Source organism: Curtobacterium sp. NPDC090217, from assembly GCF_044746705.1.
Classification (GTDB): domain Bacteria; phylum Actinomycetota; class Actinomycetes; order Actinomycetales; family Microbacteriaceae; genus Curtobacterium.
The window spans coordinates 57,359-170,669 of the sequence record NZ_JBIVCR010000002.1 but is presented as its reverse complement, the minus strand read 5'-3'; the positions used below and the strand labels follow the sequence as shown (position 1 = coordinate 170,669).

Below are 113,311 nucleotides of genomic sequence, written 5' to 3'. Positions count from 1 at the left end.
CAGATCATCCCCGTGACCTGCGGCGCGTCGGGGTTGAGCGTCGCCTGTTCGAAGAACGCCTCGAACGTCGACTCGTCGGCGAGCTGCTGCGCGAGCGCCACGTCGTCGAAACCGGTCAGCCACGCGATGACGGCGTCGAGCTCGTCCTTCGTCCGACCCTTCCGCTCCAGTTTCGCGAGGTAGAGCGGGTAGACGCTCGCGAACGGCGTCCCGAAGATCCGGTGTCCCGCCATGCTGACTCCCCTTCGCCTACACCAGGCAGCGCGGACCGAGCAGGCTCTTCAGCTCGCCGAACAGGTCCGGGGTGAGGTTCACCGGGAACGGCAGCTCGAACGTGCGGGCGACGTCGTCCTTGAGCAGCTTCAGCCGGACCTCGGTCTCGCCGCTGTGCCGACCGAGCACGGCGGCGAGCTCGGTGACGATCTCCGTCGTCGCCTGCCGCTCCGGCACGCTCAGCGTCAGCGGACCGGAGCCCATGACGTCACCGAGGTTGGGCTGGAACATGCTCACCGCATGCAGCGCCTTGCCGTCGTCGCGCACGTTGACACGACCACGCAGCACCACGATCGAGTCGGCCACGAGCGACGGCCCGAACTCCTGGTAGGTCTTGCCGAGGAACATCACGCCGATCTCGCCGCCGAAGTCCTCGATCTGGACGATGCCGTACGGGTTGCCACTCGTCTTCGCGACGCGGTGCTGCACGCTCGTCAGCAGGCCGGCGACGGTGACCGTCTCGCCTTCGACCGAGTCGTCCATGCCGATCAGGTCCGCGATGGTGACCGACTGGTGCTTCGCGAGCTCGATCTCCAGCCCCGCGAGCGGGTGGTCGGACACGTAGAGCCCGAGCATGTCGCGCTCGAACGCCAGCTTGTCGCGCTTGGACCACTCCGGGCGGTCGGGCACCTGCGACACCACGGTCATCGAGGGCTGTTCCTCGGCGACCTCGGCGAAGAGCGAGTCGAAGTCGAACCCGACGTTGCCGTGCACCTCGTCGCGCTTGACCTTCACCGCGGCCTCGACCGCGCCTTCGTGGATCTCCACGAGGGCCCGGCGGGTGTCGCCGAACTCGTCGAACGCGCCCGCCTTGATGAGCGACTCGACGGTCCGCTTGTTCGCCGACGAGATCGGGATCTTGCGGAGGAAGTCGTGGAACGAGTCGAACGCGCCCTTCTCGGTGCGGGCCTTCACGATGTCGTCGACGACGTTGAACCCGACGTTCCGGATCGCGCCCATGCCGAATCGGATGTCGTCGCCGACGGCCGCGAAGAAGCCGATCGACTCGTTCACGTCCGGCGGCATGACCTTGATGCCCATCCGGCGGCACTCGTTGAGGTACAGCGCGAGCTTGTCGCGGGCGTCGCCGACACTCGTCAGCAGTGCCGCCATGTACTCGGCCGGGTAGTGGGCCTTGAGGTACGCGGTCCAGAACGACACCACGCCGTACGCCGCGGAGTGCGCCTTGTTGAACGCGTAGTCGGAGAACGGCAGCAGGATGTCCCACAGCGTCTTGATCGCAGCGGCCGAGTAGCCGTTGTCCTGCATCCCCTTCTCGAAGCCCGCGTACTGCTTGTCCAGCTCGGACTTCTTCTTCTTGCCCATCGCGCGACGGAGGATGTCCGCCTGGCCGAGGGAGAACCCGGCGACCTTCTGCGCGATGGCCATGACCTGCTCCTGGTAGATGATCAGGCCGTAGGTCGTGCCGATGATGTCCTTGAGCGGCTCCTCGAGCTCCGGGTGGATCGGCGTGATCGCCTGCTCGCCGTTCTTGCGGAGCGCGTAGTTCGTGTGCGAGTTCGCACCCATCGGGCCCGGTCGGTACAGGGCGATGAGCGCGGAGATGTCCTCGAAGTTGTCGGGCTTCATCAGCCGCAGCAGGCCACGCATCGGGCCGCCGTCGAGCTGGAAGACGCCGAGCGTGTCACCGCGCTGCAGGAGCGCGTACGCCTCGGGGTCCTCGAGCCCCATGGTCTCGAGGTCGAGTTCGATGCCGCGGTTCGTCTTGATGTTGTCGAGGGCGTCACTGATGATCGTGAGGTTCCGGAGCCCCAGGAAGTCCATCTTGATCAGGCCGAGCGACTCCGATGCCGGGTAGTCGAACTGCGTGACGATCTGGCCGTCCTGCTCCCGCTTCATGATCGGGATGATGTCGATCAGTGGGTCGCTCGACATGATGACGCCGGCCGCGTGCACGCCCCACTGGCGCTTCAGCCCCTCGAGCCCGAGCGCGGTGTCGAACACCGTCTTGGCTTCCGGGTCGGTCTCGACGACGGTGCGGACGTCGACGGCTTCCTTGTAGCGGGGGTGGTTCTTGTCGAAGATCCCGGTCAGCGGGATGTCCTTGCCCATCACGGGCGGCGGCATCGCCTTGGTGAGCTTCTCGCCCATCCCGAACGGGAACCCGAGGACGCGCGAGGAGTCCTTGAGCGCCTGCTTCGCCTTGATCGTGCCGTACGTGACGATCTGCGCGACGCGTTCGGAACCGTACTTCTCGGTGACGTACTTGATCGCCTCACCGCGGCGCCGGTCGTCGAAGTCGACGTCGAAGTCGGGCATCGAGACGCGGTCGGGGTTGAGGAAGCGCTCGAAGATCAGCCCGTGCCGGATCGGATCGAGGTCGGTGATGCGCATCGCGTACGCCACCATCGAGCCGGCACCGGAACCACGTCCAGGTCCCACGCGGATGCCGTGGTCCTTCGACCAGTTGATGAAGTCGGCGACCACGAGGAAGTACCCGGGGAAGTTCATCTGGTTGATGATCCCGACCTCGTAGTCGGCGCGGGCCTGGACCTCGTCGGAGATGCCGTCCGGGTACCGGTACTGCAGGCCCTTCGCGACCTCTTTCTCGAACCAGGAGTGCTCGGTCTCACCCTCCGGTACCGGGAACTTCGGCATGTAGTTCGCCGAGGTGTCGAACTCGACGTTGCACCGTTCGGCGATCAGCAGGGTGTTGTCGCACGCGTCGAGGTTGTCGCGGAACACGTGCCGCATCTGCTGCGGGGTCTTCAGGTAGAACTCGTCGGCGTCGAACTTGAAGCGGTTCGGGTCGTTCAGGGTCGAGCCGGACTGCACGCAGAGCAGCGCCGCGTGCGACTTGGCGTCGTGGGAGTGCGTGTAGTGCAGGTCGTTCGTGCCGACCAGCGGGATGCCGAGGTCCTTCGCGATCTTGATGACGTCGCTCATCACCCGGCGCTCGATCTCGAGCCCGTGGTCCATCACCTCGGCGAAGTAGTTCTCCTTGCCGAAGATGTCGCGGTAGTCCGCGGCCGCCTTGATCGCCTCGTCGTACTGCCCGAGGCGCAGGCGCGTCTGGATCTCGCCGGACGGGCAGCCCGTCGTGGCGATGATGCCCTCGTGGTACTCCTGCAGGAGCTCGATGTCCATGCGCGGCTTGAAGTAGTAGCCCTCGATCGAGGCCTTCGACGACAGCCGGAACAGGTTGTGCATGCCCGTCGTGTTCTCGGCGAACATCGTCATGTGCGTGTAGGAACCCGCACCGGAGACGTCGTCCCCGCCGCCGTCGCCCCAGCGCACACGGGTCTTGTCGGTCCGGTGGGTGCGCGGCGTGATGTACGCCTCTGTCCCGATGATGGGTTTGACGCCGCCGGCCTTCGCGGCCTTCCAGAACTCGAACGCCCCGAACATGTTGCCGTGGTCGGTCACCGCCACGGCCGGCATGCCCTGCGCCGCGGTCTCGGCGACGAGGTCGTTGAGTCGCGCGGCACCGTCGAGCATCGAGTACTCACTGTGCACGTGCAGGTGGACGAAGGAGTCGGAATCCGACACGGAACCTCCGGTTGGTGACGCTGCTGCGGGGTGGGAACAGCCTAACCGCGACGGGCGACAACCGCGGCCCCGACGGCACCGATCCCGGCCCGGACGGCGCCGCTTGCGGCCCGGACATCAGCGGATGAGCGGCAACCAGATGTCGTCGACGATCTCGAGGATCCGCGCGTCGGGCACCCGCTTCAGCGTCATCACGAGGTCGTGCCGCATCAGGTCGGACGGCAGCGACACCAGTCCCTCCGGCCAGTCCCTGGCCGGGATCTCGCCACGGTCCGCCGCGCGCTCGAGGAACACCCTGCCGATGGTCGACCGGCCCCCGAGCAACCGGGACCGGAGATCGGCCGGCGACAGTCCGGTGTCGGCGTTGATGTTCGACATGTACAGGCTGATCACGGTGATGAAGTCGGACCGCGCGGCGTTGAAGTCCCGCAGCGTCGCGAGGATGTCCCCACGGAGCGACCCGGTGTCCACGACGGGACGACGCTCGAACAGCCCGGCGTGCTGCAGCGCCGCGAGCACGAGGTCCACCTTCGTCGGCCACCTGCGGTAGAGCACGGGCTTCGAGGTCTCGGCGCGCGCGGCGACCCCCTCGTAGGTCAGCCCAGCGTAGCCCACCTGTTCGAGCTCCTGCCAGGCGGCGTCGAGCAGCGCCGACTCGAGCTCGGCACCGCGGCGTCGTGTCCTTGCAAGATCCACTTGCGTATCTTAACGCGTCGCAGTAGCTTGGCGCCAACAAGAAACGGGAGCGTATCTACAAATGGACAAGAACCTCAGCAGACTGGCCATCGCGCTGGTCGTCGGTGCGATGGCACCGTTGTTCGACTCGACGATCGTGAGCGTGGCGCTGCACACCCTCAGCCGCGACCTGCACACCAGCGTCGACACCATCCAGTGGGTCAGCACCGGCTACCTCCTCGCGATGGGCGTCACGGTTCCCCTCGTCGGGTGGCTGCAGAACCGCGTGGGCGGGCGGCGCCTCTGGATGGCGTCGCTCGTGGTCTTCCTCGTCGGCAGCATCCTGTGCTCGCTCGCGTGGGATGCGCCGAGCCTCATCGTGTTCCGTGTCGTCCAGGGCGTCGGCGCCGGCGCGATGATGCCGCTGCTGACCACGCTCCTGATGCAGGCGGCCGGTGGACGGAACGTCGGCAAACTCATGTCGGTCGCATCGCTGCCCACCGCGCTCGGGCCGATCCTCGGCCCGGTCATCGGCGGACTCATCCTCGGTGCCGGCAGCTGGCCGTGGCTGTTCTGGGTGAACGTGCCGTTCGCGGTCGCCGGACTCGTCCTCGCGTGGCGGTTCATGCCGGCGGACGGACCCGTCGGCACGGCGCGGCTGGACGCCGTGGGCCTCGTGCTGCTCTCCCCCGCCGTCGTCGGCGTCCTCTACGGCTTGAGCAACGCGAGCCGGTCGGACGGCTTCGCCCGGTTCGACGTGTGGGCACCGCTCGGCGCCGGCGTGGTCCTCCTCGCCGCGTTCGTCCTCTGGGCCACAGGCCGCCGGGGTGCCGCCCTGGTGGACCTCGCCCTGCTCCGACACCGCCCGCTCGCCGCCGCGGCCACGCTGATGTTCCTGATGGGCGCGGCGCTGTACGGCGGGATGCTCCTGCTGCCACTGTCGTTCCAGGAGCTGCGCGGCACGGACGCGCTCGGTGCCGGGCTGCTGCTCATCCCGCAGGGCGTCGGTTCACTGCTCAGTCGATCGCTCGCCGGACGGCTCACCGACCGGATCGGCGCACGGCTGGTCGCGGTCGTCGGGTTCGCCGTGGTCCTCGCGGCGACGATCCCCTTCGCCTTCGCGGACGGCTCGACGAACGAGTGGTGGATCGCACTCGTCCTCGTCGTCCGCGGGCTCGGCCTCGGTGCCGTGATGATCCCGATCATGGCCGTCGGCTTCGTCGGGCTCGACCGACCGGAGATGCCGCACGCCAGCACCATCACCCGGCTCGCCCAGCAGCTCGGCGGCGCGTTCGGGACCGCCGTGCTCGCCGTCGTGCTCGCGGGCGCCGCCGCCGGGGGCGACGCGGCTGCAGCCTTCCAGCAGGCGTTCTGGTGGGCGATCGGCATCACCGGCTTCGCGACGGTGCTCGCGCTGCTGCTGCCCGGCCGTCAGCCAGCCGGTGGCGAGACACCGGTGTCCACGTCCGCGTCCGCCCGGCAGCCGGCGACCAGCACTGTCGAGTGAGCACCACCGAGTGAGCACCGTCGAGTGAGCACCGTCGAGTGAGCAGCAGTGGCGGCCCGACCGAGTGGCGGGCCGCCACGACTGCGCACTCGATGGTCCGCGCGCGACGACCGGCGGGCGTGCCAGCGCGATCAGACCGGCGGGCGTGTCAGCGCGATCAGACCGACGCGCTGCGGATCCTCTCGAGCGCGAGCGCCAGGTCTTCCGGGTATTCCGCCTGGAACTCGACCCAGTCGCCGGTCCGCGGGTGCGCGAACCCGAGCCGGACGGCATCCAGCCACTGCCGCGTCAGCCCGAGCGACTCGGCGAGCACCGGGTCCGCGCCGTACATCGTGTCGCCGACCAGCGGGTGCCTGGTCGCGGCCATGTGCACGCGGATCTGGTGCGTGCGCCCAGTCTCGAGGTGCACCTCGAGCAGGGTCGCCGACCGGAACGCCTCGAGCGTCTCGTAGTGCGTCACGCTCGGCTTGCCGTCGGAGGTGACCGCGAACTTCCAGTCGCTGGAGGGGTGCCGTCCGATGGGCGCGTCGACCGTGCCGGAGGTCGGGTCCGGGTGCCCCTGCGCGAGTGCGTGGTAGACCTTCTCGACCGTGCGCTCCTTGAACGCGCGCTTGAGGTGCGTGTACGCGAGTTCCGTCTTCGCGACGACCATCAGCCCCGAGGTGCCGACGTCGAGCCGGTGCACGATCCCAGCACGCTCGGCGGCGCCGGACGTGGCGATGGTGAACCCGGCGGCGGCGAGGCCACCGGGAACCGTCGGGCCGTCCCACCCTGGTGACGGGTGCGCGGCGACGCCGACGGGCTTGTCGACGACGACGATGTCCTCGTCGTCGTGGACGATCGTCATGCCGGGCACGACCGCGGGGACGATCCGTGGCGCTTCCTTCGGGGTCCATTCGACCTCGAGCCACGAGTCCGCGTGGAGCCGGTCGGACTTGTCGACGACGGCACCGTCGACGCGCACGCCGCCGGCCGCCACGACGTCGGCGGCGAAGGACCGGCTGAAGCCGAGGAGCTTCGCGATGGCGGCGTCGACACGCTCACCCGCGAGCCCGTCCGGAACGGGCAGGGAACGCGACTCGGTCACGTCGCGTCGTGCCCCAGCGAGTCGGACGAGGGACGGGAGGCACGGCTGGTGTCCGCGACGTCGGCGACGGTTCCCGACTCGTGAACCGCAGCGTCCGTGGCGGCGTCGCCACGAGCCTCCTGTCCGCCCTTCTTGGACGCGACCGTCCTGGTGCCGTCGAGGTTCACCCCGAAGACGACCAGCAGCACGAAGACCACCATGCTGATGCAGATGAACGAGTCCGCGATGTTGTAGATCGCCGGCATCATCCACGGCGTCGAGATGAAGTCGACGACGTGACCCTGCCCGAACCCCGGCTCACGGAAGAGCCGGTCGCTCAGGTTCCCGAGCGCCCCGCCGAGCAGCATGCCGAGCACGATCGCCCACCACATCGAGTGGATGCGCCGGGCGAAGACGATGATCGCGACCACGACGGCCGCCGAGACGATCGAGAACACCCAGGTCATGTTCACCGCGAACGAGAACGCGGCACCGGGGTTCCTGACGTAGAGGAACTGCAGGGCGTTCCCGAGCACGGTTACGACCTGACCGTACGGGAGGTTCGCGACGACGAGGGCCTTCGCTCCCTGGTCGAGCGCCACCACCACGACAGCGGCGAAGGCCAGTGCCGCGATCGCGCGGACACTGACCTTCGCTCGTTGGTCTTGCTGGGACAAATCAGTTGCCGAAGCCCTGCGCCGATGCCGGCGCGGGGGTGAGACCAGACTGCTCGGTGCCCGACGAGGAGTCGAGTTCGCTGAGCTGGCTCTGGATGTAGCTCTTCAGCTGGGCGCGGTAGTCGCGCTCGAACGTGCGGAGCTCGTCGATCTTGCCCTCGAGCTGCGTGCGCTCCTGCTCGAGCACCGCGACACGCTGACGGTTGGTGTTCTCGGTGTCGGCGATGATCTGGCGCTGCTTGGCCTCTGCATCGGAGACGAGGCGCGCGGCCTGGGCCTGGCCCTCGGCGATGAGCGCGTCGCGCTTCTCGACGCCCTCGCGGACGTGCTCCTCGTGGAGACGACGCGCGAGCGTCAGGAGGTTCGTGGTGCCCTCGGTGTCCTCGTCCGCGCTGACCGTGGCGGCCGGGGCTGCAGCAGCGGCCACCGGTGCGGGCTCGGGAGCGGCGGCGACGGGGGCCGGCTCCGGCTCGGGCTCTGCAGCGGGGGCGGGCTGCTCGGTCTCGGCCGACTTCGGCGCGGACTCGGCGGCCTGCAGGCGCTGACGGAGCTCGTCGTTCTCCTGGGTCAGGCGACGCAGCTCGACCACGACCTCGTCGAGGAAGTCGTCGACCTCGTCCTGGTCGTAGCCCTCGCGGAACTTGGTCGGCTGGAACCGCTTGTTGACTACGTCTTCCGGCGTCAAAGCCATTGCCGTCACCTCAATAGAACTGCTGAACGTGTGGAACCGAAACGTCTCGCTGCGAATGTACCAGGCGAGACTCCCGGTGCGGATGCCCACCGGAGCGGGCATCGATCCCGACCACCGTACACCGACGCAGGGCCCGATCCGTGATCATGACCTGGGCGTGGCGCGTCGCGGACGACGTGGACCGGGTGCTGCGGGTCAGACCGTGATCGAGATGACCCGCACGATGCTCATCAGGATGATCGTGACGAGCATCACGATGGACCAGCCGAAGTCGAGTGCGACGGCACCCATCCGCAGCGGCGGGAGGGCACGGCGCACGGTCCGGATCGGCGGGTCCGTGAACGTGTAGACGAACTCGGCGACGACGAGCATCCCGCCGCGGGGACGCCACGACCGGTTGAACGCCTGCACCATGTCGAGCGCGAACCGCCCCCAGAGCACGAAGAAGTACAGCAGGAGGAGGAAGTACAGGATCGTGAAGATCACGGACACGGTGCGGCTCGCTCGTCTCGGGTACGTGGTGCCGGGGGCACCGCGTACGGGGCGGGTGGGCCTGGGCGGCGCCACACGGTCACGGGGACCGAGCGACGCGACGACTCAGGACTGGGCGAAGAAGGACGCCTCGATGTCGGACTCTACCTCTGGTGCCTCACCACTCACTGCGACGTGGGCCGGGGAGAGCAGGAACACCTTGTTGGTGACGCGCTCGATCTTGCCGTAGAGGCCGAGGGACAGACCGCTCGCGAAGTCGATCATGCGGCGGGCGTCGGCCTCGGTCATCTGCGAGAGGTTGATGATGACGGGGATCCCGTCGCGGAAGCTCTCGGCGATGGACTGGGCGTCCTTGTACTCGCGCGGGTGGACGGTGAGGATCTCGTTCATTTCCTGGACCGGGGTCGCCTTCTGTGCGGTCGTGTGCGAGCGGCGGAGCGGGGTGACCTGGGCGCCGCGCTGGTGGGTGTGCTTCGGCTCGGCCGGAGCAGGGGCGGTCGCCGTGGCTGCCGGTGCGGCGGCGGGGGCCGCTGCCGGTGCTGCCTCGTGCTGCACCGCGGGAGGTGCCGACTGCTGCTGCTGGGCGCGCGCCTGGGCCGGCGACGCCTGCTGCTGCTCGTCCTCGTACTCGAGTTCCTCGTCGGCGAGGCCGAGGTACACCATCGTCTTCTTCAACGGACCGGCCATGGTTCCTCCAGTGGTGTTCGTGCTCGTGGATGCCCTGCGACGAGGCTAGGGCGAGACGGGACGGTTTCCGGTGATTGCCGTGCCGATCCGTAGGTGTGTCGCGCCCTCGAGCACGGCGTCGGGGAAGTCGCCGCTCATGCCGGCCGAGATGTCCGTCGCGGTCGGCACGAGCCGTTGCACGCGCTCGGAGATCGACCGCAGCCGGGCGAAGGCCGGACGGGGCTCCTCGTCGAGCGGCGCGACGGCCATCACGCCGCGCAGGGCGATCGTGCCCGTGCCCACGATGCGCTCCACCATCGCCTCGACGTCGTCGGGCGCCACCCCGCCGCGACCGGGATCATCCGTGAGGTTGACCTGCACGAAGCCGTCGATCACCGGCGGCTCGGGCTCGGACTCGTTCGGCGCGAACGCGTCGACGACCGAACCGCGGTCGAGCGACTGCACCACGTGCGCGTACCGGCGGACCTGACGCGCCTTCTTGGACTGGAGTTGCCCGACGAAGTGCCACGTCAGGTCGAGGTCGGCCAGCTCCGCCGCCTTGGCCTGCGCCTCCTGGTGGCGGTTCTCCCCCACGTCGGTGACGCCGAGTGCCGCGAGCTCGCGGACGAGCGACGCCGGGTGGTACTTGGTCACGACGACGAGCGTGAGCTCGCCGGGGTCACGGCCAGCGGCCCGCGCCGCGTCGGCGATGCCGTCGCGGACACGGGCCAGCCGGTCCTGGAGGCTCGGAGGAGCGTCCGACAAGGGCGTTACTTCAGGAAGTCGGGGACGTCGAGCTCGTCGTCGTCACCGTCGAAGGCGGGGTCGGCAGCGCGCTGCGCCGGCGGCTCGTGCTCCTGCGACGCCCAGGACGGCGACGAGGTGGTCGAGTCCTCGATGGCACCGCTCGCGCCGGTGGCGACGGGCACGGTCGAGCCACCCTCGGGGTCGACCCAGCTCGAGCGACGCTCCTTGAGCTGCTGCGTCGGCTCGCCGCCGTCGAAGCCAGCCGCGATGACCGTGACGCGCACCTCGTCGCCGAGCGTGTCGTCGATGACGGCACCGAAGATGATGTTCGCCTCGGGGTGCACGGCTTCCTGCACGAGACGAGCGGCGTCGTTGATCTCGAAGATGCCGAGGTTCGAGCCACCCTGGATCGAGAGCAGCACGCCGTGCGCACCGTCGATCGAGGCCTCGAGCAGCGGGGACGCGACGGCGAGCTCGGCGGCCTTGATGGCACGGTCGGCTCCCCGCGAGGACCCGATGCCCATGAGCGCCGAACCGGCACCCTGCATGACGCTCTTCACGTCGGCGAAGTCGAGGTTGATCAGCCCGGGGGTCGTGATCAGGTCGGTGATGCCCTGGACACCGGCGAGGAGCACCTGGTCGGCGGTCGCGAACGCCTCGACCATGGAGATGCCGCGATCGGAGATCTCGAGCAGGCGGTCGTTCGGCACGACGATGAGCGTGTCGACCTCGTCCTTGAGCCCGGCGACGCCGTTCTCGGCCTGCGACTGCCGGCGCTTGCCCTCGAAGCTGAACGGCTTCGTGACGACGCCGATGGTGAGTGCACCGATCGACTTCGCGATCCGAGCGACGACGGGTGCGCCACCGGTGCCGGTGCCACCGCCCTCGCCGGCGGTCACGAAGACCATGTCGGCACCAGCGAGGGCCTCTTCGATCTCCTCGGCGTGGTCCTCGGCGGCACGACGGCCGACCTCGGGGTCCGCGCCGGCGCCGAGGCCACGGGTGATCTCGCGACCGACGTCGAGCTTGACGTCGGCGTCGCTGAGCAGCAGGGCTTGGGCGTCGGTGTTGATCGCGATGAACTCGACCCCACGGAGGCCCAGCTCGATCATGCGGTTGACGGCGTTGACGCCGCCGCCGCCGACACCGACGACCTTGATGACGGCGAGGTAGTTGTGGTTCGTGGTCACGTCAGTCCGGCCTCCGGTTGAACCCTCAACCTCTACTTGAAGTTCAGGGTCTTTGCTGCTAGGTGTGGTGCTTGCAACGACGCTACGGGTGCGCTCGCTGCGCTGTCGTGCCGCCACGCCGCGTGTCGGGAGATGCGGTCCCGCAATTCCCCGGCCAGCCTACGACTGGGCGCGGATGATGCCGTTGCCCTCGGTGTCTTCGGGCTGAGACGTCGTCATGACTGCGACCGGATGATGCCGTTGTCCGGTGCTGAGACGTCGTACTCGACCGCGGTGTTCGGGTCACGGGAGGCGTGGTCCTTCACGAGGGCGTCGAGCAGTGCGGCCTTCGCGTCGGACTCGTCCGGGCTCCCCCACACGACCCGGGAGCCGTCCTTCATGGTCAGCGTGACGTCGTCCGCCGTGGTGGCCGAGACGCCGGACACCTGCGCGCGGACCGTCGACGGCAGCGCGAGGACGACCTCGGTCATGGTGCGGAACACGCTCGAGCCCAGCTTCGCGGAGCCGATGTCCGCCAGGGGCATCGTGTCCGGCTGCGTCGGCGAGGACTGCACGACGATGCCGGCGGGGTCGACGAGCGAGAACGAGTCGCCCGTCTTCACGGCGACGACCGGGGAGCGCTCCGTCACGGTGACGACGAGCGTGTTCGGCGGCTCCTCCTCGGTGACGTAGCTCTCGATGAGCGGGAAGCCCGCGATGTCCTTCTTGATCGCACCGAAGTCGAGGCGGGCGAGCGGCGTGCCGATCTGCTCGGACAGTGCCTGGCGGAGCGCCGCGTCGTCGACACGGCTGGTTCCCTTGATCTCGATCGTCCGGAGCGCCATCAGCGGCGAGTACACGGCGACGAGGATGGAGACGCCGAGGACGACGACGACACCCCCGGCCGTGGCCCACGCGACGCGACGGTGGCGGGAGCGGCGGGTGAACCGACGGACCTCGGCCCGTTCGAGCAGCTTCCGGCGCTTGCGGGCGACGCGCGCTTCGCGCGCGGTCTCCGCGGCGCGGACGCGGGCGCCGATGGGCGTCTCCTCGGCGCGCTCCGGACGGGAGGCAGTGGTCGCGTCGACCACGTCCGTGACGGTTGCGACGTGCTCGCGTTCGCCGTGCTCGCTGGCGTCGAGCGCGCCGCCGTCCGGCGTCGCACCCTCCTGCGGACGTCGCGCCCCGTCGCGCGGGGGCGCGACGTCCGCAGCGGGGTGCGATGCGCGGAGCCCGGTGGTCGCCGGAGCCGGCCGCTTCGGCTCCGGAGCCGGCGTGACGAGGTCGGGCCGGGCCTCCTGGCCGTCACCGGCACCGCGGCGGACGGGCAGCCGCGGGAGTCGCGGTGCCCGTCGCTCGCGCGGTGCGCGGTCGTGCTCGACCGGGGCCTCCGGCTGTGCCGGACCCTCGTCGAAGCCCTCTGGTCGCTTCACCGCGACAGCGCCTCGAGCACCTGCGGGATGATGCGGTACACGTCGCCACAGCTGAGCGTCATGATGATGTCGCCGTCACGCGCGACCGCTGCCGCGCGTGCGGAAGCCTCTGCCCAGTCGGGCAGGAACTCGACGCGGGACTGGTCGGCGAAGCGCTCCTGGACGAGTGCACCGGTGACACCGGGGACCGGGTCCTCCCGCGCGCCGTAGACGTCGAGGACGACGGTGTGGTCCGCGAGCTCCTCGTAGACCTTCGCGAAGTCCCCGGCCATCAGCTGGGTGCGCGAGTACAGGTGCGGCTGGTGGATCGCGATGATGCGGCCGTCGCCGACGACGTTCCTCGCCGCCTTGAGCGCCGCAGCGACCTCGGTCGGGTGGTGGGCGTAGTCGTCGTAGACCGAGACGCCGCGCTCGACGCCGTGCAGCTCGAAGCGACGCTCGGTGCCACCGAAGGCTTCGATGCCGCGGATCGCGTCTGCCGGGGCGACGCCGAGGCCGGTGAGCACCGCGAAGGCGCCGACCGCGTTGATCGCGTTGTGCCGACCGGGGACGCGGAGGGTCAGGTGGTGGGACTCGCCCGCCGCCCGGAAGTCGACCTCGACGCCGGCGGACTCGACGATGCGCTCGATGCGGACGTCGGCGTCGGTGGCCTCGCCGAACGTGGTGATCGCCGGGGCGTCCGGTCGGGAGCGGACACCCGCTGTCACGCGCTTCGCACCGGCGTCGTCGCTCGACACGACCACGGTCTCGCTCGCCTTGGCCGCGAACTCGACGAAGGCGTCGATGAAGGCGTCCTCGCTGCCGTAGTGGTCGAGGTGGTCGGCGTCGACGTTCGTGATGAGCGCGACGGCGACGTCGTAGAGCAGGAAGGAGCCGTCGGACTCGTCGGCCTCGACCACGAACAGGTCGCTCGAGCCGGGGGCAGAGCTGGTGCCGAGGGACTGGATGACGCCGCCGTTGACGAAGCTGGGGTCCAGACCGAGCTCGACCATCGCGGTGACGATCATGCCCGTCGAGGTGGTCTTGCCGTGTGCCCCGGCGACCGCGACCAACCGGTGCTCGGCGATCAGCGCCGCGAGGGCCTGGGAACGGTGCAGTACCGGCAGACCGCGGCGCTGGGCCTCGAGGAGTTCGGGGTTGTCCGGCCAGAGCGCACTCGTCACGACGATGGTGTCGGCGTCGCCGACGTTCGCTGCGTCGTGCCCGATGTGGACGTCGGCGCCGAGCTCGCGCATCCGGCCGGTCGTCGCGGTCTCGCGGGAGTCGCTGCCCGTCACGGTGTGCCCTGCTGCCAGGAACATCCGGGCGATGCCGCTCATGCCGGAGCCGCCGATACCGACGAAGTGGACCGTGCCGAGGTCGTCCGGGATCGGCTGGGTCAGGTCCGGCTTGATGGTCATGGTTCCTCCGTGGTGCTGCCGCTCGAACGCGCCGCGTCGAGGGCGAGGTCGGTCATCCGGTCCGCACCGTCGCGGTGGCCGACGCTGCCGGCCTGCACCGCCATGTTCGCGATGCGGGAGCGGTCCTGCAGGATGCCCAGGAGCTGGAACGTCACCCAGTCCTGGTCGAATTCCTCGTCGGCGACGAGCACCGCTCCCCCGGCGCCGACGACGTCGCGGGCGTTGTGCCGCTGCTCGCCGTTGCCGACAGGGTACGGCACCAGGACGCTCGGCAGCCCGACGGCCGTGAGCTCGCAGACCATGCCGGCGCCGGAGCGGGAGACCACGAAGTCGGACGCCGCGTACGCCAGGTCCATCCGGTCGCAGTACGGCAGGACCGTGTAGCCGTCGAGGTCGCTCGGACCGATGTCGGACTTGCCGCCGACGACGTGCAACACCTGCCACCCGGCGCCGACGATCGTCGCTGCGGAGCGGTTGATCGTGCGGTTGATGCTCCGGGCACCGGACGACCCGCCGGTGACCAGGAGCACCGGTCGTGCGGGGTCGAGGCCGAACTCGGCCAGGCCCTCCGCGCGGCTCGCCCGCCGGTCGAGCGACTCGATCTCGCGGCGCAGCGGCATGCCGACGACACGGGAGTTCCGGAGGCGGGTGTTCGAGAACGTCACGCCGACGTACCTGGTGAGGAACGCGGCGAGCCGGTTCGCCAGCCCGGGCTTGGCGTTCTGCTCGTGCACGACGATCGGCGTGCCGGTGCGCTTCGCGGCGATGTACGCCGGTGCGGACGCGTAGCCGCCGACGCCGAGGACCACGTCCACCTGTCGCTCGCGGATGATCTGCTCGGTGCGCTTGACCGCCGCCCAGAACGCCTTCGGGAACCGCAGCGCCGCGGCGTTCGGCTTCCGCGGGAACGGCAGCCGCGGGATGGTCAGCAGCTCGTACCCACGCATCGGGACGAGTCGCGACTCGAGTCCCTCCGCGGTGCCGAGCACGATGACGGAGTCCTCGGGGGAACGCTCCGTCAGCCGGTCCGCGACCGCGAGCAGGGGGTTGACGTGTCCGGCGGTGCCGCCGCCGGCGAAGAGGTAGGTGCTCACCGGAGTGATCCGTTCCGAAGGTCGGTCGTCCGGGGCAGGTCGTGCTTCCCGGGGAGTTCGCGGGCGAAGGACAGCACGACGCCGATCGCGACGAGGGTCATGATGAGCGCGGATCCACCGGCGGAGATGAGCGGCAACGGCACGCCGAGCACGGGCAGCAGCCCGAGGACGACGCCGATGTTCACGAGCGCCTGCCCGATCACCCAGGCCAGCACACCACCCGTCACGGTGCGCACGAAGGGGTCGTTCGAGAGCCGGATGACCTTGATCATCCCGATCGCGAGCACCACGAAGAGCGCGAGCACCACGACGGCGCCGATGAGGCCGAGCTCCTCGCCGATGATCGCGAAGATGTAGTCGTTGTCGGCCTCCGGGAGCCACGACCACTTCGCCTTGGAGTTGCCGAGCCCGACGCCGAACACACCACCGGACGCCAACGCCCACATGCCGTGGACCGGCTGCCAGCAGAGGTCCTGGTACTGGCTGGTGTCGGTGCAGCCGGAGAGCCACGCGCTGATGCGGGACGACCGGGAACTCGACGCCATGGTGACGAACGGCAGCAGCACCGCGAGGCCGATGACCCCGACGAGCAGGTGCCGGAGCCGCGCTCCCCCGACGAACAGCGACCCGAAGACCAGGATCATCATGATCATCGCCGTGCCCTGGTCACCGCCGACGAGCACCAGGCCGATCGACAGCAGGCTCGCGATCCCGACCGGGACGAAGACCTCTTTCCAGTCGTCGAGCTTGTCGCGCTTGACGTACATGATCGCGCCGATGCCGAGCACCAGCGCGAGCTTGAGGATCTCGGAGGGCTGCGCCGTGAACGACCCCAGGCGGATCCAGTTCCGGTTGCCCTGGATCGAGTAGCCGAGGGGCGTCAGCACGACGAGCGCCTGCACGACGAGGCCGACGCCGACGATCCACATCGCCCACTTCCGCCAGAACGCCACGGGGAGCCTGCTGGCGATGAGCATGAGCGGGACACCGATCACGGCGTACATGCCCTGTCGGGTGAAGGCGCCGAAGAAGTCGTGCGTCTCCTTGTACTGCTCGACGCTCGAGGACGACAGCACCATCACGACGCCGAAGACGACGAGGAACAGGGTCACGCCGAGGATCGTGTAGAACGAGCTGGACTCGGCGACGAAGACGTTCTTGACGGCGACGACCGCGCCGTTCGTGCGACGAGCGGCGTTCTGGGTGGACGTGGTCACGCGGCCGCTACGGCCGTTCGGAAGATCCGTCGTCGCCATCGGCGTTTCCTCCCAGGTGCTCGTGGACCGCCGCCGCGAAGCGCTCGCCTCGGTCCGCGTAGGAGCCGAACTGGTCGAACGACGCTGCAGCCGGGGCGAGGAGGACCGTGTCGCCCGGTCTCGCGACCGAGGCGGCATGCCGGACCGCCTCGGGCATGACCTGATCAGTGTCCGATGCTTCGACCTGCAGGACGGGCACCGACGGCGCGTGTCGCGCGAATGCCTCGAGCACGGGGCCGCGGTCGGACCCGATCACGACGACGCCGCGGGCGGTGGGGCCGAAGCGCTCGACCAGCCCGTCGATGTCGACGCCCTTGAACAGGCCACCGACGACCCAGACCACGGACTCGAACGACGACAGCGACGCGGTCGCGGCGTGCGGGTTCGTGGCCTTCGAGTCGTCGACCCAGGCGATGCCGTCGGCCGTGGCCACGAGCTCGGTCCGGTGGTGGTCGGCGCGGAAGGCCTGCACGGCGGTCTGGATCGAGCTCGGGCGGACGGAACCCGCACGCGCCAGGGCGGCGGCGGCGAGGACGTTCATCGTCATGTGCGGGCTCGCGAGACCGGCCTGCTCGAGGTCGGCGTGCGTGGCCAGCTCGAGCGCGCTCTTCTGCCGGTCCTCGGTGAAGGCCCGGTCGCAGAGCACGTCCTCGACGACCCCGACCTCGCCGGGGGCGGGGATGCCCGGCGTGAAGCCCACGGCACGGCAGCCCTCCACGACGTCGGCGTCCTCGACCATGGCGCGGGTGACCTCGTCGGTGACGTTGTAGACGCACGCCAGGACGGTCCGCTCGTAGACCTTCGCCTTCGCGGCGCGGTAGGCCGCGGCGGACCCGTGCCACTCGAGGTGGTCGTCGGCGATGTTCAGGCACGCCGACGCGAGCGGCAGCACCGCACCGTCGCCGGAGTCGGCCATGTAGTGCAGCTGGTGGCTGGAGAGCTCGACCACGAGGACGTCGAAGCCGTCCGGGTCGCGCACGACGTCGAGCACGGGAACACCGATGTTGCCGCAGGCGACTGCCCGCAGTCCCTCGGCCTCGTACATCGCGGTGGTGAGCTGGGTCGTGGTGGTCTTGCCGTTGGTCCCGGTGATCGTCACCCACGGAGCGGCGACCGGGCCGCGGACGACCTTGTCGCGCACGCGCCAGGCGAGCTCGATGTCGCCCCAGACGCTGCTGTGCCCCACTGCCCACTGCACGGTCGGGTTGTGCGGCGGCAGGCCGGGCGACACCACGACGAGGTCCGGCGCCTGGTCCTGCAGCGCGGCGGGCACCGAGTCCAGCGGGGTCTGCACGAAGCGGGCGCCGATCACCGCGAGGAGTTCGACGCTGTCGGACGGCGCGTCGGTGGAGTACACCGTGACGGTGCTGCCGAGCTCGACGAGCGTGTCCGCGACCGAGAACCCGGTCGCGCCGAGGCCGAGCACGGCGACGTCGAGGCCCTTCCAGCCCTCCGAGTACCAGCTGTCGAGACCATCCAGACGGTCAGCCAACGCGCGCGATCCATTCCAGGTAGAAGAGCCCGATGCCGGCCGCGACGCAGAGTCCGGCGATGATCCAGAACCGTACGACGACCGTCACCTCCGCCCAGCCCTTGAGCTCGAAGTGGTGGTGCAGCGGACTCATCCGGAAGATGCGCTTGCCGCCGGTGATCTTGAAGTACGCCCGCTGCAGGATGACCGAGCCGGTGACGATGAAGAACAGGCCACCGATCAGGATGAGCAGGAGCTCGGTGCGGCTGAGGATCGCGAGACCGGCCAGCGCGCCACCGAGGCCGAGCGAGCCCGTGTCGCCGAGGAAGATCTGCGCGGGGGACGTGTTGTACCAGAGGAACCCGATCAGGCCACCGCAGACCGCGGCCGCCACGACCGCGAGGTCGAGCGGGTTCGCCACCGTGTAGCAGGCGTGCTCCGTGTTCGCGTCGAGTCGGGCACCGCCGCACATCTGGTTGGACTGCCAGAACGAGATGATGACGTAGGACCCGATCGCGAGGATGCTCGATCCGGTCGCGAGCCCGTCCAGGCCGTCGGCCACGTTCACCCCGTTCGACGTCGCGACCGTCAGGAAGACGATCCACGCCAGGAACAGGATCGTGCCGATGACCGTGCCGAGCGCCATGAAGTCGAGCCACGGGATGTCACGGATCGCGGACACCATCGTGGATGCAGGCGGCTTGCCGTTCGCGCTCGGGACGACGAGGGCGATCGTGGCGAAGATGACACCGACGATGACCTGCCCGAGGATCTTCGCCCACCCGCCGAGACCGAGGCTGCGCTGGCGCCGGACCTTGAGGAAGTCGTCGACGAAGCCGACGAGTCCGAGGCCGACCATCAGGAACAGCACGAGCACACCGGACAGCGTGATCGAGTCACGCCCGACCAGGTGACCGACGAAGTACCCGATCACCGTGCCGAGGATCAGGACGATGCCGCCCATCGTCGCGGTACCGCGCTTGGTGTGGTGCGACTGCGGCCCGTCGTCGCGGATGAACTGTCCCCAGCCGAGGCGGTGGAACAGCTTGATGAACAGGGGCGTGAGCAGCAGTGTGAACACCAGCGACACGGCGCCGGCGATCAAGAGGGCGATCATACGGAGACACCTCCGAGACGGTCGCCGAGGAATCGCAGCCCGGCCGACTTCGAGGACTTGACGAGGACGACGTCGCCTGGGCGGACCATCTCCTGCAGGGTGTGGACGGCGTCGTCGACGTCCTCGATGAACACGGACTCGCCGTCCCACGATCCCTCGAGGGTGGCGGCCTGGTGGATGGGCATCGCGCCGCGGCCGACGACCACGAGCTGTCCGATGCCGAGACGCACGACGAGCCGACCGATGCGGTCGTGCTCCTCGACGGAGTACTCGCCGAGCTCGGCCATCTCGCCGAGCACGGCGATGGTGCGCTCCCCCGGTCGCACGACCTGTGCGAGGGTGCGGAGCGCGGCGGCGGTCGAGTCCGGTGACGCGTTGTACGCGTCGTTGATCACGGTGACGCCGTCTGGGCCACCCTGGAGCAGCTCCATGCGCCAGCGCTCGGCGCGCGTCATCGACGCGAGCGCGGCGGCACCGTCGGCCAGCGGGACGCCCCAGCGGTGCGCGACGGCCAGCGCGGCCGTCGCGTTCATCGCGTGGTGCTCGCCCAGGATGGCGAGGCGGACGTCGACGGTCTCGGGGACCTGCGCCGAGCCTCCCGGCTGCTGCTGGTCGGTTTCCGACCGGACGGGAGGCGCGGTGAGCGTGAAGCGCGTGCCGTCGCGGTCCGTGGACACACCGGACAGGCGGTAGTCGGCATCGTCCGACGTGCCGAAGCCGACGACGCGGGCGGCCGTGAGGCCGCGCATGGCGGCGACGCGGTCGTCGTCGACGTTGAGGAGTGCGGTCGCGCTGGCCGGCAGGTCGGTGACCATCTCGGACTTCGCGCGCTGCGTCGCCTCGATGCCGCCGAACTCCCCCGCGTGGGCGAGGCCGACCTTGAGGACGACACCGACGTCGGGTTCGGCGATGCGGACGAGCTTGGCGATGTGGCCGATGCCGCTCGCACCCATCTCGACGACCAGGTACCGGGTGTCGTGCGTGATGCGGAGCATCGAGATCGGTGCGCCGACGTGGTTGTTGAACGAGCCCTCGGGCGCGACGGTCTCGCCGTGCTGCTGCAGGATGGTCCGCAGCATGTTCTTCGTGCTCGTCTTGCCGTTCGAGCCGGTGATCCCGACGACCTCGAGGCCGCCACCGGCGCGGACGCGGGCGACCACCTCGTGTGCCAGTGCGGCGAGGGCGGCGTACCCGTCCGCGACGACGATCTGGGCGGTCGCGGTGCCGTCCGGCAGCTCGGCCTCGTGCTCGGTGATCACGAGGGCTGCGCCGGACTCGGCGGCCGACGGCACGAACCGGTGTCCGTCGGTCTCCTCGCCGAGCAGGGCGAAGAAGACGCTGCCGGCAGTGACCAGGCGGGAGTCGGTCTCGACGGAGCCGTCCACGACCGTGTCGGCGGCACCGCGAACGAGCTCGCCGTCGACCGCGGCGGCGATCTCGGCGAGGGAGAGGGCGATCATCGCGTTTCCTCCACCGGGCCGGCGTTCGGCTCCCAGCCGGCCTCACGGAGGGCCGCACGGGCCTCGTCGCGGGCGGAGTACGGGGTCCTGACGCCCTGGATGTCGCGGTAGTCCTGGTGGCCGGGGCCGGCCCACAGGATCGAGTCCCCTTCGCCGACGAGCCCCACCGCGGTGCGGATCGCCGCTTCCGGCGGGCTGACCTCGTGGATCTCGTGGTCCGGGAACGCTTCGCGGGCGGCGTCGACCAGGGTCTTCCTGATGGACGCGGCGTCCTCGAAGCGGGGGTGGTGGTCGGTCACGACGAGGATGTCGGAGCCCTCGGCCGCGACCCTGGCCATGTCGCCGCGCTTCGTCGTGTCGCGATCGCCGTCGGCGCCGAACAGCATGACGACCTTGCCCGGGGTGAACTGGCGCACGGCGGCGAGGGTGTTGAGGAACGCGTCGGGGCTGTGCCCGAAGTCCACGTAGACGCTCGGCCCGCGGTCGCCGGAGACCCGCTCGGTACGGCCGGGCAGGTAGCACTCGATGGCGCTGACCGTCTGGTCCGCGCCGTCCTCGTAGTGCCGGTGGTTGCTCTCGAGCGCGTGCGCGATCGCACCCAGCTCGAAGCCGCCCTCGACGAGCATCACGATCGCCAGCGCGGCGTTCGCGGCCATGTGCCAGCCGATGAGCGGCACCCGGGTGGTGAGTTCGCGACCCTCGGGGCCGGTCAGACGGAACTCCGTGTACGCGGCGTGCGCGTCGACGATGTCGACGTGCCACTCGGCCTCGACCTCTGGGTGCACGGTGATGGTCGTGACCGGGATGCGGGAGTCCTGGACGACGCGCTGACCCCAGTCGGTGTCGAGCGAGACGACGCCGCGACGACCGTGCTCCGGCTGGAACAGCGGCAGCTTCGCCTGGTAGTACTCCTCCATGTCGGCGTAGTCGTCGAGGTGGTCGTGGCTGAGGTTCGTGAACGCCACGACGTCGAAGACGATGCCGTCGACACGGTGTCGACTGAGGGCCTGCGCGCTCACCTCGACGGCGACGGCGCGGACCTCGCTCTCGCGCATGCGGGCGAGGAGTGCGTGCATCTCACTCGCCTCGGGGGTCGTGAGCCGGCTCGTGACGCTGAGCGAGCCGATGTGGCGCTCCGCGGTGGAGCTGAGGCCCGAGACCAGGCCGAGCTGCTTGAGGATCCCCTCGAGGATGTACGACGTGCTGGTCTTGCCGTTCGTGCCAGTGACCGCGAAGAGCTGCGGCAGGTCGGTCGCCTCGTCCGGGTGCGTGCGGTAGACCCACGCCGAGACGTCGCCGAGCGCCGCTCGGGGGTCGTCGACGACCAGGACCGGCAGCCCGGACGGCTCGGCCAGTGCCACGCCGTCGGCGTCGGTCAGGACCGCGACGGCACCGCGCTCGGCGGCCTGGGTCGCGAACTCCGCGCCGTGCCGGTTCGCACCGTGCACGCCGACGAACAGGTCACCCGGCTGCACCTCGGCAGCGCTCAGCGTGACGCCGGTCGTCTCGACCGCGTCGAGCGAGCCGACGACCCGCAGGCCGAAGGCGTTGGCCAGCTCGGCCACGGCCCTCGGGGTCGGGTGTTCGGGTCGGAGGACCGGGGGGATCCGTGCGGACAAGTGCTCCTTCTTCCTCTCCACGTGGACGGGTGGGTCTACCACGTCGACGGGTACGTCTTCGCCTCTGTCGTGGAGGGGGCGACACGGTACTTCTCGAGCACCTGGGACATGAGTGTGCGGAACGCCGGAGCCGCTCCGCTGGACCACTTGTTGGCCTGCGGCTTCGTGAACGTCACCGTGACAACATACTGGGGGTCCTCGGCGGGTGCCATTCCGGCCACCGAGGTGATGCGCTCCGAGCCGTAGCCCTTCGAGCCCTCCGCGACCTCGGCGGTCCCCGTCTTCGCGGCGATGTTGTAGCCGGAGATCGGCTTCATGCCCACGAGCGTGCCACCGGTGACCACGCTCTGGAGCATGTCGGTGACCTGCGTCGCGGCGCTCGCGGACACGACGCGCTCGCTCTGCACGTCGGGCGCGTCGATCGTGGTGCCGTCCGCCGTCGTGCAGCCCTTGACGAAGTGCAGGGGGATGCGGACGCCGTCGTTGGCGATGGTCTGGTAGATGCTCGCGACCTGCATGGCCGTCGTCGAGATGCCCTGCCCGAACATCGAGTTGATGTCCGTCTGCTGGTCCCAGTTCGGGCTCGCGCCGTACTGCATCCCCGGCTGACCCGGGTAGTCGATCGCGGACTCCGGCTGGAACAGGCCGAACTTCTTCATGACGTCGTAGCGCTGCTGCTCGGTCAAGCGGGAGCCGAGCTCGGTGATGCCGACGTTCGACGAGTCACGGAGGATGCCCGTGAGCGTCAGGTTCTCGGTCTCGTGGAACTCGGAGTCGTGGATCGTGCCGCCCCAGGGGAACGTGCGGGAGTACGGCACGGTGACACCGGTCGTCGGCGTGGCCTTGCCCTGGTCGATCAGCGCGGCCGCGATGGCCGCCTTGATCGTCGACCCGGGTTCGTACGTGTCGGTGAGCGCCCTGGACCCGAACGCGCCTTTGTCGGTGGTGCCGTCGACGTTGTTCGGGTCGACCGTCGGGTAGTCGGCGACCGCGAGCACCTCGCCGGTCTTCGCCTTCACCACCGTGGCGGTCGCGGACACCGCGCCGAGCTGCTGGGCGGCGTCGGCGATGTCCTGCGCCGCCATGTACTGCAGGTCGCTGTCGATCGTGGTCTCGAGCGTGCCGCCGTCCTTCGCCTCCTTCGTGGTGACCGTGCTGCCCGGGAGCTGCACACCGTCCTCACCGCGCTCGTACGTCTCGGAGCCGTTCGTGCCGGCGAGGCACTTGTTGTACGCGTACTCCAGACCGGCCTGGGCGCCGTCGGTGCCCATGAACCCGGTGATGTTGCCCGTCGTCGCACCGGTCGGGTACGTCCGGGCCGACTGCTGCTGCGGGTAGAGCCATGGCACGTCGAGGGCCTGGACCGCCTCGTAGTGCTTCACGTCGAGGCCCTTGACCAGGTAGGCGAAGTCCGACTTCGGGTTCGCCTCGATGGCCTTCTTCATGGCGGCCGCGTCGCCGCCGGATGCCTCCGCGATCGCGGCGAGGGCGTCGTCGACGGTGATGTCCTTCGTGCGGGTCCCGCCGAGCTTGCCCTCGAAGTCCTTCACCAGGCGCGGGGCCGTCGTGATGTTGTACCGCGTGACACTGTCGGCGAGCTCGGTGCCGTTGCGGTCGACGATCGACCCACGCGCGCCGTACAGCGTCACGGGGATGCTGCGCTTCGCGCTGGAGGCCTTGTTGAGCTCGGCCGCCTGGACCACCTGGATGTCGACCAGGCGGATCACGAACACCGCCACGAGCGCGATCACGGCGACGATCACGACGCTGTATCGGAGTCGGCGGTTGCGGATCGTCTTCGTCACGCGGTGCGGTCCTTCCCGGGCAGTACTGACCCCGTGGTCACCTGGTGGACGGCGCCTGGAGCTGGTTCGGGTCGGACTCTACGGACGACTTGGACGAACCCGAGTCCGACGCGCTGGCGCCGCTCGTGTTCCCAGCGTCGTCCTTGGCCGTCGCCGAGCTGTCCGTCGATCCGGTCGCCGCGCCGCTCTCCTTGCTGGTCGACGTGTCACCCTGCTTCGCGACCATGGGGACGTCGTCGAGCAGCGAGTTCGGGACCTGGTTCGCGGTGTTGCCCGTCGCCTCGTCCGGGGTCGCCGGGGTGGGCGTGCCGTACACCCGGCCGGTCTTCGGGTCGAGGTACACCGGCGTCGAGTTCTCGATCATCCCGAGGGCCTGGGCGTTGCGCGCCAGGTTCTGCGGCGAGTCGAGCACCCGGAGGTCCTCGGACAGCGACTGCTGGGTGCGGCTGAGCTGGGTCTGCTCCGCGGTCAGGGAGTTGAGCTCGTAGGCACCCTGGCTGAGCACCATGCTGATGCCGAGCTGCGCCAGGAGCAGGGTGCCGAGCGCCGCGACCGCCACGATCGCGTAGGCGATCCGCGGACGTGCCCGACGCTGCGCCTTGGTCGGGGTGACCTCGACGAGCTCCGGTCGGTTGCGGGACGGGCGCGGTGCGCGCGACGGGGCGACGACGGGGTCGACGAGTGCGAGGTTCGTGCTCATGTCACTTCCGGATCCGCTCGGCCGCGCGGAGTCGCACGGGTGTTGCTCGGGGGTTGGCGGCGCGTTCGGCCTCGTCGGCCAGTTCCGCGCCCTTGACGATCAGGGAGAAGGTGGGGGCGTGCTCGGGGAGCTCCACCGGCAGGTCGGCCGGCGCGCTCGACGTCGTCCGCTTGACGAGGGCCCGCTTGACGATGCGGTCCTCGAGCGACTGGTACGACTCGACGACGATGCGGCCACCCACCGCGATGGAGTCGAGTGCCGCCGGGATCGCCCGCTCCAGCACGCTGAGCTCCGTGTTGACCTCGATGCGGAGCGCCTGGAACACGCGCTTCGCCGGGTGGCCCTGCCGCTGGATGGCAACGGGCGTGGCGTCGTGGAGGACTTGCACGAGGTCGCCGGACATCGTGAACGGCGTCTCGGCACGGCGCTCGACGATGGCCTTGGCGTACCGGCCGGCGAGCTTCTCCTCGCCGTAGCGCTGGAAGATCCGCCGGAGTTCGCCCTCGTCGTAGTCGGCGAGGACCTCGGCCGCGGTGATGCCCTGCGTCCGGTCCATCCGCATGTCGAGCGGGGCGTCCTGGCTGTAGGCGAAGCCGCGCTCGGCACGGTCCAGCTGCAGCGAGGAGACGCCGAGGTCGAACAGTACGCCGTCCACCTCGTCGAACCCCTCACCGCGGATCGCGTCGACGATCTCGTCGTAGACGGTGTGCACGAGGCGCACCCGGTCGCCGAAGCGGGCGAGCCGCTCCCCCGCGATGCCGAGCGCGTCGGTGTCCCGGTCGAGGCCGATGAGCGTCAGCTCCGGGAACCGCTCGAGCAGCCCCTCGGAGTGCCCGCCCATGCCGAGCGTCGCGTCGACGACGACCTTGCCCGGTCCCTCGAGCGTCGGCGTGAAGAGGTCCACGATGCGCTCGAGCATGACGGGGGTGTGTGGGAATCGTTCGGTTTCTGCCATGTCCAGCCCTGCTCTTCGTGGGCCGCGGGTCCGGATCCCCATCCATACCGACCTGACACCGGGGAAGGTGCATCAGGGCGGACGGCTGGGAGTCCCGATCCGCGGATCAGAAGATGCCCGGGATCACCTCCTCGTCGTTCTCGGCGAAGGCCTCTTCGGCCTCGGCGTAGTAGGCCTCCCACGCGGTGGTCGACCAGATCTCGGCACGGTCACCGCTGCCGATGACCGTGAGGTCCCGCTCGAGCCCCGCGTACTCACGGAGGTTCTGCGGGATCGTCACGCGGTTCTGCTTGTCGGGCTGTTCTGCGCTGGCCCCCGAGAGGAACAGACGCATGTAGTCCCTGGTGCGCTTCGACGTCATCGGCGCCTGACGGATGCGTTCGTGGAGTTCCTCGAACGTCCTGGCACTGAAGACCACCACGCAGCGCTCCTGCCCACGGGTCATCACGACACCCCCGGACAGCTCGTCCCGGAACTTGGCGGGGAGGATCACGCGACCCTTCTCGTCCAGCTTCGGGGCATGGGTACCGAGCAGCACGTCGGGGCCTCCCCTCAGCTCCACCGGTTGTCGATGAGCCCCACGGTACTCCACTTCCCTCCACCACGGTGGAAATCAGCTCCCCGAAACACCCCTGGCACCCCTTTTGGGGTGCAGACGGGAGGCTCGACCCGCCTGGGGCAGGCAGCGCAGGCCCGGAATTCCGCGGTTCTCCCGCCTCGGGTCACGTGGGGAGGAAAGTGGAGGGTTTTCGCAGCCCTCGGCGCGTGGTGGGTGCCGCGCGAGCACGTCCGGGCACGAAAAAACGGGGCCGGCCCGTGTGGGCCGACCCCGTGGAGGAGTGTGAGTGGAGTCCTACTGACTCTGGTCGTTCCGCTTGTCCCAGCGGTCGTTCATGCGGTCCATGAACGAGCCACCCGACGGCGACGATCCGCGAGCACCACCGGACGACGGCGTCCGGGGCGTCTTGGACTTCGGCGCTCGCATCCCCGGGCGCAGTGCGAAGAGCACGCCCGCGAGCATGACGACGAAGCCGACGATGCCGATGAGGGGCTGGCGCATGACCAACCCGAGGATGACGACGGCGACTCCAGCGAGCGCGCCCAGGACACCGAGTGTGATCGACGTGTAGGTCGGTCGCCCCTGTCGCCGGGTGACGCGCGCCACGAAGTCGGAGTCGTTCTGGTAGAGGCTGCGCTCCATCTCTTCGAGAAGTCGCTGCTCTTGCTCCGAGAGTGGCATCTTGATTCCCTCTTTGTCCCTGGGATCAACGCGTGGTCAGTGGACCGATTGTATGTCTCGGCCACCCACTAGGGTAGGGATCGTGGCTGAGAGTACGCGATTAGTGGACCTCGTTTCGGCTCGGATCGATCGAGCGCTCGACGAGCAACGTGATCGCCTCCTCGCGATCAGTCCCGACCTGGCTCCGTTCGACGAGTACGCGCGGGACCTGCTGTCCGGCGGCAAGCGGTTCCGGGCACTGTTCTGCTACTGGGGATGGCAGTCGGTCGCCGGCCGTTCCGGCTCGTTCGACCCGCTCGCCGAAGGCGCCAGGCAGACCACGGCGGAGGCGGTCGTCACCGTCGCCGCCGCGCTCGAGGTCTTCCACGCCGCGGCCCTGGTGCACGACGACATCATGGACCGCTCGGACACCCGTCGTGGTCGTCCCGCCGCACACCGCCGCTTCGAGTCCCGCCACGAGGAGTCCGGGTGGGTCGGCGACCGCGCGCTCTACGGCACCAACTCCGCGCTGCTCCTCGGCGACCTGCTGCTCTCCCTGAGCGACGCCGTCTTCGACGAGGGCCTCGCGCTCCTCGACCCGGTCCGGGCGCGCATCGTCCGCCAGGAGTTCCACGCCATGCGGCTCGACGTCACGGCGGGCCAGTACCTCGACATCCACGAGGAGACGGCCTGGCCGACCGTGGACGAGAGCGAACAGCTCCTCCGCGCGCAGCGGGTCATCGTCTTCAAGTCGGCGAAGTACTCGGTCGAGGCACCCCTCGTCATCGGTGCACTCGTCGCCGGCGCGACCGAGTCCCAGCTCGAGGGCCTCCGCGCCTTCGGGCTCCCGCTCGGCGTCGCGTACCAGCTGCGCGACGACATGCTCGGCGTCTTCGGTGACCCGGAGCTCACGGGTAAGCCCGCCGGTGACGACCTGCGCGAGGGCAAGCGCACCGTCCTGATCGCCACGGCACGCAAGGCGCTGCCGGGTGGTGCACGCTCGCTGCTCGACGAGCTGCTGGGCGACCCGGACCTCGACGAGGACCAGGTGCAGATGCTCCGCGCGACCCTCACCGAGTCCGGCGCCGTGACCGCGGTGGAGCGCTCGATCGACCGGCACGTGCAGCGTGCGAAGGCGGCGCTCGACGCCGCCCCGCTCACGCCGTCGGCGCGGGAGCAGCTCGCGACGCTCGCCGACACGGTCAGCCGCCGGTCCGCCTGATCCGCACCACCGACGGGAAGGAGGCGCGGTGCCAGCCGGCACCGGGCCTCCCGACCGGCGACGGGTCGCCGGGAGCCGACGGCGGCTAGAGGAGGGACTGCGCGATGCGGCGCACCTCGGCCTTGCGGCCGGCGCGCAGCGCGTTGATCGGCGAGTCGCCGATCGCGTCGTCCACCGTGAGCATCCAGCGCACGGCTTCGTCGTCCGAGAAGCCGTTGTCGTTCAGCACGATCAGCGTGCCGCGGAGTTCGGGCCGCGGTTCTCCGTCCTCGAAGAACTCGCTCGGGACGCGCAGCACGCCGCCGATGCGGGCGGGCAGCAGGGTGCGCTGCTCGAACAGGCGGTGGACGCGGCCGGGGCTCACGCCGAGCATCTCGACGAGGTCCGGGACCGTCAACCAGCGTTCGGAAAGGGTCATGTCATCCGTGGGTGTGGCACTCACACGCCCATGTTGCCAGAGTGCCGCCGAACCGAGCACCAACTCACGAGTCACATTCGTCACACACTTCACACTCGACTCTCTGGTTGACTTGCGATTCACGACATGCCAGCGTGGAGCCACCTGTGAGTGCGCGCCTGCGTGCGCACGGCTCACCCGGAGACAGGAGCACACCGTGGACACCGAAGCCCAGGACCGCGCTCGACGCGCACGATCTGCACGATTCGCCACCATGCCGATCGTCCTCGCCGGGACGATCGCCGTGACCGCAGGCCTCACCGGCCCGGTCGCCCACGCCGAACCCCGCCACGACGACGACTCGAACAACAAGCGCCACGTGGACGAGGACCAGAACGTCGGGCACCGCTCGGTCTTCGGGACCGCCGTCGCTCGCCCGTCCCAGACCACCGTGACCACCGTCGCGTCGGTGCAGCAGGCTCCGACCACGTACTCCGTGCGCCAGGGCGACACCGTCTCGGGCATCGCCGCCCGCTACGGCCTCTCCGCGCAGGAGATCCTCGTGCGCAACGGACTGGGCTGGAACACGATCATCCACCCGGGGCAGTCGCTCCACCTCGCCTCGACGCCCGTCGCGACCACCGCCAGCGCGACCACCTCGTCGAGCGCGACGTACCACGTCAAGCAGGGCGACACGATCTCGGGCATCGCGTCCAGGGTCGGCGTGTCGACCAGTGCGCTCCTCGGCGCGAACAAGCTCTCGCTCGGCAGCGTCATCTACCCGGGCCAGTCCCTCGCGGTGCCCCGCGCCGGGTCCTCGGCATCGGCGGCAGCTGCCGCTGCTCCGACCGCTGCTGCTCCGGCGGCGGCTGCTCCGGCCGCTGCTGCTCCGGCCGCTGCTGCTCCGGCCGCGTCGAAGGGCGGATCGGTGACCATCGGCAACGGTGACACCATCGCGTCGATCGCGGCCTCGCACGGCGTGTCCGTCTCGGCGCTGCTCTCCGCCAACGGCCTGACCTACACGAGCACGATCTACGCCGGCAAGACGCTCGTCCTGCCGTCGTCCGGACCGTCGCTCACGGTCGAGCAGCGCGCGAACGCCGAGACCATCGTCAGCGTCGGGCGCTCGCTCGGCGTGTCCGACCGCGGCCTCGTGATCGCGCTGGCCGCCGCCATGCAGGAATCCGGTCTCCGGAACCTGTCGCACGGCGACCGCGACTCGGTCGGACTGTTCCAGCAGCGTCCGAGCCAGGGTTGGGGCACGGCGGCACAGCTGCAGGACCCGACCTACGCGACCAGGCTGTTCTTCGGCGGGAAGTCGAACCCGAACGCCGGGAAGACCGCTGGACTCCTCGACATCCCGGGCTGGTCCACGAAGAGCGTGACGGACGCCGCACAGGCCGTGCAGCTCTCCGCCTACCCGAAGGCCTACGCCCAGTGGGAGAAGTCGGCGACCGCCTGGCTGGCGACGCTCTGAACACGGCCGCGAGCGGGCCCGGCTGCCGGTCCTGTGAGCGGTCCGGGGTCATCCGTTCGGTCGAGATTGCATCACGACCGGTGCGCCGATGCGGTGTCGTGCACTCCGGATTCGTAGAATGCCGCCGATGAGCACGAACGCCGCCACGGATCCGATGATCGGTCGCATGATCGATCAGCGGTACCGCGTCCGATCCCGCATCGCGCGCGGGGGCATGGCGACCGTGTACCTCGCGACCGACGTCCGACTCGAGCGCAGGGTCGCGATCAAGATCATGCACGGCCACCTGGCCGACGACGCGGCCTTCCGCGAGCGCTTCATCCAAGAGGCCCGTTCCGCAGCGCGGCTGTCGCACCCGAACCTCGTCGGCGTGTACGACCAGGGCGCAGAGGGCGACACCGCCTACATCGTCATGGAGTACATCCCGGGCATCACGCTCCGCGACCTCCTGCAGGAGCACCGCGCGCTGACGCCAGAACAGGCGACCGACATCATCCGCGCCGTGCTCGCCGGGTTGGCGTCCGCACACCGAGCCGGGATCGTGCACCGCGACCTCAAGCCCGAGAACGTGCTGCTCGCCGACGACGGCCGGATCAAGCTCGGCGACTTCGGGCTGGCCCGTGCGTCGACGCAGAACACCGCGACCGGAGCGGCGCTCCTCGGCACGATCGCGTACCTCTCCCCCGAGCTCGTCACGCGCGGCGCCGCCGACTCCCGCAGCGACATCTACGCCGTCGGCATCATGCTGTACGAGATGCTCACCGGCGAGCAGCCCTACAAGGGCGAGCAGCCGATGCAGATCGCCTACCAGCACGCCAACGACACCGTCCCCGCCCCGAGCGCCGTGGTCCCCGGGGTCCCGTCGGAGCTCGACGACCTGGTGGCATGGGCCACGGCGCGCGACCCCGACGACCGTCCGCGGGACGCCCGCGAGATGCTCGACCACATCACCGGGAACCAGCAGCGCGCGACCGGGCAGTACCGGACGGCGGTGCTCCGACCGGAGAACGCCACCGCGATCCTCCCGGCCGGCGCTCCCGGTCCGGACGCGACCGACGCCACCACGGTCCTCGAGCCGCACGGCGGACGACAGCCATCGGGTGAGACCGCAGCGGCGAAGCGTCCCGGCAGGAACACCCCGGGACCACGGCGCACCGGCGTGGACCCGAACGCGCTCTCCCCCGCCGGGCAGCGGCTCGCGGACAAGTCCACGAAGCGACGCAAGCGCGGCTGGATCCTCCTCGTCGTCGTGGTCGTCCTGGCGCTCGTCGGTGCCGGCATCGGCTGGTACCTCGGCCCCGGCCCTGGTGGCAACGTGCGGATCCCGCAGGTCGCGGGCAAGTCCGTGTCCCAGGCGCGCCAGTTGCTCGAGGCACAGGGTCTGCAGGCCGCGGACAAGACCGGCACCCGGTTCGACGCCGTCGTGGCGAAGGGACAGGTGTCGGCGACGGCCCCCGCGGCATCCCGAGAGGTCCGCAAGGGCACCTCCGTGCAGATCCTGGTGTCCGACGGCCCGAAGATGATCGCCCTCCCCGCGATCGTCGGGCAGTCGGTGTCCACCGCCCAGGCCGCGCTCGACGACGACTTCGACCTGCAGGACCCGCAGTACCAGTTCTCGGCCGACGTCGCGAAGGACACCGTCATCGCGGCGACCGGTCGGGACGCGGACGGCAACGGCGTCGACCTCACCACGGTCACCGAGTACGGCGAACGCGGCCCGATCACCCTCACCGTGTCGCTCGGGCCCGTCCCCGACGTCGTCGGCAAGTCCGCCGCCGATGCACAGGCGGCGCTCGAGGCCGTCGAGCTCACGGTCGGCTCGCAGGACGAGCAGTACAGCGACGACGTGCCGGAGGGACAGGTGATCTCCGCGAAGCCGCAGGACGACCCCGCGGTGCAGGGCACGGCCGTCGACCTCGTCGTGTCGAAGGGCCCGGCGCCGATCGCGCTGCCGGACGTACACGGCAAGACGATCAACCAGGCGGCCTCGACCCTCGAGAACCTCGGGTTGAAGGTCTCGGTGCCCGACTGCACGAACATCCTCTGCGGGTTCTACGACTGGAAGGCGAGCCTGCCGGTCACGTCCACGGACCCCGCCGCGGGGACCACGGTCCACAAGGGCGACACGATCACCCTGGCCTACGACCAGTAGCCGCGCGGTTCTTCCCACACCACGCGCAACAGGAAGCCGAATCGCGCGTAGGAGGCCGTTTCTTCCAGCCTCCTACGCGCGATTCCGCTCACCACGCGCGATTCGTCTCGCGGTCGCGGCTAGCGCCCGGTGTGCGGGTGCGCGCTCAGTTCCTCGGCCACGAGGAACGCCAGCTCCAGCGACTGCATGTGGTTCAGGCGCGGGTCGCACAGGGACTCGTAGCGGGTCGCGAGGGTGGCCTCGTCGATCTGCTCGGACCCACCGAGGCACTCCGTGACGTCGTCGCCCGTGAGCTCGACGTGCATGCCACCCGGGTAGGTGCCGGCTTCGCGGTGGACCTCGAAGAAGCCGAGGACCTCGTCCACGACGTCGTCGAACCGGCGCGTCTTGTACCCGGTCGGCGTCGTCAGGCCGTTGCCGTGCATCGGGTCGGTCACCCACAGCGGGTTCGCGTCCATGCCCTTGATCGCCTCGAGGAGCTTCGGCAGCTCGTCGCGGATCTTGCCGGCGCCCATGCGGGTGATGAACGTCAGACGGCCGGGCTCGCGGTTCGGGTCGAGCTTCTCGATGAGCGCTTCCATGTCGGCGACCGACGTCGTCGGGCCGAGCTTGACGCCGATCGGGTTGCGGACGCGGGACAGGAAGTCCACGTGCGCGCCGTCGAGGTCACGCGTGCGCTCCCCGATCCAGATGAAGTGGCCCGACGTGTCGTACGCCTGGCCGGAGCGGGAGTCGATCCGGGTCATCGGGCGCTCGTAGTCCATGAGCAGGCCCTCGTGCGAGGCGAAGAACTCGACGTGCTTGAGCTGGTCGAAGTCCGCGCCGCACGCACCCATGAACCGGATGGCGCGGTCGATCTCCTTCGCGAGGTGCTCGTAGCGGGCGTTCGCCGGGTTCGACGCGAAGCCCTTGTTCCACGAGTGCACCTGGCGGAGGTCCGCGAACCCGCCCTGCGTGAAGGCGCGGACGAGGTTCAGCGTGGACGCTGCCGTGTGGTACCCCTGCACGAGTCGGCGGGGGTCCGCCTGACGGCTCTCCGGCGTGAAGTCGTAGCCGTTCACGATGTCGCCGCGGTAGGCCGGCAGCGTCACGTCGCCACGGGTCTCGAAGTCGCTCGAGCGCGGCTTGGCGAACTGCCCGGCCATGCGCCCCATCTTGACGACGGGCATCGAGGCGCCGTACGTCAGCACGACGGCCATCTGCAGGATCGTCTTGACGCGGTCACGGATGGAGTCCGCGGTCGCACCGGCGAAGGTCTCGGCGCAGTCACCGCCCTGCAGCAGGAAGGCCTTGCCCTGCGCCGCAGCAGCGAGGCGGTCGCGGAGCTGGTCCACCTCGCCCGCGAAGACGAGCGGCGGGAGCGTGGCGAGCTCGGCCGAGGCGGCCTCGGCGGCGGCCTGGTCGGGCCAGCTCGGCTGCTGCTTGATCGGGAGCGTCCGCCAATAGTCGAGGCCCTCGATCACGTCCGGATCCTGCAGGGCGACGAAGTCGGTCGACTCGAACAAGGGAGTACCTCGGTGTTCTGGGAGTTGGTCCGTCCCGGCGGGGATGCCGGGACCATCAGAGCCTAACGTGCAGGCGCGCCCTGGCGTTCCCGCATGACCTTCTCGCGCGCCGAGCTCGCACGCTCCTTGACGCTCGTCGCGTAGACGTCGGCGTACTCCTGCCGACTGAGCCCGGCGAGTTCGTGCATGACCTCGTCGGTGACGCTCCGCAGGATGAACCGGTCGGTCTCGAACCCCTGGAAGCGGGAGAAGTCGAGCGGCTTGCCGAAGACGACGCCGACGCGCTTGAACTTCGGGATGCGCTGCCCGATCTGCTGCACCTCTCGCGTGCCGATCATGGCGACGGGGATCACCACGACGCGACCCTCGAGGATCATCCGCGCGATGCCGGTGCGGCCCCGGTAGAGCTTGCCGTCGGGGCTGCGCGTGCCCTCCGGGTAGATGCCGAGCTGCTCGCCGCGCGCCAGGACCTGGAGCCCGGTGCGGAGCGAGGCCTCCGACGCCTTGCCGCCGGAGCGGTCGATCGGCAGCTGACCGATCGCGTTGAAGAACGTCTTCGTCGCCCAGCCCTTTAGCCCACGGCCGGTGAAGTAGTCGCTCTTCGCGAGGAACGACATCCGGCGATCCAGCACGGCCGGCAGGATCACCGAGTCGATGAACGACACGTGGTTGGACGCGAAGATCACCGGTCCCGAGGTCGGGACGTACTCGCGCCCGACCACCCACGGCCGGAACAGCGTGAGGATGAGCGGACCGAGCAGGAAGTTCTTCAGCAGCCAGTAGAGCATCGTCGACTCCGGTTCGGGTGGTGCGTCAGGCGGTGCGGGCGTGGATCCGTGCGAGGTCCGCGGCGCCGACGACGCCGGCGTCGTTGACCAGCTCGGCGATGACGAACTCGGGCTCCGGGTGGTACCCGCGTGCCGGCAGGTTGTTGAGGTACGCCTGACGGATGGGGTCGAGCAGCCGCTCCCCCGCGCTGGCGACGCCGCCGCCGAACACGAACAGCTGCGGGTCGAGCACGGCGGACAGCGAGGCACACGCTTCACCGAGGTGCCGGCCGAGACGACGGAGCGCCGCGAGCGCACCGGGGTCGTCGGCCAGGATCAGGTCGCCGACGACCTTGCCGTCCAGGTGCCCGCCGTTGTCGTCGCGGGCCTGGGCGAGCGCGACGCCGATGCCGCCGGCGTCGGCGACGTCGTTCGCCATGCGCTGCAGGGCACGACCGGAGCCGTACTGCTCGATGCAGCCCCGGGCGCCGCACCCACACGGCAGACCGTTCGGGACGATGCGCAGGTGGCCGATCTCGCCACCGGTGCCGAAGCCGCCGCGGAACAGACGGTCCTCCGTCACGATGGCCCCGCCGACACCGGTGCCGATGGTGAGCATCGTCATGTCCGACACGAGCCGACCGGCACCGAAGCGGAACTCCGCCCAGCCGGCGGCGTTCGCGTCGTTGTCGACGGTGATGTGCAGGTCGCCGAGCCGCTGCTGCAGCTTCTGGCGGAGCGGTTCGTTCCGCCACCGGATGTTCGGCGTGTAGTAGACGATCGACTGCGACGCGTCGATGAACCCCGGCGCCGCGACGCCCACGGCCCCGACGTCCTGGGAGTCACGAAGTCGCGAGACCATCGCGACGACGTCGTCGAGCATTGCGTCCGGGTCCGCAGCGTTCGTGGCCACACGGTCCTCGACGACGATCTCGCCCAGTTCCGTGACGACCGCTCCCGCGATCTTGGTGCCCCCGATGTCGATTCCGATGGCGTGCACGAGGACCGAGCCTACCGGTTCGGTGCGTACTCATCGAACGCGCGACCTCGCCCCCTATGCTGGGATCAGAGCTCTCGAAGATGAGATGCACTCGAATCGAACCGGCCGACAAGGGAGTCACCGTGAACGATCAGCGGCCCGCCACAACCAGCGCAGCCACCACCCCGTCCAGCCCGGCCCCCGTCGCGCCCGACCACGGTTCGGCAGCGCGTCTGCTCGCCGACCGCGCGCGGCTCACGCCGGACCGTCCGATCCTCGGTGAACGCCACGGCGACACCTGGACGACGATCCCCGCGTCCGACGTCCTGGCGCGTGTCCGCGGCATCGCCAAGGGGTTCGTCGCCGCCGGGCTCGAACCCGGCGCCCACGTCGCGATCCTCTCGCGGACCCGACTCGAGTGGACGCTCGTCGACTTCGCGGTGTGGACCGCCGGGCTGGTCTCGGTCCCGGTCTACGAGACGAGTTCCCCCGACCAGATCCGGTGGATCCTCGGGGACTCCGAGTCCGTGGCGATCGTCGTCGAGCAAGAGGATCACGCCCGCCGCGTCGCCGGCATCGCACCCGACCTGCCGCACCTCGGGCAGCACTGGACGATCGACGGCGGTGGACTCGACGACCTGACCCGGCTCGGCGAGGACGTCACCGACGAGGAGCTCGACGCCCGCACCGCAGCGGTGCACGGGCACGACGACGCCACGATCATCTACACCTCGGGTACCACCGGTCGCCCGAAGGGGTGCGTGCTCCGGCACGACAACTTCACGGGCACGGTCGAGGGGGCCGCCGAGGCGATGCCCGAGGTCGTCGCCGACGACGCGTCCACGCTCCTCTTCATCCCGATGGCCCACGTGTTCGCACGGTTCATCGCCGTGATGAGCGTCGCCGAGGGCGTCCTCGTCGGCCACGAGCCCGACACGAAGGACCTCATGCAGGCCGTGTCGACGTTCAAGCCGACGTTCCTGCTCGCGGTGCCGCGGGTGTTCGAGAAGATCTACAACTCCGCCGAGCAGAAGGCGGACCTCGGTGGGCGGGGGAAGATCTTCCGCGCAGCCGCCGACACCGCCGTCGCGCACTCCCAGGCCCTCGCTACCGGCAAGGTGCCCCTCGTGCTGTCGCTGAAGTTCCGCCTGTTCGACAAGCTCGTCTACGCCAAGCTCCGCGACGCGATCGGTGGTCGCGTCCGGTACGCCATCAGCGGCTCCGCTCCCCTGTCGCCCCGGCTGTCGCACTTCTTCCGCTCGATCGGGGTGCTCATCCTCGAGGGCTACGGCCTCACCGAGACCACAGCGCCCGCCACCGTGAACCGCGCAGCCGAGCTCCGCATCGGCAGCGTCGGTCGGGCACTCCCGGGCGTCGAGATCCGCATCGCCGACGACGAGGAGATCCTGATCCGCGGCGTCGACGTCTTCGACCGGTACTGGCAGAACCCCGAGGCGACCACCAAGGCCTTCGCCGACGGCTGGTTCCGCACCGGCGACCTCGGTCGGCTCGACGGCGACGGCGTGCTCACGGTCACCGGACGCGCGAAGGAGCTCATCGTCACCGCGAGCGGCAAGAACGTGGCACCGGCGCCGCTCGAGGACGGTGTGCGCGAGCACCCGCTCGTCGGGCAGGTCGTCGTGGTCGGCGAGGGCAAGCCCTTCGTGGCCGCGCTCGTGACCCTCGACCGGGACATGCTCCCCGGGTGGTGCGAGGCACGCGGCATCACCCCGGCGCTGTCCGCCCACGAGGCCGCCTACGACGAGCGCGTGCTCGCCGCCGTGCAGGACGCCGTCGACACCGCGAACGGGCGGGTCTCCCGTGCCGAGTCCGTTCGCTCGTTCACGATCCTCGACACCGAGCTGACCGAGGCGTCCGGGCACCTCACCCCGAAGCTGACGATCAAGCGGAACGTCGTGCTCAAGGACTTCGCGGCGGACATCGAGCACATCTACTCGGGTTCGAAGGTGCAGACGACGGCGACGCCGGTGGTCCCGGGGCGCAGGCGGCGGTGAGCCGACCGGGTCGCGTCGTCGCGATGGTGACGCGACCGACGGGAGGACCGGTGACGGTCCCACGGACCGGAACCGGTCCTCCCGTCCGTCACCGGACCGTCACAGTGGAACAGCCGATCGTCGTGTTCTGGCTGCCTGCTCCCTGGTTCAGCCCGTACGCGCACAGCGTTCGGGTTCCGGCCGACAACGTGGTCGAGAACGTCCACCCTGTGGCGATCGGTGCGGACGGATGGGCGCGTTGCACGTCCGGCCGCGCGGAAGACGCCGTCGCGACGCCGAGGGACCGGGCTCCGCTCGTCTGGTCGTAGACCTGCACCTGCGTCGGACCGCTCGCGTCGGGGTCCCACACCCACCCGGTGGCCGTCACGGTGGACCCGACGGCCGACACCGCGTCGAGGCTTCCGATCGGGTCGTGCGACCGATCGACGGCGACCGTGAACGTCCTGCAGCCGAGCGTCGTGTTCTGCGAACCGGCACCGACGTTGATCCCGTAGGCACAGATCGTGTGCTGCCCAGCGCTGAGTGCCTTCGTCACGGTCCACCCCGAGTTCTGCGGAGCGTTCGGATGGACGCGGCGCACGTCCGACCGGGGTACCGACGTCGACACGGTCCCGATCGGCACCGCGCCGCGCGTCTGGTCGTAGAGCGCAACCGTCGTCGGCCCGGTGGCGTCTGGGTCGTACGCCCATCCGGTCATCGTGACACCGGACGTGGACCCACCCGCGGAGTCGAAGCTCCCGACCGGATCCCGTTGCGCGTCGTGCCGCATCGTGATCGGGGCCGTCGAGTACGCGAGCGCGGCGGTGCCGGACGGGTGCCGCACGAGGACCTCGACGTTGTAGGTTCCGGCCGGCAGGCTCCCGAGGGTGAACGGAACGCTGTTGTCGCCCTGGGCCACGGAGACACCCGACGCGATCGTGGTGTAGCCGGGCGACCCAGGCGCCCCGGTGCCGACCCGGACTTCCGCCGTCGTCCCTGGCACCCAGGCTGCGTCGTGGAAGCGCACGGTGCTCGTCTCGGTCGCGGCCGGGGTCGCGCGGAGGTGGATTCCCGCAAGGTGCCAGGACGCTGCCGACGGGTCTTCGTTCGGGTCGAAGCGCAGGCCGGTCACGGTCTGTCCGTACCATCCCGCGCGAGGCGCGAGCGCGGCTTCGTCGAGTGGATCGCGGGCCGCGAGGTCGATCGACACCGTGCGGGCGTTCGGCCCCGAGTACGTCAGGACATCGTTTCCGATCTGCGGCGTCCCGGTCCCCGCGACGTTCCAGATCAGCCGCGCGACCTTGCCTCCTCCCGGTGCATCGGCGAGCCCGAACGGTCCGTCGTAGGTCATGTCGAAGCTGAGGTACCGGTAGGTCGCTCCGGAGAACGACGAGACCGGCAGCATGATCTTCGGGTCGCCGATGTCCGGTCCGGTGTTCCGCGCGTTCATGCCGCGCGCGTCGTAGGAGCTCACGGAGAGATCGGCGGTCGTGATGCCAGCGGCGTTCGCGGCTGATGTGAAGTCCCACGAACGCCCGCGTTGTGCTGTCGCGAGGTCCGTGCCGTCTGCGGGCGACGGGCTGTCGACCACGACGCGTGGCAACGGGTCGATCGTGACACCACTCTGCGTGCCCGGTGGGAGCGCGGCGTGCGGGTGCGTGCTGTCCGCCGGCGCATGCAGGCGCATCCAGTCGATGGCGGCCGTCGAGCCGGTGAGTCCCGCTTCGTCCGGGAACAACACCGGGTCGATGCGCAACGACACGATGGCGGATCCGCGCCACGGCACCTTGCCCAGCAACACCGACTGCTTCGTGAGGTCGAGGTCGTAGAGGTGCGGGCCGGCGACCACCGGGACCGTGAACCCGCCGCCGCACGCCGCTGTCTTCTCGCGGCAGGTGTACCAGTAGACGGCCGCGAGCTTGTTGGAGTACGGCTGGTCCATCTGGAACGACAGGCCGGAGTACCGACCGGTGTTGACCGGGTTGATCGCGCCGTCCCTGCCGTACGGCAGGCTACCGGTCGTCGTGTCGATCATCGACACCCAGTCACGCCCCCCGAGCGCGACGCGGAGGGCACCGCCCGAGACGGCGACCCCGACCGCGCCTCGGCCTGTCGTGTCCGTGTTCTGATCCTCGACGCCGGCGTAGTCCCAGGGGTCGCCGAAGACCTCTGATGCGTAATCGGGCGCTTCCGGTTCCGGAGTGGCTGCGGCGGCTGGAGCGGCCGTCGCGAACGAGCCGCCGACGCCGACGGTCAGCCCACCCACCAACAGGACGGCCGCCATGATCCATCGGAGTGACTTCTCGGCGCGCGGTGGTGATTGCTGCATGGCCCTGCCTCTCAGCGCGGGCGCGCCCCTGTGCGCTGCCCTCGACACCACGAGCCCGCGCTGCACGACCGGTCCGGACCGGTCGGCATCGGGTGTGCCGGTTCCCTTGGTGCGGTCAGCCTACGCGACGAGCTTCCGTCAGCAACGGGTGGTCAGCTGCGCGGCTCGTCGTCGACGCTCAGCGGCTCGAGCACGGCGGTCGACGCGGTCGCCGTCTGGTCGGTGTCCGGGCGACGATTCGTGCGTGTGCGGTGCGAGCTGAGCTCGTCGTTCTGAGGTGCCATCGTGCGTCCTGTTGGGGTGGGAACCGTGTCGGTGGGGATGCCGACCCGAACACGGTACCTCTTCGTCAGGACATGGCGACAATCCCGCGTCCGGGTGTCACGATCATGCGGAGAACCGCAGTCCGATCAGTGGAACCAGTCCTGCCCGCGGATGTCGCGGAGGGCTTGCCGACGGGTCTCCGGCGCCAGCGTCATCACGTAGACCGTCCCGTCGAGGTGGTCGACCTCGTGCTGGAGCGCCTCGGCCATGAGCCCCGTGCCCTCGAGCACGACCTCGTTGCCGTCGACGTCCACGCCGCGGACCTTCGCGTAGGGGTGGCGGGACGTCGGGTACGAGAGCCCCGGGACGGAGAGGCACCCCTCGTCCATGAGCTCGGGCTCCCCTGACGTCTCGACGAGCTCTGGGTTGAGGACGTAGCCGACCTCGCCGTCGACGTTGTACGAGAAGGCTCGCAGCCCGACCCCGATCTGGGGCGCGGCGACGCCGGCACGGCCGGGTTCCTTGACGGTGTCGACGAGGTCCTGCACGAGATCGCGGATCCCGGCACTGCCGAGTTGTTCCGGCCGGATCGAGTCCGCCGGGGAGCGGAGGACGGGGTCGCCGAACAGGCGGATGGGACGGACGGTCACGTTACTGCAGCACCACCAGGAGGTCGCCGGCGTCCACCTGTTGGGTCGCCGGGATCGCGAGACGGCCGACGGTGCCCGCCACGGGCGCCGTGATGGCCGCTTCCATCTTCATCGCCTCGATGCTCGCCACCGGCGCACCGGCCTCGACGACGTCACCGACGGCGACCTTGAGCGTCACGACGCCGGAGAACGGCGCCGCGACGTGCTTCGGGTCGGACTTGTCCGCCTTCTCGGCGGCCTTCGTCTCGACGTGGATCGACCGGTCGCGGACGTACACCGGGCGGAGCTGCCCGTTGAGCGTCGCCATGACCGTCCGGATGCCGCGCTCGTCGGCTTCACCGATCGCCTCGAGCCCGACGAGCAGGTTCACGCCCTTGCCGAGCGGCACGACGTGCTCCTCGCCAGGACGCAGGCCGTAGAGGTAGTCGACGGTCGAGACGACGGAGAGGTCGCCGAAGTCGTCCCTGACCTGCTGGAACGCCTTCGTCGGGCCGGCGAACAGCAGCCGGTTCAGGGCCTGCCGGCGGTCGGCACCCGGCGTCTCGAGTGCCGTGCGCTCGTCGTCCGGCACCGGGGTGATGGTCGGGACGATGTCGCGTCCGGCCAGCACCTTCGAGCGGAACGGCTCCGGCCATCCGCCGGGGAGCTCGCCGAGTTCGCCGGCCATGAAACCGATCACGGAGTCCGGGATGTCGTACTTCTGCGGGTTCTCCTCGAAGTCCGCCGGATCGGCGTCCACGGCGGCGAGCTGCAGCGCGAGGTCGCCGACGACCTTCGACGACGGCGTGACCTTCGTCGGGCGACCGAGGATCCGGTTCGCCTCGGCGTACCAGTCCTCGACCTGCTCGAAGCGGTCGCCGAGGCCGAGCGCGATGGCCTGCTGCCGGAGGTTCGACAGCTGGCCGCCCGGGATCTCGTGCTTGTAGACCCGGCCGGTCGGACCCGCGAGACCCGACTCGAACGGTGCGTACACGCGACGGACCGCTTCCCAGTAGGGCTCGAGGTCGCCGACTGCGTCCAACGAGATGCCGGTGTCGCGCTCGGTGTGCGCGAGGGCCGCGACGAGGGCGGACATGCTCGGCTGGCTCGTCGTCCCCGCCATCGGTGCCGCCGCGACGTCGACCGCGTCGGCGCCGGCACGGGCGGCAGCGAGGAGCGTCGCGAGCTGTCCGCCGGCGGTGTCGTGCGTGTGCACGTGCACCGGCTGGTCGAACCGCTCCCGCAACGCGGTCACGAGCTTCTCGGCGGCGCTGGCACGGAGGAGTCCCGCCATGTCCTTGATGCCGATGACGTGCGCGCCGGCGTCCACCATCTGCTCCGCGAGGCGCAGGTAGTAGTCGAGCGTGTAGAGGTCCTCGGCGGGGTCGAGCAGGTCGCCGGAGTAGCAGAGAGCCGCCTCGGCGACCGCGGTGTCCGTCGCGAGCACGGCTTCGAGCGCCGGTCGCAGCTGACTGACGTCGTTCAGGGCGTCGAACACGCGGAACACGTCCACGCCGGTGGCCGCGGCCTCGGCGACGAACGCGTCGGTGACCTCGGTCGGGTATGGCGTGTACCCGACGGTGTTGCGGCCGCGCAGGAGCATCTGGATCGGGATGTTCGGCATCGCCTCGCGCAGGGACGCCAGGCGCTCCCACGGGTCCTCGCCGAGGAAGCGGAGCGCGACGTCGTAGGTCGCGCCGCCCCAGGCCTCCATGCTGAGCAGCTCCGGGGTCAGCCGCGCCACGGACGGCGCCACGGCGACGAGGTCCTTGCTGCGGACCCGCGTCGCGAGGAGCGATTGGTGGGCGTCGCGCATCGTCGTCTCGGTGACGGCGAGGGCGGTCTGCTCGCGGAGGGCCTTCGCCCACCCGGCCGGACCCAGCTGCAGCAGCTTCTGGCGCTGACCGGCCGGCGGTTCGGCGGTGAGGTCGACGGTCGGCAACTTCAGCGCCGGGTCGACGATCTGCGCGCCGGGTTCGCCGTTCGGCTTGTTCACCGTCACGTCGGCGAGCCAGTTGACGACCTTCGTGCCGCGGTCCTTGGACACGTGGCCGCTGAACAGCTGCGGACGTTCGCCGATGAACGCGGTCGAGATGTCGCCCCGCGCGAAGTCGGGGTCCTCGAGCACGGCCTGCAGGAACGGGATGTTCGTGCTGACCCCGCGGATGCGGAACTCGGCGAGGGCGCGCTTGGCACGGGCGACGGCGGTCGGGAAGTCCCGGCCGCGGCACGTCATCTTCGCGAGCATCGAGTCGAAGTGCGGGCTGATCTGCGCGCCGGTGGCGACCGTGCCGCCGTCGAGGCGGACCCCGGCACCACCAGGGCTGCGGTAGGTGGTGATCCGCCCGGTGTCCGGTCGGAAGCCCTGGGTCGGGTCCTCGGTCGTGATGCGGGTCTGCAGCGCGGCGCCGTGCACGGACACGGTGTCCTGCGACAGGCCGAGGTCGGCGAGGGCCTCCCCCGCGGCGATGCGCATCTGCGACTGCACGAGGTCGACGTCGGTCACCTCTTCGGTCACGGTGTGCTCGACCTGGATGCGCGGGTTCATCTCGATGAAGACGTGCTGTCCGGCACGCTCCCCGACGGTGTCGAGCAGGAACTCGACGGTTCCGGCGTTCACGTAGCCGATCGACCGGGCGAAGGCCACGGCGTCGCGGTGCAGTGCCCGGGCGATCGACGGATCGAGGTTCGGCGCGGGCGCGATCTCCACGACCTTCTGGTTGCGGCGCTGCACGGAGCAGTCCCGCTCGAAGAGGTGGATCGTCCCGGAGTCGGTCCCGGTGGCGTCGGCGAGGATCTGCACCTCGATGTGCCGCGGACGCAGGACCGCCTGTTCGAGGAACATCGTGGGGTCGCCGAACGCGCTGTCGGCCTCGCGCATCGCTTCTTCCAGCGCCGGACGCAGCTCGGCCGGGGTCTCGACGCGGCGCATGCCACGACCGCCGCCACCGGCGACGGCCTTCGCGAAGACCGGGAACCCGATCGCCTCGGCGCCGGCGACGAGCTCGTCGACGTCGCGGCTCGCCGGGGTGCTCGCCAGGACCGGCACGCCGGCCGCGATCGCGTGCTCCTTCGCGGTCACCTTGTTGCCGGCCATCTCGAGGACGTGCTCGCCGGGTCCGATGAACGTGATGCCGTTCGCGGCGGCAGCGGCGGCGAGGTCCGGGTTCTCGGACAGGAAGCCGTAGCCGGGGTAGATCGCGTCCGCACCGGATTCCCGGGCGACGCGGATGATCTCCGACACGTCGAGGTAGGCGCGGACCGGGTGGCCCCGCTCGCCGATCAGGTACGCCTCGTCCGCCTTGAGACGGTGCAGGGAGTTCCGGTCCTCGTAGGGGTAGACGGCGACGGTGCGGGCGCCGAGTTCGTACGCCGCGCGGAACGCGCGGATCGCGATCTCGCCACGGTTGGCGACCAGGATCTTGCGGAACACGCGGGCCCTTTCAGCGCTGGGTCAGGTGAGACAACCCTACTGGCGGTAACGTTGCTCAACGTGCATGTACTCAGCGTGAGCTCTCTCAAGGGCGGTGTCGGCAAGACGACGGTCACACTCGGTCTGACCTCGGCCGCGTTCGCCAAGGGTCTGCGAACGCTGGTGGTCGATCTCGACCCCCAGTCCGACGTCTCCACCGGCCTCGACATCAACATCGCCGGCCACCTGAACGTGGCCGACGTGCTCGAGAACCCGAAGGAGAAGATCGTCCGCCAGGCCATCGCGCCGTCCGGCTGGACGAAGGGTTCGCAGGGCAAGATCGACGTCATGGTCGGCTCCCCCTCCGCCATCAACTTCGACGGGCCGCACCCGTCGATCCGCGACATCTGGAAGCTCGAGGAAGCGCTCGCCAACGTCGAGCAGGACTACGAGCTCGTCCTCATCGACTGCGCGCCGTCGCTCAACGCCCTCACCCGCACCGCGTGGGCCGCGTCCGACCGCGTGACCGTCGTCACCGAGCCCGGGCTCTTCTCCGTGGCCGCCGCCGACCGAGCCCTCCGCGCGATCGAGGAGATCCGACGCGGACTCTCCCCCCGCCTGCAGCCGCTCGGCATCATCGTGAACCGTGCCCGCGTGCAGTCCCTCGAGCACCAGTTCCGCATCAAGGAACTCCGCGACATGTTCGGTCCGCTCGTGCTCTCGCCGCAGCTGCCCGAGCGCACGTCGCTCCAGCAGGCCCAGGGTGCTGCGAAGCCCCTGCACGTGTGGCCCGGCGAGTCCGCACAGGAGATGGCGCGCAACTTCGACCAGCTCCTCGAGCGCATCATGCGAACCGGCAAGATCGGCCCCTACGCCGACGGCGCTGCCGCGGCCATCGCCGAGTAGCGCTCCTCCGCACAGGAGACCCCCGGCAGGGACGACCTGCCACGATGGGACGACCGGTCACGACTCCCCGCTCAGGTTGCAGCGAAGGTCACGAATCGTCGGCTGGACCACGAACACGCGACGGTTCGTGACCGCTCGGCGCGCGCTCGGCGGCGTGTCGTGACCCCTCGGCGAGCGCTCGACAGGTGTCCCCGACCGAACACCGCTGATACCCACCCAGTCCCGGCAAGCGCTACGGCTCACCGCTCACCGGTCACAACTCCCCGCTCACGTCCGGCGACGTGTCGCAAATCGTCGACCGACGTGCGCGCGTGCGACGGTTCTCGACCGCTCGACGGGTGACATGCGGGGAGTCGTGGCCACTCGGCGTCGGGAAGCGCGCGAGCGGGCGCCGCGTCAGGAAGCGCGCGTGGCTCGGCGTGCGGCGAGCTCGTCGGCCGGGTCGGCCGCGGGCGTCGCGTCGAGTTCGACGAGGGAGGACTCCACCTCGCGCAGGACCTTGCCGACCGCGATGCCGAAGACGCCCTGCCCGCGGGACACCAGGTCGATGACCTCGTCGTCCGAGGTGCACAGGTAGACCGATGCGCCGTCGGACATCAGCGTGGTCTGCGCGAGGTCGGACACTCCGGACTCGCGGAGCTGGTTGACGGCGGTCCGGATCTGCTGGAGCGAGATGCCGGTGTCGAGGAGTCGCTTGACGAGCTTCAGCACGAGGATGTCCCGGAAGCCGTAGAGCCGCTGCGAACCGGACCCCGCGGCGCCGCGGATCGTCGGCTGCACGAGCTCGGTGCGAGCCCAGTAGTCGAGCTGGCGGTAGCTGATGCCGGCTGCCTTGGCGGCGACGGTGCCGCGGTAGCCGTTCTGCTCGTCGTGCTCCGGGAGTCCGTCGGTGAAGAGCAACCCGAGGTCGTACCGCGTCATGTCTGACGGGGTACCGGGGGTTTCGTTCCCACTCATTGGACTGCCTTCCAGGACGATCGAGCCCTCATCCGAAGCTTCAACGACGGGTTGAGAGTTGTGCCGAGGTCCACGGTAGCGACTCCGATGGCTCCGACGCGGGACATCCGACTCGGCGCGTCCGGCGTGTCGAGGATACGCCCCGGCACACGGGCCCCACCAGAGCGGTTCACGCGTCCATCCGACCGATGGCGGCACGGATCAGGTTGGACCGGATGACCTCGAGGTGCCCGGAGATCTCCCGCGCGAGCTCGAGCGCCTTCGCCTTCGAGGTCGCGTCACCCCGCCGCGAGACGGGCATCAGCGCGGACTCGATGAGGCCGACCTCGCGCTCGGCTGTCGAGCGGAAGGTGCGGAGGTGCCGCGGCTCGATGCCGGTCCGCTGCAGCTCGACGAGGGCCTTGAGCACGACGACCGAGTCCTCGCCGAAGGTGTCGGTCGCCGGCAGCAGCGAGGCGGACACCGCGTCGGAGAGCAGCATCGGCGTAGCGCCGGCCGCTCGGACGAGGTCGTCGCGGGAGTACCGCTTCTCGCCGCCCAGGATGGACGGCTTCGGCCCGTCACCACCGCCGGGCAGCACGGGCTCGCGCCCGGCGTCGAGGTCGGCGAGGTACTCCTTGATGACCTTGAGCGGCAGGTAGTGGTCCCGCTGCAGGCCGAGGACGACACGGAGCCGGTCGACGTCGGCCGGGGAGAACTTGCGGTAGCCGCTCGCCGTGCGGACGGGTGTGACGAGCTCGCGCTCTTCGAGGAACCGCAGCTTGGAGCTCGAGAGGTCCGGGAAGTCGGGCTTCAGCCGAGCGATGACCTGGCCGATCGTCAGCAGGTCCGCGGCCGGCGAACCCGACCGCGCTGCGGCCGAGCGGGCGGCCACTACGCGTTCGCCAGGCGCGCCAGGTCGACCCGGGATGCGTAGAACGTCAGGCGGAACTTGCCGACCTGGACCTCTGCACCGTCGGACAACGGCGCTTCGTCGATGCGGTCGCCGTCGAAGTACGTGCCGTTCAGCGAACCGAGGTCCTTGACCGTGAAGGCCGTCCCGGCGCGGAGGAACTGCGCGTGCTTCCGGGACACCGTGACGTCGTCGAGGAAGATGTCCGCATCGGGGTGGCGGCCGGCCGTCGTGACGTCGGAGTCGAGCAGGAAGCGGGCACCGACGTTGGGGCCGCGACGGACGACGAGCAGCGCCGACCCGGAGGGCAGGGCGTTGATGGCGTCGCGTTCTTCCGGCGAGACACCGGACTCGGGCGTGAGTGCCGCGCCCATGTCCATGCTGAAGGTCAGCGTCGTGTCGACCAGCCGCTGCTCCGGGGCTCGTTGTCCCTCAGGCTGCGGGACCACTGGATCTGGCATCGTGGACCTCCTCCTCTTGGCAACCCAGCGTATCGGAAACGACCGACCGAGCGAGAGTCCCGTACCCGGGTGACACGACCTGTCCGCGGCGAGCGGACAGCGGTGCGCGACCAGACGATGGACAGGAGGCTCGGTACCAGCTGGTACCGAGCCTCCCGTCCGTCAGTTGCCGGCCTGCAGGCCGGACAGGATCTCCTTGATCTCGGAGTCCTTGAGCTTGACCCACGGCGAGCCGTCCGGGTCACTGGTGGAGGCTTGCGGACTGTCGCCCGTGTTCCACCACTTCGCCTGGTAGGGCACGCCGCTGAACAGCACACGGTCGCCGGTGTCGTACTGCTTCGTCCCGGACCACGCGTCGTAGGTGCCGGCCGGCAATGTGACCTGCTTCACCGGCTTCTCGCCCTTCAGGACGGGGCCGATGAGCTGCCACGGCGTCTCGTAGGCGCTCAGCACCGGGTCGTCCGGCAGGTCGCCCGAGGTCCACCACTTCGCCTCGTAGACGTTGTGGTGCCAGACGATCTTGGTGCCCTCCAGGTACGAGGCGTCCGCGTCCCACACCGGGTACGGGCTCGTCGACGGGTCGTCGGTCGGTTGCACGGTGGACGAGGGCTCCGCCGTGGTGACGTCCGACGCCGCCGCGACGATCCCGCCGGTGAAGCCCTTGCCGAGGACGTCGGCGAAGAGCTTCCCGCCCTGGTCGATCCCGGAGCAGGAGTTCGACACGGTCGAGAGGTTCACGTAGTTCGACCCGCAGGTGGTGTCCCGGTTGAGGGACCACATCGACATCCGGCCGAGGCCCTGGTCCCGCGCCCAGGTGTTGAGCTTCTCGGCGTCGGCGAGCGTGAAGACCTCGTCCTGCACGTCGTTCTGCCCGATCATCGGCGTCGCCCCGACCTTGTGCCAGAGCGTGCCGGCGGAGAGCGGCGTGCCGGAGCGCTGGTAGAGCACGCCGAGCTGACGGTGCACCTGCTGCAGGGTCTGCACCGAGGCGGAGTACATGCTCTGGCTCGCACCCTTGCCGTCGCCGTAGTCCATCGTCATCGCGTTCACGCCGGCGAGGTCGACGCCGGCCTGCAGGAACTGCGCGACCGCCGTGGTGCCGTCGCTCGTCAGTCCGGACGGCGCGGCCGGCAGCGTGAGCCACACCGCGAGCGGGTGCCCTGCTGCACGACGCTGCTGCTGCAGCTCGGCGACGGCCTTCGCACGGCGCTCCCCCGCGGCGTGGTTCGTGAGGTCGTCACCCTCGACGTCGTAGTCGACCGTGCTGACGTCGTATCGCTGCACGACGGTGCTGTACGCGTCGACGAGGTCGCTCCGGTCGGTGCAGGTCGTGGCGAGCTCGTCGTTCGACAGCCCACCGAACGACACCCCGACCTCGCCCTTCTGCTGCTGCAGTCGGGCGATCCTGCGGTCGAGGTCGAGCTGGTCGGACGCACCCTGGAGCGAGTAGTACGACCCCCAGGTCGGCGTGCAGGCGGCGTCGTGGTCCGCGACGACGAAGGACAGCATGACGTCGCGGCCCTTCGCGGACTTCACGTCCTCGAACGCGAACGTCGGCGTCGCGGTGACGTCGGTGTAGGCGGCGAACCAGGACTCCTGGGTCTCCGATGCCTGCGCGGACTGCCAGCGGTCGAAGCCGACGTACCCGGCGGCGACGAGGGCGAGTGCCACGACGGCTGCGAGCCCGACGCGGAGCGGTGAGAGGCGTCTCGTGGTCGACATCGTCAGGCCGCCGTCTTCTCGTTCGTGGTGGAGCCGGTGGTCGCGCGGACCGCACCGACGACGTCCGCGTGGTGGTGCCTCGGCAGGCTCTTGCCGCGGTCACCGAAGTAGAGGACGGCACGCCAGTCCTCGGCCACGGGCTGCAGGTCGGGGGCGCCGCCCCTGGCTGCCCGTGCGGTGGCACGCGCGGCCAGGCGACGGGCTCGGCGCGCTGCTCGTGCGCTCGGGTCGTAGTACATCCACGCCGTCGCCCAGATCCAGACGTCGACGACCGAGTTCCAGATCCCGATGTAGGCGACGATCGCGTACATCGCCAGCAGGGCGTTGAACGCGGCGAAGACCGCGTTGCCCCAGTTCTCGGCGTGGAAGTCGCGGACGAAGGTGAACACCGAGAACACGACCATCGCGTACGGCGCCAGCACGTAGAGCGCCGGCGACGCCGTGCGGTCACGGACCTTCGGCGTGCGGGCGAACGGGATCTTCTTCGCGGTGAGGGCCTGCTGGATGCTCTTCAGCACGCCGGCGACGTTCACGGGCATCAGGATCAGGTTGAAGCCGTAGATCCGGAACACGTCGGTCCGCTTGTACCCGCAGTACTTCAGGTCACTCGAGAGCAGCCAGAAGTACGGCAGCGCGGCGAGGAGCACCATCGGGCTGAGGAGCCGCGAGTCGTACGGGTACGCGAGCAGGAAGATCAGGCCGAACGACGCCCACGCGATCGACGCCATGTAGTTGACGCGGAGGGACATCTCGACGATGCCGACCCGCTCGCCCCGCTGCCGACGTTCGCGGACCTGCCTGAGGTACTTCGGCAGGATCAGCAGCCCACCGTTCGCCCAACGTCGCCGCTGCACGATCAGGGAGCCGAAGTCCGGCGGGGTGGCGCTGTACGACAGGCGCTCCGGGTAGTTCACGAGGGTCCAGCCGTGCATCCCGAGGTCGACGCTCGACTCGGTGTCCTCGATGACGGTGCGGTCCTGCACGTAGCGCTTCACCTCGAAGCCGCCGACGGTCTCGACCTCCTCGATGTCGCGGAGCGCTCGGGTGCGGATGACCGCGTTCGCGCCGACCCAGAACGTCGCGTTGTGGCGCGACATGCCCTGGTGGAGGATGTGCTGGATGTCGGTCGTTGCCCCGGCGAGCCGCTCGATGCGCGTGGCGGCACCGCGGAACGACGAGTACGGGGTCTGCGTCACGGCGACGCTGGCGTTCTCCGGCTGCTCGAGGAAGTAGACCAGGCGCAGGCAGTAGTCGCGGAGCAGCACCGAGTCGGCGTCGAGCGTCAGGACGTAGTCCGACGCCGGGACGACCAGGTCCGCGTACGCCTGGTCGGCGACCGTGCGGAGGATCGTGCCGGACGCGGTCTCGTCGAACGCGTACGCGCCGCCGAGCAGGCCGATGTAGGCGTTGAGGTTCATCGCCTTGTTCGCCTCGTCGGAGAGGTTCGCGTAGCGCTTCCGCTCGAACGTGGTCAGTTCGGCGGTGAACGTCCACGCGAGACGGCGCTGGAGCTCCACGACGCGGGCCGAGGTGATCTCGGTCAGCGTCGAGCCGTCGAGCGGCGTGGTGCGCCCCTCGACGGACGGCGTGCTCGCCGCGGTGTCGAGCGCGTCGACGATCGCCGCCTCGAGGGCCTCCGACGTCAGCCGGACCTCGTCGGCCAGCCCGACCAGGACCTGGTCGTGGAAGAAGTGGTCGACGTGGTCGACGACGTCGTGCTCGCGGGCGTGGCGGCGCAGCCAGGCATCGGCCCAGCGGTGGTGCTCGACGAGCGTGCGCAGGGAGTCGACGGTGGCGAACGGGGTGTGCGACGCCTCGACCTCGGCGGAGAGCAGGGCCTCCTGGAAGCGCTCTGCTGCCGGCGCGAGCTGCGTCTGGATGGTCGTCGCGACCGCGCGGGTCCGCTCGAGCTTCGCGCGCGTCTCCTGGTCGGTCGGGAACGGTGCGTCGTCGACGAGCAGGACGATGCGGAGCGACGGGTACTCCTGCAGCGCGGCCGACCAGAGCGTCGTCGCGACGACCTCCGGTTCTTCTGCGTAGCTCGGGACGAGGACCGTCAGCGGCGACTCGTGCCCGGTGCCGAAGTGGCGGTCCAGTTCGGCGCGGGGCACCCGGACGTGGGTGGCGAAACGCTCCATCGCACCCTGCCGTGCGATGAGGTGCATGAGCGCCGAGAAGGTCAGGAAGGTGACGACGACCAGGTACGAGAGCGCTTCGGTGGTGAACCGGAAGCTCTCGGTGCCGTAGTCCAGGAACTGGCGGATCACGGTGTACACGACGTACGCGATCCAGAAGGCGATCGTGAGGATGATGGCGATGCGACCGGAGACGAGGTTCCGGTCGGAGGGGCGTTCGTGGAGGGTGTCGAGCGGGCGGGTACGTCGCTCGGAACCCCACTGCCGACGGCGCACGGGCGCGTCGTCATGCTGTTCGGGCATGGGTGTCCTTCGTTCGACCGGACCAGCGTTCGTTCGGGGTGGAACGCTGTCGGGAGTCCGGGGTCGTGTCCGACGTTAGGGGGACACGAATCGACGTGCAGACACCCGGAAGGGGGGTTCTGAGCCTGCTTTGCGGGTTTCCGCAATCCCGCGCGGGACCCCGTAATCGCACTCTGCAACGCGTGTCGCGGCAGGCCGGACGGGAGGCTCGGCTCGGCTCCGCCACGGACGTCGCGGCAGGACGTCGCGACGTCCGATCACGGCACGCGTCCGCAGCAGGCGGTCGTCAGCGACCGCGCGCGAGCAACCAGAGCAGGTACGGGGCGCCGACGACGCCGGTGACGACGCCGACCGGCAGGGCGTTCCCGGGGATCGCGAACTGGGCGATGAGGTCGCTCGCGAGCACGATCACGGCGCCGACCGCGGCCGAGACACCCAGCGCCACACGACCGCCCCCGACGAGCCGCCTGGAGATCGGCGCCGCCATCAGGGCGACGAACGACACCGGCCCCGCGGTCGCGACGGCCGCCGCGGTGAGGCACACGGCGGTCAGGAGGAGCAGGAGTTTCGCACGGTTCGGTCGCAGACCGAGTGCGGCCGCCACGTCGTCGCCGAGCGTCAGGACGGTCAGTCGCGGTGACTGCAGGAGCGCCAGCACCATGAGCACGACGAACGCCACCACGAGCACACCGACGACGCTCCGGTCGACCGCGTTGAGACTGCCGGAGAGCCAGAGGAGTGCCGTCCCCGCCTGTTGCACGGAGCCGCTCGTGAGCATCCAGCCGGTGACGCTCAGGGACATCGCCGCGACCCCGATGCCGACGAGGACCACGCGGTTGCCCGTGATGCCCCTCCGCCACGCGAGCGCAGTGATGACCAGCGACACGACGAGGGCGCCGACCAGCACCGTCCAGAACAGTCCGATGCCGGAGACCCCGAACAGCACGATCGCGGTCAGCCCGGACGCGCTCGCGCCGGAGGTGATGCCGATCACGTCGGGGCTGGCGATGGGGTTCCTGACGACGCTCTGCACGATGCCGCCCGCGACGCCGAGACTGGCCCCGACGAGGAGCGCCGCGAGGGTCCTCGGCCCGCGGAGCTGCCCGATCACGAAGTCCGAGATCGTGTCCCCGTGCCCGAACAGCGCCTGGACGACCTGAGTGGGCGACAGCGGGATCTCGCCCACGCCGAGCCCGACGAGCACGAGCCCGACCAGCACGACGAGGACGGAGCCGAGCACGACGAGCTCACGACGCGCTGCCCCGAGCCGGGGCCGAGTCCGGGCCCGGGTCTGGTCGACGGCGCTCACAGCCCGGTCACCGCCTTCGACCGGACCAGGGCGATGAACACCGGCGCACCGATCAAGGCCGTGACGATGCCGACCTGCAGCTCTCCCGGGTACGCGACGACCCGGCCGATGACGTCGGAGACGAGCAGCAGTGCCGGCGCGACGATGGCGGACAGCAGGATCGTCCACCGGTGATCGGGACCGCTCAGTCGGCGGACGGCGTGCGGCACGGCGAGCCCGACGAACGCGATGGGCCCGGCAGCGGCGACCGCCGAGCCGGCGAGCAGCACGGTGACGAGTCCACCGACCGCCCGGACGAGCACGACGCGCTGGCCGAGCGACGCGGCGAGCTCGTCGCCGAGTGCGAGCGTGTTGAGCGAACGACCGAGGGCGAACGCGATGCACAGTCCGACGAGCACCGGGATCGTGACGACCCCGGCGGTGCCGAGGTCCTTGCCCGCGAGCGCGCCGACCTGCCAGAACCGCAGCTGGTCGAGGAGGCTCTGGCTCGTCACGAGGACCGCGGTCGAGATGGACGCGAGCGCCGCGGCGACCACGGCCCCGGACAGCGCGAGGCCCACGGGCGTCAGCCCGCGCCTGGCGACCGCGGCGATGCCGTAGACGAGCAGTGCGGCGAGCGCAGCACCGGCGAAGGCGAACGGCAGGTACTCGGCCGTCCCGCTGATGCCGAAGACCGCGATGCCCGTCACGACGGCCAGGGCCGCGCCGGAGTTGATGCCGAGGATGCTCGGGTCGGCGAGCGGGTTGCGGGTGACCCCCTGCATCACGGCGCCGGCGACCCCGAGGGCGGCGCCCGCGAGCAACCCGACGAGGGTGCGCGGGACGCGGTTGCCGAGCACGATGAGCCCGATCTCGTCGTTCCGGCCCGGGTGCAGCACGGTGTCGAGCACCGTCCCGAGCGGGATCGGCCGCGATCCGAACGCGACGCTCATGGCGACCGCGACGGCGAGGACCAGGACGGCGAGGACCGTCGCACCGACGAGTCGGGGCACGGAGCGGGGCGCCGGCGGCGCTGGTGACGGGGAACGCATGAGGAGTAAGGCAACCCTAACGTCTCGCGGGTGACGACGACCCCCGCACTCCCCCTCGGCGATCCCCGAGCGAGTCGTGAGCGTGCGCTGGGCTCGCTCATAGCTTCGTCATGGGAAACGGGCTTGTACTCGTATCCATCGACGCCCGACCGGGTCGTCGAGAGCGACCGGAGAGCACCGATGAACGAGACCCCGAACCCCGACGCCGAACCGGGCACGACCCCGATCGACGCACAGGACGCCGCACCCCGCTCCACGTGGGAGGCCCCGCACGCCGACGCGTCCACACTCCGTCCCGCCTACGCGTTCGACGGCTCCGGTCCGTACCTCTACGCCCCGGACGGCTCCGGTCCATACGCCTACACGCACGACGGTCGCGGCCCGTACCTCATCGGCAGCCCCGCCCTCGCCGGCGTCCACCAGGGCTGGGCCCACGCGGCGCAGCACGGGCAGCAGTACCCGTCGCAGCAGTACCCGTCAGAGCAGGGGTGGAGCGGTGCGTTCGGCACGCGCCCCGGCACGAAGAAGCGCAAGCTCGGTCTGGTGATCGGGTCCGGCATCGCCGCCCTCGCGATCGTCGGCGCCGCCGGCGGCACGGCACTCGGGCTCTCGTCGGTCGGCACCGAGACCACGTCGAGCCAGTCCCAGGGCACGACGACCACGCCGGACACCGGCAGCGGGAGCGGCACGAACGGCTTCACGGTGCCCGGCGACGGCAGCGGAAGCGGGAGCGGAAGTGGCTCGTCCGGCACCAGCACCGAGTCCGCCGCCACGGCGGCCACGGCAGCCCAGAAGAAGGGCGTCGTCACGATCAACACGATCCTGGACTACGACCAGTCCTCGCAGGCCGCCGGCACCGGGATGGTCCTGACCTCGGACGGCACGATCCTCACGAACAACCACGTCATCCAGGGTGCGACGAGCATCACGGTCACCGACGAGACCACCGGCAAGGAGTACAAGGCCGACGTGGTCGGTGCCGACGCCACGAACGACGTGGCGGTCCTCAAGCTGGAGAACGCGTCCGGCTTGTCGACCGTCACGCTCGACGACGACGGCGAACCGAGCACCGGTGACGCCGTGACCGACGTCGGCAACGCCGAGGGCACGGGCAACCTCGTCGCCGCGGAGGGCACCGTCACCGCGACCGACCAGGACATCCAGGTGCAGAGCGAGTCCGGCACGGGCACCGAGTCCCTCACCGGCCTGATCGAGATCGCCGCGGACATCGTCTCCGGCGACTCCGGCGGTCCGGTGCTCGACAGCGAGGGTGAGGTCGTCGGCATGGCGACCGCTGCGTCCTCGGGTTCGGCCGACGTGACGGGCTACGCGATCCCGATCACCACGGCGAAGGCGATCGCGGACAAGATCCTCGCCGGTGACGCATCCGGGACGATCACGATCGGGCTGCCCGCGTTCCTCGGCGTCCAGGTGAGCGGCACGTCCACCACCACGGGCGGGGTCGCGGTCGCCGGGACCGTCGAGGGATCCGGCGCAGCGACAGCGGGCCTCGCTGCCGGTGACACGATCACGTCGATCGACGGCACCGCGATCACGAGCTCGGACCAGCTGACGCAGGTGATCCAGTCGAAGTCCGTCGGCGACAAGGTCTCCGTCGGCTACACGAACAGCGCCGGCACGGCGAGCACCGTCACGGTGACGCTCACCGCGGGCCCTGCCGCCTAGGAAGCGGCTGGCCCCGAGAACGCACGAACAAGGGACCGGTACACCGTTCTGGCCAGACCGGCGATTCCGCCGTCACGCAAGGAACGCACGCACCAAGGACCGGTACACGTTGGCCGGCGACTCCGCCCAGAACGCGGAGGCGCCGGCCTCCGTGCGTCCGACGCGCGCGAAGCCCCGTCCCTCGGCGTGCACGATCGTGATCGGTCGGGGCTTCCCCGGCCGACGCAGGTACGACACCGTCCACGGCGCCGCCCAGAACCGGGCGAGCCGCGGGTCGGCCTCGGCGATCGACGCCGGGAGATCGGGAGCGGCGTCGCCACCGGCCAGCCGCCTGCCGAGCAGGTCGGCCCGGAGCGCCCCCGTGCGGAACGGGAAGGTCCATGCCGGACCGACACCGAGCCTCCCGGCCGCGATCGCGACCACGCGCTCCGGCGCGAGCCGGGTGATGACGGAATCGGCGTCGTCCGTCCCGTCCACGACGGTGCCGGACCAGGCCTGGAGGCGCGACACGCGCCCGTCTGGCAGGTGCTGTTCCAGCGTGGTCGGCTGCACGTCGCCGGCCCACGGTTCGATGAGGGCCTGGGTCGTCGGCGGGACCGTCCCGAAGCGTCCGACCAGGCCGGCGTCGACGAGTCCGCGTCCGCCGGGACTGCGCAGGAGCGTGGGGCTCCAGCGCTTCCCGGCCATGCTCTGCAGCGTGGTGAGGGCGTCGGAGGCGATGTGCGGTCCGTCGAGCTCCGGTGCCGGCTGCGCGGCCGGCAGCTCCTCGAGGTCGCGGGGCGACGACGCGGAGACCGGGCCGACGGCGCGGACGGAGTCGAGCACGGCGAACACGACGTCGTCGGTCTCGTCGAGTCGCGCGAGCGGGCGTTCGACGGTCACGTCGACGCGGTGCCGTCCGGTGACGAACAGCAGGTGGGCGCCGACGATCGAGGTCGATTCGTGGTCCTCGTCGCCGTCCTCGCCGGGGCGGACGTACTCGACCAGCCGTGCGGGTGCGCCGACCGTGCCCCAGACGTCGCAGCCGACGAGGAGCAGGCCGTCGACAGACCCGGGGAGTCGTTCGATGAGCGAGGCGTTCTCGTCCCCGATGCCGCGATCGCTCGGGCGGGACCGGACGGTGAGGACGACGTCGTCGCCGCGCAGCCGGAGGTCCGCGTGGGACGCGTCCTCGCGTCGCCAGGAGTCTGGGCGGCGGAGCGTCACACGGGCGGTGCGGTCCTCGGTGCCGAGTGGGACGGGGACTGCCATGGCCAGAGGCTACGACGGCACGAGGGCCTGCCCGGCGACGGCTCGCCGCGGTCGCTCGCTTCGAACGGCGTCAGCGAGGACGACGTGGCGGGGGCGGAGGGACGCGCTTCGCGGCGACGACGTCGGTGAGGGCGACCTCGACCCGGCCGCGGCGGGTGTCGATCGTGACGGTGTCCGGTGTGCGTGCGACGAGGTCTCCGAGTGCGTCACTCGCGCCGTCGCCGTGGTGCGCCCGGACGACGACGCGAGTCCCCAGCTCGACGTCGGCGAGCACCCCGAGCGCGAGTGCCCGTGCGATCCGCCCCTGTTCGTCCGCTCCCACGCCCCCGACCCTACGGGCTGCCACGGGCGGGTACCGGACGCCTAGGGTGGTGGGATGGACAAGGCCCGGGTGGACAGCTGGATCTGGGCGGTCCGGATCACCAAGACCCGGTCCGCCGCGACGACCGCGTGCAAGGCCGGACACGTCCGGGTCAACGGCGAGCGGGCGAAGCCGTCGCAGCCGGTCGGCCCCGGTGACGAGGTCCGTGTCCGTCAGGCCGGGTTCGACCGCATCGTCGTCGTGAAGAGCATCATCCTGAAGCGCGTCGGGGCCACCGAGGCGGCGAAGCACCTCGACGACAGGACCCCGCCGCGCCTGCCGAAGGAAGAGGCCGGGTTCGTCCCGATGCGCGATCGCGGCGCCGGACGTCCGAGCAAGCGGGAGCGCCGGGACCTCGAGAAGCTCCGCGGCTACTGATCGCCCGGACGGTCCAGCGCGTCAGACGAACCGGACGGTCTGCTGCAGGCGGTCCCGGATCTCGAACACGTCGACCGCGCCCTCCGGGGACCACACGCCGTTGAGGACCTGCCCGAGCGCACTGCGCCGGACCACGTAGGCGGTCGGCTTCTTCGGGGAACCGACGAGCTGCACGTCGTGGTCGACCGCGGAGTCCGGCACGACGAGCAGCCGGCCGGTGAACCGCACGCGTGTCTGCTTCTGGACGGCACGGGCCGCGCGGACGAGCTCTTTCACGGGGCGCTCCCCCGGCTCGAGCGTCTCGCCGACGATCTCGCCGTGGTCGATCCGCACCGGCCCGCCCCAGTCGATGGACTCGAGCGCCCACAACCCGCTCGGCATGAGCACCACGTGGTCGAGCTTGCCCTCCGCACCCGCATCGAGGTCGTGCCAGACCGTCACGCCGATGCCCATGTCGGCGACGATCGAGGCGGTCGCCTCCTCGGCGAGCGCCTCACCGAGCAGCCGGCGGATGTACCGGGGGGCTGATCGGATGAGCGACGGGGCGTACGGGTCCTCGATGGGGTCGCCGAGTCCGACCCACTCGCGCTCGGCAGCCAGGAAGACCTCACGCGACCGACCGCCGGGGTGTCCGTGGGAGCGGGCACGCGGGCGGGAGTCGCGACGCGCCGTGGGTGGTGCGTACTCGTCGCGACCGGAACCGCGCCTCCACGACGAGCCGCCGGACGGAGCCGACGGGGCGGACGTCGGGCGCGACCCCGTGTCGTAGGCGCGTCGCGCCGCTGGTGTGCCGATACGCTCCCATGCGACCTGCACCCGGCGGAAGCGGATGGCGTCACCGCCGAGGTCCGGGTGGGTCTCGCGGGCCGCTCGGCGGTAGGCGCGGCGGAGTTCCTCGTCGTCGGCGGTCGCGGCGACGCCGAGGACTTCGTAGGGGGTGGCGTCGGCCGGGCTGTCGGTCATGGCCTTGGAACATTACCCGAGGGAGCGTCGGGAGCAGCCGCACGGATGCTGGGCAGTCGCTGGAACGATCAGCCCAGGTCGAGGGTGAGTGGGAGGCCGACGAACCGGGCGTACGCCGTCGCTGCCGTCTCGACGGCGCGGCGCACTGCCGGGGTGAGCGGCGTGAACGGCGTCACGGTGACGCGGACGTCCCGCGTGCGTTCGGTGCGCTTCCAGGTGCCGACGACCTGCCCGCGGTGCACGACCATCGGCAGGAAGATGCCGTTGCCGCCCGGCACGACACGGTCGGCGTGCACCGCGTCGAGGTGCCCGGTCCGGTCCGCGTACCCGAGCAGGTACTCGTCGAACCCGGGCAGGAGCTGCCCGGTCGGGATGCCGCCCGGCTCCGGCCGGTCCGCGAGCGCGAGGAGGCCGCCGCCGAGGTCCTCGATCGCGTCGCCCGCTGCCGCGACACCACGTCGGACGTCCCCGAGGGGCAGCTTCGTCCAGCTCGCGGCGTCGACCTCGGTCGCCGGTCCCCTGCCACGGAGGAAGCCGAGGAGGGTTCGGCGCAGGGCCTCGTCACGGTCCGGGACGGGCGACGCCCCCGGTGCCCACTCGTCGAGGAGCACGAGGTCCTGCCCGACACGGCTCATCGGGCCCCACGCGACGAGCCCCTCCTGCGCCAACCGGAACAGCAGGTGGTAGCCGCGCCCGCCGGCGGGATCGATCCCGGCGTCCCGGTAGCGGCCGAGCACGCCGTCGCGGTCCAGGGACCGGCCGCCCTCGAGTGCCGCGATGGTGAGTGCCCGGGCACGGTCGACGGTGGCCTCGTCGAGTCCGAGCTCCGCCGCGCGTCTGGCGGTCTGACGGATGGTCCTGGTCGCGGTCAGGGAGAGGAGCATCCGGAGGTCGTCGGCACGCAGTACGTGCAGGGTCCCGCGCATCGGCCACGAGCGGACGAACTCCCCCCGGTCGAAGGCCGCGTGCACGTCAGCCCGGCTCAGGCCGAGGGCCCTGACGCCGATCGCCCACAGCGACTGGCCGAGGTCCTGCCCTTGCAACGCCGTCATGTGGGTGACGACGTCGAGCGCCGTTCCGCCCCGCACGCCGATGCGCTGCGCGGCGAGGCGCATCGAGCGGAGGGCCGCCGGGGTCGGCGACCGGGTCACACCACTGCTCTGGTGATGTCGTCGGCGTGCTGCTCGATGTACGCCGCGTCGGCGCGGTACAGGTCGGCGTGGCCGTGCTCGAGGTCGCTGACGAACTTCGGGTTCCCGGCTGCCGCCTCGGTCTCGAGCATGGTGAGGAGTGCGGTGATCGAGGCGAGCATCGTCGGTGCCAGGACCGACCGGGACGCCTGGTCGAGCCCGTAGGCGCGGCAGAACTCCGCTGCCCGCGAGAGTCGTGCGTCGAGCGTCGGGGCGGTCGCACCCTCGACGGCTCCGGTGGTGAACGGCGCGAACCGGTACACCGCGCTCGCGACGTCCCAGACCCGCGGGCCGGGGTGGGCCGTGTCGAAGTCGATGATGCCGACCGCGGCGATCCCGTCGTAGACGCAGTTGTACGGCGCGAAGTCACCGTGCACGACGGTCTCGACCGGGGTGGACGGGGTCTGCGACCACACGTCGGCGTCCTCGTCGAGCGGGAAGGTCGCCGCGGCGTCGTGGTAGTGCCGGAGCATCCGGGCACTCGTGACGAGTGCGGCTTCGCTCGCGACGTCCTCGGTCCACGGGTACTCCCCCGCGACCCCCGGGACGAACGAGACGGTCTCGAGCGTGTTGTCGAGTTCGATCGGCTCCGGCGCGGCCACGAAGCCCTGTTCGTGGAGGTGCGCGAGGAGCCGGTGGACGGTGGGCGTCCACGGCCCCGCGGGACGGTGGACCCGGTCGTCGGCCTTGGTGATGCGCTCCATGAGTGCCCGCTCCTGTCGTGGTCGTCGTCGTTGACGTGCCATGGCCGGCGTGATCGCCTCCGTTGACGGGCACCGGCGTGGAGGCAAGCGTATCCGCCCCGGTGCTGCGATGTCGCGATCCATCCGCATGCATGCGCAAGTGCGGTTCCTCGGCGGGGTACCCGCGTGCATGCAGCCTTGCATGCAAGGAGTAGGATCGGAGATCGTGAACAGCACGGCGACGACCCAGGCGGCATCCGACCGCGCCTACGACCACGTCAAGCGGGCGATCATCCGCGGGGACCTCGCCGGCGGGACCGCCATCAGCGAGAACGCCATCTGCCAGGACCTCGGGATCTCCCGGACGCCGGTGCACGAGGCGTTCCTCCGGCTCGCCGCCGAGGAGCTCATCGCGTTGGAGTCCCGCAAGGGCGCCGTCGTCCGCCCGATGTCCCCGAACGAGGCGGCGGACGTGCTCGAGATGCGGGAGGCGATCGAGTCGACGGCCGCGACCCGCGTCGTCTCCGACGGTCGCGTGGCGGACCTGGCCCCGAGCCTCCAGGCCATGCTCGCCGAGCAGGAGGCGGCCGTCCGCGACGGCGACGTCGACCGGTTCATCGAGGTGGACGCGGAGTTCCACGGTGCCGTGATCGGCGCGTCGCGGAACGCGATCGCCGTCCTGTTCGCCCGGACGCTGCGCGATCGGCAACAGCGGCTCCGGCACCAGCTGATGCGGGTGCAGCCGTCCCAGTTGCAGGCGTCGCTCGACGACCACCGTGCGCTCGCCCGCGCGCTCGAGGACGGCGACGCCGCCCGCTACGCCGAGGTGCTCGGCGCCCACGTCGCGTCGCACCGGGGCGCACTGTGAGCGCCACCGGGTCGATCCCGACGACCGGCTCGCTGGCGGTCCCCCGCGCCCGCGTGATGCCGTGGGTCGCCGTCTGGGGCGCCGTGTTCGTGTGCTCGTGGGGCGGCAACCAGTTCAGCCCACTGCTGCTGATGTACGAACAGCGCGCGCACTACTCGTCCGTGCTCGTGAACGTGTTCCTCGGCGTGTACGTGCTCGGGCTCGCGCCGGCGCTCCTCGTCGCCGGGTCCCTGTCCGACCGGCACGGCCGACGCCCGCTCATGCTCGCGGGCATCGCCTCCGCCGTCGTCGGCAGCGGCCTGCTCGCGCTCGGCCCGTTCGGCCCCGGCTTCCTGATGGCGGGGCGCCTGTTCGCGGGTGTCACCGTCGGCATCGCGATGGCCGTCGGCAACAGCTGGGTGAAGGAACTCTCGCATGGCCGGTTCGACCCGACGGCGGACGCCGGCTCCGGAGCCCGTCGCGCATCGCTGGCGTTCACCCTGGGATCCGCCTCCGGTGCACTCGTCGCCGGGCTCATCGCGCAGTGGGGCCCGATCCCCGAGGTCCTGCCCTTCCTCGTCCACATCGCCGTCGCGCTGCCGTTCGCCGTCATCGTCTGGCGGACGCCGGAGACCCAGCACTCCGGTGGGCTCGCCGGCCCGTGGTGGCGGCAACTCCGCGTCCCGAGCGCCGGGCACCGTCGGTTCACCCGCGTGGTGCTCGTCGGCGCGCCGTGGATCTTCGGGTCCGCCGCGATCGGCTACGGGTACCTGCCGACCCGGCTCGAGGGGGCGACCGGCACCTGGGGGCTCGTCTTCGCGACCGCGGCGACCGTCGTCGCCCTCGGGGTGTCGAGCGCGATCCAGCCGCTCGCGAAGCACGTGCACTCGATCGCGTCGGCGCGGGGCATCGCGACCGCGGTGTTCCTGATGACCCTCGGGATCGCGGTCGTCACCGTCGCGATCGAGCTGCAGTCGGTGTGGATCGGCATCGCGGCGAACGTGGTGATCGGCGTCGGGATCGGCATCGCGCTCGTGTCGTCGTTGCTCGAGGTGCAGCGGATCGCGGGCGCTCGGGACCTCGCCGGGTTGACCGGGGTGTTCTACGCGGCCGCGTACGCCGGGTTCCTCGCGCCGGCCGTCATCGCCGCGGTGGCGAACGTCGTGGCGCTGCCGCTCGTGCTCTGGGTGATCGTGGTGCTCGGCGTCGTGTCGTGGATCGCGGTGCTGGTCTCGTCACGCCGCCACATCCCGGCGTAGCCGGGCGGCCGGCTCGCGCCGCCGGCTCGTCGAGACACCCCCGAGTCGTCGAGACACCCCCGGTTTCGGCGGCGTCTCGAGGGTACGGCGGTGTCCCGCCGGCTCGGCGGAGCGAGGACGGGCGCTACAGCTGGTCGCGGAGCCACGAAGGGCCGCGGGTCGTCGCGCCGATCGCCTCGACGCGGGCGCGCAGCTCCCGGTCGGCCGTCACGACGACCACGGGGGCATCACCGGCGTCGACGGCAGCCGAGGCAGCGGCCACGATCGCGTCGTCCCCTGACCCGTCCGCGAGCACCACGGACACCCCCGGTCTCGGCTCCGACGTCGCACCGCGGGCGTCCCCCTCGAGCACGACGGTCCACCCCGGCCACCACCGCGTGAACCCGAGGTCGAGCAGCGGCGCTGGGACACCCGCCGCGGCGAGCGCCGTCAGCCCGTCGACCAGGCGGGACGCGGCACCCGCTCGGTCCTTCCACCAGCCGTCCGGCACGCTGCCGACGACGTTCGCGGCATCGACCACGACGTGCGGCATGACCCCGATCGCGGAACGGAGCGCCGGCCACGACGCACCGAAGCCCGGGTGCAGCGGCAGGTCGTCGACCTCGTCGACGGGGACCCAGGACAGCGCGAGGCTCTCCCGGTCCGCGATGACCGGCTCGAACGGCCGGGAGGCCCGCCCCACCACGGTCGTGTACGTCCAGAACCCGAGGTCGAGCACCGACGTGTGGCGCAGGTCGACGCCGTCGAGCGGCACGCCCGCCTCCTCGGCGGACTCGCGGAGCGCTCCGGTGACGGCGTCCTCGTGCTCGTGCCGGGCGCCGCCGGGGATGCCCCACGTGCCGCCGTGGTGGCTCCACTCGACGCGGTGCTGGAGGAGGACGCGGCCGCGGCCGTCGTCGACGAGCAGGCCGGCTGCACCGAACACACCCCACGCCTTGGTGCCGTCGGGTCCGTACGCCCAGGCGTCGCCGGGGTCGCGGGGACCTGGCGGCGGACCTGGGGGCAGCGCGTCTGGCACGCCCCAAGCCTGTCACACGGCACCCGTCATGTGACCGCGGACGTCGTGTACCGTTTCGTCCGAAGACACGGGGTGCCGCATCCGGCGGCTGAGATCACACCCGTCGAACCTGCTCGAGTTCGTACTCGCGAAGGGATCGTCCGATGAACACTCCTGCGCCCGCTCCTGCCTGGGCCGACCGCTCCGCCGAACTGCTCGAGGCCGTCAGGTCCAGGGCACCGCTCGTGCAGTGCATCACGAACTCGGTGGTGCAGAACGTCACCGCGAACGTGCTGCTCGCACTCGGCGCGTCGGCCGCGATGGTCGACGTCCCCACCGAGGCCGGTCCGTTCGCCCGGGTCGCCGACGCACTGCTCGTCAACACCGGCACGCCGCACGCCGAGCCCCGGGCCGCGTCCGTCGAGGCCGCCCGCGCAGCGGCCGAGCACGGCACCCCGTGGGTCCTCGACCCGGTGGCGGTCGGGTCGCTCCCGGTGCGCACCGCCCTGGCCCGCGAGTTGCTGGGCATCGGTCCGACGGTGCTCCGCGGCAACGCGTCCGAGGTCCTCGCGCTGCTCGGCGACTCCGCCGGTGGGCGCGGGGTCGACAGCACGGCCGGCACCGACGACGCGCGTGCGTCCGCCGTCGACGCTGCCGGGAGGCTCGTGGGCACCGTGGCCGTGTCGGGTCCCGTCGACCTGGTGGCCGGCACCGGTGCCCCCGGCGGCTCCGGCACGGTGGTCCGGATCGCGAACGGGACCGAGCTCCTCACCCGGATCACCGGCGGCGGGTGCGCACTCGGCGCCGTGATCGCGGCGTTCACGTCCGTCGCCCCGGACGACCCGCTCGCCGCGACCGTCGCCGGCACCGCGGTGCACACCATCGCCGCGGAGCTCGCCGCGCGGGACGCCGGTGGTCCCGGGACGTTCCAGCCGCTGTTCCTCGACCGGCTTGCGTCGCTGACACCCGCCGACGTCGTCGCCACGGCACGCATCACCGAGGAGGTCGCCGCATGACCGGGCTCGGTGTCTACCTGGTCACCGACGGCACGCTCTGCGACCGGCACGGACACGGGGTGCTCGGCGTGGTCCGTGCTGCCGTGCACGGCGGGGTCGGGATCGTGCAGGTGCGGGACAAGCACGCGAGCGCGAGGGACCTCCTCGCACTGACGGCCGCCGTCGCCGACACGGTGGGCGACCGTGCGGCCGTGGTCGTCGACGACCGGCTCGACGTCGCCCTGGCCGCTCGGCACGCCGGGCACCGGGTCGCCGGGGTGCACCTCGGGCAGTCGGACGTCCCGGTGACGGCTGCGCGCGCGCTCCTCGGTCCGGACGCCCACGTCGGGCTGACCGCGAACACCCCTGCACACCTCGACGTCGTCGCCCGGCTCCCCCGCGGGACGGTGGACCTGCTCGGCGTCGGTGTCGTCCACCCGACTGCGACGAAGGCCGACCACCCGCCGGCACTCGGGCACGACGGGTTCGCACGCCTCACCGCCGCGACGGACGTGCCGTGCGTGGCGATCGGCGGCGTCGACCTCGACGACGTGGCGCCCCTGCGCGCTGCCGGTGCCGCGGGGGTCGCCGTCGTCTCCGGGATCTGCGCGGCACCGGACCCCGGCGCGGCGGCCGCGGCGTACGTGGCTGCGTGGGGCGGCTCGCGGTGAGCCGGCCGCCCCGGGTGCTGAGCATCGCCGGCACCGACCCGACCGGCGGTGCCGGACTGCAGGCCGACCTCAAGGCGATCGCCGCACACGACGGCTACGGCATGGCGGTCGTCACCGCCGTCGTCGCGCAGAACACCCGCGGCGTCCGGTCGGTGCACGTGCCGGACGTCCGTGTCCTGCGCGACCAGCTCGACGCCGTGTCGGACGACGTCGTCGTGGACGCGGTGAAGATCGGCATGCTCGGCACGACCGCGGTCGTGGGCGAGGTCACCGACTGGCTCCGCACGAACCGCCCGCCGTACGTGGTCGTCGACCCGGTGATGGTGGCGACGAGCGGCGACCGGCTGCTCGACGCGGACGCCGAGCGGGCGATGACGGGGTTGTTCGCCCTGGCCGACCTCGTGACGCCGAACCGGTCCGAGCTGGCCGTGCTCGCCGGGTTGGCTGGTGTCGACGACACGGACCCGATCGCAGCGGCACGGGGTGTGGCCGCCGCGTGGGACGTGCTCGTGCTGGCGAAGGGCGGGCACGCCGGCGGCGACCGGTCGGACGACGTCCTCGTCACACCGGACGGCACCGTCCGGGTGTTCACCGCGGGGCGGGTGGACACGACCAACACGCACGGCACCGGGTGCTCCCTGTCGAGCGCGATCGCGACGCTCGTCGCCCGGCACGGCGACTGGGAGGTCGCCGTCGGCACGGCGAAGGACTGGCTGACGGCAGCGCTCGCCGGCGCGGACGCACTCGAGGTCGGCAGCGGCAACGGCCCGATCGACCACGGGGCGCTCGTCCGCGCCGCCCTGCCGGCACCCCGGTTCACCGACGCCTGGTGGGACGACGTCCGCGAGCTGCTCGACGCGACGATCGCGACCCCGTTCATCCGGCGGATGGCCGACGGCACGCTGGAGCCGGACGTGTTCGCGGGCTACCTCGCGCAGGACGTGCACTACCTCCGCGCGTACGAACAGCACCTCGCGGCGATCGGGCACCGCGCGACCGGGAGCGATGCCGCCTTCTGGGAGGCCGCCGCTGCCGGCTGCGGCGAGGAAGCGGCCACCCTGCACCACCGCCGACTCGCCGGCACCCACGCCGACGACCCGGTGCACCCGACGTGCGCGGGCTACCTCGCGCACCTGGCGGCGGCCGCGACGCACCCCGACGTGGCCGTGCTCGCCGCCGCCGTCCTGCCCTGCTTCCGCGTGTACGCGTGGGTCGGGGCACAGCTCGGCACCGCACCGGTCGGACACCCGTTCGCCGACTGGATCGCGGCCTACGGTGGCCCGGACTTCGCGGCGTCGAGCGCCCGTGCGACGGACCTCGTCGAGGAACTCGCGCTCGCGGCCACGCCGGCGGTGCGGGGCGACATGACCCGGGCGTTCCGCGAGTCGACCCGGTGGGAGCTGGCGTTCTTCCTGATGCCCTACGAGCTCGGCATGCCCTGGGACCTCGGCGCCAGCCGGACGAGCTCGACGTCGAGCGACCCGTCCGAGGCGGTGCAGCGCATCCAGGTGTGATCCGGCTGGCGCCGACGGTCCGTCGGCGAGCCGGGGTTCAGCAGGCGGAGGCCCCCTGGTGCGACGGTGTCCCACGGGATGTGCGAGTGCCCGAACACGAGCACGTCGACGTCCGGGTACGCCGCTGCCGCACGACGCTCGCGGCCGGTCGCCGCACCGGTCTCGTGGACGACGGCGAACCGGAGCCCCTCGACGTCGACGTGCGCGACCAGCGGCAGCCGGTCGTCGAACTCGGGGCCGTCGTTGTTCCCGCGGACCCCGACGAACCGCGCGGCCCTCGCCTCGACGGCGTCGAGCGTCGCCAGGTCCACCCAGTCCCCCGCGTGCACGACGAGGTCCGCGGCGTCGATGTCGTCCCACAACCCGGCGGGGAGGTCCTTCGCCCGCTTCGGCAGGTGCGTGTCCGACAGCAGGACGATCGAGGTCGTCATGCCCTCGGCAGGTCCGGGTCCACGTCCGTGTCCGTCGCCCGGGCCGGCATCGGCAGACCGGCCTCGTCCGAGGCGCCCAGCCGCTCGAGCAGCCCGGCGAGCAGGGCGATGTCGTCGTCCGACCAGCTCGCGATCCGTTCGTCGAGGGCGTCGCGGTGCAGCTTCACGGATCGGGCGAGTGCCGCGCGTCCCTCGTCGGTCGCCTCGAGCGGCTTCGCGTTCCCCGTGCCGCCGTCGGTCGTCCGGATCAGCCCGGCGGCGAGCAGCCCGGCGAGCTGCCGGGAGATCGTCGACCGGTTCAAGCGGAGGTACCGGGCGATGTCGATGGCCATGCAGCCGGGGTGGAGCACGACGAAGTCGACGAGCGACTGGTCGACGATGCTCAGCACGGCGTCGTCCCCGCGGGCCCTGATGCTCGCCCGCCGGGTGATCCGGGAGAGCTCGGTGTAGGCGCGTCCGATGTCAGCGTCCCGGACGTCGGACCTCGGGTGGTCCATCCTGACTCCAACCTGTCGTTCCGTGCCCGTCACCATACCGGTGGGGTACAACCCTGGACCCCGGTGAACCGCCGAGCAGTGCGCGATCCGCCGACGGTCTGCGCGAACCCGCAGCCGGGCTAGTCGCCGCGTGCTGCCGCGTGCAGGGCCTCGATGTCGAGCTTCACCATCTGCCGCATCGCCTGGTACGCCCGTGCCGCGCCCTCCTGGTCGCCCCCGGCACTCATGATCTCGCCCATGTCCGCCGGGGTCACCTGCCAGGACACGCCCCACGCGTCCGTGATCCAGCCGCACGCCACCGGGGTGCCGCCGGCGTCGACGAACGCGTCCCAGATGCGGTCGAGTTCTGCCTGGTCCTCCACGTCGACCTGGAACGAGATCGCGTCGGTGTGCGGGTGCCCCGGGCCGGCGTTCATCGCGCGGTAGGGCTGGCCGTCCAGGCGGAACTCCACCACCAGGGTCGTCCCGTCCGGGAGCTTCTCGACGTGGTCGACGGACGAGTCCGGGATGACCGAGGTGTAGAACATGGCGGCCTGCTCGGCCTGCCCGTCGTACCAGATGAAGGGGACGATCTGTCGCACGGTGGGTCCTGTCGTCGGGCTCAGTCCGCGACGCTGCGGCTGAGGAGCGGTGCCTTGTCCGGGTGGTCGTCGAACCACTTGCCGACGAACCAGCACATCGGGACGATGCGCTTGTCGTTCCTGGACTCGACGTCGGCCACGGCGTACTCGACGAGCTCGGCGGCGTAGCCGTGCCCGCGGTGCGCCGGGACCGTGTACGTGTGCGGGAACGCGACGGCGTCGTCGTTCTCGCGGTAGTCGAGCACGCTCACCAGCGCGCCGTCGACGTACATCGCGTACCTCGAGCGGTCTGCCTCGTCGCGGAACTCGTGTGCCATGCCGCCATCATGCCTCGGAATGCACCGAGGGGCACGGCGTTGCATGGAGGCATGACGACCATCGGGATCATCGGAGCAGGCAACATCGGCGGACAGCTGGCACGACTGGCGGTGCAGCACGGGTACGACGTGGCGATCGCGAACTCGCGCGGACCGGAGACGCTGGCGGACCTCGTGTCCGAGCTCGGCGACCGGGCACGGGCGGTCACGCGGGACGAAGCGGCGGCAGCAGGGGACCTCGTCGTGGTGACGACCCCCCTCGCGGCGATCGAGACGATCCCCGTGGAGCCCCTCGTCGGCAAGGTCGTGATCGACACGAACAACTACTACCCGCAGCGCGACGGACACATCGCGGCGCTCGACGACGAGACGACGACCACGGCCGAACTGCTGCAGGACCACCTGCCGGGCGCCCGCGTCGTCAAGGCCTTCAACCACATCATGGCCGGCGACCTCACCACGGCCGGGACGCCCACGGGTACCGCCGGTCGCCGTGCCCTCGTCGTCGCCGGCGACGACGCCGACGCCAAGCGCGTCGTGTCGGACCTGCTCGACGAGTTCGGCTTCGACCCGGTGGACATCGGCCCGCTCGCCGAGGGATGGCGCATCCAGCGCGACACCCCCGGCTACGTCAAGCCGTACGCAGTCGTCGAGCTCGAGCAGGCCGTGGCCGACGCGAAGCGCTACCGCGACATGTGAGCCTCCACGGCCGCGATCACGCCGCGTCGAAGATCACCGTCATCTCGGCGATGTCGTCCTCGCTCGGCGTCCACGCGGTGCCGGCGTCCACGTTCTGCGTGATCTGCTCGGGCTTCGTCGCACCCGCGATCACGCTCGTCAGCCCCGGCTGCGCCAGGAGCCACGCGAACGTCGCCTGCAGCATCGTGACGCCGCGCTCGTCGCAGAAGCCCTGGTACTCCTCGAGCACGTCCCACGGCGCGCTCTCGAGGAGTTCCGGCTTGAGCTTCGACAGCCGACCGTCGGCGGGGCCGCCGGAGCGGGTGTACTTGCCGCTGAGCAGCCCGTTGTACAGCGGGAAGAACGGCAGGAACCCGAGCGCGTACGCGCGGACCGCCGGCAAGACCTCGGCCTCGGCGCCGCGGGCGAGCGGGCTGTACTCGTTCTGCGCGGACACGAACGCCGTGGTGCCGGCGATCGACGCGGTCAGCTCGGCCTCCGCGATCTGCCACCCGGCGAAGTTCGAGTGCCCGACGTAGCGGATCTTGCCCTCGCGGACCAGGTCGTCGAGGACGGACAGCGTCTCCTCGATCGGCGTCACCGAGTCCGGCCGGTGCATCTGGTACAGGTCGATCCAGTCCGTGCCGAGGCGCTGCAGCGACGACTCGACGGCGAGCCGCACGTAGCGCCGGGACCCGCGGACGCCCCAGTCCGGTCCGTTCGCGCCACGCATGTCCATGCCGAACTTCGTCGCGAGGACCACCTCGTCGCGACGTCCGGCGATCGCCTTGCCGAGCATCGACTCCGACTGCCCGGGGGTCCCGCCGTAGATGTCGGCGGTGTCGAGGAGCGTCACGCCGGCGTCGAGTGCGGCGTGCACGACGGCGTCGGTGCCGTCCTGCGTCTCGGTGACCGTGCCCGGCCTGCCGAAGTTGTTGCAGCCGAGGCCGACGGTGGAGACGACGAGCCCGGAGGGGCCGAGTGGACGGTGTTCGATCGCTGCCATGCTCCGACCGTACCGGCGTCCCCGGAACTGGGGCTGCGACACCGGCACCGGTTGCCGTTAGAACTGACGATGGATCAGCCTACGGAGGGAGCCGAACAGTGGCGTCGCATCGCTTACCCGATTCCGAACGACCCCGCCGTCCCGTCCCTGCCTGGGTGACGACCCCGTTCGTCGACGGCGCGGCCGATCAGGAGGCCCGACCCGCGTCCGCCGCCTCGGCACCCGTCCCCGAGACGGTCGAGCCCACCCCGCCGCAGGTCCCCGCCGCCACGACCCCGGCTCCGTCCAGCGCTCCCGACGCAGCCGCGGTGCTCGATCCGGACGCCGTCGCGCCGGACTACCCACCCGTGGAGGAGCACCTCCCGCCGGCCCCGACGTCGCCGACCGTGCACACCGTGCCGTTCGACCAGCTCGTCGGCGCCCCCTCGCCCACTGCGTCCGTCTCCACTGCGCCTGTCCCAACTGCGCCCGCCTCCCCGATCGACGCGCCCGTGCTCGTCGGTGCGCCCGCACCCCGTCCGACCGCGCCCGCCGGACCCGTCGTCCCGCAGGCAGGGCAGCCGCGGTTCTCGGTGCCCGGGCTCGAGCACGTCGTCGTCGCGGGGTCCGAACCGGCTCCCGTCGGTCCCGTCGGCTACCGGACCCCCGCACGCTTCGCCCACCAGCAGGTCACCCACCAGCAGGTCCCCCAGGCGCTCCCGATCACCGAGGCACCGGCACCAGCCGTCCTGGCCCCGGCAGCCGGGCCCGCGGCCGCTCCGGCCCCGGTCGTCACGGATGCTCCCGAGTCGACCCGCGCCGCGACCCGTGACGAGGCGGAGGTGACCGTCGACGCCCAGGCCGAGCCGAGCCTCCCGTCCGACGCGGAGGCGACCACGAAACGGACCGCACGCCGCCCGCTCGGCGCGACGCCGGGTGCGGTCCTCGGTGCCGTCGCCGGGATCGCGGCGCTCGGACTCGCGGCGTGGTGGTTCCTCGCCCCCGCGTCCGTGCACGCGGCGGGTGTCGCGATCGGCGTGCTCGGTGTCGTGCTCTCGATCGCCACCCTGCGGAACCCGGCGGCGACGTGGCAGCGGCCGGTCGCGCTCCTCGGGGCCGTCCTCGGTGGCGTCGGCACGCTCGCGCTGCTCTGGGCCGTCGCGACCGCCGTCCTCCCGATGGCCGGCGTGACCTTGCCGGACCTCACCGGCTCGGGCCTGACCCCCACCCTCGTCCCGTAGCGCGCCCGCTCCGGCTCCCGCGCCCCTGTCGGAGCATCGAGTGCGCCGAAACGGGGACCTCCCGCCCCTCGCGCCCACCACTTCCGCGCACTCGGTTCCCCCGCGCCCGCTCCGGCTCCCGCGCCCCTGTCGGAGCATCGAGTGCGCCGAAACGGGGACCTCCCGCCCCTCGCGCCCACCACTTCCGCGCACTCGATGCCCCCCGACCCGGCGACCAGGCGGGCACGCGCGGGTCAGACCGCGCGGACGACGCCCCGGGACAGGATCGCGTTCGTCAGGGCGTCGATCGGCTCGCGCTGCACGGTCGGGTTCGCGATGAGGACGTAGTCGACCGCCGGCAGATCGGGCAGGCCAAGGCGCTGCGACACCTTCACGAGGTCGGCGGGGATGAGCGAGTGCGGGAACACCGCGACGCCGATCCCCGCCCGGACGGCGGCGAGCACCCCGTTCACGTCACGCGTGTTGCAGGTGATCCGCCACGTGCGTCCGGCGGCCTCGAGCGCGTCGATCGCCATCTGCCGACTGATGCTCGGCGCCTGGTACGCGATGAGCGGCACCGGCTCGTCCCGCTCCACGGCGATGCCGTCCTGCGCCATCCACACCATCTGGTCCGTCGCGACCCTGGTGCCCTCGGCGGACTCCCCCGCGGTCTGCTTGATGAACACCAGGTCGAGCTGCCCGGCGTGCACCCGGCGCAGGAGCGGTGACGACTGGTTCACCGTGAGCTCGAGGTTCACCTGGGGGTGCAGCCGCCGGAAGTCCCGGAGGATCCGCGGCAGCTGCGTGATCGCGAGGTCGTCCGCCGCGCCGAACCGGAGCCGCCCGCGTGTGGCCGACCCGGAGAAGTAGGCATCAGCCGTCGCGTGGGCCGCGAGGATCGTCCGCGCGAACCCGGCCATCGCGTCCCCGTTGTCCGTGAGGCTGACGCCGCGGGTGTCCCGCGCGACGAGGGTCCGCGACACCGCCGTCTCGAGCCGACGGACGTGCTGGGACACCGTGGGCTGGCTGATGCCGAGTCGCGCCCCCGCCTGGGTGAAGCTCTGCGTCTCGGCGACGGCGAGGAAGGTCTGCAGCAGGACGGGATCGAGCACGCGTACCTCATTCGACATCGCAATGGAGTGATAGCAACCATACGGGGATCGAATGGGTTCGTCGCAAGTAGTTTCGATGGGGTACCGATTCCGCCACCGACAGCCGGAGACCCCACCCCGTGAGCGCGTCATCGACGACCCTCTACCCGCCGACCGAACCCCTGCCGATCCAGGCCACCCGACCGCCCTGGCGGCACACGCTCATCGCCCTGTCGGTCCCGAACTTCCGGCTGTTCACCGCGACGAACCTCGTGGCGATGACCGCCGGTTGGATGCAGCGGATCGCGCAGGACTGGCTCGTCCTGCAGCTCACCGGCTCGGTCGCGCAGGTCGGCATCACGGTCGCGTGCCAGTTCGCCCCGATGCTGTTCTTCGGTCTGTTCGGCGGGGTCATCGTCGACCGCTTCTCGAAGCGCGCGCTGATGATGATCACGCAGGGCGCGTTCGCGGTGCTGTCGGCAGTGCTCGCGGTGCTGACGCTCGCCGGGGTGGTGCAGGCGTGGCACATCTGGGCGATCGCCTTCGTGGTCGGGATGGTGACCGTCATCGACAACCCGGCTCGCCAGGTCTTCGTGACCGAGATCGTCGGCCACGAACACCTCAGGAACGCCATCAGCGTGAACTCCTCGGTGTTCCAGCTGGGCGGCATGATCGGCCCGGCGCTCTCCGGGGCGCTGCTCGTCGCCGTCGGCGCCGGGTGGTCGTTCGGCGTGAACGCGGTCGCCTGCGCCGCGGTCGTCGTGACGCTGGGGTTCCTGCGCGTCTCGGAGCTGCACCGCACCCCGCCGACACCACGCGCGAAGGGCCAGCTCGTCGAGGGGCTCCGCTACGCGATCGGGAAGCCGACGATCATCGTGCCGGTCGTCCTCGTCGCGTTCTTCTCGGTCTTCGCGCTGACGATGCCGGTCCTGCTGTCCGCCTTCGCCTCCCAGGTGTACGACGTCGGGGCCGGCGGCTACGGCGTGTTCAACTCGGCGATCGCCGTCGGTGCCCTCGTCGGCGCCCTCCTGTCCACGCGTCGCGCCGTGGTCCGGCTGCGCACCATCGTCGGCGGCGTGTTCTGGACCGGGGTCCTGCTCGTCGTGTCGGGCAGCATCCCCGTGATCGCGCCGTTCACCGTGGTGCTCGTCGCGGTCGGCATGTCACAGCTGCTCTTCCAGACGGCCTCGAACTCACTGGTGCAGCTGTCGTCGAACGTCGCGATCCGCGGCCGCGTGATGTCGCTCTACATCCTCGTGCTGCTCGGCGGACAGGCGATCGGTGGACCGCTCATGGGTCAGGTCGTCGACCACTTCGGCGCCCATGTCGGCATGGTCGTCGCCGGAGGGGTGCCGGCCGCGGCAGCGGCCGTCATCGGCCTGGTGCTCGCCCGTCGCGGTGGGTTCCACCTCGGCGTCCGGATGCGGCACCACGTGCCGCTCCCGGCGATCGTCGGGCACCGCTGACGGACAGGAGGCTCGTGGCGGGCTCGCACCGGGCCTCCCGTCCGATCCGTCGTCCCGTCCCGGCTCGCACCCCGCAACGAACATCGCACCCCGTCAGGACGGGGTGCGATGTTCGTACGCGGGCGCGATGCTCAGTAGGCGACGCCGAACCGCGCCTGGTGGTGCGCGGGGGTCTCGATCTCGTCGACGAACGCGATCGCGAAGTCCTCGCCCGAGATGTCGGAGTTGCCCTCGGCGTCGGTGAGGAGCACATCGTCGGTGGTCCGGTAGGTGCCACGACGCTCGCCGGGGTTGTAGCCGCCGAAGGCCGCTGCCGGGCTGACGTAGAACCAGTCCACGGACGTGTCGGATGCACGGAGGTCGTCGAGGATCTGCCCGTGGCTCTTCGCCTCGCCCTTGAACGCGTCCGGGAACTCGGCCGTGTCGAACAGTCGGGGGCCACCGTCGGCGACGAGCAGCGACCCGGCACCGCCGACGATCCCGAGGCGTGCCCCCGCGGCCTCGGCGGCGTCGACGAACGGCTGGAAGCGGTCTTTGAGCTCGCTGCCGTCGGCCTGCACCGCGTGGAGTGCGACGACGATGACGTCAGCGCCCTTCGTGACCTCGGCGACGAAGGCGGCGTCGAACGCGTCGCCCTGCGCGAGTGTCAGGCCCTCGGCGGGCTCGAGCTTCGTGGTGTCGCGGGCGACGGCGACGACCTGGTGGCCGCGGGACAGCGCTTCACGGGTGATGGCGGAGCCGGCGTACCCGGTGCCTCCGAAGACGACGATGGTGGACATGCGTGTTCCTCTCGTGGTGGTGCGTGCTTGCCTGACTCACCTTAGGGCCGTTACTCTCTTTTGGTAAGTAGGCACCTCGTGGTGCGTAACGGAGGTCGTCGTGAGTGCACTCGAGTACAGCCCGTACGCGGCCGACTGTCCCAGCCGGCAGCTGCTCGACCGGATCGGCGACCGCTGGAGCGTGTTGACGATCGGCACCCTGGCGGACGGACCCCAGCGGTACTCCGCCATCGCGAACCGCGTACAGGGGGTGTCGCAGAAGATGCTCACGCAGACCCTGCGGGCCCTCGAGCGCGACGGGCTCGTGACCAGGACGGTGTTCCCCGAGATCCCGCCGCACGTCGAGTACGAGCTGACCGACGCAGGGCGATCGCTCCGCACCGTGCTCGAGCCGCTCGAGCGATGGGCGACGACGCACATGGCCGCGGTCGAGGTCGCGCGTGACGAGTACGACACCGCACGTTCGGAATCTCCCCGGCGCTGACGTGGTTGCGTGGAGGCATGCGATCGATTGTCTACACGAAGCCCGGTGACTCGTCCGTCCTCTCCCTCGCCGACCGCGAGCCGCAGGACCCAGGCGCCGGAGAGGTCCGGGTCCGCGTCGTCGTCTCCGGCGTGAACCCGACGGACTGGAAGGCGCGACAGGGCGGAACGTACGGCGACGGACTGCCGTTCCCGGAGATCACCCCGAACCAGGACGGTGCCGGCGTCGTCGACGCGGTCGGCCCGGGTGTCGACGAGCTCGCCGTCGGTGACCGGGTGTGGCTCTACATGTCCGCCGCCAGCCGCCCGACCGGCACCGCACAGGAGTACACCGTCGTCCCGGCGGCCCGCGCGGTCCGACTCCCGGACGGGGTCTCGTTCGACGTCGGCGCATCGCTCGGCGTCCCCGCGATGACGGCGCACCGGGCACTGACCACGCACGAAGAGGGCCCCTCGCGCCTCGGACCCGGCGCGCTCGACGGCGTGACCGTGCTCGTCGCGGGCGGCGCCGGTGCGGTCGGGCACGCGGCGATCCAGCTCGCACGGTGGGCCGGCGCGACCGTGATCTCGACGATCAGCTCCGACGAGAAGGCCGCGCTGGCGACGGCCGCCGGTGCGCACCACACGGTGAACTACCGGCAGGACGACGCCGCCGCCCGGATCCGCGAGATCGCCCCGGACGGCGTCGACATCGTCGTCGAGGTGTCGATCCCGCAGAACGCCGCACTCGTCGCGGACGTCCTGGCGAACCACGGCGTCGTGTCGATCTACGCGAACAACGGCGGCGACGACGCCACGCTCCCGATCCGCCCGAACATGAGCGTCAACGCCCGGTACCAGTTCCTGCTGCTCTACACGATCGGCGACGAGGCCCTGACCGCTGCGGCCGAGGACGTCACCGAGGCACTGCACGACGGAGTCCTGCCGGTCGGGGTGGACGCCGGACTGCCGATCACCCGGTTCGATCTCGCCGACACCGCTCGGGCACACGACGCGGTCGAGCAGGACACGGTCGGCAAGGTGCTCATCGACGTGCAGCCGGAGTAGCGGCACGTTCTTGCCATCGCGGGTGTGATGGGTGGAGCATCGACCAATGCGCATCAGTGTCGATCCGCTCCACCCCGTCACCTCGGGCTCCACCACCCGCGAGACCACCCCGAAACCCGCCCGTGACTCGAGCGTGCAGACCGTCGCGAAGACCCTGGCGATCCTCGAGGCGGTCGCCGAACGCGGCAGCGCCACCGCCAAGGAGATCGCCGAGGTCCTCGGCTTCCCGCTCCCCACGGCGTACCGCCTCCTGCACGCCCTCGTGCACGCCGAGTACCTGGTGCACCGGCGGGAGGAACGGCGCTTCGAGCTGAGCCACAAACTCGAGGCCCTCGCCCGCTCGGCCCGGTCGAACGGAGCCACCGTCCAGGCGGACGGGTGACACACCGGGTCCACAACAGACCCGACTTGTCCCTCGAACAGGGGGCACAGCACGATGGCATGACATTCGATGAGAGGAATCGTCATGCAGCATCACGCTCTCCGAGCACTCACCATCACCGCAGCCGCCGCCCTCACCCTGGTGGGCGGGTCCCTCGGCGCGACCACCGCCAACGCCGCCACCGCGTCGCCGCAGGTCATCGGCGGCGAGCAGGCGCCGGACACGCCGTGGGAGGTGCAGCTCGTCTTCCAGCAGGGCGGCACCGCCAGCTACGGCTGCACCGGCGAGGCCCTCAACGCCGAGTGGGTCCTCACCGCGAACCACTGCGTCGACGGCACCACCGCGATGAACGTCTACCACTCGAACAGCACCGCCGACCGGGGCCCCGCGACCGCCGCCGACGAGCTGTACAGCGCACCCGAGGGCGACATCGCCCTCGTGCACCTCTCCACCCCGGTCACGTTGAGCTCGTACGCGCAGCTCGATCTCGGCTACGCGACGAAGACGTCGGGCACGGGCACGATCATGGGCTACGGCAACCGGGCGGACAGCGAGCCGACCGACGGGCTCTACCAGGCGAGCGTGTCGCTCTCCGGGCACTCCACGGACGCGTACTCCGGTGACGCGCAGCACGTGACGGGGATCTCGGGAGCGTCGAACCACGGCGACTCCGGCGGGCCGCTCATCGTCGGCGGCGAGGTCGTCGGTGTCTGCTCCACCGGTGACGTCGCCGACCCGGGCTCGAACACGAACGCCGGGTCGAACTACGCGATCCTGTCGCAGAGCGGCGACTGGATCGCCCAGACCGCAGGCCTGTAGCCGGCAGGCCGGGTCGCGTCGTCGGACGCGACCGCAGGTCGGACGGGAGGCACGGTGCGGGCCCGCACCGTGCCTCCCGTCCGTCCGTGGATCGCGCCCGTCCGCGCCGCCCGTCCTGATCGGCATTCCGGCGGCGGCATGCGTTCCCGCGAGCGGGCAAAATACCAGGGTCGGCACGCATGCCCACCCGGGTATTTCGCCCGCTCGCCGGTCGTGGGCCCCGCGGGTTGGTAAGCATGGTGCATGAGCGAACTCGCGCCGCCCGCTGCCGGAACCCGAGCGATCGTCCTCGGAGGTGGTGGAGTCGCCGGGATCGCGTGGGAGCTCGGGGTCCTCTCGGCACTCGAGGACGCCGGCGTGGACCTCGCCGCAGCCGACCTCGTGGTGGGCACCAGCGCCGGCAGCGTCGTCGGGACCTTCGTGCGCAGCGGGAGTGTCCGCGGCGCGTTCGAGCAGCAGATCGCGCCGCTGCCGACGAGCTACGAGGAGCCCGGCGTCATCGACGGCGAGGCGATCCAGCAGCAGATCGGGCAGGTGCTCGCCGGCGCGACCTCCGAGCAGGACGGCCGCGCACGACTCGGCCACGCGGCGCAGCAGGTGACCGCCGGGCAGTCGGACGACGAGCGCGCCGCCACGTTCTCGGAGACCCTGCCGTCGACCACGTGGCCGGACCGCCCGCTCGCGATCACGACCATCGACGCGACCGACGGCACCTTCCACGTCCTCACCGCTGCCGACGGTGTCCCGCTCCCCCGCGCCGTCGCCGCAAGCTGCTCGGTGCCGTTCGTGTGGTCACCCGTCCACATCGAGGGGCGGCCGTACATCGACGGCGGGATGCGCTCGGCGACGAACGCCGACGTCGCCGCCGGGTACGAGCGCGTCCTGGTCATCGCCTGCGGCCCCGAGGCTCCGTCTCCGCTCGGGCCGTGGCTCGACCAGTCCGTCGAGGCGCTCCGCGCGGGTGGGTCGAGCGTCGAGGTCGTCGTCGCGGACAGCGCCTCGACGCAGGCGTTCGGCGCGAACTCGCTGTCGTTGTCGACCCAGCGACCGAGCGCCGAGGCTGGTCGCGCGCAGGCCTCCGCGATCGCGGACCGGATCGCGGAGTTCTGGGCCGCGAGCTAGACGAACGCGGCGGCTAGACGAACGCGGCCTGGCCCGTGATCGCCCGTCCGACGATGAGGGTGTTCACCTCGCGGGTGCCCTCGTACGAGTAGATCGCCTCGGAGTCGGCGAAGAACCGCGCGACGCCCTTGTCGAGCACGATGCCGTTGCCGCCCTGCACCTCGCGGCACCATGCGACCGTCTCGCGCATCCGCGCCGTCGCGAACGCCTTCGCCAGCGCCGAGTGCTCGTCGCCGCCGACGCCGGCGTCCTGCATCCCCGACGCCTGGGTGCAGAGCGCGATCGACGCCGTGATGTTCGCGAGGGACTTCACGAGGAGGTCCTGCACCATCTGGTGCGCGGCGATGGGCTTGCCGAACTGGATCCGTTCGCGAGCGTACGCGAGTGCCGCCTCGTACGCGCCGACCGCGATGCCAACGGCCTGCCACGCGACCTCGGTACGGGTCAGGCGGAGCACCTCGGCCGTGGTGCGGAACGACGTCGCACGCTGCAGCCGGCGGGACTCGGGGACCCGGACGCCCTGCATCACGATGTCGGCGTTCTGCACGCCGCGGAGCGCGATCTTGTCCTCGATCTTCGTCGCGGTGAACCCGGGGGTGTCCGTCGTGACGAGGAAGCCCTTGACCTGCCCGTCCGCGACGTCCTTCGCCCAGATCACGACGACGTCCGCGAACGTGGCGTTGCCGATCCAGCGCTTCTCGCCGTCGAGGACCCACTCGTCACCCTCGCGCCGCGCGGTGGTACGCAACCCCTTCGCGGAGTCGCTGCCCGAGTACGGCTCGGTGAGGCCGAACGCCCCGATCAGCTCGCCGGCGGCCATGCGAGGCAGCCACTCCTGCTGCTGCTCGTCGCTGCCGGCGACGGCGATCGAGTTCATCGCGAGGCCGGACTGGACGCCGATGAACGTGGCCACGCTGGCGTCGACGCGACCGAGCTCGAGCGCCGCCCACCCGCGGTACACGGCCGAGTTCTCGAACTGCCGCACGAGCGGGACACCCGGCCCGTACATGCCGAGTTCCGCGAGCGGCGTGATGACCTGCATCGGGAACTCGGCGCGCGCCCAGTACTCGTCGGCGATGGGCGCGACGTCGCGCTCGAGGTACTCCCGGAGTCGCCCGATCGACGCCCGCTCCTGGTCGGTCAGCTGCAGCGCGAAGCCGTAGAAGTCCGATTCGAGCAGGGTCGTGGTGGGCGTCGTCGTTGACATGGGACCAACGATGCATCATTCTCGGAAACGTTGCAAGGGAGGCTCGCGTGTACACATCGGATTCCGCGCTGCGCGCCTTCCGGGAGGCTCGTCACACCTTCATCGCCGGGTCCAGGATCGACATGGGCGCCCTGGCCGCGTCGCTCGGCGTGGACCGCACGTCGCTGTTCCGGTGGGTGGGCAACCGTGACCGGTTGCTGTCCGAGATCCTCTGGTCCCTCGCCGTCCCGACGCTCGACGCCGCTTCCCGATCGGCGGCGCAATCCGGTGCCGAGCGGGTTGTCGACGTGCTCGACCGGTTCACCGCCGACCTCATCGCCGCGCCGTACTTCCGGGCGTTCCTGACGAGGGAGCCCGCCCGTGCGCTGCGGCTCCTCACCACCTCGGACAGCGATGTCCAGAGCAGGCTCGTCACCGCGATCACGGCGCTGGTGGCGGACTCGTTCGACCCGTCCCCGCTGTCCGCCGAGGAGCTCGCGCGGCTGCTCGTGCGGATCTCCGAGTCGTTCACCTACGCCGACCTCATCTCCGGCGAGACCCCAGACCCCGCACGAGCCCGAGCGACCTTTTCGTACGTGCTGCGTATCTGACGTATCAGCGGAGGAATTTTTCTGCTACGTTTCCCAGTGCCGGACCAGGGGGTCCGTCCGCGTCAGCGATGACGCCACCAGATTGGGGAATCATGCGAATTCGTTTCATCACAGCCGCAGTCACTCTCGCCGCAGCGGGTGCGCTCGCGGTACCGACCGCCGCGAGCGCGACTCCGGTCGCCGCGACGACGACCGCGAACCCGGTCCTCGAGGAACACCGCGTGGCGATGCCGTCCGTCGGTTCCATCGCACCGAACTACACGGTGACGCCGGAGGGCGGCGGCTCGTGGACGTATGGGACGAACGGCCCGAACAACACGGCGTTCTCGAACTTCTACCACGCGTCCCGGAGGCACGGATCCTCGGTCCAGAACGGCCAGGGCCACGTCTCACGGAGTCCGGACACCGCGGGCGGTGCGACGGCGAAGTCGTCCATCACGAAGACCTTCGCCGGCAACAACGCCTACTACCGGTTCGTCAAGTAGACCGATCAGGACCAGGCCCCCGGATCGGTGACGATCCGGGGGCCGCTCCGACGAAATGTTCCGGACACTCATCGCGGGGACCGTCGCGCTCGTCCTCGGGCTCGCGTTCCTCGTCACAGCAGTCCTCGACGACCTCGCGCCCGCCGGTTCGACCGACATCATCACCGTCTGGGACGCCGACGCCTCCGACGACGGCGCCTTCCAGCGCCTTGTCGGTGATTTCGCCGCCGAGCACGACATGACCGTCCTGAAGGAAGAGCGAACCGACTCCGGAACCGGCGTCAGGCGAACGGAGTACGTCACGAACCGCGGAGCCATTCGCGGATTCGGTGCACTCGACCACGATGTCGCGGGCTTCGATCCGACGCTCGTCACCACGTTCCGGCCGATCGCAGACCTTCCCGATGATCAGATCAACGGGATGTACGTCACCGATGCGGGCAGCGTGTCCGCGCGGGCGTTTGCGGCTTCGATGTCGGACGCCGGCGTCGCTGTGACGGTGAACCCGCTGTCGCCGCTTTTCGTCTCGCTCTGGATCGTCAGCGAGGTCCCCGCAGTCCCACTCACGGGGTGTCTCGTGGTCGCGATGATGATCGGTGTCGCCGGCTGGCAGGCTTCCCGCCGCAACGCCGTCGCGATCGCCGCTTCCCACGGTCGCGGCGTCCTGCGGTCCGCGAGCCTCGATGCCGTCGCGATCGCCGCACGCGTCGTCGTCTGCGGTCTCGCCGGCATCGGTCTCGCAGCCACGGTGCTCACGATCGTCAACGGTGGGGCTCGACTCGGGACGTTCGTCGTCACCGCAGGACTCGGCATCGTCGCGTCCGGGGCGATCCTGGCGTTCGTCACGCTCGCCACGGCGGTGGTTCCCGCCAACTCGATCACCCGGAGCATCGCCGGCGAGCGTCCGTGGCGCACCCTGCTCGTCGTCGCGATGGTCGGCAACGTCGTCGCCCTCGCGCTGTCATCCGGAGCGGCCGCCTCCGCGTGGCGCAGCGTCGAGCTCGCACGGCTCGACACGTCGGAGCGCGGCATGTGGCGCACGTCGCTCGACGACGTTCAGCTGCGGTTCCAGTCGTCGTTGGCCGAGTTGGACGCGGCCGAGGTCGGACTGGCTGGCGTGTACACGCGTCTGGACGCCACCGGGTCTGCGATCCTCGCCGACCACCCGATCGCACCGGACCCGACGCGCCATGATCCGAACGACGGCAACGTCCTCATCGTGAACGCGCAGTACCTGCGGGAGCAGCCGATCCTTTCTCCCGCTGGCAGCCGGGTGGTCCCGGCGCAGCTCGATCCCGACGCGCTCACCCTGCTCGTCCCGGAAGGTGTGCGACTGACGGGTGGCGAGCGTCGTGCGTGGCGGGACTTCCTGTCGTTCCAACGCGAGAACTCGACCGACCCCGGAGCGATCCCGACCACGATCGACATCGACGAGGTCCGTGTCGAACAGGGTCGGGTGTTCGACTACGCCACGGACGACATCGCGGCGACCAGCACGCTCGAGTCTCCCGTCGTCGCCGTCGTGCCGGCTTCGACTGTCTCCATGTCGGAGAACTACCTGACCTCGAACATGACGACCGGCGAGATCGTCTTCACCGACGAAGCTGCGTTGCGGTCAGACCTGGAGGCGCACGGGCTGACCCGCAGTGTCGCCACGATCGAGCCGCTGCGGGACTTCGTGACCTACCGATCCGCCGTGATCGACCGTGGGCTCCGATACGCGGTCGCGGCGCTCATCGTGGTCCTCCTCGTGCTCCTGTGGTCCGCCGCGCTCACCGGTCGCGCGGTCACGATGATCCGGAGTCGCCGCACGATGATCGGGCTCCTGTACGGCCGTCGGCTCTCCGTCGCCGCGGCCCCGGTCCTTGCACTCCCACTGACGGTCATCGCCGCGACGACCGTGGCCCTCATCGTCGCCGGACCACAGGTGAGCGCGCCGTCGGTGTTCGCGAGCGCCGCAGTCGACATCCTGTTCGTGTCGGTCACGATCGCCCGACGGCTTCACAAGGAGGAACTGCGATGAGCAACGAAGCCATCCGTGCTGCGTCACTCGGCAAGGCGCACGGCGGGACACCGCTGTGGTCCGACGTCACGTTCGCCGTGCCAGCCGGCAGCTCGCTCGCCATCACCGGGCCGAGCGGGAGCGGGAAGTCGACGATGCTGCGCTGCCTCGGGCTCCTGTCGCCGCTCGACACCGGCACGATCGAGATCGAGGGTCACGATGTGACGAACGTCCGAGGGCGGCAGCGCTCGGCGTTGTTCCGATCGACGATCGGTCACCTGTTCCAGAACAGCGCGCTGGAGGACAACTGGTCGGTTCGGCAGAACCTCGACGTCGCGTTCATCGGATCATCGACGAAGCGCCGCGACCGCGCGCTCCTCCGACGTGCCGCGCTGTCGTCTGTCGGGCTGAACCGTGCGGAGGGAGCGAAGGCACACACCCTGAGCGGCGGTGAGCGTCAACGCCTCGCACTCGCACGACTCTTCATCCGCAGGCCGCCGGTCGTCTTCGCGGATGAGCCCACCGCGGCACTCGACGTGACCACCGGCGCGGAGGTGCTCGCTCGGCTCTCCGAACTCCGAGATGACGGCGCGGCCATCGTCGTGGCAACGCACGACCCGGCCGTCATGGCGTGGGCTGACGACGGGCTCGACCTTTCTCCGAGAGGATGAGGGTCACCGATCGGAGACCGATGACCATCGACGAGTACCCGTTCCGCCGCACCTACCCCACGCGGTGGAACGACAACGACATGTTCGGGCACGTGAACAACACGATCTACTACAGCGCGATGGACAACGCGTCGACCTACTGGTTCCGCTCGGAAGCCGGGCTCGACCCGTTCACGTCGGAGTGGATCGCCGTGCTGGTCTCGTCGAGCTGCCGGTTCGTCGAGTCCGCCGTGTGGCCGGACGTCATCGAGGTGGGGATGCGCTCCAAGCACCTCGGGAACACGAGCCTGTCGTGGGAGTTCGGCCTGTTCCGGCAGTCCGACGGTGCGCTGCTCGCGACGGGTGAGTTCGCGCACGTCATCATCGACCGCGAGGGTGCCCGCCGCCCGATCCCCCTGCCGGAGTCCCTCCGCGCGCTCGTCACGTCGACGATGGTGTCCGTCGACGCCTGACCGCGTCCGCGGCGATCGTCGCCTGCGCCGCGCGGGCCGTCAGCCCTTCAGCGCGGCGAGCTCCAGGTTGATATCGTCGGGGTCCTGCACGGACAGGATCACCATGCCGGCGTCGCCGAGGTCCGTCACCTCGCCGTGCTCGACCCCCGCGGCGTCGAGTCGCGCGGCCGCCTGGTGCAGTTCGTCGACCGAGCCGACGACGAAGCTCACGTGGTCGAGTCCGACCGTGTCCGGGTCGAACCGCTGCCCAGCCGGTGCGACGGGACGCAGCCCGAACACCTGGTCACCGAGCCGGAAGACGCTGCCGCCGTAGAAGCGTTCGCGGTCCTGCAGGATGCCAGGCTCGTCGACCTGGTCGCTGAAGTCGATCGCCGGGTCGGTGCCGAGCAGCTGCTGGTAGAACGCCTTGCTGCGGTGGATGTCGGTCACCGTGACGCGGACATGGGCGAGGGCGGAGGGACGGGCGAACGGTTCTGTCATGAGCCCGACCCAACGCCCGCTCCCTCGGAGCGCCCCGTGCCCGCGCGCCGACCGGACAGCGCCCACGAACCGCAGACACGTCGCGCCCCGGTACGGACATCGCGCCCCGCCAGGACGGGGCGCGATGTCCACACGGGGGCGCGATCCGGCAGCAGACGCGAGGGACCAGCCGGCCCCGGCGTCAGAGCAGCTCGTCCGTCAGGTGGTTCGGCGTGCCGAAACGGTGCGCGGTGATCGACACCGCCTGCTCGCGGAGGAACGGCAGCAGCTCGATGCGCCCGGCCTCGGTGACCGGCTCGGCGTACACCGCGATGTCAGGGCGCCCATCGACCGCGGAGTACAGCGACGACGCGGACCCGCCGATGAGGCGCACCCGGGTCGACGGGCCTGCGGCCACGCGAGCCCCGAACGCCGCGTCGGACTCCGACGACGTGACCGACCGCACACAGTCGAGCGCGGCGATCGCAGCCGGCACGTCGCCCACCGAGGAGACGTCGATCATCGTCCCCGCTCGGAGCGCAGCAGCGACGACACGAACCAGATCGTCCGACGAGGACGTCCCGGACGCAGACGACGACGCCACCCGCACGTGCACGCCCGGGTACGGCAGGTACCGCGCGACGTTCCGCTCCGCCGACAGCGCGGACACGTCCACCGCGGTCCCGAAGAAGGACGTCCACGCGAGCTCGTCGGACGCCACGGCTCGGGACACCGAGGACGACGAGACACCGGAGTCGCGGACGAACGCCGCGACCGCTGCCGACACGGGAGCACCCGCGGTTGCCGGAGCGGGAGCCCAGGAGCCCAGCCCGAACAGGTAGTTCACGCCGCCGGCCTTGGTCCCGGCACCGACGGCCGACTTCTTCCACCCGCCGAACGGCTGCCGGCGCACGATCGCCCCGGTGATGCCGCGGTTGACGTAGAGGTTGCCCGCATCGATGCGCGACAGCCACGTGCCGATCTCCGACGGGTCGAGCGAGTGCAGCCCCGAGGTGAGGCCGTAGTCGACCTCGTTGACGATGTCGATCGCCTCGTCGAGGGTCGACGCGGTCATGATGCCGAGGATCGGGCCGAAGTACTCCGTGCGGTGGAAGGCGGAACCGCGCGCAACGCCGGCGCGCACGCCCGGGCTCCACAGACGACCGGACTCGTCGAGCTGCCGAGGCTGCACGGCCCAGCGCTGCCCGGGCTCGAGCGTGGTCAGCCCCTCGAGCAACTTGCCCTCCGCCGGCGAGACGACCGGCCCCATCTGCGAGGTCGGGACGGTCGGGTAGCCGACCGTGAGCGACGACACCGCGTCGAGGAGCTGCGACCGGAAGCGCCGTGACTTCGCGACCGAGCCGACGAGCACCACGAGGGACGCCGCCGAGCACTTCTGCCCCGCGTGCCCGAACGCCGACGCCACGACGTCCTTCACGGCGAGGTCGAGGTCCGCCGACGGCGTCACGATGATCGCGTTCTTGCCAGAGGTCTCGGCGAGGAGCGGCAGGTCCTTCCGGAACGACCGGAACAGCGACGCCGTCTCGTACGCGCCGGTCAGGATCACGCGGTCGACGAGCGGCGAGGACACGAGCGACTCCCCCAAGGAGGACTCGGGAACGTCCATGAACGCGAGCACGTCGGCGGGCGCGCCCATCGCGTCGAGCGCCGTGTCGATCACCGAAGCCAGCACGGCCGCGCACCGGGCAGCGGGCGGCGCGGGCTTCAGCACGACGGCCGACCCGGCGGCGAGCGCGGCGAGCGTGGACCCGGCGGGGATCGCCACGGGGAAGTTCCACGGCGGCGTGACGAGGGTCAGCGCAGCCGGCGAGAACGTCGCACCGTCGACGTCGTCGAGCGACGCCGCGAGCTCGCCGTAGAAGTGGGCGAAGTCGATCGCCTCGGAGACCTCGGGGTCGGCCTGGTCGATGGTCTTCCCGGTCTCGGACGCCATCACCTCGACGAGGGCAGCGCGGTTCGCCTCGAGCGCGTCGCCGACGGCGTGGAGCACCGCGCCACGCGCCGGACCGGACCAGGTCCCCCAGACGGAACCAGCGGCGCGGACGCGCTCCAGGGCGGACGTGAGTTGCGACTCCGACTCGACCCGAGCCTCCCGGACGGCCGACTCGCCCAGCGTCGACGACTCGACCCGAGCGGTGATCGCCGCACCCCATTCGCGCACGGCGGCGACCGACGGGTCGCTGTCCGGCGTGTTCTCGAAGTGGCCTGGTGCCGGGCGGCCGACGGCGGCGTACCGGTCGGCAACACGGTGCGAATCCGGCGCGTCGAGCCCACCGGGGAGCGACAGCGGCGCCAGGGACGCGCGGAACCGCGACTCCTCCCGCTCGAACAGCGTCGGCGAGGACTGCAGCGAGAACACCGCTGACATGAAGTTGTCCTGCGACGCGCCTTCTTCGAGCCGACGGATCAGGTACGCGATCGCGACGTCGAACTCACCCGGGTGGACGACCGGCGTGTACAGCAGCAGGGACCCCACCGTGCGACGGACCGCGGCGGCCTGCCCCTGTGCCATCCCGAGCAGCATCTCGAACTCGATGCCGTCGCGGACACCGCGCTCCCCGGCGAGCAGCCAGGCGTGCGCGACGTCGAACAGGTTGTGCCCGGCGACGCCGACCCGCACGTTCGCGATCCGGTCCGGGGTGAGCGCCCAGTCGAGCACCCGCTTGTAGTTCGTGTCGGAGTCCTGCTTGGTGTGCCAGGTGGCGAGCGGCCAGCCGTGCACCGAGGCCTCGACCTGCTCCATCGGCAGGTTCGCGCCCTTCACCAGGCGCACCTTGATCGCGGCACCGCCACGGGCGCGACGAGCGGCGGACCACTCCTGCAGCTGCTGCATCGCGGAGAGTGCGTCGGGGAGGTACGCCTGCAGGACGATGCCCGCCTCGAGCCCGAGGAACGCGGGCTCGTCGAGGAGCTTCGTGAAGACCGCGATCGTCAGGTCGAGGTCCTTGAACTCCTCCATGTCGAGGTTGATGAACTTGGCGGGCGACGAGGCCGCTGCCCGCGAGAACAACGGGCGGAGCTTGTCGACGATGTCGTCCACCGCGTGGTCGAACGCCCACGGCGAGTGCGGGTGCACCGTCGAGGAGACCTTGATCGACACGTAGTCGACGTCGTCCCGCGCGAGCAGCTTGTGCGTGCCGTCGAGGCGTCGAGACGCCTCGCGCTCACCGAGCACGGCCTCGCCGAGCAGGTTCACGTTGAGCCGGACGCCGTCCTGCTTGATCTTCGCGATGGCCGGACCGAGCTTCGCATCGGTCGCGTCGACGATGAGGTGGCCGACCATGTTCCGCAGCACGCGTCGGGCGATGGGGACGACGACACCCGGGAGGCTCGGTGCCAGTCCGCCACCGAGGCGCACCAGTCCGCGGAGCGCGCTGGGCAGGAACCCGGGTGCGTCCGGCGCGATCTGCTTGAGACGACGTGCTGCGACGCCGAGGTCCTCCGGACGGACGACGCCGTCGACGAAGCCGACGGCGAACGCCAGGCCCTTCGGGTCGGCGAGCACCCCGGCGAGCTGCTTCGCGGACCCGTCGACCGGGTACGTCTCCGCCTCGGCGAGCCACTGTCTGACGAGCGCGACGGACTCGTCGGCGAGGAGGTCGTGGTCGGTCGTGGGCGCAGCGTCGGCGTGCGGCTGGACGTCGGTCATGGCATCAGTGTGCTGCTCCGCGTTTCGGTAGCGGAAGCAACTCTTTCTGATCGGATCCGTTCAGTTCACCTATCCTTTCTGCATGCTCGACGTCCGCCGTCTCGTCCTCCTCCGAGAACTCTCCATCCGGGGCACCGTCGCTGCCGTCGCCGAGGCGCTGAACTTCACCCCGTCGGCGGTGTCGCAGCAGCTCGCGGTCCTCGAACGGGAAGCCGGCGTCCAGCTCCTCCGCAAGGCAGGACGGCGGCTGCAGCTCACCCCGCAGGCGGAGGTCCTCGTGGCCGCGGCGAGCGACGTCCTCGACACCCTGGAGCGTGCCCAGGCGTCGGTCGAGTCGACGCTGACCACGGTGCAGGGACGCATCCGGGTGGCGGTGTTCCAGTCGGCGGCGCTCGCCCTGATGCCGAGCGCGCTCCGGACCATGGCGGTCGAGCACCCCGACGTCCGCGTCGAGATGGTGCAGCGCGAACCGGAGACGGCGCTCGGCGAGACCTGGGCGCGGGACTTCGACATGGTCGTCGCCGAGCAGTACCCGGCGCACGCTGCCCCGCGCTTCCCCGGGCTCGACAGTCGCGACCTGACGACCGACCCCGTGCGGCTCGCACTCCCGCCGGAGGACACGGCCCTCTGGCCGGTGTCGTCCCTCGCCGAGGCCGCCGAGCTGCCGTGGGTCATGGAACCACGAGGGGCCGCATCACGGCACTTCGCCGAGCAGACCTGCCGCCGCGCGGGCTTCGAACCCGACGTCCGCTACGAAACCGCCGACCTGCAGGCCCAGATCCGGCTCATCGAGTCCGGGAACGCCGTCGCACTCATGCCCGACCTCGTCTGGGCCGGTCGGTCCACGAGCTGTCGGTTGCTCGAGCTGCCCGATCCGGCACGTCGCACGCTCTTCACGGCGCAGCGCATCGCGAGCGCCGACTCCCCGGCGGTCTCGGCGTTCCGCGAGGCCCTCGAACGGGCAGCAGCCGCCCCGCGTTCCTGAGCGCTCCATGTCGGAAAATCCCCGATCATGACAAGGTTTGCGGAACTTTTTCCGTTGCCGGATCGTGATCGAACGAGGCGGTTCCTGAGCGCCCGCTCACCCTACGCTCACTGCTGAGCGGCCACTCCGGACCGCCTCGACCGACTCGTTCCTCTGGGGGGAATTGATGACCACACACTCCACGTCGAAGGTCCGCAGGTACGCGGCCGTCGGCACCACCGTCGCGATGCTGGTGGGCTCCGCCGCGATGGGCATCGGCGCGACCGCCGCGTCCGCAGCCGAGACCGGGGACGCCGCGACCGCCGAGCAGGCGCCGATCGCGACGTCGACACCGACGCCGACGCCGACGCCGACGGACACGCCGACACCCGAGGCGACGTCGACACCGACACCCATGCCGCCGACCGAGACCGCGCCGCCACCACCGGCAGCACCGGCAACACCAGCAGCACCGGCCGCTCCAGCCGAGTCCGCCACACCGCGCCCGCTCGCGGCCGCTGCACCGGAGGCGAGCGCGGACGCTGCGACCCCGGCCGGAACGGTCACGATCACGGGGACGCCGCGCGCGTGGCAGACCCTCACCGCCGACACGGCCGGATGGCCCGAGGGCACGACCTTCACCTACGAGTGGCACTTCCACCACCCGGTCCTCTCGGACCGCAACCCGGGCACCGACCGCACCTACATCGTGGACCCGGAACAACGTGACGGGACGCTGGACGTCACGGTGACCGGCACCGCGCCCGGGATGGCACCGACGACGGTCACGAGCGCTCCGAGCGCTCCGGTCGTCACCCTGCCCGACGACCTGCAGTTCACCTACGGCGACCGCACCGTGCGGGTCACCGTCGGCGAACCGTTCTCGATCCCGCTCTCACCCGCATCGAACCCCGATCTGGAGTTCTTCGCGAACGGCCAGATCCAGGGCATGCCGGACCCGAGCGTGCTGCCCGCCGGCGTGACCCTGTCCCGCGACGGTGTCCTCTCCGGAACACTCTCGTCGACCTTCGTCCCCGGCGACATCTGGATCCACGTGTCCACCCCGCGCCACCCGAACGGCGGACTGTCCGAACGGCTGATCCTCGTCGTCGAGCCCGACCCGAACGGCACGCCGCTGCAGTTCGGGGAAGGCGCCACCGAAGACGCACCACTCGAGCTCGAGTCGACCGCCGGCGAGCCGTTCGCCCACACGTTCACCGCGACAGGCGGCACCGAGCCGGTCCGCTACGAGCTCGTGCAGTCGGACGCCGTCCCGCTCCCCGACGGGTATGCGCTCGATCCCACGACTGGTGTGCTGCGCGGGACGAGCACCGACGTGAACCACTTCTCCTTCCAGGTCGTCGCGACGTCCGGCGACGAGCGCGCGGTCACGTTCGTCGGCCTGCACGTCGGTCCCGCTGCGGCCGCCGCGCTCCGCGTCTTCGCGGACCTCGCGGGTGACGCCGAGCAGCGATCGTGGACCATCGAACCGGACGGGTCGGTATCGGCGCTCTGGTACCCGAACGGAGCGCAGCGCGACCCCGAGCGGTCCACCGGCGACGGTCCGACCGTCCGGCAGGGCGGCGCGCTGCTGCTGAAGGCGGCCCCGGTCGACCGGTTCGGCAACTACACGAGCGCGCTCGAGGTCCCGGCGGAGGACTGGGTCTTCCCGACGGTCACGAGTGACATCGGGTCCGACCGTGTCTCGACGAACGGGCTCAGCGTGCAGGTCGCCTTCCCGCACGCCTCGACCCACACCCTGACGGTGAGGAGTGCGGGTGTGAGCACCTCCTTCGCGGTCACGGTCCTGCCGGTCGCATCCGCATCGGGAGGGCTCGCGTACACGGGAGCCGACACGACCAGGCCGCTGACGTGGGCCCTCGGCCTCCTCGGAGCCGGCGCAGCCCTGCTCGTGCACCGGGTTCGCCGCCGCCGCGCCTGATCGCGCACGTCGAACGGGGGCGGGTCCGATCGGGCCCGCCCCCATCCGCGTCGTGATCCGCCGCGAACCCCCAACCCGGGTCACATTCCGGACAGCCGTGTTCCTGCGGGTGCGCGCTTATCAGTACGATCCGAGCACGCCTGAGATTCTCGGCGGATTCTTACGATCCGGCACCCGTCCGGACCCGAACACTGGGGGAACCCGTGCACCGCAGCACCTCCGGTGTCCGACGCGCCTGCGCCGTCGGCACCACGATCGCACTCATCGGCCTGACCACCGGCCTCGGCATGGTCACCGCGACCGCCGCGTACGCCGACGACTCGGCGCCCGCCGTCTCCGCGCCCGTCGACCCGAACGCGCAGACGAACACCGACACCACGCCCGCTTCATCGGAGACGCCGACGACGCCCTCCGCCGACGAGTCAGGCACCGACGAGCCCGGCGCCGAGCCCACGACCCCGGTGTCGACCGACCCCGTGCCGTCGACGGACCCGGGTGCCTCGACCACGACGGACAAGACCGACTCGGCGGGCAAGCAGGCCCCGACCACATCGTCGACCGCCACGGACTCGGCGGTCTCGCCGAAGCTCGCCGTGGCCTCCGACGCGAAGATCGTCGGCGACGCCAAGGTCGGCACCACCCTCCGCGTCGACGCCCCAGAACTGAGCGGCACCTACCAGTACGCCTGGTCGACCGACGGCGGGCAGACCGTCGCGGAGATCACGCCGACCTACGCGGTGACGACCGCCGACCTCGGCAAGCGGATCTCCGTCCTGGTCACCGACGGGAACGGGAACACCGCGACCGCTGAGACCGACGTCGTCACCGAGGACGTCGCGTACGACACGAAGACGACCGCCGACGCTCCGCGCAGGATCGAGGTCACGGCGGGCGACACGCTCGACGAGACCTTCGCCGTGTCGAAGGGCAGCGGCGACGTCACCTACGCCATCGGCTACACCGACCCGGACAGCTCGGACCCGACCGACCCGGACGACCAGCCCGAGTCCTACCTGCCGTACGACACGGTCTTCGATGCTGCGACCGCGACACTGCGCGGCGAGGTCACGGCCGCGAGCACCTTCGACTTCACGGTCGTCGCCTCGAACGGCACCTCGACCGCGACGCAGTACGTCGAGGTCGTCGTCGACCCGGGTGCTGCGGTGGGCGTCATGGCCTCCGCGACCGACACCTCGGCCCAGGACGCGTTCGACGGCGTCCACCCGACCAACTCGTGGATCATCGAGCCGAACGGGGCGATCACCACGATCTCCTTCCCGGCCGACCTGGACGCCGAGCCGACCATCACCGACGGTGGACAGCCGACCGTGCAGCAGGGCGGCTCGCTGTGGGTGGACGGCTCCCCCGTTGACGAGTTCGGCAACAGCACGGTCGAGTTCGACGACGACGGCAACTTCCCGATGGCGACCGTGACGAGCGACCACGCAGACGACCAGATCGCCTGGGACGACGACTCGTTCTCGACCAAGGTCACCTTCCCGCACGCGTCCACCCACGTGCTGACGGTCGCCGAGGACGGGCTCTCCGTCTCCTTCCCCGTCACGGTGAACCCGACCGTGGTGACGGCCCCGGTCGCAGCGGTCACGCCGACGACGGCCAAGGGCCAGCTCGCCTACACCGGCTCGGACGCCACCGGCGCCCTGCCGTGGGCGCTCGCGATGCTCGCCGCCGGTGCCGGCCTGGTCGGCCTGCGCGCGCTGCGTCGCCGCACCCAGCGCTGATCCGCACCCAGCGCTGATCTGCACAGCGCCGGTCGACCGTCCAGGCCGACCGGCGCTGTCGCGTTCCACGGTCCGGACGGGAGGCTCCTGCCGGAGTCCGGTAGGAGCCTCCCGTCCGTCCTGTGGCCGCGACCAGCGCCGGAGCCGTGAGGACACACCGGTGCGGCAGCGCACACTCGGAACGGGTCGCCGCGGATGCGGGAGGCCCCGAGCGGGCGGGCCTCGGCCCACCCATGACCCGAGGAGTGCACATGGCAAGCGGAGTCGCAGCAGTGTGGGTACCGGTGACCGACATGGACCGGGCGGTGGCCTTCTACCGGGACGCCCTCGGTCTCACCGTGACGAGCCAGGACGCCGACTGGTCGGAGATCGACGCGAACGGCCTGATGATCGGGCTGAACGGCCGCGAGGACGCCTCCGGCTCCGTCGACGGCGGCGCGGTGATCACCTTCCAGCCGGACGGCACCATCGATGCCGAGGTCGAGCGGCTGAGCGACGCGGGCGTCGACTTCACGGGCGGCATCTCGGACCACGAGTGGGGTCGTATCGCCCCGTTCAAGGACTCGGAGGGCAACGACCTGCAGTTCTACGCACCGCCGACTGCCTGATCGCCCGCCGGAGGACGGCGGACGTCGATAGCGTTGGGGCATGCCCACGCTGCTCCAGATCGACTCGTCCGCCGACCCCTCCCACTCCCGTTCCCGTGCGCTGACCGCTGCGTTCGCGGACGCGTGGCGCGCCCGAGGTCCGGAGTACACCGTGGTGCACCGGGACCTGCACACGGCACCGCTCCCGCACCTGGAGAGCTCGGCACTGCACTGGGCAGCCGCCGACCGCACCGCCGAGGAGTCCGTCGCGCCCGAGGCCGAAGCGCTCCGCCAGGAGATCATCGACGAGCTGCTCGACGCCGACGCCGTCGTGGTCGGATCGCCGCTCTACAACTACACGGTGCCGTCGTCGCTCAAGGCCTGGATCGATCGCATCCACGTGCCTGGGGTCCTCGCGCCCGCGTTCGACGGGGACGCACAGCCCCTCGCCGGCAAGCCCGTCGTGACGATCGTCAGCCGCGGGGCGACCTACGACGCCGGTACCCCGACCGAGCACTGGGACCACGGCTCGCCCGTGCTGGAGCTCATCCTCGGGACCGCCCTGGGGATGCGTCAGTACCCGATCACGGTGAGCGCCACGCTCGCGGACCGGCTCCCGGCGCTCGCCCCGCTGGCCGACCACGCGGCCGCCGAGTTCCACGACGCCAAGACGACGCTGGAGCGCCTCGCCACCACGGTCGTGTGACCACGGTCGTCTGACCACGGTCGTCTGACCGGCTCAGGTGGGGCGGATCTCGTCGCCCCGCCCGAGCAGGTCGGCGTGGAACGCGGTCTGCGTCAGCGCGCTCGCGAGCAGGAACCCCGTCATCGACTCGATGCCGCCACTGAACGGCACGCGCGACGCGACCTCGAACAGCGTCGGGGCGTCCAGCGTGTCGAGCGCCTCGGCGACGTGGCGACTCCGTTCTTCCCGGTGCCGGACGAGGGTCTGCGCGCGGGACACCACGTCGCGGAACCGGTACTCGTGCCCCGGGCACACCTCGAGGTCCGCGTACGGGTCGAGCTTCGCCAACGACGCCAGGTAGTCCCCGAGCGGGTTCGAGTCGGTGCGGCCGCCGAGCCCGATGCCGGAGTTGATCCGCGGCAGCACGTGGTCGCCCGTGAAGAGCAGCCCGTCGGCTTCGTCGAGGAAGCAGAGGTGCCCTGCGGTGTGCCCCGGCGTCCAGAGCGACCGGATCGTCCGCCCGGCGATGGGCAGCAGGTCCCCGTCGTCGAGCAGGACGTCGGCGTACGGCGGCTCGATCGCGCCGAGCCCGATGTGCCGACCCGCTCCCCACGCTGCGGTGAGTCCGTCGCGCAGCTCGTGCGGGACGCCCCACGTGGCGATCTCGGCCTCGTGCGCTGCGGCGTCGTCGCGCTCGTGGTCGAGTGCCCGGACCTCGGCTGCGTGCATCGCGATGGGCGCCCCGGACATCCGTCGGACGGCGGTCGCGGCGCCGAGATGATCGGCGTGCAGGTGTGTCACGGCGACCAGTCCGACGTCCTGCACCGACCGGCCGATCGACCGGAGCCCGGCGTCCAGGACGTCGAGCGCGCCGTCGTCGCTCCACCCGGGGTCGATGAGCGCCAGGGAGCCGTCCGTGGCCTCGACGACGTACACGAGCGTGGCGTCGGGCACGCCGAACCGGAAGGGGACGGCGAGCGTCCAGAGGCCGGGGCGGACCTCCTCGACCGGGGGCAGCACCCCTTCGGCGAGCGCCCGGGCCTGCACGGGACTGATCGGCGTCGGACTCGGCGCAGCCGGCGGAACGGTCGTCACCCGGCCACCCTAGCGAGCCGGACCGGTGCACCCGGATGCCCCGAGCCTCCGGGCCGCGTGCGCGACAGCGCGTACACATGACCCATGGAGATCGCACCGATGCTCGCCAAGGCCGTCCCCGAGGTACCGGAACCGGACCGTGTGACGGGCGGCCTCCGGTACGAACCGAAGTGGGACGGGTTCCGGGGCATCGTGACGATCGACGGCGACGACGTCGAGATCGGCAGTCGTGGTGCGAAGCCACTCACCCGGTACTTCCCCGAGTTGGTCGAGGCGTTCCGCACCCAGTTCGGCGGGCGTGACCACCCGGTGGTCCTCGACGGCGAGGTCGTGCTACGCGCCGGCGAACCCGGACACGAGCGGCTCGACTGGGAAGCACTGTCCCAACGCATCCACCCGGCCGAGTCCCGCATCCGGAAGCTCAGTGCGGAGACCCCCGCGCAGTTCGTGGCCTTCGACCTGCTGGCTGCGGGCGGCGAGCAGCTCGTGGACCTGCCGTTCGACGAGCGGCGTGCCCGGCTGGAGGCCCTGGCCGACGAACTCGCCGACCCGCTGTTCGTGACGCGGACCACCCTCGACGTGGACCTGGCGCGCGAGTGGCTGACGACGTTCGAGGGTGCCGGGCTCGACGGCGTCGTCGCGAAGCCCCGGGCTCGGCCCTACGAGCCCGGCAAACGATCGATGTTCAAGGTCAAGCACCACCGGACGGCGGACGTCGTCGCGATCGGGTACCGCGTGCACAAGAGCGGGAGCGGGGTCGGTTCGCTGTTGGTCGGGTTGTACGGGGAGGACGGCGAGCTCCGGCAGGTCGGTGGCGTGTCCGCCTTCTCCGACAAGCGCCGACTCGCGCTGGTCGAGGAGCTCGACCCGGTGGTCCTCCGCGACGCGGACGGGAGGCCCGTGACCGGTGACGGGGAGAAGTCGCGGTTCTCGTCGGGTCGCGACACGTCCTTCGTCCGGCTGTCGCCGGAAAGGGTCCTGGAGGTCCGGTACGACCAGATGGAGGGCGCGCGGTTCCGGCACACGGTGCAGTTCGAGCGCTGGCGGCCGGACCGCGATGCCCGGTCGTGCGGCTTCGAGCAACTCGAGGTCCCCGCTGCCTACGACCTGCGCGACGTGCTGTCCTGACTGGTGTTGCCGCTTCGTGATGTCCGATCTCCGAACTAGTTAGCCAAACTAGTAACTTCGTGGAATGATCGGATCACGGCAGCCGACCAGGGTGCCACCACGGATCGGAGCGGACCGACATGAGCAACGCAACTCTCGTCCGACACACCCAGCGCAGCCCGCTGAGCGAGGTCCGCGAAGCACGTCACCAGCGCATGCTGCAGCTCAGCGCAGTCGTCAGCGGCATCGCCGGCGTGACCGCCACCGCGCTCGCACTCGTCACGATGGGGCTCGGCGCATGATCGTCGACGGCATCAGCGAGGCACACCGCCCCACGTGGTCCAAGCTGGCGCGGTTGCACTCCGCCACGATCGTGCTGCCGATGCACACGACCCGCGTCGAGGACGTGCTCCCGGACGACTCCGCGCTCTAGGCCTTCTTCGCCCGGGACGGCTGGACGCGCGGGGGCTCGCCGGGCATCTTCGGGAAGTCGGGCGGGAACGGCAGCTCACCGAGACCGTCCTCCAGGTCACGTTCCCACCACGCCAGCAGTGGCGCGATCGACGACGACTCCGCGCCCATCGTCTCCCACGGGTCCCCTGTTCCCCGCAGCCGGTCGGGCATCGTCAGCACCGTGAACGCGGTCGGGTCCGCATCCGGGAGTTCGTCCCACGTGATCGGTGCCGAGACCGAGGCGTGCGCCAACGCCCGAGGACTGTAGGCACCCGCCATCGTGCGGTCACGGTTCGCCTGGTTGAAGTCGACGAACACCCGGCTCCCCCGTTCCTCCTTCCACCACGCCGTCGTCACCCGGTCGGGCATCCGCCGTTCGAGTTCGCGTGCCGCGGCGATCACGGCGTGCCGGACGTCCAGGAACTCGTACTCGGGGACGATCGGTGCGAAGACGTGCAGCCCGCGGTTCCCGCTCGTCTTGATCCACGCGGTGAGCCCGACCTCGTCGAGGACCCTCCGCAGTTCCTCGGCGACGCGGACGGTGTCGTGGAAGTCGGTGCCGGGCTGCGGGTCGAGGTCGATCCGGAGCTGGTCCGGGTGGTCGCTGTCCGAGGCCCTGGACGCCCACGGGTGGAACACGACGGTGTTCATCTGTGCTGCCCACACCGCCACGGCCGGTTCGTCGAGCACGAGCTGCGGGTGCTGCCGACCGCTCGGGTACGTCACCGTCACGGAGCGGACGTAGTCGGGCGCGCCCTTCGGCGGGTTCTTCGAGAAGAACTGCTCGCCGTCCACACCACCGGGGAACCGCTGCAGCGACACCGGGCGGTCCCCGTTCGCCCGGACGAACGCGTCTCCCACGGTGACGAGGTAGTTCGCGAGGTCGAGCTTCGTGACGCCGGCGTCCGGCCAGAGCACGCGCGACGGGCTCGTCAGTCGGACCTCCCGGTCGCCGTCGGGCCCCGGAACGGTCAGCGTCGTCGCTTCGCTCGCCATGCAGCGGAACCTACACCGGCCGCGCCTACCGACTCCCACGCCCACACCCCGCACGCCCGCGAGGGAGCGGCGCGCGAGAGGATGGGCGTGTGAGCGCGTACCTCGGAGTGGACCTGGCGTGGGGGCTCGGGACCGAACGGCGTGCTGCGAACGAGACGGGGCTCGCGGCGCTCGACGAGCACGGGAACGTCCTCGACGCCGGGTGGGCCCGTGGCGTGGAGGCCGTGACCGCGTGGGTCGTGGAACACCTCGGCCCTCGGACCCTCATCGGCGTGGACGCGTCGCTCGTCGTGACGAACCCGACGGGCATCCGAGAGGCCGAGCGACAGGTCGGACAGCGCTACGGCCGGTGGAAGGTCGCCGCGAACCCGACGAACCTCGCATCAGCGGCGAGCGCCGGCGCCCGGCTGCTCGACCGGCTCACCGCGCTCGACGTCGGGTACGTCTCGGACACCGCAGGGATGCACGCGCGGACCACGCCCGTGTTGTTCGAGTGCTACCCCTACACGACGCTCGTGGGGGTAGCAGAGCTCGGCTACGACGACGAACGCCCCCGGTACAAGCGCCTCGACACCAGGATCCCGCCCGCGACGGCCAGGGCCAGGCGGGCCGAGGCGTTCGACGACCTCGTGCGACGACTTCGCGAGACGCCGCTCGACCCACCACTCGCCCTCGACTCGCACCCGCTGACGGCTGCGCTCGCCGACCCGTCCGTGCTGCACGGCCCGACGCACAAGCACCGGGAAGACCTGCTCGACGGCGTGCTGTGCGCCTGGACGGCCGCGTTCTGGGACCGGCACGGCGACCAACGGGTGCAGGTGCTGGGAGGTGATCCGAGCCTCCCGTCAGACCCGGTGGACGAGGCGGGCAGGAAGCCGGTGGTCGTGGCCCCAGCCCGAGAGTCGCAACGGGGCCCGCGGCTAGGGTTGGAGTCGTGAGCACGACGACCGAACCGCTGCGCATCGGGCTCGTCTCGCTGCACACCTCCCCCGGCGACGAACCGGGTTCCGGCGAGGTCGGTGGCATGAACGTCGTCGTCCGGCACCAGGCGGAGGCCCTCGCCGACCGCGGCCACCACGTCGAGATCATCACCCGCCGCTCGGCCCCCGCGCAGCCGGACTCCGTGTCGCTCGTGCCCGGCGTCTGCCTGCGGTTCCTGTCCGCCGGGCCGGCCGAACCCGTGCCGAAGGGCGAGCACGACGCGTTCATCGAACCGTTCCGGCACGGACTCGCAGCGCTCGGGCCGTTCGACGTGCTGCACTCGCACCACTGGTTCTCCGGCGCGGCCGCACTGCCCGTCGCCCGAGACCGCGGCATCCCGCACGTGCAGTCCTTCCACTCGATCGCCGCCGACTCCGCGACCCCGCTGTCCGAGGGCGAACGGCCGGAGTCCGCTGGTCGCATGGCCGGCGAAGCGATGCTTGCACGCGAGTCCGACGCGGTCGTCGTCGTCAGCGAGTCCGAGGCCGAGACCGTCCGCACCCGGCTCGGCGGGGACCCCGGCCGCCTGTGGATCGTGCCCCCGGGCGTCGATGGCTCGGTGTTCCGACCGGCTGCCGCCGGCGCCCGCCGCGCCGACGTCCCGTACGTGGTCGCCGCGGCGCGCGTCCAGCCGCTCAAGGGCCTGGACCTGGCGATCGAGGCGATCGCCGGCATCAGCCAGGAGGCCCGTCCCACCCTCGTCATCGCCGGGGACTCCTCGAGCGAAGCGGGCGACTACCTCGCCGAACTGCGTCGGCTCGCGGCCGCGCACGGCATCGCCGACCGCGTCACCTTCATCGGACCGCAGTCACGGGCCGACCTGGCGTTCCTGTTCCGTGGCGCGGCAGCCGTGCTGGTCCCGTCGCACTCGGAGACGTACGGCCTCGTCGCGCTCGAGGGATCCGCGTCCGGTGTGCCCGTCGTGGCCGCCGCTGCCGGTGGGCTCCGCGAGGCGGTGGTCGACGGGGAGACCGGCGTCGTGCTGGAGTCCCGTGCTCCGGAGGTCTGGGCCGCGGAGATCGAGCGCATCCTGACCGAGCCGTCGTACGCTGCCGAGCTGTCGGCAGCGGGGCGCGAACACGCGGAGCACCTGAGCTGGGAACGCTCGGCCGCGGGGCTCGAGCACGTCTACCGTCGGGTGCTGGGTCGCTCGTGACAGCATCGGACCTCGACGGCTTCTGGGCAGCGCTCGACGCGGTGCCGGTGGCGGACGACGCCGAGGCGCTCTACGACGTCCGTACCGCGGAGGGGCGACTGCGCCGAGCGAACCTGGCGCGGTACCTGTCCGACGTCGGCACCGGCGCGGACACGTTGCTCGTCGCCGAGGCCCCGGGGTGGCGCGGCATGACGAACACCGGGGTGCCGTTCACGAGCGTCCGCGAACTCGGGCCAACGTACCTGATGCCGCCGGAGCCGACCGCCCCGTGGGAGGCGTCCTCGCGGGTCGTGCACGCGGCACTCGCGGGCTGGAATGGCCCACTGCCCGTCGCGTGGGCGATCTTCCCGCACCACCCGTTCGTCGCACCCGACCGGCTGACGAACCGGACGCCGCGTCCGGCCGAGGTCCGCGACGGGGCGCCGGTCGCGCTCGCGCTCATCGAGGCGCTCGGGGCATCGCGGGTGATCGCCGTCGGGCGGAAGGCCCAGGGGGCGCTCGCGCTCGCCGGCATCGAGGCGATCGCGGTCCGGCACCCGGCGCAGGGCGGCGCGACGCAGTTCAGGGAGCAGCTCGCGGCGCTGAACCGCTGACGGGCGGCCCGTGGGCTGCCGTCCTGCCGGGCTCCCTGCTCGCGAGACACCGTCCTGCCCGCGAGACGCCGCCGAAACCAGCGGTGTCTGGGCGACTCCGCGGCGTCTCGGCGACTGGGCGGCGTATCGCGGCGCCGGAGCCTCAGGCGGACTGCACCTCGACGCCCTTGCTGGCGAGGGCATCCGCCACGTGCGCGGGCAGCCTCGTCGTCGCGTACACGGTCGTGAGCGCGGGCAGCTCGAGCAGGTCGTCCCAGTTCTGCGGGTCGTACCGGTCGTCGGACCCGTCCCACCCGGGGTGCACGTCCTGCAGGATCTCGAGGTCTGGGTCGAACGTGACCTCGGTGACGAGGGACAGATGCGAGGGCAGCAGGTCGAGGTCGTCGTAGTACTCGCGGGCCCGGTCGTCCTGGCCCTCGACGTCGAGGTCCTCCTCGGTCTCGTCAACGGACTCCCCGTCGTACGACTCGATCACGTCGAGGTCGTAGCAGAGCACGTCGAGCACGAGGAGCTTCGCGTTGAAGTCGGCGAACTCGACGGGTTCCTCGGTGGTGTTCGACTCGTCGTCCATGGTGCGCAGCGTATCCGTGCGGTCCGCCGACTGCCCGGTTTCGAGCAGGACACGTTCGTGTTGCGATCGGCGGGGAGAACCCTGTGAAGCCGGACAGGATGCTGTCCCCCGGAAGAGGGTGGTGCATGACCACCACGAACACCGAGGCCCCGAAGCAGGAGCAGCCTGAGCTCCGTCGGGTCATCGGCCCCAAACTCCTGCTGTTGTTCATCGTCGGGGACATCCTCGGCACGGGCGTCTACGCCCTCACCGGTCAGGTCGCGGCCGAGGTCGGCGGAGCAGCGTGGCTCCCCTTCCTCATCGCGTTCGCCGTCGCCCTGCTCACCGCGTTCTCGTACCTGGAACTCGTGACGAAGTACCCGCAGACCGCGGGAGCCGCGCTGTACGTGCACAAGGCGTTCGGCATCCACTTCGTCACGTTCATCGTCACGTTCATCGTGATGTGCTCGGGGATCACCTCGGCGTCGACGGCATCCCGCGCGTTCGCCGCGAACCTCGGCGCCGGCTTCGGGCTCGAACTGCCGAACGTGGTCGTGATGCTCATCGGCATGGGCTTCATGCTCCTGGTGATGGCGGTCAACTTCCGGGGCGTCAGCGAGAGCGTGAAGACCAACGTCGTGCTGACGCTCGTCGAGCTCAGCGGTCTCGTCATGGTGATCATGATCGGGTTCTGGGCCATCGCCGGGGGCAACGCGGACTTCTCGCGCGTGGTCATGTTCGACACTCCCGAAGACAAGGGCCTGCTGCTGTCGGTGTCGACCGCGACGTCGTTGGCCTTCTTCGCCATGGTCGGCTTCGAGGACTCCGTGAACATGGCCGAGGAGACGAAGGACCCGTCCCGGATCTTCCCGAAGGTGATGTTGACGGGCCTCGGGATCACCGCGGTGATCTACGTGCTCGTGTCGATCTGCGCCGTCGCCGTCGTGCCGATCGGGCAGCTCGCCGGCAACGAGACGCCGCTGGTCACGGTCGTCCAGACCGCCGCCCCGGACTTCCCGATCGCGGACCTGCTGCCGTTCATCTCGATGTTCGCCGTCGCCAACACCGCCCTGATCAACATGATGATGGCGTCCCGGTTGCTGTACGGCATGAGCAAGCAGGGCGTCCTGCCCGGGTTCCTGTCGAAGGTCTCCCCGACCCGTCGCACCCCGTCCACCGCGATCGTCTTCACGACGCTCATCTCGCTTGCGCTGATCGGCTGGGTCTCGCTCAGCCCGGACTCCCCCATCGTCGTCGTGCTCGGCGGCACCACGTCCCTGTTGCTGCTCTCGGTGTTCGCCGTCGTGAACCTGTCCGTGCTGGTGCTGCGCCGCGACAAGGTCGGGCACAAGCACTTCCGAGCGGGCGTCGTCATCCCGGTCATCGGTGTCGTCACGTGCCTGTGGCTCGTCCTGCCGTTCTCGTCCGGACGTGACATCGAGCAGTACCAGATCGCCGGGGCCCTGCTCGCGCTCGGGATCCTGCTGTGGATCGTGACGTGGTTCACGCACGGCAGGAAGCAGGCCGACAAGGCGCCGACCGGCCTCGTCACGGAACCGACGAGCGTGGTCCACGACGGAGCGCAGGGCGGCTCGCACGAGGGAGACCACCGGAACTGACCCGAACTGGGGCGGGTACGAGGGCGGCGCTTCCCAGGTCGCCCTCGTACCCTCGTTCAGGCACCCGGACGAGAGGACCCCCGCATGCACCGCGTCGGCATCACCCTGGCGTCCGTGTTCGGTGCGGGGATCGTCGCCGTCGGGATCGGTGTCGTCGTGCTCGTGGTCATCGCGGTGAACTCCCTGTCCGGCATCGGTGGTTCGTCGTCCACGCCGCGAGCCGTGACCTGCCCGGCCGCAGCCACGAAGACGGTCGGCGGCATCGCGGTGCCCGAGGGACCGGTCGCCGGCTACTGCCAGGACCGGCTCGTCAACGCAGCGGCCGTGATCGAGGCCGCACGGGCACTCGGCATCGGACCGCACACGCAGGCCGTCGGCGTGATGACCGCGATCGGCGAGTCCGGGCTGCAGAACCTGGACCACGGCGACGCCGTCGGGCCCGACAGCCGCGGACTGTTCCAGCAGCGGGACAACGGCGCCTGGGGCACCTACGAACAGCGGATGGACCCGTACACCGCGGCGTCGATGTTCTACGCGAAGCTCGTGAAGGTCCCCGGCTGGAAGACGATGACGCCGACGCAGATGGCGCACGCGGTGCAGGTGAACGCCGACCCGGACCACTACGCGAAGTTCTGGCCGACAGCGAAGCAGGTCGTCGAGGGTCTGACGGGCGAGACCGTCCCCGACACCGCGCCGCAGGGCTGACGCCACCGCCACCGTCACGCGGCGGCCTCGGTCACCTCGTCCTCGTCGAGCTCCACGAACGCCGCGCCGCCGTCGTGCACCACGACCTGCCCGCGGACCCGGACCCGGTGTTCGTCGAGCGTGCACGCCATCGCGTCGACCCACTCCCAGTCGACCGGGTACATGTGCAGGGCCCCCGGCCGTTCCCAGGCCAGGATCACATCGGCCGCGCCGACCTGTTCGACGATGTCCGCGACGAGGGCGCCGAAGTCCTCGACGTGGTCGTCCGGTTGGTACGGCAGGTCCCCGATGGGGATGACGAAACGGATCGGCACGGCGTCGGCGCCGAGGAACAGCACCCAGCACTGTCGGCGGTGCGGGCGTTCGAGGAGCGCGACGACGAGGTCGACGACGTCGTCATCGGTACGGACTGCGGTTCGCTCGAGTCGGTCGAGCACGTCGGTGTCTGGCATGGCTCAACGGTCGCGGACCGAGCCCCCGCTCCGGGCGCCCGGATCGGACCCGGTGGACGAACCGGTCAGAAAGGCCCCTGTGGAGGAGCCGGTTCAGATCCCGTGGGAGATGGCGCTGTCCACCAGCAGCAGCGCTGCGAAGAACGCCGCGACGACCGCCGCCAAGCCGATCACCGCGATCGGCCACGCCAGGCGTCGTCGCACCATCCGCAGCACCGAGAAGAGGATCGCGAGCACCAGGACCAACGCGACCGCCACCGGCCCCGCGTAGACGACGACCCCGCCGAGCGTCTCGTCACACCGGTTCCCCGGTGCGGTGCACGAGTGGAACGCGAGCGAGAGGAACACGATCCCCCACCCCGCGACCACCGCAGCCGCCGTCGCGATGGTAAGCACAGCGATGGTGGCGACCATGTCCGCGACGCGACGGCCACCCGTCAACCGATGCCGAGCCTCCAGTCCGGATTGCACGGGCACGGCCATCACGAACGCTGGCGGGACCCGCCACGCGTGGACCACAGCGCAGCGGCGACCAGCAGCGGCTGGCCGAAGAGACGGGCGATGCGCTTCTCGTCGGAGTCGAGGCCGAAGCCGTCCCGCCGGTTCAGCCACTGCGCGATGTTCCCGGGGAAGACCGCGACGAAGAAGAGCGCGACGGCCGTCCCGACGAGCCGACGACGGCGGGAGGCCAGCACCAACGCGGAACCGAGGCCGATCTCAGCGACACCGGACGCCAACACCGTGGTGTCCTCGTCGATCGGCACGAACTCGGGGACCTGCGCACGGAACTCCTGCCGCGCGAACGTGAGGTGGGACGTGCCGGCGAACACCAGCGCGAGACCGAGCAGGACACGGACGAACGATCGCATGCACCCAGCATGCCCGTCTCGATGGACGGACGCCCGGTGGTACCCCCTGAACCGGCGTCTCCCGGACGTCTGAGAGCCCGGGTACGGTCAGGACATGGCTGCACGGACCCGCGATCAGGAGCCACCAGCCGCACCCGCGTTCGTCGCCGTGGTCCTCGGCCTCGTCACCGCCTATCTCGGCGTCGTCATCCCGGCCGAGTCGATGGTCCGTCACGTCGTGCTGTGCGCCGTGTTCGGCATCGTGGCGGTCCTCAGCGGGTGGCGGGCGATCGCCATCGCCGGCAGGCGGATCGGGCCACGCATCGCGGCGTGGGTCGGCATCGTGATCGGTGGCGCCGGTCTCATCTCCCTCGTCTGGCAGATGCTGGCCATCGCGACCCACGGCGCGGTCCCGCCGCCACCCTGGGCTCCGTACCTGGCTGGCTGACGGCCTGGAGGCTCGTGGCGGGCCCGCCACGAGCCTCCCGTCCGGCATCGCGCACGTGACCGCCCCCTGGCAGGCCAGGCGCGCAGTGCGCGCGCATGAGCGCCGCAGGGTGCAGAGTGGCCGGGTGACAACGACGCCGCAGCCCTCGCTCTTCCGCCGCAAGCCGATCGACCAGATCGACGACGAGACCGGGGGCGAGGACGGCCTGAAACGCCACCTCGGCCTCTGGCAGCTCACCGCCATCGGCATCGGCGGCATCATCGGCGCCGGCATCTTCACCCTCGCCGGCACCGTCGCGCACGGCATCGCGGGTCCGGCCGTGCTGATCTCGTTCCTCGTCGCCGGGGTCGCGAGCGCCGCCGCGGCACTGTCCTACGCCGAGTTCGCCGGGATGATCCCGAAGGCGGGCAGTGCGTACACGTACGGGTACGCGGTCCTCGGCGAGATCGTCGGGTGGTTCATCGGCTGGGACCTGCTGCTCGAGTACACCGCGATCGTGGCGGTGGTCGCGATCGGCATCTCCGGCTACGTCGGGTTCCTGGTCGGCCAGTTCGGCATCGACCTGCCCGCCTGGATGCTCGGCGCGCCGGGCACCGGGGACGGCCACGTGATCGACGTCTTCGCGATCATCCTCTGTCTGCTCACCGCGTTCGTGCTGACCCGCGGCATCCGGAGCGCCGCCCGGTTCGAGTTCGTCGCCGTCGGCATCAAGGTCCTGCTCGTGGTGCTCATCGTCGTGCTCGGCGTGTTCCACATCAACAGCGCCAACTACTCGCCGTACTTCCCGTTCGGCTTCGGCGGCGTGATGACCGGTGCCGCGACGGTGTTCTTCGCGGTGTTCGGCTACGACGCGATGTCCACCGCCGCCGAGGAGTCGAAGGACGCCCGCAAGCACATGCCGAAGGCGATCCTGCTGTCCTTGGCGATCTCGATGGTGCTCTACGTGCTCGCGACCCTGGTGCTCACCGGCATGCAGAAGTACACGGACATCGACCCCGCGTCCGGGTTCTCGTCGGCGTTCGCGTCCGTCGGGCTCGGCGGCGTGGCGAACATCATCGCGATCGGCGCCATCGTCGGCATCGTCACGGTGCTCGTGACGTTCATGCTCGGCGCCTCTCGCGTGTGGTTCTCGATGAGCCGCGACGGCCTGATGCCGAAGTGGTTCTCGAAGACCGACCCGAAGCGCCATGTCCCCACCCGCGTCACCTGGATCCTCGGCATCGCGTCAGCGGTCCTCGCCGGGGTGCTGCCCATCGGCGTCGTCGCCGAGCTGACGAACATCGGCATCCTGCTCGCCTTCGTGGTGGTCTGCACCGCCGTCGTCGTGCTCCGCTACACCCAGCCGGACCTGCCGCGGCAGTTCAAGCTGCCGCTGATGCCGATCGTCCCGATCATCGGCGTCATCGCGTCGCTGTGGCTCGTCACGTTCCTGCAGTGGGAGACCTGGGTGCGGTTCGCGGTGTGGTTCGCGATCGGGCTCGGGGTGTACTTCGGGTACTCGCGGAAGCACAGCAAGCTCGCCGGCCCCCAGGGTCCTCGCACCCGGTAGCCCGCAGGACCGCCCGTCGACCACCGCGTCGAACGCGACAACCCCAGGCGGCCCACCGGCCGCCTGGGGTTGGTCGAGCAACTGGCTCTCAGCTGGAGGGCGTGACCCCCTGGAGCGAGATGGCCCTCCAGACGTCGAACTGGCGGTCGTTGCCGGTCTGGACCGCGCCGTACAGGATCTTCGCCGCGGCGAACTGCTCGTCGGAGAGGGCTCGGAAGTAGCCGGGTCCGACGACAGCGGAACCGCGACCGGGAGACTGGATGATCTTCATTGTTCAGATTCCTTTCGAGTGGGTGTGTTCTGTGACCGCATTCACGCGGTGGTGCCTTGCAGGACGATCGCTCGCCAGAGATCGAATTGACGATCATTGCCGATGAACGGGTCGCCCCAGATCTCCGTCGCCTGGCTGACGAATTCCCCCTCGGGGAGCTGGAAGAAGTACCCGGGCCCGATCGCCGCGATTCCGCGACCACCGGACTGGATCAGCCGCATGTCCTCGTCGGTGGCCTTGTCCGAGCCGCTCCCGGAACCCTGGTACGAACCGTCGTACTCGAAGTGCCACGGTTCGGGCGAGGAGAACCCGTCACCCTTCGGCTGCCACCCGAACTTCGGTCCGTTCGCGTTCGCCCAGACCTTCTCGGCCGAACCGGCGTTGTTGACGTTGCTCCCGAAGTCGCACGCCAGCGCCCAGCCATGGACCGAGGTCCCCGGCTTTGCGGCGAGGTTCCCGGTGCCGTTCTGGTAGGCCTCCCAGAGCGCCTGCTGGCGCGCCAGGTCCCGGTACGCCTCGGTGATGGAGAGCGACTTGCCGAACTTGGTCCTGAACGCCGCGCTGAAGTCGTTGTACGCGGCGGCCGCGTCGGGCCGGAGGTACGGCTGACCGACGCCCACCGGGACCTTCGCCAGGGCCGACGCCGGGATCTGCCCGTTCGAGTACCCTCCCCATGCCGCGGTCGAGGCAGCTCTCGACAGCCCCTGGGCGCCTCCTTGTTCGGGCATGGAACCCGCGAGGTTGTAGAGGTTGGCACTGTCGGCAGCATTTCCTGACGTGGGTACTGCCGCGAATGCGCGAGTCCCTTCGAATGCAATCGCCGCAGCCGAAGCCGCGACGGTGTACCCGAGGAGTTGCCGCCGACTCAATCCTCGTTGTGTCGGAACGTCATCGTTCGAATCGACCACGCCGATCCCCCTTTTGTCGACCAATGTGTGATCGCACTCTTCCACCATTCGACGACCCTGTCTACCCCCCTGCGGGTGCCATTCATCGGTGGTTCACCGGAAGTCCAGGACGGCGGTCGGAGCGAACGGTCAGCGTCGGTGCTTGCCCGCCGCGGCGGTCGGATCCGCCAGCGGGTGGTTCCGGAACCAACGGAGCAGCTCGCGCGCTCGACTCTGGTCCGCGCTGGAGTCCCCCGCGCCGAGGAACGAGCTGAACCCCTCCGGCAGCTCCGACGACTCGTCGCGGTCGAACGCCATGGTCCACTCCGGGAAGCGCCGCGTGTGGATCGACTCCTCGACGAGCAGGGAGACATCGTGGTGCCGATCGTCCTCGAGGATCCGCGCGTACGTCGCCATCACGGCGTCGTACGGCCCCTCGAGGAGCTGCATGAATCGACCGGCGCGGTAAACCAGGAGGCCGGAGAGACCGTCGCCGGTGTTCCGCTCCCGCGCGTAGGACAGGACCGTCTCCAGCTCGTCGTCGTCGAAGCGCTCGCGAGCCGAGCTCATGTAGACCAGTGAATGCAACATCGTGCGTTCGAGCATGCCCTGCCGACGCCGCCGCGGACAGCCCCTGTCCGGGTGGCCGTGCGCCTTCGGCTCCTGCCGCGGGGGTCGGTGGTTGCTGGCACGATGGACCCGTGCCAGCCGCCCCGATGATCGACGCCGTCGACGTCATCCGCTTCGTCGGGCCGCAGACGTTCGGTCGTGCGCGGGACATCGTCCGCCGCGGGCTCGTCGACGACGCCACCTGGCACGACGACGGCACGATCACCGGGGTCGTGGCCGGCTCCGCCGACGAACCGTACGAGGTGCACGTCGACACCACCGCCGCACGCGGCGAGTTCGTCCGCCCCGTCCGGTCCCGCTGCACGTGCCCGATCGGCGGCGAGTGCAAGCACGTCGCCGCCGCGCTCCTCACCATCAACGCCCGTGCCGTGGCCGCGCACGCCGGCCCACGAGCCGAAGAACCGGCTCCGCCGGCCCCGGACTGGAGGCACGAGGTCGCCCGCCTCGCCGGCGACACCCCGCCACCGGTCACGTCCACCACGTCGACCCCGCTGGGTCTGCAGTTCGAGCTCCGCGACGCGGTACCCGCGCGCATGGCTGCGCGCGCGCGATCGGCCGGACGGGCGCTCCCGACGGCATCGCGGTCGGTCCGGCTCGGCGTCCGACCCGTGACCCGCAGCGACGCCGGCAACTGGGTGCGCGGGCAGCTCACCTGGGGCACGCTCCCGTACTCGATGAACCGGCTCGGCCTCGGCGCCGAACAACACGCGTGGTTCCTGCAGTTCGCCGCCCTGCACCGTGCGGGCGCGCTCGCCGGGCTCCCCGGTGAGAGCGACTGGATCCACCTCGACGATTTCCAGAGTCCGCTCCTCTGGCCTCTGCTGCGACAGGCCCCGTCGCTCGGGGTCGCCTTCGTGACCGGGAAGCGCGAGGGGGGTGCAACGCTCGGCACCGGCGCCCGCGTGCTGCTCGACGTCGCTCGCTCGGACACCGGGCTCGTGATCGGCACCAGCGCCGTGCTCGACGGCCGCCCCGTCGCGGACGGCGCCGCCCGGCTCATCGGTGACCACGGGCTCTACGTGTTCCACGAGTCGCCGAAGTTCCGCGTCGAACTCGCCCCGACGCCCGAGCCCGTGCCAGCGGACCAGCGGCGCATGCTCGTCGAGGGCACCAGGATCCAGGTCCCCGCTGCCGAGGTGTCCGAGTTCCTGGCGGACTGGTCGCCACGACTCCGGGGTGCGCTCGGGCTCGTCAGCTCGGACGGCTCGATCGAGCTCCCCGAGCGGACCCCCCCGGAACTCGTGCTCACCGTGACCTTCGAACCGGCCCGCGCACCGCGGACCGACGACGTCGCACACCTGCAGTGGCGCTGGCACGTCGACGGCCGGAAGGACCCGGTGTCGATGCACGGGCCGCTGCCGGACCTGACCGGTGTCCGCGCCGCCGACGACGTGCCGGAGTCGCTGGCGTGGTTCGTCGACGGCACGGTCGAGGGCGCAGACGTCGCGGTGCTCGCGAACGAGCTCATCCCCGCGCTCCCCGACCACGGCGTGCGGGTCGTCGTGCAGGGTGAGCGCCTCGACTACGAACGACTCACCGGCAAGCCGAACATCCGCGTCACGACGATGCCCTCCGACAAGCACGACTGGTTCGACCTCGGCATCATCGTCAGCGTCAAGGGCAAGGAGATCCCGTTCACGCCGCTCCTGACCGCGCTCGCGAGCAGGCAACGGCGGCTCAAGCTCGTCGACAACTCGTACCTGTCGCTCGCGGACCCGGCGTTCGACCGGCTGAAGGAGCTCATCGACGAAGCCCGCGACCAGAACGAGTGGGAGCCGTCGCAGCCGATGCCGGTCACGCCCCTGCAGGCCGGGCTGTGGTCCGAGTTCGACCAGCTCGCCGACGAGACCGACCACGACGAACGGTGGGCGGCCATGGCGTCGCGGCTCCTCGACGCGGCGCCCCCTGGCGACGTCGCCGTCCCGGACACCGTCCGCGCCGACCTCCGGCCGTACCAGCTGTCCGGGTACGCCTGGCTGTCGTTCCTCGTGTCGAACGGCATCGGTGGGGTGCTCGCCGACGACATGGGACTCGGCAAGACCCTGCAGGCGCTCGCCATGATCGCCGCGCGCCGGGGTACCGCGTCCGACGACCCGCCGTTCCTCGTCGTCGCACCGACCTCGGTCGTCGGGAACTGGGCGGCCGAGGCAGCACGGTTCGTCCCGTCGCTGCGGGTCGCCACGATCGAGACGACCTCGTTGAAGGACCCCGCGCTCGTCGCCAGGACCGCTGCCGCGTCGGACGTCGTCGTGACCTCCTACGCGCTGCTCCGCCTCGACGCCCGCGCCTACACCGACCTGCCGTGGTCGGCGCTGCTCCTCGACGAAGCGCAGTTCGTGAAGAACCCGCAGTCGCAGACGCACCGGGCGGCCGCCGAGCTGCAGGCCCCCGTGAAGATCGCGATCACCGGCACCCCGCTCGAGAACGGGCTGACCGACCTCTGGGCGCTGTTCTCGATCGTCGCACCCGGGCTGCTGTCGTCGTGGACGCGGTTCGGCGACGACTACGTGAAGCCCCTCGCCTCCCCCGACCTCCGGGGCTCCGCGCGCCAGGAGCTCACCGCACGTCTGCGCCGTCGGATCCGCCCGCTCATGCTGCGGCGGACGAAGGAGAGCGTCGCCGCCGACCTGCCGCCGAAGCAGGAGCAGGTCGTCCGGGTCACGCTCGACCCGGCGCACCGGGACGTCTACGAGCGGACGCTCAACCGTGAGCGCCTCAAGGTGCTCGACCTCATCGACGACCTCGACCGCAACCGGATGATCGTGTTCCGGTCACTGACACTGCTCCGGATGCTCGCGCTCTCCCCAGCGCTGGTGTCAGGTGAGTCGCAGGACATCCCCTCCGCCAAGCTCGAGCTGCTGCTCGACGAACTGGAGCAGCTCGCGGCAGAGGGCCGTCGCGCACTCGTGTTCAGCCAGTTCACGTCGTTCCTCCGCATGGTGGCCACGGCCCTCGACGACCGCGGCATCGGGTACGAGTACCTCGACGGCTCGACACGGGCCCGCACGAAGGTGATCGACCGCTTCCGGAACGGCACCGCCCCGGCGTTCCTCATCTCGCTCAAGGCCGGCGGCTTCGGGCTGACCCTCACCGAAGCGGACACCGTGTTCGTGCTCGACCCGTGGTGGAACCCCGCTGCCGAATCACAGGCCGTCGACCGGACGCACCGCATCGGGCAGACCCGGTCGGTGAACGTCAACCGCCTCATCGCCGAGGACACCATCGAGGAGAAGGTCCTCGCACTCGCGGCCCGCAAGGCCCAGCTCTTCGCCACGATGATCGACGACGACGCCCTGTTCGCCGACGACCTGACCGCCGAGGACATCCGTTCCCTGCTCGCCTGATCCGGCGCGGCACGCTCAGCCGAGCGACGCGGTCCACTCGGCCGTGGTGACCACGTCTGCCTGGCGCGGGAAGACCTTCTCGAGCAGCACCCGGTGCACCTCCGGGTCGGAGTCGACGCACGCGTCCGACAACACCGTCAGCCCGAAGTCCAGGTCGGCGGCCTGCCGCACCGTCGACAGCACGACGCCGCTCGTCGCGATGCCGCAGAGCACGAGGTCCCGGACGTCGAGCCCACGCAGGAGCACCTCGAGGTCCGATCCCGCGAACGCACTCACCCGCAACTTCGTGACGACGATGTCCTCATCGCCGGCACCGAACGCCGGGTGGATCTCGGTCGCGTCCGGTGCCTGCTGCGCCATCCGCGACGCCATGCCCCCGAACATCTTGTTCGTCGCCGCAGCCTCTGGCGCGCCGGGTCGGAACGCGACGCGGACGAACAGCACCGGGATCCGCCGCTCCCGCGCCGCCGACACCGCGGCCGTCGCCGCGGCGAGTCCCTCGTCGGTGCCGAGACGCTCGACGATGCTGTTCTGGTAGTCCATGACGAGGAGTGCGGTGTTCACTCCTCCGACGCTACCTCCCGAGTCCGTCGATGCGGTCGACCTCGTCGTCGGCGAGCTCGACGCGGGCGCCGGCTGCGTTCGAGGCGATGCGCTCCGGCTGGGACGACTTCGGGATGACGACGAAGCCGTGTGCCACGTGCCAGGCCACGATGACCTGCGCCGTGTCGACGTCGTGCGCCTCGGCGATCGAGACCAGCGTCGGGTCCTGCAGGTTGCTCGCCTTGAAGGGGCTGTACCCCTCGAGCACGACGCCGCGGTCGCGCAGCCCGTCTGCCACGGTCCGGTCGAACTCGGCCGGGCTCCACTTGATCTGGTTCACCGCCGGGGTGACACCGGTCGCCTCGGTGAGCTCGTCGATCTGGGCGAGCGAGTAGTTGCTCACCCCGACGGCCTTCGTCAAGCCGTCCTGCTGCGCCTGCACGACCTGCTCCCAGACGTCCGGTCGCGCCTCGCCGTTCGGCGGCCAGTGCACGAGCCAGAGGTCGAGGTGGTCGAGTCCGAGCTGGTCGAGGCTCTCCTCGATCGTGGCGCGGACCCGGTCGGCGTTGTCCGGCGGCAGCTTCGTCGTGACGAAGACGTCGTCGCGGGCGAGCCCGGAGGCCGCGACGGCCTTCCCCACGCCACGCTGGTTGCTGTAACCGGTCGCCGTGTCGATGTGTCGGTAGCCGGCCTCGAGTGCTGCCTGAACCGCCGCGGGGGCGTCGGCGTCGGCGATCTGCCAGGTCCCGAAGCCGAGGAGCGGCATCGCTCCGCCGGTCACCGGTACGGACGGTTCTGCGAAATCGGTCATGCCATCGTGTCTACGCGGCGATGTCGGACGCTGCCACCAGGATCGAGGGACACACCACCGAGCACCACCTGGAGCACCACCCGCCATGCCGTCACGCCGACGCCGTAGGACCCGCCTGACCCTGACCTCCGCGCTGATCGCCCTCGGCATCGCCGTCACCGGGTACGCCCTCCACACCACGGATCTCCAGCCGACCGAGGCAGACGCGGCGCCCACGGCGACCGCGTCCGTCGGCGCGAGCCCGGTCGGCGAACCGACGAACACGTCGACCGCAGCGAG

At 70.8% G+C, this 113,311-nt stretch carries 107 protein-coding genes, 1 pseudogene and 1 riboswitch (2 of these 109 cut by a window edge); of the genes and pseudogenes, 43 read left to right on the top strand and 65 right to left on the bottom strand.

Annotation, left to right across the window (positions count from 1 at the left end; genetic code table 11):
* From ACIPJ2_RS08475 to ACIPJ2_RS08465, 3 genes are all read right to left on the bottom strand, one after another.
* Positions 1 to 233: the 5' portion of a DUF2200 domain-containing protein gene (locus ACIPJ2_RS08475; RefSeq protein ID WP_402728449.1), read on the bottom strand. The gene continues 118 nt to the left of window position 1, outside the view; the window shows 233 of its 351 coding nt (coding positions 1-233); its start codon is at positions 231 to 233; the stop codon falls past the left edge of the window.
* Between the two features lie 16 nt (positions 234 to 249).
* A complete protein-coding gene (dnaE, locus tag ACIPJ2_RS08470; RefSeq protein WP_402728977.1) occupies positions 250 to 3,732 on the bottom strand; it encodes a DNA polymerase III subunit alpha in 3,483 nt (1,160 codons plus the stop codon).
* Positions 3,733 to 3,900: 168 nt separating this feature from the next.
* Positions 3,901 to 4,479, bottom strand: a complete 579-nt coding sequence (locus ACIPJ2_RS08465) for a TetR/AcrR family transcriptional regulator (RefSeq protein WP_402728448.1) — start codon at positions 4,477 to 4,479, stop codon at positions 3,901 to 3,903.
* A gap of 61 nt (positions 4,480 to 4,540) precedes the next feature.
* Between ACIPJ2_RS08465 and ACIPJ2_RS08460 the strand changes: the two genes are divergently transcribed.
* Complete coding sequence (locus tag ACIPJ2_RS08460; RefSeq protein WP_402728447.1) at positions 4,541 to 5,965, top strand: MDR family MFS transporter; 1,425 nt, start codon at positions 4,541 to 4,543, stop codon at positions 5,963 to 5,965.
* Positions 5,966 to 6,122: 157 nt separating this feature from the next.
* Here the strand turns inward: ACIPJ2_RS08460 and ACIPJ2_RS08455 are convergent, their stop codons facing one another.
* The 20 genes from ACIPJ2_RS08455 to ACIPJ2_RS08360 all read right to left on the bottom strand — a co-directional run bounded on the left by ACIPJ2_RS08455 (position 6,123) and on the right by ACIPJ2_RS08360 (position 27,023).
* Positions 6,123 to 7,052, bottom strand: coding sequence for an RluA family pseudouridine synthase (locus ACIPJ2_RS08455; protein WP_402728446.1), 930 nt, complete (start codon positions 7,050 to 7,052; stop codon positions 6,123 to 6,125).
* The gene (gene lspA, locus ACIPJ2_RS08450) at positions 7,049 to 7,708 is read right to left on the bottom strand and encodes a signal peptidase II (protein WP_402728445.1); all 660 of its coding nucleotides are present in this window, start codon (positions 7,706 to 7,708) and stop codon (positions 7,049 to 7,051) included. The genes ACIPJ2_RS08455 and lspA overlap by 4 nt, the downstream gene beginning before the upstream one ends.
* Position 7,709: 1 nt before the next feature.
* Complete coding sequence (locus ACIPJ2_RS08445) at positions 7,710 to 8,399, bottom strand: DivIVA domain-containing protein (RefSeq protein ID WP_402728444.1); 690 nt, start codon at positions 8,397 to 8,399, stop codon at positions 7,710 to 7,712.
* A 195-nt stretch (positions 8,400 to 8,594) separates the two neighbouring features.
* The gene (locus tag ACIPJ2_RS08440) at positions 8,595 to 8,891 is read right to left on the bottom strand and encodes a YggT family protein (RefSeq protein WP_402728443.1); all 297 of its coding nucleotides are present in this window, start codon (positions 8,889 to 8,891) and stop codon (positions 8,595 to 8,597) included.
* Positions 8,892 to 8,996: 105 nt separating this feature from the next.
* Positions 8,997 to 9,578 carry a cell division protein SepF gene (locus ACIPJ2_RS08435; RefSeq protein WP_402728442.1) on the bottom strand — a complete coding sequence of 194 codons (582 nt, stop codon included), beginning with the start codon at positions 9,576 to 9,578 and terminating at the stop codon, positions 8,997 to 8,999.
* A 45-nt stretch (positions 9,579 to 9,623) separates the two neighbouring features.
* Complete coding sequence (locus ACIPJ2_RS08430; protein WP_402728441.1) at positions 9,624 to 10,322, bottom strand: YggS family pyridoxal phosphate-dependent enzyme; 699 nt, start codon at positions 10,320 to 10,322, stop codon at positions 9,624 to 9,626.
* 5 nt (positions 10,323 to 10,327) lie between these two features.
* The gene (gene ftsZ, locus ACIPJ2_RS08425) at positions 10,328 to 11,494 is read right to left on the bottom strand and encodes a cell division protein FtsZ (RefSeq protein ID WP_402728440.1); all 1,167 of its coding nucleotides are present in this window, start codon (positions 11,492 to 11,494) and stop codon (positions 10,328 to 10,330) included.
* A 215-nt stretch (positions 11,495 to 11,709) separates the two neighbouring features.
* The gene (locus ACIPJ2_RS08420; protein WP_402728439.1) at positions 11,710 to 12,906 is read right to left on the bottom strand and encodes an FtsQ-type POTRA domain-containing protein; all 1,197 of its coding nucleotides are present in this window, start codon (positions 12,904 to 12,906) and stop codon (positions 11,710 to 11,712) included.
* Positions 12,903 to 14,306 (bottom strand): UDP-N-acetylmuramate--L-alanine ligase, encoded by a 1,404-nt coding sequence (gene murC / locus ACIPJ2_RS08415; RefSeq protein WP_402728438.1) that lies wholly within the window; start codon positions 14,304 to 14,306, stop codon positions 12,903 to 12,905. The genes ACIPJ2_RS08420 and murC overlap by 4 nt, the downstream gene beginning before the upstream one ends.
* Complete coding sequence (locus tag ACIPJ2_RS08410) at positions 14,303 to 15,400, bottom strand: UDP-N-acetylglucosamine--N-acetylmuramyl-(pentapeptide) pyrophosphoryl-undecaprenol N-acetylglucosamine transferase (protein WP_402728437.1); 1,098 nt, start codon at positions 15,398 to 15,400, stop codon at positions 14,303 to 14,305. The genes murC and ACIPJ2_RS08410 overlap by 4 nt, the downstream gene beginning before the upstream one ends.
* Positions 15,397 to 16,617 carry a putative lipid II flippase FtsW gene (gene ftsW / locus ACIPJ2_RS08405; RefSeq protein ID WP_402728436.1) on the bottom strand — a complete coding sequence of 407 codons (1,221 nt, stop codon included), beginning with the start codon at positions 16,615 to 16,617 and terminating at the stop codon, positions 15,397 to 15,399. The genes ACIPJ2_RS08410 and ftsW overlap by 4 nt, the downstream gene beginning before the upstream one ends.
* Positions 16,618 to 16,624: 7 nt before the next feature.
* Complete coding sequence (gene murD, locus ACIPJ2_RS08400) at positions 16,625 to 18,148, bottom strand: UDP-N-acetylmuramoyl-L-alanine--D-glutamate ligase (RefSeq protein WP_402728435.1); 1,524 nt, start codon at positions 18,146 to 18,148, stop codon at positions 16,625 to 16,627.
* Positions 18,141 to 19,244, bottom strand: a complete 1,104-nt coding sequence (gene mraY, locus ACIPJ2_RS08395) for a phospho-N-acetylmuramoyl-pentapeptide-transferase (protein ID WP_281264182.1) — start codon at positions 19,242 to 19,244, stop codon at positions 18,141 to 18,143. Before mraY ends, murD begins: the two co-directional genes overlap by 8 nt.
* The gene (gene murF, locus ACIPJ2_RS08390) at positions 19,241 to 20,704 is read right to left on the bottom strand and encodes a UDP-N-acetylmuramoyl-tripeptide--D-alanyl-D-alanine ligase (protein ID WP_402728434.1); all 1,464 of its coding nucleotides are present in this window, start codon (positions 20,702 to 20,704) and stop codon (positions 19,241 to 19,243) included. The genes mraY and murF overlap by 4 nt, the downstream gene beginning before the upstream one ends.
* Positions 20,701 to 22,323 (bottom strand): Mur ligase family protein, encoded by a 1,623-nt coding sequence (locus tag ACIPJ2_RS08385; protein WP_281264180.1) that lies wholly within the window; start codon positions 22,321 to 22,323, stop codon positions 20,701 to 20,703. The genes murF and ACIPJ2_RS08385 overlap by 4 nt, the downstream gene beginning before the upstream one ends.
* Positions 22,324 to 22,358: 35 nt before the next feature.
* Entirely contained in the window at positions 22,359 to 24,128 is a 1,770-nt protein-coding gene (locus ACIPJ2_RS08380) for a penicillin-binding protein 2 (protein WP_281264179.1), read from the bottom strand.
* Positions 24,129 to 24,165: 37 nt separating this feature from the next.
* A complete protein-coding gene (locus ACIPJ2_RS08375) occupies positions 24,166 to 24,828 on the bottom strand; it encodes a hypothetical protein (RefSeq protein WP_402728433.1) in 663 nt (220 codons plus the stop codon).
* 1 nt (position 24,829) lies between these two features.
* Complete coding sequence (gene rsmH, locus ACIPJ2_RS08370; protein WP_402728432.1) at positions 24,830 to 25,783, bottom strand: 16S rRNA (cytosine(1402)-N(4))-methyltransferase RsmH; 954 nt, start codon at positions 25,781 to 25,783, stop codon at positions 24,830 to 24,832.
* A 106-nt stretch (positions 25,784 to 25,889) separates the two neighbouring features.
* Entirely contained in the window at positions 25,890 to 26,321 is a 432-nt protein-coding gene (gene mraZ / locus ACIPJ2_RS08365) for a division/cell wall cluster transcriptional repressor MraZ (RefSeq protein WP_402728976.1), read from the bottom strand.
* 315 nt (positions 26,322 to 26,636) lie between these two features.
* Positions 26,637 to 27,023 (bottom strand): DUF3040 domain-containing protein, encoded by a 387-nt coding sequence (locus tag ACIPJ2_RS08360; RefSeq protein WP_402728431.1) that lies wholly within the window; start codon positions 27,021 to 27,023, stop codon positions 26,637 to 26,639.
* 82 nt (positions 27,024 to 27,105) lie between these two features.
* Between ACIPJ2_RS08360 and ACIPJ2_RS08355 the strand changes: the two genes are divergently transcribed.
* Positions 27,106 to 28,224 (top strand): polyprenyl synthetase family protein, encoded by a 1,119-nt coding sequence (locus ACIPJ2_RS08355; RefSeq protein ID WP_281264175.1) that lies wholly within the window; start codon positions 27,106 to 27,108, stop codon positions 28,222 to 28,224.
* 85 nt (positions 28,225 to 28,309) lie between these two features.
* Here ACIPJ2_RS08355 and ACIPJ2_RS08350 read toward each other — a convergent pair whose 3' ends face one another.
* On the bottom strand, positions 28,310 to 28,642 hold the full coding sequence (locus tag ACIPJ2_RS08350) for an Rv2175c family DNA-binding protein (protein ID WP_281264174.1): 333 nt from the start codon (positions 28,640 to 28,642) through the stop codon (positions 28,310 to 28,312).
* 253 nt (positions 28,643 to 28,895) lie between these two features.
* Here ACIPJ2_RS08350 and ACIPJ2_RS08345 point away from each other — a divergent pair, with 253 nt between their 5' ends.
* Positions 28,896 to 30,098 carry a LysM peptidoglycan-binding domain-containing protein gene (locus ACIPJ2_RS08345; RefSeq protein WP_402728430.1) on the top strand — a complete coding sequence of 401 codons (1,203 nt, stop codon included), beginning with the start codon at positions 28,896 to 28,898 and terminating at the stop codon, positions 30,096 to 30,098.
* Between the two features lie 127 nt (positions 30,099 to 30,225).
* Positions 30,226 to 32,250: a Stk1 family PASTA domain-containing Ser/Thr kinase gene (pknB, locus tag ACIPJ2_RS08340; RefSeq protein WP_402728429.1), complete on the top strand. Its 2,025-nt coding sequence runs from the start codon at positions 30,226 to 30,228 to the stop codon at positions 32,248 to 32,250.
* 119 nt (positions 32,251 to 32,369) lie between these two features.
* On the opposite strand, the gene ACIPJ2_RS08335 is transcribed toward pknB, so the two are convergent.
* The 3 genes from ACIPJ2_RS08335 to ACIPJ2_RS08325 form a co-directional block, all read right to left on the bottom strand.
* Positions 32,370 to 33,713 (bottom strand): class II 3-deoxy-7-phosphoheptulonate synthase, encoded by a 1,344-nt coding sequence (locus tag ACIPJ2_RS08335; RefSeq protein WP_402728975.1) that lies wholly within the window; start codon positions 33,711 to 33,713, stop codon positions 32,370 to 32,372.
* Positions 33,714 to 33,817: 104 nt separating this feature from the next.
* Complete coding sequence (locus tag ACIPJ2_RS08330; protein ID WP_402728428.1) at positions 33,818 to 34,543, bottom strand: lysophospholipid acyltransferase family protein; 726 nt, start codon at positions 34,541 to 34,543, stop codon at positions 33,818 to 33,820.
* Positions 34,544 to 34,568: 25 nt separating this feature from the next.
* Positions 34,569 to 35,522, bottom strand: coding sequence for an ROK family glucokinase (locus tag ACIPJ2_RS08325; RefSeq protein ID WP_281264170.1), 954 nt, complete (start codon positions 35,520 to 35,522; stop codon positions 34,569 to 34,571).
* Between the two features lie 122 nt (positions 35,523 to 35,644).
* Between ACIPJ2_RS08325 and ACIPJ2_RS08320 the strand changes: the two genes are divergently transcribed.
* A complete protein-coding gene (locus ACIPJ2_RS08320; RefSeq protein ID WP_402728427.1) occupies positions 35,645 to 37,516 on the top strand; it encodes an AMP-dependent synthetase/ligase in 1,872 nt (623 codons plus the stop codon).
* Positions 37,517 to 37,604: 88 nt separating this feature from the next.
* Here ACIPJ2_RS08320 and ACIPJ2_RS08315 read toward each other — a convergent pair whose 3' ends face one another.
* The 4 genes from ACIPJ2_RS08315 to ACIPJ2_RS08300 all read right to left on the bottom strand — a co-directional run bounded on the left by ACIPJ2_RS08315 (position 37,605) and on the right by ACIPJ2_RS08300 (position 44,150).
* Positions 37,605 to 39,824: a hypothetical protein gene (locus ACIPJ2_RS08315; protein ID WP_402728426.1), complete on the bottom strand. Its 2,220-nt coding sequence runs from the start codon at positions 39,822 to 39,824 to the stop codon at positions 37,605 to 37,607.
* A gap of 152 nt (positions 39,825 to 39,976) precedes the next feature.
* Positions 39,977 to 40,108: a hypothetical protein gene (locus tag ACIPJ2_RS08310; RefSeq protein WP_402728425.1), complete on the bottom strand. Its 132-nt coding sequence runs from the start codon at positions 40,106 to 40,108 to the stop codon at positions 39,977 to 39,979.
* 126 nt (positions 40,109 to 40,234) lie between these two features.
* Complete coding sequence (locus ACIPJ2_RS08305) at positions 40,235 to 40,738, bottom strand: peptide deformylase (protein ID WP_402728424.1); 504 nt, start codon at positions 40,736 to 40,738, stop codon at positions 40,235 to 40,237.
* A gap of 1 nt (position 40,739) precedes the next feature.
* Complete coding sequence (locus ACIPJ2_RS08300) at positions 40,740 to 44,150, bottom strand: pyruvate carboxylase (protein WP_402728423.1); 3,411 nt, start codon at positions 44,148 to 44,150, stop codon at positions 40,740 to 40,742.
* A 60-nt stretch (positions 44,151 to 44,210) separates the two neighbouring features.
* Between ACIPJ2_RS08300 and ACIPJ2_RS08295 the strand changes: the two genes are divergently transcribed.
* Positions 44,211 to 45,035, top strand: coding sequence for a ParA family protein (locus tag ACIPJ2_RS08295; RefSeq protein ID WP_281264164.1), 825 nt, complete (start codon positions 44,211 to 44,213; stop codon positions 45,033 to 45,035).
* Positions 45,036 to 45,431: 396 nt separating this feature from the next.
* Here ACIPJ2_RS08295 and ACIPJ2_RS08290 read toward each other — a convergent pair whose 3' ends face one another.
* From ACIPJ2_RS08290 to ACIPJ2_RS08260, 7 genes are all read right to left on the bottom strand, one after another.
* A complete protein-coding gene (locus ACIPJ2_RS08290) occupies positions 45,432 to 45,956 on the bottom strand; it encodes a MerR family transcriptional regulator (protein WP_144759900.1) in 525 nt (174 codons plus the stop codon).
* A gap of 205 nt (positions 45,957 to 46,161) precedes the next feature.
* Entirely contained in the window at positions 46,162 to 46,866 is a 705-nt protein-coding gene (locus ACIPJ2_RS08285; RefSeq protein WP_281264162.1) for a MerR family transcriptional regulator, read from the bottom strand.
* Complete coding sequence (locus ACIPJ2_RS08280; protein WP_281264161.1) at positions 46,866 to 47,345, bottom strand: FHA domain-containing protein; 480 nt, start codon at positions 47,343 to 47,345, stop codon at positions 46,866 to 46,868. Before ACIPJ2_RS08280 ends, ACIPJ2_RS08285 begins: the two co-directional genes overlap by 1 nt.
* 162 nt (positions 47,346 to 47,507) lie before the next feature.
* Complete coding sequence (locus ACIPJ2_RS08275; RefSeq protein ID WP_402728422.1) at positions 47,508 to 49,067, bottom strand: chitinase; 1,560 nt, start codon at positions 49,065 to 49,067, stop codon at positions 47,508 to 47,510.
* A gap of 2 nt (positions 49,068 to 49,069) precedes the next feature.
* Positions 49,070 to 51,505, bottom strand: coding sequence for a glycosyltransferase family 2 protein (locus ACIPJ2_RS08270; protein ID WP_402728421.1), 2,436 nt, complete (start codon positions 51,503 to 51,505; stop codon positions 49,070 to 49,072).
* Positions 51,506 to 51,791: 286 nt separating this feature from the next.
* Complete coding sequence (locus ACIPJ2_RS08265; RefSeq protein ID WP_402728420.1) at positions 51,792 to 52,814, bottom strand: FecCD family ABC transporter permease; 1,023 nt, start codon at positions 52,812 to 52,814, stop codon at positions 51,792 to 51,794.
* On the bottom strand, positions 52,811 to 53,806 hold the full coding sequence (locus ACIPJ2_RS08260; protein WP_402728419.1) for a FecCD family ABC transporter permease: 996 nt from the start codon (positions 53,804 to 53,806) through the stop codon (positions 52,811 to 52,813). Before ACIPJ2_RS08260 ends, ACIPJ2_RS08265 begins: the two co-directional genes overlap by 4 nt.
* 219 nt (positions 53,807 to 54,025) lie before the next feature.
* Between ACIPJ2_RS08260 and ACIPJ2_RS08255 the strand changes: the two genes are divergently transcribed.
* The gene (locus ACIPJ2_RS08255) at positions 54,026 to 55,531 is read left to right on the top strand and encodes a S1C family serine protease (protein ID WP_402728418.1); all 1,506 of its coding nucleotides are present in this window, start codon (positions 54,026 to 54,028) and stop codon (positions 55,529 to 55,531) included.
* A gap of 72 nt (positions 55,532 to 55,603) precedes the next feature.
* On the opposite strand, the gene ACIPJ2_RS08250 is transcribed toward ACIPJ2_RS08255, so the two are convergent.
* Positions 55,604 to 56,782 (bottom strand): hypothetical protein, encoded by a 1,179-nt coding sequence (locus ACIPJ2_RS08250; RefSeq protein WP_402728417.1) that lies wholly within the window; start codon positions 56,780 to 56,782, stop codon positions 55,604 to 55,606.
* Between the two features lie 70 nt (positions 56,783 to 56,852).
* Positions 56,853 to 57,104 carry a hypothetical protein gene (locus ACIPJ2_RS08245; RefSeq protein WP_402728416.1) on the bottom strand — a complete coding sequence of 84 codons (252 nt, stop codon included), beginning with the start codon at positions 57,102 to 57,104 and terminating at the stop codon, positions 56,853 to 56,855.
* Positions 57,105 to 57,158: 54 nt separating this feature from the next.
* Here ACIPJ2_RS08245 and ACIPJ2_RS08240 point away from each other — a divergent pair, with 54 nt between their 5' ends.
* The gene (locus ACIPJ2_RS08240; protein WP_281264153.1) at positions 57,159 to 57,521 is read left to right on the top strand and encodes an RNA-binding S4 domain-containing protein; all 363 of its coding nucleotides are present in this window, start codon (positions 57,159 to 57,161) and stop codon (positions 57,519 to 57,521) included.
* 21 nt (positions 57,522 to 57,542) lie between these two features.
* Here ACIPJ2_RS08240 and ACIPJ2_RS08235 read toward each other — a convergent pair whose 3' ends face one another.
* From ACIPJ2_RS08235 to ACIPJ2_RS08225, 3 genes are all read right to left on the bottom strand, one after another.
* A complete protein-coding gene (locus ACIPJ2_RS08235; RefSeq protein ID WP_402728415.1) occupies positions 57,543 to 58,484 on the bottom strand; it encodes a DnaJ domain-containing protein in 942 nt (313 codons plus the stop codon).
* Between the two features lie 68 nt (positions 58,485 to 58,552).
* Positions 58,553 to 59,635 (bottom strand): winged helix DNA-binding domain-containing protein, encoded by a 1,083-nt coding sequence (locus ACIPJ2_RS08230; RefSeq protein ID WP_402728414.1) that lies wholly within the window; start codon positions 59,633 to 59,635, stop codon positions 58,553 to 58,555.
* Complete coding sequence (locus tag ACIPJ2_RS08225) at positions 59,632 to 60,378, bottom strand: phosphotransferase (RefSeq protein ID WP_402728413.1); 747 nt, start codon at positions 60,376 to 60,378, stop codon at positions 59,632 to 59,634. Before ACIPJ2_RS08225 ends, ACIPJ2_RS08230 begins: the two co-directional genes overlap by 4 nt.
* Before the next feature lie 205 nt (positions 60,379 to 60,583).
* Here ACIPJ2_RS08225 and ACIPJ2_RS08220 point away from each other — a divergent pair, with 205 nt between their 5' ends.
* Both ACIPJ2_RS08220 and ACIPJ2_RS08215 read left to right on the top strand, forming a co-directional pair.
* Positions 60,584 to 61,225, top strand: a complete 642-nt coding sequence (locus tag ACIPJ2_RS08220; protein ID WP_281264149.1) for a GntR family transcriptional regulator — start codon at positions 60,584 to 60,586, stop codon at positions 61,223 to 61,225.
* Positions 61,222 to 62,463, top strand: coding sequence for an MFS transporter (locus tag ACIPJ2_RS08215; RefSeq protein ID WP_402728412.1), 1,242 nt, complete (start codon positions 61,222 to 61,224; stop codon positions 62,461 to 62,463). The genes ACIPJ2_RS08220 and ACIPJ2_RS08215 overlap by 4 nt, the downstream gene beginning before the upstream one ends.
* A gap of 124 nt (positions 62,464 to 62,587) precedes the next feature.
* On the opposite strand, the gene ACIPJ2_RS08210 is transcribed toward ACIPJ2_RS08215, so the two are convergent.
* The gene (locus ACIPJ2_RS08210) at positions 62,588 to 63,481 is read right to left on the bottom strand and encodes an NUDIX domain-containing protein (protein WP_402728411.1); all 894 of its coding nucleotides are present in this window, start codon (positions 63,479 to 63,481) and stop codon (positions 62,588 to 62,590) included.
* 58 nt (positions 63,482 to 63,539) lie between these two features.
* Positions 63,540 to 63,635: riboswitch (TPP riboswitch) on the top strand.
* Between ACIPJ2_RS08210 and thiM the strand changes: the two genes are divergently transcribed.
* From thiM to thiD, 3 genes are all read left to right on the top strand, one after another.
* Entirely contained in the window at positions 63,625 to 64,476 is an 852-nt protein-coding gene (gene thiM / locus ACIPJ2_RS08205) for a hydroxyethylthiazole kinase (protein ID WP_402728410.1), read from the top strand. (Overlaps the previous riboswitch by 11 nt.)
* Entirely contained in the window at positions 64,473 to 65,126 is a 654-nt protein-coding gene (thiE, locus tag ACIPJ2_RS08200) for a thiamine phosphate synthase (protein WP_402728409.1), read from the top strand. The genes thiM and thiE overlap by 4 nt, the downstream gene beginning before the upstream one ends.
* Positions 65,123 to 66,640 (top strand): bifunctional hydroxymethylpyrimidine kinase/phosphomethylpyrimidine kinase, encoded by a 1,518-nt coding sequence (thiD, locus tag ACIPJ2_RS08195; RefSeq protein WP_402728408.1) that lies wholly within the window; start codon positions 65,123 to 65,125, stop codon positions 66,638 to 66,640. Before thiE ends, thiD begins: the two co-directional genes overlap by 4 nt.
* Here the strand turns inward: thiD and ACIPJ2_RS08190 are convergent.
* From ACIPJ2_RS08190 to ACIPJ2_RS08175, 4 genes are all read right to left on the bottom strand, one after another.
* The gene (locus tag ACIPJ2_RS08190) at positions 66,547 to 67,071 is read right to left on the bottom strand and encodes a metallophosphoesterase family protein (protein ID WP_402728407.1); all 525 of its coding nucleotides are present in this window, start codon (positions 67,069 to 67,071) and stop codon (positions 66,547 to 66,549) included. The two genes, thiD and ACIPJ2_RS08190, sit on opposite strands and share 94 nt — an antisense overlap.
* A complete protein-coding gene (locus ACIPJ2_RS08185; RefSeq protein ID WP_402728406.1) occupies positions 67,068 to 67,568 on the bottom strand; it encodes a MarR family winged helix-turn-helix transcriptional regulator in 501 nt (166 codons plus the stop codon). The genes ACIPJ2_RS08190 and ACIPJ2_RS08185 overlap by 4 nt, the downstream gene beginning before the upstream one ends.
* 119 nt (positions 67,569 to 67,687) lie before the next feature.
* Complete coding sequence (locus ACIPJ2_RS08180) at positions 67,688 to 68,149, bottom strand: VOC family protein (RefSeq protein WP_402728405.1); 462 nt, start codon at positions 68,147 to 68,149, stop codon at positions 67,688 to 67,690.
* Positions 68,150 to 68,169: 20 nt separating this feature from the next.
* The gene (locus ACIPJ2_RS08175; RefSeq protein ID WP_281264140.1) at positions 68,170 to 68,466 is read right to left on the bottom strand and encodes a GNAT family N-acetyltransferase; all 297 of its coding nucleotides are present in this window, start codon (positions 68,464 to 68,466) and stop codon (positions 68,170 to 68,172) included.
* A gap of 9 nt (positions 68,467 to 68,475) precedes the next feature.
* Between ACIPJ2_RS08175 and ACIPJ2_RS08170 the strand changes: the two genes are divergently transcribed.
* Positions 68,476 to 69,165 (top strand): NADPH-dependent F420 reductase, encoded by a 690-nt coding sequence (locus tag ACIPJ2_RS08170; RefSeq protein WP_402728404.1) that lies wholly within the window; start codon positions 68,476 to 68,478, stop codon positions 69,163 to 69,165.
* 16 nt (positions 69,166 to 69,181) lie between these two features.
* Here the strand turns inward: ACIPJ2_RS08170 and ACIPJ2_RS08165 are convergent, their stop codons facing one another.
* Positions 69,182 to 70,150 (bottom strand): aldo/keto reductase, encoded by a 969-nt coding sequence (locus ACIPJ2_RS08165; protein ID WP_402728403.1) that lies wholly within the window; start codon positions 70,148 to 70,150, stop codon positions 69,182 to 69,184.
* Between the two features lie 155 nt (positions 70,151 to 70,305).
* Here ACIPJ2_RS08165 and ACIPJ2_RS08160 point away from each other — a divergent pair, with 155 nt between their 5' ends.
* Positions 70,306 to 71,370, top strand: coding sequence for a hypothetical protein (locus tag ACIPJ2_RS08160; RefSeq protein WP_402728402.1), 1,065 nt, complete (start codon positions 70,306 to 70,308; stop codon positions 71,368 to 71,370).
* 233 nt (positions 71,371 to 71,603) lie between these two features.
* Here ACIPJ2_RS08160 and ACIPJ2_RS08155 read toward each other — a convergent pair whose 3' ends face one another.
* Positions 71,604 to 72,461 (bottom strand): LysR substrate-binding domain-containing protein, encoded by an 858-nt coding sequence (locus ACIPJ2_RS08155; protein ID WP_123653040.1) that lies wholly within the window; start codon positions 72,459 to 72,461, stop codon positions 71,604 to 71,606.
* Between the two features lie 119 nt (positions 72,462 to 72,580).
* Here ACIPJ2_RS08155 and ACIPJ2_RS08150 point away from each other — a divergent pair, with 119 nt between their 5' ends.
* Positions 72,581 to 73,906, top strand: a complete 1,326-nt coding sequence (locus ACIPJ2_RS08150; RefSeq protein ID WP_402728401.1) for an MFS transporter — start codon at positions 72,581 to 72,583, stop codon at positions 73,904 to 73,906.
* Between the two features lie 131 nt (positions 73,907 to 74,037).
* Here ACIPJ2_RS08150 and ACIPJ2_RS08145 read toward each other — a convergent pair whose 3' ends face one another.
* Positions 74,038 to 74,685, bottom strand: coding sequence for an NAD(P)-dependent oxidoreductase (locus tag ACIPJ2_RS08145; RefSeq protein ID WP_402728400.1), 648 nt, complete (start codon positions 74,683 to 74,685; stop codon positions 74,038 to 74,040).
* Positions 74,686 to 74,785: 100 nt separating this feature from the next.
* Here ACIPJ2_RS08145 and ACIPJ2_RS08140 point away from each other — a divergent pair, with 100 nt between their 5' ends.
* From ACIPJ2_RS08140 to ACIPJ2_RS08120, 5 genes are all read left to right on the top strand, one after another.
* Positions 74,786 to 75,169 (top strand): winged helix-turn-helix transcriptional regulator, encoded by a 384-nt coding sequence (locus ACIPJ2_RS08140; RefSeq protein WP_402728399.1) that lies wholly within the window; start codon positions 74,786 to 74,788, stop codon positions 75,167 to 75,169.
* 17 nt (positions 75,170 to 75,186) lie between these two features.
* Positions 75,187 to 76,215, top strand: a complete 1,029-nt coding sequence (locus tag ACIPJ2_RS08135) for an NADPH:quinone reductase (RefSeq protein WP_402728398.1) — start codon at positions 75,187 to 75,189, stop codon at positions 76,213 to 76,215.
* A gap of 46 nt (positions 76,216 to 76,261) precedes the next feature.
* Positions 76,262 to 76,597: a helix-turn-helix domain-containing protein gene (locus tag ACIPJ2_RS08130; protein ID WP_402728397.1), complete on the top strand. Its 336-nt coding sequence runs from the start codon at positions 76,262 to 76,264 to the stop codon at positions 76,595 to 76,597.
* Positions 76,598 to 76,681: 84 nt separating this feature from the next.
* Positions 76,682 to 77,416, top strand: a complete 735-nt coding sequence (locus ACIPJ2_RS08125) for a S1 family peptidase (RefSeq protein ID WP_402728396.1) — start codon at positions 76,682 to 76,684, stop codon at positions 77,414 to 77,416.
* Between the two features lie 243 nt (positions 77,417 to 77,659).
* Entirely contained in the window at positions 77,660 to 78,538 is an 879-nt protein-coding gene (locus tag ACIPJ2_RS08120) for a patatin-like phospholipase family protein (protein WP_402728395.1), read from the top strand.
* Positions 78,539 to 78,551: 13 nt separating this feature from the next.
* On the opposite strand, the gene ACIPJ2_RS08115 is transcribed toward ACIPJ2_RS08120, so the two are convergent.
* Positions 78,552 to 79,745 (bottom strand): acyl-CoA dehydrogenase family protein, encoded by a 1,194-nt coding sequence (locus ACIPJ2_RS08115; RefSeq protein WP_402728394.1) that lies wholly within the window; start codon positions 79,743 to 79,745, stop codon positions 78,552 to 78,554.
* Positions 79,746 to 79,792: 47 nt separating this feature from the next.
* Between ACIPJ2_RS08115 and ACIPJ2_RS08110 the strand changes: the two genes are divergently transcribed.
* From ACIPJ2_RS08110 to ACIPJ2_RS08090, 5 genes are all read left to right on the top strand, one after another.
* Positions 79,793 to 80,335: a QsdR family transcriptional regulator gene (locus tag ACIPJ2_RS08110; protein WP_402728393.1), complete on the top strand. Its 543-nt coding sequence runs from the start codon at positions 79,793 to 79,795 to the stop codon at positions 80,333 to 80,335.
* A 92-nt stretch (positions 80,336 to 80,427) separates the two neighbouring features.
* On the top strand, positions 80,428 to 80,820 hold the full coding sequence (locus tag ACIPJ2_RS08105; RefSeq protein ID WP_402728392.1) for a lactococcin 972 family bacteriocin: 393 nt from the start codon (positions 80,428 to 80,430) through the stop codon (positions 80,818 to 80,820).
* A 55-nt stretch (positions 80,821 to 80,875) separates the two neighbouring features.
* Entirely contained in the window at positions 80,876 to 82,843 is a 1,968-nt protein-coding gene (locus tag ACIPJ2_RS08100) for a hypothetical protein (protein WP_402728391.1), read from the top strand.
* Positions 82,840 to 83,493 (top strand): ABC transporter ATP-binding protein, encoded by a 654-nt coding sequence (locus ACIPJ2_RS08095; RefSeq protein ID WP_402728390.1) that lies wholly within the window; start codon positions 82,840 to 82,842, stop codon positions 83,491 to 83,493. The genes ACIPJ2_RS08100 and ACIPJ2_RS08095 overlap by 4 nt, the downstream gene beginning before the upstream one ends.
* A gap of 20 nt (positions 83,494 to 83,513) precedes the next feature.
* Positions 83,514 to 83,945 carry an acyl-CoA thioesterase gene (locus ACIPJ2_RS08090; protein ID WP_402728389.1) on the top strand — a complete coding sequence of 144 codons (432 nt, stop codon included), beginning with the start codon at positions 83,514 to 83,516 and terminating at the stop codon, positions 83,943 to 83,945.
* A 39-nt stretch (positions 83,946 to 83,984) separates the two neighbouring features.
* Here the strand turns inward: ACIPJ2_RS08090 and ACIPJ2_RS08085 are convergent, their stop codons facing one another.
* Both ACIPJ2_RS08085 and ACIPJ2_RS08080 read right to left on the bottom strand, forming a co-directional pair.
* On the bottom strand, positions 83,985 to 84,425 hold the full coding sequence (locus ACIPJ2_RS08085) for a VOC family protein (RefSeq protein ID WP_402728388.1): 441 nt from the start codon (positions 84,423 to 84,425) through the stop codon (positions 83,985 to 83,987).
* A gap of 181 nt (positions 84,426 to 84,606) precedes the next feature.
* On the bottom strand, positions 84,607 to 88,074 hold the full coding sequence (locus ACIPJ2_RS08080) for a bifunctional proline dehydrogenase/L-glutamate gamma-semialdehyde dehydrogenase (RefSeq protein ID WP_402728387.1): 3,468 nt from the start codon (positions 88,072 to 88,074) through the stop codon (positions 84,607 to 84,609).
* A gap of 82 nt (positions 88,075 to 88,156) precedes the next feature.
* Between ACIPJ2_RS08080 and ACIPJ2_RS08075 the strand changes: the two genes are divergently transcribed.
* The 5 genes from ACIPJ2_RS08075 to ACIPJ2_RS08055 all read left to right on the top strand — a co-directional run bounded on the left by ACIPJ2_RS08075 (position 88,157) and on the right by ACIPJ2_RS08055 (position 94,015).
* Entirely contained in the window at positions 88,157 to 89,059 is a 903-nt protein-coding gene (locus ACIPJ2_RS08075) for a LysR family transcriptional regulator (RefSeq protein WP_402728386.1), read from the top strand.
* 166 nt (positions 89,060 to 89,225) lie between these two features.
* Complete coding sequence (locus ACIPJ2_RS08070; protein ID WP_402728385.1) at positions 89,226 to 90,980, top strand: putative Ig domain-containing protein; 1,755 nt, start codon at positions 89,226 to 89,228, stop codon at positions 90,978 to 90,980.
* 203 nt (positions 90,981 to 91,183) lie between these two features.
* Positions 91,184 to 92,722 carry a hypothetical protein gene (locus tag ACIPJ2_RS08065; protein ID WP_402728384.1) on the top strand — a complete coding sequence of 513 codons (1,539 nt, stop codon included), beginning with the start codon at positions 91,184 to 91,186 and terminating at the stop codon, positions 92,720 to 92,722.
* A 251-nt stretch (positions 92,723 to 92,973) separates the two neighbouring features.
* Positions 92,974 to 93,330 (top strand): VOC family protein, encoded by a 357-nt coding sequence (locus ACIPJ2_RS08060; protein ID WP_281264117.1) that lies wholly within the window; start codon positions 92,974 to 92,976, stop codon positions 93,328 to 93,330.
* Between the two features lie 40 nt (positions 93,331 to 93,370).
* Positions 93,371 to 94,015 (top strand): FMN-dependent NADH-azoreductase, encoded by a 645-nt coding sequence (locus tag ACIPJ2_RS08055; RefSeq protein ID WP_402728383.1) that lies wholly within the window; start codon positions 93,371 to 93,373, stop codon positions 94,013 to 94,015.
* 33 nt (positions 94,016 to 94,048) lie between these two features.
* Here the strand turns inward: ACIPJ2_RS08055 and ACIPJ2_RS08050 are convergent, their stop codons facing one another.
* A complete protein-coding gene (locus ACIPJ2_RS08050) occupies positions 94,049 to 95,089 on the bottom strand; it encodes an MBL fold metallo-hydrolase (protein ID WP_402728382.1) in 1,041 nt (346 codons plus the stop codon).
* Positions 95,090 to 95,173: 84 nt separating this feature from the next.
* On the opposite strand from ACIPJ2_RS08050, the gene ACIPJ2_RS08045 reads away from it, so the two are divergent.
* From ACIPJ2_RS08045 to ACIPJ2_RS08035, 3 genes are all read left to right on the top strand, one after another.
* Positions 95,174 to 96,217, top strand: a complete 1,044-nt coding sequence (locus ACIPJ2_RS08045) for an ATP-dependent DNA ligase (protein WP_402728381.1) — start codon at positions 95,174 to 95,176, stop codon at positions 96,215 to 96,217.
* 119 nt (positions 96,218 to 96,336) lie between these two features.
* Positions 96,337 to 96,498, top strand: coding sequence for a hypothetical protein (locus ACIPJ2_RS08040; protein ID WP_281264113.1), 162 nt, complete (start codon positions 96,337 to 96,339; stop codon positions 96,496 to 96,498).
* Entirely contained in the window at positions 96,495 to 96,629 is a 135-nt protein-coding gene (locus ACIPJ2_RS08035; protein WP_281264112.1) for a hypothetical protein, read from the top strand. The genes ACIPJ2_RS08040 and ACIPJ2_RS08035 overlap by 4 nt, the downstream gene beginning before the upstream one ends.
* Here ACIPJ2_RS08035 and ligD read toward each other — a convergent pair.
* Positions 96,626 to 97,645: a non-homologous end-joining DNA ligase gene (gene ligD, locus ACIPJ2_RS08030; RefSeq protein WP_402728380.1), complete on the bottom strand. Its 1,020-nt coding sequence runs from the start codon at positions 97,643 to 97,645 to the stop codon at positions 96,626 to 96,628. The two genes, ACIPJ2_RS08035 and ligD, sit on opposite strands and share 4 nt — an antisense overlap.
* A gap of 89 nt (positions 97,646 to 97,734) precedes the next feature.
* On the opposite strand from ligD, the gene ACIPJ2_RS08025 reads away from it, so the two are divergent.
* The 3 genes from ACIPJ2_RS08025 to ACIPJ2_RS08015 are packed head-to-tail and all read left to right on the top strand — an operon-like array spanning position 97,735 to position 100,375.
* On the top strand, positions 97,735 to 98,583 hold the full coding sequence (locus tag ACIPJ2_RS08025) for a DUF429 domain-containing protein (protein WP_402728379.1): 849 nt from the start codon (positions 97,735 to 97,737) through the stop codon (positions 98,581 to 98,583).
* On the top strand, positions 98,580 to 99,782 hold the full coding sequence (locus ACIPJ2_RS08020; RefSeq protein ID WP_281264109.1) for a glycosyltransferase: 1,203 nt from the start codon (positions 98,580 to 98,582) through the stop codon (positions 99,780 to 99,782). Before ACIPJ2_RS08025 ends, ACIPJ2_RS08020 begins: the two co-directional genes overlap by 4 nt.
* Positions 99,779 to 100,375, top strand: coding sequence for a uracil-DNA glycosylase (locus ACIPJ2_RS08015; RefSeq protein WP_402728378.1), 597 nt, complete (start codon positions 99,779 to 99,781; stop codon positions 100,373 to 100,375). Before ACIPJ2_RS08020 ends, ACIPJ2_RS08015 begins: the two co-directional genes overlap by 4 nt.
* Positions 100,376 to 100,517: 142 nt before the next feature.
* Here the strand turns inward: ACIPJ2_RS08015 and ACIPJ2_RS08010 are convergent, their stop codons facing one another.
* A complete protein-coding gene (locus tag ACIPJ2_RS08010; protein WP_402728377.1) occupies positions 100,518 to 100,946 on the bottom strand; it encodes a DUF6892 domain-containing protein in 429 nt (142 codons plus the stop codon).
* Positions 100,947 to 101,071: 125 nt separating this feature from the next.
* Between ACIPJ2_RS08010 and ACIPJ2_RS08005 the strand changes: the two genes are divergently transcribed.
* Together ACIPJ2_RS08005 and ACIPJ2_RS08000 are read left to right on the top strand one after the other, a co-directional pair.
* Complete coding sequence (locus ACIPJ2_RS08005) at positions 101,072 to 102,544, top strand: APC family permease (RefSeq protein ID WP_281264106.1); 1,473 nt, start codon at positions 101,072 to 101,074, stop codon at positions 102,542 to 102,544.
* Positions 102,545 to 102,628: 84 nt separating this feature from the next.
* Positions 102,629 to 103,249, top strand: coding sequence for a hypothetical protein (locus tag ACIPJ2_RS08000; RefSeq protein ID WP_281264105.1), 621 nt, complete (start codon positions 102,629 to 102,631; stop codon positions 103,247 to 103,249).
* A 14-nt stretch (positions 103,250 to 103,263) separates the two neighbouring features.
* On the opposite strand, the gene ACIPJ2_RS07995 is transcribed toward ACIPJ2_RS08000, so the two are convergent.
* The 3 genes and pseudogenes from ACIPJ2_RS07995 to ACIPJ2_RS07985 all read right to left on the bottom strand — a co-directional run bounded on the left by ACIPJ2_RS07995 (position 103,264) and on the right by ACIPJ2_RS07985 (position 104,570).
* Complete coding sequence (locus ACIPJ2_RS07995; RefSeq protein WP_281264104.1) at positions 103,264 to 103,701, bottom strand: hypothetical protein; 438 nt, start codon at positions 103,699 to 103,701, stop codon at positions 103,264 to 103,266.
* 93 nt (positions 103,702 to 103,794) lie between these two features.
* Positions 103,795 to 104,241 (bottom strand): annotated as a pseudogene (locus ACIPJ2_RS07990) (hypothetical protein); the annotation flags it as partial.
* Positions 104,184 to 104,570: a hypothetical protein gene (locus ACIPJ2_RS07985; protein ID WP_402728376.1), complete on the bottom strand. Its 387-nt coding sequence runs from the start codon at positions 104,568 to 104,570 to the stop codon at positions 104,184 to 104,186. The gene ACIPJ2_RS07985 and the pseudogene ACIPJ2_RS07990, both read right to left, overlap by 58 nt.
* 94 nt (positions 104,571 to 104,664) lie before the next feature.
* On the opposite strand from ACIPJ2_RS07985, the gene ACIPJ2_RS07980 reads away from it, so the two are divergent.
* The gene (locus ACIPJ2_RS07980; RefSeq protein WP_281264101.1) at positions 104,665 to 104,997 is read left to right on the top strand and encodes a hypothetical protein; all 333 of its coding nucleotides are present in this window, start codon (positions 104,665 to 104,667) and stop codon (positions 104,995 to 104,997) included.
* 124 nt (positions 104,998 to 105,121) lie between these two features.
* Entirely contained in the window at positions 105,122 to 106,546 is a 1,425-nt protein-coding gene (locus tag ACIPJ2_RS07975) for an amino acid permease (protein WP_402728375.1), read from the top strand.
* 88 nt (positions 106,547 to 106,634) lie between these two features.
* Here ACIPJ2_RS07975 and ACIPJ2_RS07970 read toward each other — a convergent pair whose 3' ends face one another.
* The 3 genes from ACIPJ2_RS07970 to ACIPJ2_RS07960 form a co-directional block, all read right to left on the bottom strand.
* Positions 106,635 to 106,817: a hypothetical protein gene (locus ACIPJ2_RS07970; protein ID WP_402728374.1), complete on the bottom strand. Its 183-nt coding sequence runs from the start codon at positions 106,815 to 106,817 to the stop codon at positions 106,635 to 106,637.
* A 41-nt stretch (positions 106,818 to 106,858) separates the two neighbouring features.
* Entirely contained in the window at positions 106,859 to 107,545 is a 687-nt protein-coding gene (locus ACIPJ2_RS07965) for a D-alanyl-D-alanine carboxypeptidase family protein (RefSeq protein WP_402728373.1), read from the bottom strand.
* Positions 107,546 to 107,854: 309 nt separating this feature from the next.
* Positions 107,855 to 108,295 (bottom strand): BLUF domain-containing protein, encoded by a 441-nt coding sequence (locus ACIPJ2_RS07960; RefSeq protein ID WP_402728372.1) that lies wholly within the window; start codon positions 108,293 to 108,295, stop codon positions 107,855 to 107,857.
* Positions 108,296 to 108,405: 110 nt separating this feature from the next.
* Between ACIPJ2_RS07960 and ACIPJ2_RS07955 the strand changes: the two genes are divergently transcribed.
* A complete protein-coding gene (locus ACIPJ2_RS07955) occupies positions 108,406 to 111,678 on the top strand; it encodes an SNF2-related protein (RefSeq protein WP_402728371.1) in 3,273 nt (1,090 codons plus the stop codon).
* A gap of 15 nt (positions 111,679 to 111,693) precedes the next feature.
* On the opposite strand, the gene ACIPJ2_RS07950 is transcribed toward ACIPJ2_RS07955, so the two are convergent.
* On the bottom strand, positions 111,694 to 112,242 hold the full coding sequence (locus ACIPJ2_RS07950; RefSeq protein ID WP_402728370.1) for a cysteine hydrolase family protein: 549 nt from the start codon (positions 112,240 to 112,242) through the stop codon (positions 111,694 to 111,696).
* 10 nt (positions 112,243 to 112,252) lie between these two features.
* Positions 112,253 to 113,032 (bottom strand): aldo/keto reductase, encoded by a 780-nt coding sequence (locus ACIPJ2_RS07945; protein ID WP_402728369.1) that lies wholly within the window; start codon positions 113,030 to 113,032, stop codon positions 112,253 to 112,255.
* Positions 113,033 to 113,117: 85 nt separating this feature from the next.
* On the opposite strand from ACIPJ2_RS07945, the gene ACIPJ2_RS07940 reads away from it, so the two are divergent.
* Positions 113,118 to 113,311, top strand: the 5' end (the start) of a protein-coding gene (locus ACIPJ2_RS07940) for an HNH endonuclease family protein (protein ID WP_402728368.1). Its footprint extends 586 nt past the window's final position; 194 of the gene's 780 nt are visible here — the first part of the coding sequence; it begins with the start codon at positions 113,118 to 113,120; the stop codon falls past the right edge of the window.

Coding starts and splice junctions, on each gene's coding strand:
- dnaE (WP_402728977.1), bottom strand. CDS start 3,732: ATGCTCGACGGTGCCGCGCGACTCAACGACCTCGTCGCCGAGACCGCG.
- ACIPJ2_RS08460 (WP_402728447.1), top strand. CDS start 4,541: ATGGACAAGAACCTCAGCAGACTGGCCATCGCGCTGGTCGTCGGTGCG.
- ACIPJ2_RS08445 (WP_402728444.1), bottom strand. CDS start 8,399: ATGGCTTTGACGCCGGAAGACGTAGTCAACAAGCGGTTCCAGCCGACC.
- ACIPJ2_RS08435 (WP_402728442.1), bottom strand. CDS start 9,578: ATGGCCGGTCCGTTGAAGAAGACGATGGTGTACCTCGGCCTCGCCGAC.
- murC (WP_402728438.1), bottom strand. CDS start 14,306: ATGACCATCAAGCCGGACCTGACCCAGCCGATCCCGGACGACCTCGGC.
- mraY (WP_281264182.1), bottom strand. CDS start 19,244: ATGATCGCCCTCTTGATCGCCGGCGCCGTGTCGCTGGTGTTCACACTG.
- murF (WP_402728434.1), bottom strand. CDS start 20,704: ATGATCGCCCTCTCCCTCGCCGAGATCGCCGCCGCGGTCGACGGCGAG.
- ACIPJ2_RS08375 (WP_402728433.1), bottom strand. CDS start 24,828: ATGAGCACGAACCTCGCACTCGTCGACCCCGTCGTCGCCCCGTCGCGC.
- rsmH (WP_402728432.1), bottom strand. CDS start 25,783: ATGGCAGAAACCGAACGATTCCCACACACCCCCGTCATGCTCGAGCGC.
- ACIPJ2_RS08360 (WP_402728431.1), bottom strand. CDS start 27,023: ATGCCACTCTCGGAGCAAGAGCAGCGACTTCTCGAAGAGATGGAGCGC.
- ACIPJ2_RS08350 (WP_281264174.1), bottom strand. CDS start 28,642: ATGACCCTTTCCGAACGCTGGTTGACGGTCCCGGACCTCGTCGAGATG.
- ACIPJ2_RS08345 (WP_402728430.1), top strand. CDS start 28,896: ATGCCGATCGTCCTCGCCGGGACGATCGCCGTGACCGCAGGCCTCACC.
- pknB (WP_402728429.1), top strand. CDS start 30,226: ATGAGCACGAACGCCGCCACGGATCCGATGATCGGTCGCATGATCGAT.
- ACIPJ2_RS08330 (WP_402728428.1), bottom strand. CDS start 34,543: ATGCTCTACTGGCTGCTGAAGAACTTCCTGCTCGGTCCGCTCATCCTC.
- ACIPJ2_RS08315 (WP_402728426.1), bottom strand. CDS start 39,824: ATGCAGCAATCACCACCGCGCGCCGAGAAGTCACTCCGATGGATCATG.
- ACIPJ2_RS08310 (WP_402728425.1), bottom strand. CDS start 40,108: ATGGCACCTCAGAACGACGAGCTCAGCTCGCACCGCACACGCACGAAT.
- ACIPJ2_RS08290 (WP_144759900.1), bottom strand. CDS start 45,956: ATGACGCGGTACGACCTCGGGTTGCTCTTCACCGACGGACTCCCGGAG.
- ACIPJ2_RS08280 (WP_281264161.1), bottom strand. CDS start 47,345: ATGCCAGATCCAGTGGTCCCGCAGCCTGAGGGACAACGAGCCCCGGAG.
- ACIPJ2_RS08275 (WP_402728422.1), bottom strand. CDS start 49,067: ATGTCGACCACGAGACGCCTCTCACCGCTCCGCGTCGGGCTCGCAGCC.
- ACIPJ2_RS08270 (WP_402728421.1), bottom strand. CDS start 51,505: ATGCCCGAACAGCATGACGACGCGCCCGTGCGCCGTCGGCAGTGGGGT.
- ACIPJ2_RS08255 (WP_402728418.1), top strand. CDS start 54,026: ATGAACGAGACCCCGAACCCCGACGCCGAACCGGGCACGACCCCGATC.
- ACIPJ2_RS08250 (WP_402728417.1), bottom strand. CDS start 56,782: ATGGCAGTCCCCGTCCCACTCGGCACCGAGGACCGCACCGCCCGTGTG.
- ACIPJ2_RS08240 (WP_281264153.1), top strand. CDS start 57,159: ATGGACAAGGCCCGGGTGGACAGCTGGATCTGGGCGGTCCGGATCACC.
- ACIPJ2_RS08235 (WP_402728415.1), bottom strand. CDS start 58,484: ATGACCGACAGCCCGGCCGACGCCACCCCCTACGAAGTCCTCGGCGTC.
- ACIPJ2_RS08225 (WP_402728413.1), bottom strand. CDS start 60,378: ATGGAGCGCATCACCAAGGCCGACGACCGGGTCCACCGTCCCGCGGGG.
- thiM (WP_402728410.1), top strand. CDS start 63,625: ATGAACACTCCTGCGCCCGCTCCTGCCTGGGCCGACCGCTCCGCCGAA.
- thiE (WP_402728409.1), top strand. CDS start 64,473: ATGACCGGGCTCGGTGTCTACCTGGTCACCGACGGCACGCTCTGCGAC.
- ACIPJ2_RS08190 (WP_402728407.1), bottom strand. CDS start 67,071: ATGACGACCTCGATCGTCCTGCTGTCGGACACGCACCTGCCGAAGCGG.
- ACIPJ2_RS08185 (WP_402728406.1), bottom strand. CDS start 67,568: ATGGACCACCCGAGGTCCGACGTCCGGGACGCTGACATCGGACGCGCC.
- ACIPJ2_RS08175 (WP_281264140.1), bottom strand. CDS start 68,466: ATGGCACACGAGTTCCGCGACGAGGCAGACCGCTCGAGGTACGCGATG.
- ACIPJ2_RS08170 (WP_402728404.1), top strand. CDS start 68,476: ATGCCTCGGAATGCACCGAGGGGCACGGCGTTGCATGGAGGCATGACG.
- ACIPJ2_RS08165 (WP_402728403.1), bottom strand. CDS start 70,150: ATGGCAGCGATCGAACACCGTCCACTCGGCCCCTCCGGGCTCGTCGTC.
- ACIPJ2_RS08145 (WP_402728400.1), bottom strand. CDS start 74,685: ATGTCCACCATCGTCGTCTTCGGAGGCACCGGGTACGCCGGCTCCGCC.
- ACIPJ2_RS08135 (WP_402728398.1), top strand. CDS start 75,187: ATGCGATCGATTGTCTACACGAAGCCCGGTGACTCGTCCGTCCTCTCC.
- ACIPJ2_RS08130 (WP_402728397.1), top strand. CDS start 76,262: ATGCGCATCAGTGTCGATCCGCTCCACCCCGTCACCTCGGGCTCCACC.
- ACIPJ2_RS08125 (WP_402728396.1), top strand. CDS start 76,682: ATGCAGCATCACGCTCTCCGAGCACTCACCATCACCGCAGCCGCCGCC.
- ACIPJ2_RS08120 (WP_402728395.1), top strand. CDS start 77,660: ATGAGCGAACTCGCGCCGCCCGCTGCCGGAACCCGAGCGATCGTCCTC.
- ACIPJ2_RS08115 (WP_402728394.1), bottom strand. CDS start 79,745: ATGTCAACGACGACGCCCACCACGACCCTGCTCGAATCGGACTTCTAC.
- ACIPJ2_RS08105 (WP_402728392.1), top strand. CDS start 80,428: ATGCGAATTCGTTTCATCACAGCCGCAGTCACTCTCGCCGCAGCGGGT.
- ACIPJ2_RS08100 (WP_402728391.1), top strand. CDS start 80,876: ATGTTCCGGACACTCATCGCGGGGACCGTCGCGCTCGTCCTCGGGCTC.
- ACIPJ2_RS08095 (WP_402728390.1), top strand. CDS start 82,840: ATGAGCAACGAAGCCATCCGTGCTGCGTCACTCGGCAAGGCGCACGGC.
- ACIPJ2_RS08090 (WP_402728389.1), top strand. CDS start 83,514: ATGACCATCGACGAGTACCCGTTCCGCCGCACCTACCCCACGCGGTGG.
- ACIPJ2_RS08085 (WP_402728388.1), bottom strand. CDS start 84,425: ATGACAGAACCGTTCGCCCGTCCCTCCGCCCTCGCCCATGTCCGCGTC.
- ACIPJ2_RS08080 (WP_402728387.1), bottom strand. CDS start 88,074: ATGACCGACGTCCAGCCGCACGCCGACGCTGCGCCCACGACCGACCAC.
- ACIPJ2_RS08075 (WP_402728386.1), top strand. CDS start 88,157: ATGCTCGACGTCCGCCGTCTCGTCCTCCTCCGAGAACTCTCCATCCGG.
- ACIPJ2_RS08070 (WP_402728385.1), top strand. CDS start 89,226: ATGACCACACACTCCACGTCGAAGGTCCGCAGGTACGCGGCCGTCGGC.
- ACIPJ2_RS08060 (WP_281264117.1), top strand. CDS start 92,974: ATGGCAAGCGGAGTCGCAGCAGTGTGGGTACCGGTGACCGACATGGAC.
- ACIPJ2_RS08055 (WP_402728383.1), top strand. CDS start 93,371: ATGCCCACGCTGCTCCAGATCGACTCGTCCGCCGACCCCTCCCACTCC.
- ACIPJ2_RS08045 (WP_402728381.1), top strand. CDS start 95,174: ATGGAGATCGCACCGATGCTCGCCAAGGCCGTCCCCGAGGTACCGGAA.
- ACIPJ2_RS08040 (WP_281264113.1), top strand. CDS start 96,337: ATGAGCAACGCAACTCTCGTCCGACACACCCAGCGCAGCCCGCTGAGC.
- ACIPJ2_RS08035 (WP_281264112.1), top strand. CDS start 96,495: ATGATCGTCGACGGCATCAGCGAGGCACACCGCCCCACGTGGTCCAAG.
- ligD (WP_402728380.1), bottom strand. CDS start 97,645: ATGGCGAGCGAAGCGACGACGCTGACCGTTCCGGGGCCCGACGGCGAC.
- ACIPJ2_RS08010 (WP_402728377.1), bottom strand. CDS start 100,946: ATGGACGACGAGTCGAACACCACCGAGGAACCCGTCGAGTTCGCCGAC.
- ACIPJ2_RS08005 (WP_281264106.1), top strand. CDS start 101,072: ATGACCACCACGAACACCGAGGCCCCGAAGCAGGAGCAGCCTGAGCTC.
- ACIPJ2_RS08000 (WP_281264105.1), top strand. CDS start 102,629: ATGCACCGCGTCGGCATCACCCTGGCGTCCGTGTTCGGTGCGGGGATC.
- ACIPJ2_RS07995 (WP_281264104.1), bottom strand. CDS start 103,701: ATGCCAGACACCGACGTGCTCGACCGACTCGAGCGAACCGCAGTCCGT.
- ACIPJ2_RS07985 (WP_402728376.1), bottom strand. CDS start 104,570: ATGCGATCGTTCGTCCGTGTCCTGCTCGGTCTCGCGCTGGTGTTCGCC.
- ACIPJ2_RS07980 (WP_281264101.1), top strand. CDS start 104,665: ATGGCTGCACGGACCCGCGATCAGGAGCCACCAGCCGCACCCGCGTTC.
- ACIPJ2_RS07970 (WP_402728374.1), bottom strand. CDS start 106,817: ATGAAGATCATCCAGTCTCCCGGTCGCGGTTCCGCTGTCGTCGGACCC.
- ACIPJ2_RS07965 (WP_402728373.1), bottom strand. CDS start 107,545: ATGCCCGAACAAGGAGGCGCCCAGGGGCTGTCGAGAGCTGCCTCGACC.
- ACIPJ2_RS07960 (WP_402728372.1), bottom strand. CDS start 108,295: ATGTTGCATTCACTGGTCTACATGAGCTCGGCTCGCGAGCGCTTCGAC.
- ACIPJ2_RS07945 (WP_402728369.1), bottom strand. CDS start 113,032: ATGACCGATTTCGCAGAACCGTCCGTACCGGTGACCGGCGGAGCGATG.